The following is a 112,513-nucleotide window of genomic DNA, read 5'->3' as shown; positions in this document are numbered from 1 at the left end:
ACGCGCGGCCGGCCGCCGCGGCCACGCAGCGCCTCGGACAGCGGGCGCATCAGCGTGCGCAGCGTGAACTGGATCGACTCGCTGAACAAATGCTCGTGGTAGACCTGGAGCGTGCCCGCCGCCCACGCGTTTCCCACCCGGGCGGCAAGCGGCGCGGCGACGTCAACCACGAAACGCTCCAGACCGTCGCGCGTCGCGCGTCGCAGAAGTCCGAAGCGGAAGTCCTCGTAGGCGCCATTGCGCAGTAGCGCGATGAAGTGGTCCAGTTCGGCGTCCGGCGCGTCCTGCCCGACGCCCGAGGACTCGGCGAGTTGCTGCAACGCCTCGATCGGCTGCGCGAGGACCTTGCTCGGCCGATGCCCCGCGTCCAGCAGGCGTTTGACGAGCCGCAGCTTCGTCACCTGTTCCTGCGGATACAGCCGCTCGCCGCCGGGCGAGCGCATGGGCTGCGGAAAGCCGTAGCGCCGTTCCCAGACGCGCAGCGTGTCCTTCGTCAGACCAATCTCCTGAGCGATGGCGCCGATGCCGACGCCGCTCAGGCCCGATCCCACCGAACGCACGAGCGGAGCGTCCGACGGTGATTCAGCCTGTCCTGCAGCACCCGCGTCTCGCTCGGGCTGTAGAGTTTCTTCCGATGAGTTTGTCATGGACAAAACGGTAATTGAACACACGGACGGTCCGTTGCACGTTGCATGCCTGCGTCGGCAGGTGGACAAAACCGCTCTCGCTCCATAGTGAATGATAGACAAAATATGTCAATCAGTAGCGACGTCACGACGCCACACGAGTCGGCGCGCATCCAAAAAAAACGCCTGGCGAGCGCGGGCCGCCAGGCGTTGTCTATCAGCCGATGCCGCTTGCGCGACATCCGCGCGATGCCTACTCCGGTTTCTTTCTCGGCGGCGTCTTACGCGCGGCCGCTTTTTTCGCCGCTGCTGCTGCGGCTGACGTGTCATCGCCCGGTTGGCTGCTGGGAGCCGGCGCAGTCGAACTTTCTTCGGCCGACGCCGACGGCTGACCTGCCGGCGCGCCCGCCATGCCGGGCTGAATCATCGCCAGTTGCGCGAGTTGATTGAACTGCGATTGCAGCGCGTTCCACCAGCCGCTGGGATCGAAGCCCGGCGGAAGCGGCGCGTCGGACTTCGCGCCCGCTTCCGGGTTGTCGCTTTCCGTGGGCGCCGCGCGCTCGCCCGGCGCGGCCTTGGGCGCGTCGCTCGATGCGGCGCCGCCCATCGGCCAGCGGCCCGCCGCCTTCGATGTCTCCGCCGCCGCGTTCTGCGCGCTCTCGACGGACGTCTGAGCGAACGCGCCGAACGCGCGCAGCGTGGCGAGCGTCGCGCGCTGCACTTCCAGCGCCTGAATCGCCGATTGCAGCATGTTGAGGTTGAGCTTGAGCCACTGTTCGACGGCGCGCATGTCCGTCACGCGCTTGTCCAGTTCCTCGATGTTCGTGAGCGGCGCGAGCATGTCCGACATCATGGATAGCGAGGGATTCGCGCCCTGCGCGCCGCCCGACATCGCGGCCGCGAACGGATTCAGGCGCATCATCTCCCACATCTTGCCCATCATGTCCGCCTGGCCCAGGCCGGAGAAACCGGGGAAGCCGGGAATCGAAAACGGCGGGGTGCCGCCTGAGGTGTCCGTCATTCGTCGCTCCTCTTGATTGGTTGATCGCCTTGGCTAGCCACTAGTCACTAGCCATGCCGGGCCGCGTCAGAACGGCGCGTCGCCCGGAAAGTCCGGCGCGCGGCGCTCGCGCAGCGAACGCATGCCCTCGTGCACGTCGGGTCCGGCAAAGCCCATGAATTCCAGCGCGAGCGATGTATCGAACGTCGGCCCCGCCATGCGCAGCCAGTTGTTCAGCGCGTACTTGGTCCAGCGGATGGCCGTCTGCGATCCATGCGCGAGCCGGTTCGCCACTTCGATCGCCTTCGACATGAGTTCGTTCTCTTCCACCGCGAGCGATACCAAGCCGATGCGCTCCGCTTCTTCGCCGCTCACGGGCTCGCACAGGAGCAGATAGTACTTGGCCTTCGCCATCCCGCACAGCAGCGGCCAGATGATCGCCGCGTGATCGCCCGCCGCGACGCCGAGCCGCGTATGTCCGTCGATGATGCGCGCCGACTTGGACGCAATGGAGATATCCGCGAGCAAGCCCGCTACCAGCCCCGCGCCGACCGCCGGACCGTGCATCGCGGAGACGATCGGCTTGCTGCAATTGATCACGTTGTACACGAGATCGCGCGCTTCGCGCCAGACCCGCGCGCGCACGTCGAAGTCGTTCGCCATCTGCTCGACGAGCGCGAGGTCGCCGCCCGCCGAGAAGCCCTTGCCCTCGCCGCGAATCAGCGCGACGCGCGTCTCGGGATCGCGGTCGATGTCGCGCCAGATCTCCGCGAGTTCGCGGTGCATGTTGGCGTCGGCGGTAGAGAGGCCGCTCTTGTTCGCGCCCGCGCCCGGCATGACGACTTCCAGCACGCCATGCGCGTGACGACGCAAGTGCAGCGACGTGTAGCGCGAATACAAGGAGAGATCGCTCATGTCGGTTCCATGTGGTCTAGCGCGGCTGATACACCCACTTGCCGTCGCGAATCTCGACCATCACGCGGGCGCGCTGGTCGAGGCCGATATGATCGTTGGGCGTCATGTTGACGACGCCGTTGGTATCCGCGAAGTTCTTCGTGCCTTCGAGCGCATCGCGCAGCGCGCCGCGAAACGCGGGCGTGCCCGGCGCGCCGGCTTTCATCGCGATCGGAATGGCTCGTTGAAGCAGCATGCCCGCGTCCCACGCATACGAACCGAACGCCGAGACCGTGCCTGCGCCCTGCTTCGCTTCATAAAGCTTGATGTAGTCGAGCGCGAGGCGCTTGGCCGGGTGATCGTCCGGCAACTGTGCCGCGACGAGCACCGGGCTCGCGGGCAGGAAAGTGCCGTTGCAATCCGCGCCGCACACGCGCAGGAAGTCGCGATTGCCCACGCCGTGATTGTGATACACCTTGCCCTTGTAGCCGCGCTGCGCGAGCGTCTTCGGCGGCAACGCGGCAGGCGTGCCGGCGGCGCCGACCACCACCGCGTCCGGCTTGGCCGCGAGAATCTTCAGAATCTGCCCGGTCACGCTCGGGTCCGTGCGATTGAACCGCTCGTTGGCGACCACGGTGATCTTGTGCAGTTGCGCGAACTTCGCGACTTCCGCGTAGAAGGTTTCCCCGAGCGCGTCCGCCTGCCCGATGTACGCGAGCGTCTTCACGCCGTGATTGCTCGCGTGCTCGGCAATGGCGGAGGCCATCATCGCGTCGGTTTGCGGCGTCTTGAACACCCAGCGGCGCTTGTCGTCGACAGGCTCGATGATCTTCGCCGACGAAGCGAGCGAGATCATCGGCGTCTGACTTTGCGCGACGACATCGATCATTGCGAGCGAATTCGGCGTGATCGACGAGCCGATGATCGCATCCACCTGATTCTCGCTGATGAGCTTCTTCGTGGTCTGCACCGCCTGCGTGGTGTCGGAAGCGTCGTCGAGCACGATGTAGTCGACGCTCGCGCCGCCCATTTCCTTCGGCAGAAGCGCGACGGTATCGCGGGCGGGAATGCCGAGCGACGCGGCCGGTCCGGTCAGCGACAGCACGAGCCCGATCTTGACGTGCGGCGTTTGCGCGAACGCCGCTGTCGTCGCGGCGAATGCGAGCACGGCTGCGGCCACCCACTTGCTTCTGCGCATGGAAGTCTCCTTTTGTTTTTTGTCGTCGCGCGGCGCGTGAGCCGCAACGCCCGGAGAGTGTACGGTGGCCGGTGCTCCCGACGCATCGGGCGAAACCCGTTGCGCCGTTTGTTTCATCGCGCGATATCAGTGTTCGAGCTGCACGACGGCCTGATCGATCGCGCCGAAAATGGACTTGCCCGCGTCATCGAAAATCTCGATTTTCACGCTGTCGCCGAACTTCATGAACTCCGTCTGCGGCGCGCCGTGCTCGATGGTCTCCAGGCACCGCTTCTCCGCGATACAGCAGTAGCCGCGCTTCGTGTCCTTGTTCGAGATCGTGCCCGAGCCGACGATCGATCCTGCGCGCAGATTGCGCGTCTTTGCCGCGTGCGCGATCAACTGGCCGAAGTGGAACACCATGTCCACGCCGCAATCCGGCTGGCCCACCTTTTTGCCGTTCCAGTGCACGGTCATCGGCCGATGCACGCGGCCTTCGCGCCACGCGTCGCCGAGTTCGTCGGGCGTGACGGCCACGGGCGAGAACGCGGTGGCGGGCTTGCTCTGGAAGAAGCCGAAGCCCTTCGCGAGTTCGGCGGGGATGAGATTGCGCAGCGAGACATCGTTGACCAGCATCAGCAAGCGCACGCTTTTCAATGCTTCGTCGGGCGTGGGCGCCATTGGCACATCGGAGGTGATGACGGCGACTTCCGCCTCGAAGTCGATGCCATACGATTCCGACGCGCACACGATATCGTCCGTCGGCCCGAGAAAGTCGTCGCTGCCGCCCTGATACATGAGCGGGTCGGTCCAGAATTCGGCCGGCATCTCGGCGCCGCGCGCGCGCCGCACCAGTTCCACGTGATTCACATAGGACGAGCCATCGGCCCATTGAAACGCACGCGGCAGCGGCGCCATGCACGACTTCGCATCGAACGAAAACGTGTGGCGGGCGCGGCCCTGGTTCAACGCTTCGTAGAGGTCAAAAAGCTGCGGCGCGTAGAACGTCCAGTCGTCGAGCGCGCGTTGCAGCGTGGAGACGATTCCATCGGGAATGACAGCCGTGCGCAGATCGCGCGATACGACGATGAGCTGGCCGTCGCGCGTGCCGTCCTTCAGCGTGGCAAGTTTCATAAGGCAGAGTCGGGCTGAGATGACGTTGAGGGAAATCTATTTTACGATGGTGAATCCATCGCCTTCACGCTTTCCATGCCATCCAACGCGCCCGCCACCGGCGACGAACTCGACCTCGACGCATCCGAAGAAAAGCTGCGCTCGGGCATCCAGTCGATCGAAGTCGGCTTCCGTTTGCTCGATGTGCTCACTCACGAGCCGCGCGCCATGATGCTGCGCGATCTCGCGCAGCGCGCGGGCATGAGCCCGGCGAAGGCGCATCGGTATCTGGTGAGCTTCGTGCGGCTCGGGCTCGCTTCGCAGGACCCGCTCACGGGCCGCTACGAACTCGGCGGCTTTGCCTTGCAGATGGGGCTGGCGCGCCTCGCACGCGTCGATGGCGTGAAGCTCGCGCGCATTGCGCTGGCCGAATTGCGCGACCGCATCGATCAGACCGTGGGCATCGCGGTGTGGGGCAATCAGGGGCCGACGGTCGTGCACTGGATGGAGTCGAGCTATCCGGCAAAGGCATCGCTGAAGCTCGGCGACGTCATGCCGCTGCTGTCGTCGGCCACGGGACTGCTCTTTGCCGCGTATCTGCCGCGCAGCAAGACGCAGCCGATGCTCGAACGCGAACTCGCTGCGAGCAAGCAAACAATCGCTGATGTCGAGCCGCTTCTCGCCGATGTCCGCGAGCATGGCGCGGCGCGCGTCGAAGGCATGCTGCTGCCGTCGATTCACGCGTTCTGCATGCCCGTGTTCGATTCGACCGGCGAACTCGCGCTCGGGCTGATCGCGCTCGGACACGAAGGCGCGTTCGATACACGCTGGGGCGGCGAGATCGATTCGGCGCTGCGGGAATGCGCGCGCAGCCTGTCGTATGAACTGGGGTACAAGGCGGGTGAACGGTGATCGCGCCTGCGCGCGGAACATCGCCGCGAGCGCGCGTGTCATAACCGCTTCTGTCGCCGCGCCATTCCTTCTCTTTCCGCTTCGTTCGATGCCCCTGTTTTCGTTTCATCGTCCGCCTGCTGCGCCGGGCGAGCCTTCCGCTGCCGCGTCCGCGCCGGATGCGCCTCGTCGCTGGGGGCCCTGGGGGCGCTGGGTTGGGGCGGCGCTGATCGTCGCCGGGCTGCATTGGAGCGCGATGCGCTGGATCGAACACGCGAAGCAGCCGGCGAACCGTACGCCCGAGCAGAAGCCGCCGGTTCAGGTGGAATTGCTGACGCCAAAGCCCGTCACGCCGCCTGCGCCTGTCAAACCGGCCGCGCCTGCGCATGTCGCGCGGCCTGCGCCGCCCAAGGCCGCGCCTGCGCCTGCGCCGAAACCCGCTGCGCCCGCGCCCGTGTTGAGCGCGGCCACGCCGCAGGCCGGTGAACCTGCGGCGGCATCGGGCGTGGCGGCTTCGGGCGCAGGTGCCGCGAGCGCGTCCGCGCCAATCGCAACCGCAGCCGCAACGTCAGCCGCAGCCCCGACTGCGACCGCTTCGGGCGACAAATTCAGCGTCCCGCCGACCGGCGACCTACGTTACGACACGCTCGTCAACGGCGTGATGAACCAGACTGGCACGATCCACTGGACGAACGACGGCCAGCACTACGAGATGGTCGTCTCCATTCCGCTGCCGTTCGTCGGTCCGTACGTGTATTCGAGCAAGGGCCATATCGATGCCTTCGGCATCGCGCCGGAACAGTATTCGGAGAAACGCGGCCGCCGCGCCGCCGATGTCGCCGTCTTCAATCGCGAAACGAAGCAGATTGTCTATACGCGCACGCCGAACAGCCAGCCGCTCGCGGACGGCGCGCAGGATCGCTTCAGCGTCGTCATGCAACTGACGAGCCTCGTGCGCGGCGCGCCCGATGTCTACAAAGCCGGCGTCACGCGGCAGTTCAGCGTCGCGGATAACGACAGCAGCGAAATCTGGCCGATGGAAACCGTCGGCGATGAAACGGTGCAGACGCACGACGGCTTCGTCACCGCGCGGCATTTCACGCGCCTGCCGCGCCGCGAAGGCGACCGGCGCAAGCTCGACATCTGGCTGGCTCCGGCGCTGGGCTGGCTGCCCGCGCGCATCCTCCAGACGGAGCCGAACGGCATGCAGATCGAAATGCTGTGGGCCGGCAAGCTGCAAGCGGCTTCCGCTGCCGAGAACAACGCGCCGGGCACGACGGATGCGTCAGAGGAAACCGCACCCGCCGCCGACGATGCATCCGTCAGGCCGTAGCGGCGGCGCGTCCCACGGTCTCACGGGACGCACGGATTCTCAAAGCGACCTCCACGGAGCGGATATGCAGGTGAACAACAAAGGCATCGAAACCCGATACGTTCTCGACAACGAAGGCGGCGGTCCCTGGCTGACCTTCATCCATCCACTCGCCGGCGATCTGTCCGCGTGGGACCAGATGGCGGGCTACTTCCGCAACGATTTCACCGTGCTGCGTTATGACTTGCGCGGCCACGGCTACACGGCGGTGTCGCCCGAGGCGTTCAGCGTGGACGATCTCGCCGATGACCTGTCCGAGTTGCTCGACAAGCTCGGCGCGCCGAGCACGCACGTCGTCGGCTTGTCGCTGGGCGGCATGGTCGCGCAGAAGTTCGCCATCAACCATGCGGACAAAGTGGATTCGCTGACGGTCGTGGGCGCGCCCGCGTTCATCCGCGAGGAAGCGCGCTCGACGTTTTTGCAACGCGCGGCTTCCGTGCGTCAGAACGGCATAGGGAGTATGGTGGAATCGACGCTGGAACGCTGGTTCACGGAGGGTTTTCGTAAAGCGCACCCCGAAGTGATCGAGCAGGTCGGCGAAACGATTGCGCGCACGCCCGACGAAGGTTTCGCGAAGGCCGCGGAAGCCCTGAGCCGTTTCGATGCGAGGGACCAACTGGCGTCGATTCAAAAGCGCACGCTCGTCGTGGCCGGTGAATACGACAATGGCACGCCGCATGCTGAATCCAAGGTAATCGCCGACACGGTGCCGGGCGCGCAATTCGAACTTCTGGATGCGGCACATATGTCTCCGATCGAGGCGTCGCAACGCTTTTGCGCATTGCTCGATGCGTTTCTGCGTGAGGCCGCCTGACTACGTTTCACAGAAAAAAGCCTCGATAACACGGCATCACGTCGAGGCCACCCCTTGAATTCCCACCCAGTCGCTCCAACTACGATGCAGGTTGCGGGAGCAACAGGAATAAGGAGTGTCGCCATGCAAATGATCTACAACAGCCCTAACTATTGCGTCGTTGAGTTTCCACCCCAGGCCAATCATCTCGCGATGATGTCGGGCGGGTACGAAATCGTCGACAAGAACACGCAACGGGAGATCTTCATCGACGGCGAGCTTGCGGCAAGATTCCGCGAGCATGTGCAAAAGCTGATCGAAGAAGAACCATCGCTCGAGGATGTCGATGAATTCCTCGGCCAGTTCGATGTCTTGATGACCCAGCCCGTGGTGCTGCACTAACGCCACGTTTCGCGCGGGCGCTCCGAGTCTTGCGCCCGCGCCGCCATGCTCGCCGGCTACTCGGCGAATGAGGCGAGCCACGCAATACGGCAAACGAGCGACACGCCAGAGAAGACCCCGCCGAAGCCTCGGCGGGGTTCTTTTTTTCGCCCGTCCGCTTCGCCATGAAGCAAACCGCGCCGGGAGCGACCGCATCGCGCTGCGGCTACAATGACGGACTATTTCCTATCCGGTGCAGGGCCTGTCCGTCATGAACCAGAACGCCAATCCGAGTCTTCCAGTCTCCGCGCGCGATTACACGCGCGGCGCCGCGCTTCCCACGCTGTTGCAGCAGCGCATTCTGATCCTCGATGGCGCGATGGGCACCATGATTCAGCGTTACAAGCTGGACGAAGCCGCTTATCGCGGTGATCGCTTCAAGGATTATGGCCGCGATATCAAGGGCAACAACGAGTTGCTCTCCATCACGCAGCCGCAGATCATCCGCGAAATTCACGACCAATACCTCGCGGCGGGCGCGGATATCATCGAGACGAACACGTTCGGCGCCACGCGCGTCGCGCAGGCCGATTACGGCATGGAAGATCTGGCCGCCGAGATGAACTTCGCGTCGGCAAAGCTCGCCCGCGAAGCCTGCGATGCATTCTCGACGCCGGACAAGCCGCGCTTCGTCGCGGGCGCGATCGGCCCGACGCCGAAGACCGCGAGCATCTCGCCGGACGTGAACGATCCCGGCGCGCGCAACGTCAGCTTCGATGAACTGCGCGACGCATACTACGAGCAAGCGAAGGCGCTACTCGATGCGGGCTGCGATCTCTTTCTCGTCGAAACCATCTTCGACACGCTGAACGCGAAGGCTGCGCTCTTTGCGCTCGACGAGCTCTTCGAGAACACGGGCGAACGCCTGCCGATCATGATCTCCGGCACGGTCACGGACGCGTCGGGCCGCATTCTGTCGGGTCAGACCGTCGAGGCGTTCTGGAACTCGCTGCGTCACGCGAAGCCGCTGACGTTCGGGCTCAACTGCGCGCTCGGCGCGGCGCTCATGCGCCCGTATATCGCCGAGTTGGCGAAACTCTGCGATACCTACGTCTCGTGCTATCCGAACGCCGGCCTGCCGAATCCGATGAGCGACACCGGCTTCGACGAAACGCCCGACGTGACATCGGGGCTGCTTAAGGAGTTCGCGCAAGCGGGACTCGTCAATCTCGCGGGCGGGTGCTGCGGAACGACGCCCGAGCATATCGCCGAGATCGCGAAGGCGCTCGCGCAAGTCAAGCCGCGCGCTTTCCCTTCGCAATACCGCGACGCCGCTTAAGTACTGCCCGAATCGACCAAGAGAAACAGAAGAGAAGCGAACGACTATGACCGATCACACGATGCGTCTTTCCGGCCTCGAGCCGTTCAACGTCACCGAAGGCTCGCTCTTCATCAACGTCGGCGAACGCACGAACGTGACGGGCTCGAAGGCGTTCGCGCGCATGATCCTCAACGGCCAGTTCGACGAGGCGCTCGCCGTCGCGCGGCAACAGGTGGAAAACGGCGCGCAGGTGATCGACGTGAACATGGACGAAGCCATGCTCGATTCGAAAGCGGCCATGGTGCGCTTTCTGAACCTGATCGCGTCCGAGCCGGACATCGCGCGCGTGCCGATCATGATCGACTCCTCCAAGTTCGAAGTCATCGAAGCCGGGCTCAAGTGCGTGCAGGGCAAGGCAATCGTCAATTCCATCTCGCTGAAGGAAGGCGAAGACGCGTTCCGTCATCACGCGAAGCTGATTCGCCGCTACGGCGCGGCGGCCGTCGTCATGGCCTTTGACGAGCAGGGTCAGGCCGACACGTTCGAACGCAAGACGCAAATCTGCAAGCGTTCCTACGACATTCTCGTGAACGAAGTGGGCTTCGCGCCGGAAGATATCGTCTTCGATCCGAACATCTTCGCGATCGCGACGGGCATCGAAGAGCACAACAACTACGCGGTCGATTTCATCAACGCAACGCGCTGGATCAAAGAAAACCTGCCGCACGCGAAGGTGAGCGGCGGCGTGTCCAACGTGTCGTTCTCGTTTCGTGGCAATGATCCGGTGCGCGAAGCCATTCACACGGTGTTCCTCTACCACGCCATTCAGGCGGGCATGGACATGGGCATCGTGAACGCCGGGCAGCTCGGCGTCTATGCCGATCTCGATCCCGAACTGCGCGAGCGCGTCGAAGATGTCGTGCTCAATCGCCGTGAAGACGCAACGGACCGTCTGCTCGAGATCGCCGACAAGTTCAAGACCGGCGCGGCGAAGAAGGAAGAGAACCTCGAATGGCGCAACCAGCCGGTCGAGGCGCGGCTTTCGCATGCGCTCGTGCACGGCATCACGACCTTCATCGTGGAAGATACCGAGGAAGTGCGCGCGAAGATCGAACAGGCGGGCGGCCGGCCGATCAACGTGATCGAAGGGCCGCTGATGGACGGCATGAACATCGTCGGCGACCTCTTCGGCGCGGGCAAGATGTTTCTGCCGCAAGTGGTGAAGTCGGCGCGCGTGATGAAGCAGGCGGTCGCGCATCTGATCCCGTTCATCGAAGAAGAGAAAAAACGTCTCGCCGATGCCGGCGCGGACGTGCGCTCCAAGGGCAAGATCGTCATTGCGACCGTGAAGGGCGATGTGCACGACATCGGCAAGAACATCGTGTCGGTGGTGCTCCAGTGCAACAACTTCGAAGTGGTCAACATGGGCGTGATGGTGCCCTGCGCGACCATCCTGCAGAAGGCGAAGGAAGAAGGCGCGGACATCATCGGCCTGTCGGGGCTCATTACGCCGAGTCTCGAAGAAATGGCCTACGTCGCCTCCGAAATGCAGCGCGACGAATACTTCCGCGGCAAGCAGACGCCGCTTCTGATCGGCGGCGCGACCACTTCGCGCGTGCATACCGCCGTGAAGATCGCGCCGAACTACGATGGCCCGGTCGTGTACGTGGCGGACGCGTCGCGTTCGGTGTCGGTGGCATCGAGCCTCTTGTCGGACGAAGGCGCGGCCAAGTTCCTCGACGAACTGAAGACCGACTACGAACGCATTCGCACGCAGCACGCGAACAAAAAAGCGCAGCCGATGGTGACCTACGCCGAAGCGCGCGCCAACAAGACGAAGATCGACTGGAGCGCGTACCAGCCGAAGAAGCCGAGCTTCATCGGGCGGCGCGTGTTCAAGAACTACGACCTCGCGGATCTGGCCAATTACATCGACTGGGGCCCGTTCTTCCAGACGTGGGATCTCGCGGGACCGTACCCGGCCATTCTGAACGACGAGATCGTCGGCGAATCGGCGCGGCGCGTGTTCTCGGACGGCAAGTCGATGCTCTCGCGCATCATTCAGGGCCGCTGGCTCACGGCGAACGGCGTCATCACGCTTTTGCCGGCGAACACGGTGAATGACGACGACATCGAGATCTACACCGATGAGTCGCGCTCGAAAGTGGCGATGACGTGGCGCAATCTGCGACAGCAGAGCGTGCGGCCGGTGGTCGACGGCGTCATGCGGCCGAATCGCTCGCTGGCGGATTTCATCGCGCCGAAGGAATCGGGCGTGGCCGATTACATCGGTCTGTTCGCGGTGACGGCAGGCCTCGGCGTCGACAAGAAAGAGCAGCAGTTTGCCGCCGATCACGACGACTACAGCGCGATCATGCTCAAGGCGCTCGCCGACCGTTTCGCAGAAGCCTTCGCCGAGGCGCTGCATGCGCGCGTGCGTCGCGAACTGTGGGGCTATGCGGCCAACGAAACACTCGACAACGAAGCGCTCATCGCGGAGAAGTACAGCGGCATCCGTCCCGCGCCCGGCTATCCGGCGTGCCCCGATCATCTCGTGAAGCGCGATATGTTCGAAGTGCTTCAGGCAGGGGAAATCGGCATGAGCCTGACGGAATCCCTCGCGATGACGCCGGCCGCGAGCGTCTCGGGTTTCTATCTCGCGCATCCGGAAAGCACGTACTTCTCGGTCGGCAAGATCGGCGACGATCAGGTGCAGAGCTTCGCGCAACGCATGGCGATCTCATCGGCCGATGCGGAACGCGCGCTCGCGCCGCTGCGCTGATCGCGCGTGGCGAGCGTGGCGAACGTTGTGCAAAGACATATGCTGCGCGTGATACGCAAGAAAAGCGCCGCGTGATGGGCGGGAACTTTTTTTATTCCGTAGACTTGTCGCTGCGATGAACCGCCACGACGGCGGCCACGCACTCTTTAGCCACGGAGAAAGTCGCATGAAGAAGATGACGTCCGCCGTAAGCATCGCGATCGCCGCGGCAGTGCTCGCAGCGTCGAGTTCGGCTGCGTTCGCGCAGGCCAGCACCACGCAGGCATCGTCGTACTCGCCGCCGCAGGCCGAACACAAGAAGAAGCCGAAGACGCCTAAAAAGCCGAAGACTCCGGGCAACGGTCAGTCGCAGTAAGCGGCGCCGCCCGAGTAAGCCAGCAGGAAGACAACCCCGCATCGTCGCCGATGCGGGGTTTTTCATTTGAGCCGCGCGGTGTTCATGCGCCGTTCATGCGCCCGCTCAGACGCCCCAGAGAATGTCCTTGTTCTCCTTGTGCGCGAGACGCAGCATGTCCAGGAACGGATACGCCCGTTGCGCGAGCCCGATGGGAATCTCGTGCGGATCGTGGCCTTGTTCGCCTTCGTGGAAATGGCCGTCGTGCTCGGCGCGCTCTTTCTTGTCGCTGACGATCGCCGCTTCCAGTTTCTGAATGGCGGCAGGCAGTTCGTCATGCGTGATGACGCCGCGCTCGGTCAGCTGCTTGCCGATGATCTCGAGCAGATACTCGGCGAGGTTGTCGAGCATCATGACATCCGGTGCAGCCATGGTTTTGAATGTGATCAGCATGGGACAGTCCTTTTCCTTTTGTTGGATGACAGCCGGGGCGAATGCGAGCCGCGCCGGCAAGCCGATCTTTGCAGAACAACCACCCTGAATAGACAGTTTAGCACCTGCTAAAATCCCGGTTTCAGCCGTGGCCCGCCTTGAAGGCAGGCCGTGGCGAACGGCTCATCAGCCGCGTCAATCGGCGCTTCGCGTCGCCCGCACCTGTCGCGTGCCACTGCGCATTCGCTTCACTGGATCACATTCAGCATGCTGCCCGCACACAAAGAAACCCTGGAAACGCTCCTCTCCGACGCGGTCAAAGAGGTCGCGCAAGCCACGCAAGGCGCAACGGAAGCCGCTTTCGTCGCGCCCGCGATCGTGCTCGAACGGCCGAAGGTCGCGGCGCATGGCGACGTGGCATCGAACGTCGCAATGCAGCTCGCCAAGCCGCTGCGCGCGAACCCGCGTCAGCTCGCGCAGCAGATCGTCGATGCGGTGCTCGGCCATCCGGCCGCGAAGGGGCTCGTGGAGAGCGCGGAAGTCGCCGGTCCCGGTTTCATCAACCTGCGTCTCGCGGCGAAGGCAAAGCAAGACGTGATCCCGGCGGTGCTCGGCGAAGGCGCGGCGTACGGCCGTTCAGAGCGCGATGCGGGCAAGCGCGTGCTCGTCGAATTCGTGTCCGCGAATCCCACCGGTCCGCTGCACGTCGGCCACGGCCGTCAGGCTGCGCTCGGCGACGCGCTCTCCAACCTGCTCGCGACGCAAGGTTACGCGGTGCATCGCGAGTTCTACTACAACGACGCGGGCGTGCAGATCGGCAATCTCGCCATCTCGACGCAGGCGCGCGCCCGCGGCTTCAAGCCGGGCGACGCCGAGTGGCCGGAAGCCGCGTACAACGGCGAGTACATCGCCGACATCGCGCGTGACTACATGGCAGGCGCAACGGTGGCGGCCAAGGACGGCGAGCCGGTCAAAGGCAAGGGCGACGTGGACGACCTCGAAGCCATCCGTCACTTCGCGGTCGCGTATCTGCGCCACGAACAGGACATGGACCTGACCGCGTTCGGCGTTAAGTTCGACCAGTTCTATCTGGAGTCGTCGCTGTACAAGGAAGGGCGCGTCGAAGAAACGGTGAAGGCGCTGATCGACGCCGGCAAGACCTACGAGCAGGACGGCGCGCTGTGGCTGCGCACCACCGACGACGGCGACGACAAAGACCGCGTGATGAAGAAGTCCGACGGCACGTACACGTACTTCGTGCCGGATGTGGCGTATCACGTCACCAAGTGGCAGCGCGGCTTCACCAAGGTCATCAACGTGCAGGGCTCGGACCATCACGGCACCATCGCGCGCGTGCGGGCCGGGCTGCAAGGGCTCGGCATCGGCATTCCGAAAGGCTATCCCGACTACGTGCTGCACAAGATGGTCACGGTCATGCGCGACGGCCAGGAAGTGAAAATCTCCAAACGCGCCGGCAGCTACGTGACGGTGCGTGATCTGATCGAATGGTCGGGCGGCATGACGCCGGGCAGCGAAGCCGCGCCCGATCAGCTCGACGAAGCGATGATTCGCCGCGGCCGCGACGCCGTGCGCTTCTTCCTGATCTCGCGCAAGGCCGACACCGAATTCGTGTTCGACATCGACCTCGCGCTCAAGCAGAACGACGAGAACCCGGTCTATTACGTGCAATACGCTCATGCGCGCATCTGCACCATTCTCAACGACTGGAAGGAACGCTACGGCGGCGACCTCGCGCAAGCGGCGAAGGCGGATCTCGAACCGCTGTCGAGCCCGCGCGCGATGGCGCTGCTCAACAAGCTCGCCGAGTTCCCGGACATGCTCGCGCACGCCGCCGACGAACTTGCGCCCCACGCGGTCGCGTTCTATCTGCGCGACCTCGCTGGCGAATTTCACTCGTTCTACAATGCGGAGCGCGTGCTCGTGGACGACGAGAAGGAACGCACGGCGCGCATCGCGCTGCTGGCGGCCACGCGTCAGGTGCTCGAAAACGGTCTCGCGACCATCGGCGTGTCGGCTCCGCAGAAGATGTGATCCGCGGCGCGGCGTCGTGAGCTCTTCGTCGCGCGCGCGCCTGTAACTTTGTGAATCTTTCGGCGTGCGCGGACGGCAGCCTGGCGCGGGCGCGCGTTACGCGGCGGCTATAATCGTCGGCCAACTCGAAGACTTTTTGCAGGTGATTCATACGATGGCAAAACCAAGCCGCACGTCGAAGCAATCGCAGTCGAAGCAAACGGGGGGAACCTTTCTCGGCATCGTGCTCGGTCTGATCGTCGGACTCGCGATCGCCGTGATCGTCGCGCTGTACATCACGCGTGCGCCCACGCCATTCGTCGCCAAGGTCGCGCCGCCAGCGGAGTCGTCTTCCGCGCCCGCCGCGCAGCCGTACGACCCGAATCGCCCGCTGCAAGGCAAGTCGCCGGGACAAGCGGTGCCGCAAGCCGCGCAGCCCACGCCGCCGAACACGGCGCCGGGCCAGAGCACGAATCAGACGCAGTCGTCGGGCGTGCTGGACGAGCCGCAGATCGTCGAAGTCCCGCCGAGCGGCGGCACGGCGTCCGCGCCGCGCACCGCGAGCCCGACCATCGCGAAGAAGCCTGAAGCCGCGCCCGGTTCGACCAGTTCGACGAGTTCGACCACCGCCGCGACGCCGCCGAAGAACGGCTCCGCGCCGCCCGCCACGGCCAAGACCACGCCGCCTGCGCCCGGCGACGTGAACACCGGCTATTTCCTGCAAGTCGGCGCATACAAAACGCAGGCCGATGCCGAGCAGCAGCGTGCGCGTCTGGGCTTTCAGGGCTTCGAATCGAAGGTCACCCAGCGCGATGCAGGCGGTGTGACGTACTATCGCGTGCGTATCGGTCCGTTCGCCAAGTTCGAGGACATGAACACGGCGCGTCAGCGTCTGTCCGACGCAGGCGTCGATACGGCGGTCATTCGTTTTTCGAAGCAATAACGCGTGCAGGACGGCGCCCGCGTGCTCGGCCGGTTATGAGCGCGGCGCGCCTTAAGTCAGGCTTAAGCGTCGTATGTCCCACTTGAGAACCGCGACGCATCCGCCATGTCAGCCTTCACGTCGCACCTTTGCACTTTCTTCGACCATGAAAAAACTCTTTAGCGCCTTCGCCCTTTCCCTCGGCATTGCCGCCGCCTCGTTCAGCGTCGCGGGCACGGCATCGGCCGCTCCTGCTGCTGGCAAGGATTACACGGTGATGCAGGCGCCGCAGCCCATCGGCGCGCCGGCGGGCAAGGTCGAGGTCATCGAGTTCTTCTGGTACGGCTGCCCGCACTGCAACGAATTCGAGCCGTACATCGAGGCGTGGGAGAAGAAGCAAGGCCCGGACGTCGTGTTCAAGCGCGTGCCGGTGGCGTTCCGCGACGACTTCATCCCGCATTCGAAGATGTATCACGCGCTGGTCGCGCTCGGCGTCGCGGAAAAGCTCACGCCCGTGGTGTTCAACGAAATCCACGTGAAGAAGAACTATCTGCTGACGCCGCAGGCGCAGGCCGACTTCCTCGCCACGCAAGGCATCGACAAGAAGAAGTACATGGACGCGTACAACTCGTTCTCGACGCAGAGCGACGTCCAGCGCGACGCCAAGCTGCTTCAGGACTACAAGATCGACGGCGTGCCGACGGTCGTGGTGCAGGGCAAGTACGTGACCGGCCCGGCGCAGACGAACAGTCTGCCCGGCACGACGCAGGTGATGGACTTCCTCGTCCAGCAAGTGCGCGACAAAAAGATGTAATCGCCTGACGCCGGTATGAACGCAGTTCCGTTGAAGGTCTTCATCACCGGCGCGTCGAGTGGCATTGGCCAGGCACTGGCCGAAGAATACGTGAAGCGCGGGGCCGTGCTCGGCCTCGTCGCCCGACGCGCCGAGTCTCTTGCGGCATTCGCCGCGCGCCATCCCAAGGCGTCCATTTCCATTTATCCCGCCGATGTCCGCAATCCCGACGCGCTCGCCGATGCCGCGCGCCGGTTCATCGCGGAGCACGGCGCGGCCGATATCGTGATCGCCAACGCGGGCATCAGTCAGGGCGCGCTCACGGGCCACGGCGAACTCGACACGTTCCGCGCCGTGATGGACGTGAATTACTTCGGCATGGTCGCGACGTTCGAGCCGTTCATCGCGTCGATGACGGCCGCGCGGCGCGGCACGCTGGTCGGCATTGCGAGCGTCGCGGGCGTGCGCGGGCTGCCGGGCTCAGGCGCGTACAGCGCGTCGAAATCGGCGGCGGCGAAGTATCTGGAAGCGCTGCGCGTGGAGATGCGGCCGCAGGGCGTCTCGGTCGTGACCATCGCGCCCGGCTACGTGCGCTCGGAGATGACCGCGCACAATCCGTATCGCATGCCGTTTCTGATGGATGCCGACCGCTTCGCCGCGAAAACCGCCGATGCCATCGCGCGCAAAGTGCGCTACGCGACGTTTCCGTGGCAGATGCGCGTCGTCGGCATGCTGCTGCATGCGATGCCGCGCTGGCTCTACGATCCGCTCTTCGAGCGCGCGCCGCGCAAGCCTCGCCCCGCGCCCTCCGAGCGATAGGCGAAAAAAATCCGGCCGCGCGGGCCGGATTTTTTTTGCCATGCGTCGTGCGTCAGAAGGCCACGAACGGCGCGCTGCCGTAGCCGACGTACACGTGGCGCCCGTAGAAGAACGGCACGCCGAAGTCGAACAGGCCGCTCATACCCAGCTGGCCACCCAGGCTGTTGAACGCGAACTTTCCGGTGCCCGATGTCAGCGTGCGCGCGCTCACGAGGCTGAACGGCACCGTCGCCGTATTGCCGTCGGTGCCGGAGACGGTCGCGGTGAGCGACTGCTGCGACGTCGGGCAATAGAACACGCTCGTGCTCGAACACAGCGGGAAGTTGTCCTGGAAGAAGTTGCCGTTCGATCCCGTGTCGAAGAACGTCTGGTAACTCGTGCCCTTGTACGTGCCGCTGAGATCGCCGTACGCGTCGGTGCCGAGATGCGTGACGCCCGTGAGCGTGTTGTTGCTCTGCGTGCCGATGCCGAATATCAGCGTGCCGCTCGCGCTCGCCGCGCCCGTGACGGGAACCGGCGGCAACTGAACGATCACGCCGTTGTTGTCCACCGGGAACCGCTGCACGGGATTCGCCACTTGCTGCGCGACCGGAACTGCCGTGCCCGTGCAGTTCGTGCCGTTGGTGCACGAGAAGTACATGCCGTTCAGCGGGGTCGTCGCGCAATTGCTGCCGCAATCCTGCGCCAGCGTGCCGATGCCGAGAATGCCGTTCGCGCCGATCTCGCCGGCGGTGTTCTCGTCGTTGCCCGACGGGCATCCGTTCATGCCGGTGGGCGCCGCCGACGGGTCCAGGTCGCCGATGATCTGCACCGGCAGTGCGCTCGCCACTTCCGAGCCGATGCGCACGTCCGCCTGCCGCACGGTGCCCCACGTATAGCCGTCCGCGAAACCGGCGCACTCGGCGAGTTGTCCGCCGTTGAGCGCCTTCGCGCCCGGCAGCGCGCCGATGACCGACTGAGCCGCCGAACTCAGAATGCGCAGGCCGAAGGAAGCCGTGTCGATCTGAATGTTGTCGATGGTCTGGCAGGTGTTCGTGCCGGGCGCGCAGACCGTCACCGAGACATTCGGAATGTTGACGAAGTTCGCGACGCCGCCGTTCACCGTGATGGGCACCGCGTTCGTGCCGTTCGGGGTGATAGGCTGGGCGTTGGCCGTGCTTGACGACCCGCCGCCTGAACTGCCGCCGCCGGACGAGCCGCCGCCGGAGCCGGAATTGTTGTCGCTGCCGCCGCCGCATGCGGCGAGCGTGAGCGCGAGAAACAGCGCGCCGAGCCAGCGCGCCGCGTTGCCGGCGCGCCGGGAAGATGCCGCGCCGAGGCCGGGTGTCGTTGTGAACATTATCGGATTCTCCCGTCGCTTACTGGATGTCGCTGGCGGAAACGCCGGCGGGCAAAGACTGCGGCAGGTACGCGCTGCCCGAGAAAGCGCCCATGTGACCGCCCGAATGCACGACGAGACCCGAATCCTGCACGCTCACCTGACCGCGTCCGCCGCGCGCGGCGCGCTGCGCGAGCATGGCTTGCTGGTACTGCGGGAAATAGCTGCCGAGCAAGGTCGCGAGGTCCGGCACGCGCGGCCCGCGCCACGCGACGCCGAACACGGTGCCGTCGGACGACACGTATTCGTTGATGACGGTGCCGCTCGCGAGCGTCGTCGAGCGGACGGTGTAGTTCGATGCCGCCGATGCGCCGGACGCGCCCGATGCCGCCGTCGCGGCATGCACGACCGCGTTGCCGGCGGTGGCGCCTTGCGGCGCGTTCAACGGCGCGCCGCCGAGCGCCGCGTGCGCCGGTGCGGCCGCGCAGACGCTCAACGCGCCTGCAAGAAAGGCCAACGATAGCCTGAGATGCCCATGACGGGGTTGCTTCGGTACCTTCACTGGGCCTCCTGTCGATTCCTGTGGATGGTTGCCTGGCGGGCCCGCGCGCCGTTTTACGGAGCCGCGAACCCCTGCGGATTCAAGCATCGTACGGATGCTATAGCCATCAGTATGCCAAATCCCGAAAAACGGCCGCGTCACGCGCATGCGACGCGCCGTTGGGGACGGATGAATCGAACAGTAAGTCGGGCAGAAGTTCCCGGTCGATAGATGCTTTGCTAAAAGCAGGCATCGAGGCTGAAATCCGGCGCAAAGGCAAACGCAAACGCAAAGGCAAACGCGGAACGCATCCGAGGAGGCGTTCCGCGTTTTTTGCGCTTGGCGTCAGGAAGCTGGAAGGCTTAGAAGCCGAGGCTCGCGAGCAGATCGTCCACTTGCGACTGATCCTGCACGACGTCGCTGCGCCCTTCCGGGTTGATCTGCGGTCCGTTGAGAAGATTTTCCGGACTGCCCGTCGATGACGACATCAACGCCGCCGCCGACGCCGCGAACTGCTCGCGCCGCTCGGGCGCGATGTTCTCGAGCAACACGCCCAGCAATTGCTGCTCGATCAGATACACGACGTCCGTGATCTTCTTGATCACCTGGCCGGTCAGATCCTGGAAATCCTGCGCGAGCATGATTTCCAGCAGTTGCGCGTTGGTCGCCTGCGTCTTCTCGGGCACGCTTTGCAGGAAGCTGCGCGTCTGCGCGAGCAACTCGCCGGCTTCGCCCTGCGCGAGCGGCGCGCCGTACCATTGCGCCCAACGCTCGTCAAGCGCCTGCGCTTCGCGCTGCATCGCTTCCTGCATCGGCTTGGCGAGCTCGATCGCGTTGAGCGCGCGGTCGGCCGCCTGCTCGGTCATCGTCGCGACGTACTTCAGGCGGTCGCGCGCGTCGGGCACGGCTTGCGCCGCGGCTTCGACCTGCTTGTCGAGACCTAGTTCGCGCATGGAGTCGCGCAGCGTGCGCGTCAATTGGCCGATGCGCGCGAGAATGCGGTCGCTCGAAAAATCGTTATCGGCCTCCGCTGCCACGGCGGCGAGTTCAGTGGTCAGATCGTTCACGATCAGCTCCCGGCTTTAGCCATCTTCTCGAGAATCTTGGTGAGCTTCTCGTCGAGCGTGGCGGCCGTGAAAGGCTTCACCACGTAACCATTCGCGCCCGCTTGCGCCGCCGCGATAATGTTCTCTTTCTTCGATTCCGCCGTCACCATCAGCACCGGCAGATGCGACAGCGTCGCGTCGGCGCGGATCTGCTGCAGCATCGACAGGCCGTCGAGGTTCGGCATGTTCCAGTCGGAAATCACGAAGTCGAAGCCGCCGCCGCGCAGACGCGCGAGGCCCGCCGCGCCGTCTTCTGCTTCGTCGACGTTCGAATAGCCGAGCTCCTTCAGCAGATTGCGCACGATACGGCGCATCGTCGGAAAATCGTCGACGACGAGGATCTTCATGTTCTTGTCCATCATTGCTCCCGTGTGTTCTCAGTGCGGCGTGACACCGCGTAATTCAATTCAGTTAAATCAGACGCGCTGCACGCGTTCGCCCATCGATGCCAGCCGCGCCATCACGCGCCGGCTCATTTCAGAAAGCGGCGCGATCTCGCTTGCGCCGCCCATTGCAATTGCTTCGCGCGGCATGCCGAACACCACGCAACTCGCTTCGTCCTGCGCGAGCGTGTAGGCGCCCGCCTGCTGCATGTCGAGCAGTCCCGCCGCGCCGTCGCGGCCCATGCCGGTCAGAATCACGCCGATCGCGTTCTTGCCCGCGTGTTGCGCGGCCGAGCGGAACAGCACGTCCACCGAAGGACGATGCCGGTTCACCGGCGGCGCATCCGACAGATGCGCGACGTAGTTCGCCCCGCTGCGCGCGAGCACGAGGTGCGCGTGGCCCGGCGCGATATACGCGTGACCCGGCAATACGCGCTCGCCGTGCTCCGCTTCCTTCACCGTGATGCGGCACAGCCCGTTCAGGCGCTGCGCGAACGACTTCGTGAAGCCCGGCGGCATGTGCTGCGCGATCAGCACCGCGGGCGCGTCGGGCGGCAGCGGCACGAGCACTTCGCGGATCGCTTCCGTGCCGCCCGTCGACGCGCCGACGATCACGAGCTTTTCCGTCGACACGAGCGGGTTGTTGATGAGCGGCGCGGGCTTCGCGCCAGCGTGGCCCGGCGCGCTCGGCGCGCTCGCCGCATGCACGATCTGCCGCACGCGCGCGCGGGAAGCGGCGCGAACCTTGTCGGCGAGCTTCTCGGCGTAATCCAGCATGCCGTCGCGGATGCCGACCTTCGGCTTGGTCACGAAGTCCACCGCGCCCAGTTCCAGCGCGCGCAGCGTGATTTCGTTGCCGCGCTCGGTCAGCGACGACACCATCACGACCGGCATCGGCCGAAGGCGCATCAGCTTTTCGAGGAAGTCGAGTCCGTCCATGCGCGGCATTTCGACATCCAGCGTCAGCACGTCCGGGTTATGCAGCTTGATCAGCTCGCGCGCGACGAGCGGATCGGGCGCGGTCGCGCACACGTGCATGTCGGGCTGCGAGTTGATGATCTCGGTCATCAGGCTGCGCACGAGCGCCGAGTCGTCGACGCACAAAACTTTGATCTTCGGCGCGGCTTCCTTGCCGCCATTCGATGCATTCAACATGCTCACGCCTCCTCCGCGGCCTTCGCGATGCGCGACGTCCGCGCGATTCCGTTGATCGCCCGCGCGGCGGCCGCCGTTCCCGACGCGCCGAACAGTTCGACGCGCGGCTTCGTCGCGGGCGCCGCAGGTGTCGCGCGCTCCACGCCGAACAGTTCCACGCGCGCGCGCGCCCTTGCGAGCCGTTCCGCGCGCTCTTCGGGCGTGCGCTGCACGAGCGCCTGCTCGCGCTCGACGACGACCGGGTCATGCTGCGTCTTCAGCTTCTTGACCATCACCTGTCCCGTGCGCGGCATGAACGCGACCTTGCGCGGATGCATGCCCTGCAAGTCCTCGGCGACGATGCGAATCTTCTCCAGCGCGAGATAGCGCCGCACGAACTCCGAGTTGCGATCGCCGATGTTGATGGTCGTCATGCCGGCCAGCACCGCGCCGCCGCCGAACACCTTCGCCTCGAACCGCTCGCGGCGTCCGCCACGCTTGATGAGCTCGTTGATGAGCACTTCCATCGCATACGCGCCGTAGCGCATCGAGTCCGACGACGCGTGCGACGGATCCGAGCCGTCATCGGGCAGCATGAAGTGATTCATCCCGCCGATGCCCGCCGTGCGATCGTTGATGCACGCCGCCACGCACGATCCGAGCACCGTCACGAGCACCATGTCTTCGCTCGTCATGTAGAACTCGTTCGGCAGCAGCTTCACGCCGGGCTTCTTGAAATGGTTGTCGAAATACAGATTCGACGCGATCGGCAGCCCGCTCATGCCGGCTCTCCCGCCAGCACGCGCTTCGGCGCGGCCGCCGCTTTCGTGTCGCGCGTCAGTTCGTAGACCGTCTGGCCGCGCAGCCGGAACGCCTGCGACACATACGTGAAGTTCTCCGAATGACCGGCGAACAACAGGCCGCCCGGCTTCATCAGAGGCTCGAAGCGCGAGAGCACCTGGCTTTGCGTCGGCTTGTCGAAGTAGATCATCACGTTGCGGCAGAAGATCGCGTCGAACGGGCCTTTCACGTCGTAGCGCGCGTCCGTCAGATTCACGCGGCCGAAGCTCACCAGCGAGCGCAACTCCGGGCGCACCTTGACGAAGCCCGCGTGCGAGCCGGTGCCCTTCAGGAAGAACCGCTTCAGGCGTTCCACCGGCATCGCCTTCACCTGATCGAGCGAATACACGCCCGCGTCCGCCTTGGCGAGCACCTGGCTGTCGATGTCGCTCGCGAACACCGTGCAGTGCCGCGCGGCCTGCTCGCCGAGCGCCTCGACGAGCGTCATCGCGATCGAATACGGCTCCTCGCCCGTCGATGCCGCCGAGCACCACACCGACACCGGCTGCTGGCGGCGCTTCACGAAGTCCGCGAGCAGCGGGAAGTGATGCGACTCGCGGAAAAACGCCGTCAGGTTGGTGGTCAGCGCGTTGACGAAGGCTTCCCACTCGGCGTTGTCGTCGTTGGCTTCGAGACGGTCGAGGTACTGCTTGAACGTGTCCATGCCGCAGGCGCGCAGGCGTCGGGCGAGCCGGCTGTAGGCCATGTCGCGCTTGTGGTCGGACAGCGAGATTCCCGCGCGGCGATGAATCAGCTCGCGAATCCGGGCGAAGTCCGCCACGGTGAATTCGAAATCGCGCTCGACTTCCGGACCGCGTATGCCGCCGGCCAGTTCGACGCGTGCGTTGGTTGCATTACGCGTTGCCATTCTGGTGCCTCTTGCTCTATGTGCGCCTGCCTGCTTGCTTTCCGCTTCTGCGCCGGTCGTGCGCCGGGTTGTTTCCGAATCCGCGCGCTCGACCGGTGCCGGCCGATGCGCTTAGAACGTTTCCCAGTCGCCGTCGTCGGCGGTCGTGGCCTTCGCGCGCGGGGCGGGTGCCGCCGCCGGTGCGCTCACGCGGGGCGCGGCTTTCGCTGCGCTCGCCGGCTTCGCTGCATCGCGGGCCTTATCCTTGATAACGGCCGATTCCGGCGCGACGTTAGGCTGCTCAGCAACTTTCGCTGCGCTCGCGGACGATGCACGCGACGTCGGCTCGACGCGCGTCGCCTTCGCCACGGCGGGCGCCAGGCGCGCAGCCGCGACCGCCGCGCTCGGCTTCGCCGACGCCGGCACGGTTCCCGCGATGCGCCATTGCCCGACGATCTCCTTCAACTGCCGCGTCTGCTCTTCGAGCGTGGCAGCCGCCGACGCCGCCTGCTCGACGAGCGCCGCGTTTTGCTGCGTCACGCTGTCCATCTGCGTCACGGCGCGATTCACCTGCTCGATGCCGTCGGACTGCTCCTCCGACGCCGCGCTGATCTCGCCCATGATGTCGGTCACGCGGCGCACCGCCTGCACGATCTCGCCCATGGTTTCGCCGGCGCGCGTGACGAGTTGCGAGCCGCTCTGCACTTTCTCGGTCGAATCGCCGATCAGCGCCTTGATTTCCTTTGCCGCCGCCGCGCTGCGCTGCGCGAGCGAGCGCACTTCGCCCGCCACGACCGCGAAGCCGCGCCCTTCTTCGCCCGCCCGCGCCGCTTCCACGGCCGCGTTCAACGCGAGAATGTTGGTCTGGAACGCGATGCCTTCGATCACGCCGATGATGTCCACCACCTTGCCCGAGCTGGACGCAATGGCGTTCATCGTATCGACGACCTGCTCGACCACCTCGCCGCCGCGCGACGCGATATCCGACGCGTTCACCGCGAGCTGGCTCGCCTGACGCGCGTTGTCCGCGTTCTGCTTCACCGTGCTCGTGAGCTGCTCCATGCTGGAGGCCGTCTCTTGCAGCGACGCCGCCTGTTCTTCGGTGCGCTGCGACAGATCCGTGTTGCCGCTCGCGATTTCATGCGCGCCGACATCGATGGATTCCGCGCCGCGATGCACCGCGCCGACCATCGCGGTCAGGTTCGTGCGCATGCGCTCGATGCCCGAGAAAAGACGGCCGATCTCGTTCGTGCTGTCCGTGTGCGCCGACTTCGTGAGATCGCCGCGCGAGATGCGCTCGAAGTGTTCCACCGCGTCGTTGATCGGCTGCACGATCAGGCTGCGCAGCGCGAAACGCGTGGCGAAAAGCAGCAGACCGGAGAGCGCGAGCAATCCGCCGATGACCATGCTGAGCGTCGCGTTCTGCGACGCCGCGTTCGCCCGCGACTCTTCCGCGTGCTTCTGCTGGAACGCGACCGCCGCCGTCACCGCCTGATCGAACGCGACGAACATCGGGCTGATCTTGGTATCGGCAATGGCGTGGTACGCGGCCATGTCGTTCGCGCGCATCGCGGCGAACTCCGGCTCGACGCCGGTCTTCATCAGCGTGTCATGCTGCGCGACGAGCGTGTCGAGCGTCGCTTGCGGCAGCATCGGCTTCTTCGTGTCGAGATAGAGCTTCCAGTTCTCGTAGCTCTTGTCGAGCAGGAACTGGCCGCGCTCCATCGCCTTCTTCGCTTCGTCGGCGCTGCCCGCTTCGGTGAGCGAGCGCACGCGGTCGAGCGTGATGCGCGAGCGCAGCAGATACGACGACGTGTCCGCGAGCGCGCGCATCGCCACCATGTCTTCTTTGGCGAGCGAGTCGAGCGAGGCGCTCGCGGAATTGAGGCCGACGAGCGACAGCGCGCCGATGACGGCCGCGCAACCGACGAACAACAGACCGACGAGCGTGAGCGTCGTGCGAATGGACAACTTCTTGAACATGGCTTCCTTTCCTTGGCTCGCGACGCGCGCGGGATGCTTCCGCGCGCCTGTTTAAGCGGCGACGGAGTCGATCAACTCCATCTCGCGGCTGGTCATGAGCTTTTCGATATCCATCAGAATCAGCATGCGGCCTTCGACCGTGCCGAGGCCCGTGAGATATTCGGAGGTGAGCGTCGCGCCGAATTCGGGCGCGGGCATGACCTGGTCTTGCGTCAGCGTGAGCACGTCCGACACGCCGTCCACCACCATGCCGACCACGCGATGCGCGACGTTCAGGATGATGACGACCGTCTGGTTGTCATACTCGACGCGGCCGAGATTGAACTTGATGCGCATGTCCACGATCGGCACGATGATGCCGCGCAGATTGATCACGCCCTTGATGAACGCGGGCGCGTTCGCGATGCGCGTGACGCTGTCGTAGCCGCGAATTTCCTGCACTTTCAGGATGTCGATGCCGTACTCTTCGGCGCCGAGCGTGAAGACGAGGAACTCTTGTCCGGCGGCTTCGGCGTGCTGCGCATCGCGGCGCGACAGTGTTGCGTTTTGAATCGATTGGATGTCTGCCATGAGAAACCCCAGGTTCGGTCGATGTGTTAATGGGTGTGCGAGTGTTGCGCGCGTGATTCGCGGTTGAGCGCGGCCACGTCGACGATCAGCGCGACGCTGCCGTCGCCGAGAATGGTCGCCGCCGAGATGCCGTGCACCTTGCGATAATTCGTTTCGAGGTTCTTCACGACCACTTGCTGCTGGCCGACGAGTTCGTCGATCAGCATGGCCATGCGCCGTCCTTCCGTTTGCAGGATCGTGACGATGCCCTGCGTCGGCTCCGTGCGCGCGCCTTCGACCGAGAACACCTGATGCAGCGCGATCAGCGGCAGATATTCGCCGCGCACGCGCACCACGCGCTCGCCGTTGGCGACCGTGTAGATGTCATCGGCGACCGGTTGCAGCGACTCCATCACGAAGTTGAGCGGCAGAATGAAGATTTCGTTGCCGACCTTCACCGACATGCCGTCGAGAATCGCGAGCGTGAGCGGCAGCACGATCTTCGTGGTCGTGCCCGCGCCCTGGCGCGACATGATTTCGACGTGGCCGCCCATCGACTGGATGTTGCGCTTCACCACGTCCATGCCGACGCCGCGGCCGGAAATGTCCGTCACCTGCTCGGCGGTCGAGAAGCCCGGCATGAAGATGAGTTGCCAGACTTCCTCGTCGGTCATGGAGTCGGAAACCTGCATGCCCTGCTTCTGCGCCTTCGCGAGAATCTTGTCGCGGCGCAGGCCCGCGCCGTCGTCGCTCACTTCGATCACGATGTTGCCGCCGTGATGCGCCGCCGACAGCACGAGCTGGCCGGTGGCGGGCTTGCCCGCCGCGCGGCGCGCTTCCACGGTCTCGATGCCGTGATCGAGCGAATTGCGCACGAGGTGCGTGAGCGGATCGATGATGCGCTCGATCAGGCTCTTGTCCAGTTCGGTCGCCTGACCGAATGTGACGAGTTCCACTTCCTTGCCGAGCTTGCCCGCGATATCGCGGACGAGGCGCGGGAAGCGGCTGAATACGTAATCCATCGGCATCATGCGGATGGACATGACGGCCTCTTGCAGGTCGCGCGCGTTGCGCTCGAGCTGCGCCATGCCGTTGAAAAGACGGTCGTGCAATGCAGGGTCGAACGTGCTCGTGGTTTCGGCGAGCATCGCCTGCGTGATGACCAGTTCGCCGACCAGGTTGATGAGCTGATCGACCTTCTCCACGCCGACGCGAATGGAGCTGCCTTCCGCGGATGCCGCTGCGGCCGGGCGCGCTTTCTTCTCGGCGTCGCCGGTGGCGGCCTTCGGTTGTGCTTCGCGTGACGGGAGGGCGGCAGCAGCTTGCGTTTCCGCATTCGCCGCCGCCTTCGCCGCTTCTTCTTTGTGCTGCGCCGCGGATGCGGGCGCTTCCTGCGCCTGCGATACGGGCGGCTCTGCCTGTAGCGTGTGTTGCTTGGCTTGCGCCGGCTCGGACGCTGCCGACGGCGCAATGTGATGCGCGTCGCCGCGGCCGATCGTGATTTGCGATTCGTCGATCACGAAGCAGCACACGGCCACGATGTCGTCGGACGAGACGTCCGAATCGAGCCAAAGCACGAGTTCGGCGTCGGTCTTCTTCTCTCCGACGATACTGCCCAGGTTCCCCAGCTCCTCGGTCAAGGTCGCCAGGTCCTTCTCGCCCACCCCCCGTAGCGTAATTTTCAGGTGGGGTCCTGCTTCCGCCGCCGGCGTGCCGGCCGCGGTTCCCGCATTCGTTGCATGGGTTGCATTCGTTGCGCCGTCCGTGACTTCGAACGCGCCGTCCCAGTTGCCGTCGTCCTCGATGGCTTCGGCGGCCTGCGCGATCACGTGCGAAGGCGGCGCGTTCGGGCCTTCATAGGCCGGCGCGACGTCCACTTCGCCGATGACAGCCGGCGTGACCGGCTCTTCGACGACAGGCGCGCTCTGCGGCGCGGCGTCTTCGTTCTTCAGGCGTTCCAGCTTCGCGCAGATCGCGGCGGCGGCGGCCGCATCCGGCTCGGCGCTCGCGCGATACGCGGCGAGCTGGTCCGAGAGCACGTCCTTGGTCGCGAGGAACGTGTCGATCATGTCGCGGCGAAGCACGAGCTCGTTGTTGCGCGCGCGATCCAGCAGCGATTCGAGGATGTGCGTCGTTTCGGTGAGCGCGGTGAAGCCGAACGTGGCTGCGCCGCCCTTGATCGAATGCGCCGCGCGAAAGATCGCCGCGAGATCCTCGGGATCCGGATTCGCGATATCGAGGACGAGCAGCAGTTGCTCCATCTGCGCGAGCAGTTCATCGGCTTCGTCGAAGAAGGTTTGATAGAACTGGGTAATGTCGAGTGTCATGCTTGATTCACCGTCGGCGCGTGCGCGCGAGTTGTCTTGGCTGTATCTGTTCGCTTCAGTGCTGCGTGTCTTCGGAGAGCGCGGCGACCACTTCGGTCAACAGGTCCGGATCGAGCGGTTTTTCGATCCAGCCCGTCGCTCCCGCCGCGCGCGCCGCTTCCTTGAACGGCTCGCCGTCTTCCGTGGTCAGCACGAGGATCGGCGTGGCGCGGTAGGCGTGGTTGGCGCGCAGCTCCGCAATCAGGTCGAGGCCGCTCTTTTGCGGCATGTGCTGATCCGTGAGCACGAGATCGAAACGCTCGGCGAGCGCCCATTCGAGCCCTTCGTTGCCGTCGGACGCCACCGTCACCTCGTAGCCCGCCGTCGTCAGCGTGGCAGAGAGGATCTGCCGCATGGCTGCGGAATCGTCGATTGCCAGAATGTTCTTGATCATGTGTCGCCTTTGGGTCTGCGCCTCGCTGCCTCTTGTCCGGATGACGGCGCAAACGTGTGGAGTCTTGAGCGTTTTTTATGCAGATTTGCTCGCAGCACGCTTATTTCCGCGCCACGCCCGGCACGATCCGGCCGAGAAGCGGCGTCGCGCCGGGCGCGAAGGCGTCCGAAGCGTTATCCAGCGTCGCGGCCGCGCCGCCGTCGTCGCGCAGCATCGACGCTTCCGCGCGGTGATTCAGCACGATGATGCTGATGCGCCGGTTCTCGGGATCGAGCGGGTCTTGCTTGTTCAGGTTTTGCGTGGACGCGAGGCCGAGCACGCGCAGCACCTTCGCTTCGTCCATGCCGCCCGCGACCAGCTCGCGCCGCGACGCGTTCGCGCGGTCCGCCGACAGTTCCCAGTTGCTGTAGCCCTTTTCGCCGCCCGCGTACTTCACGGCGTCGGTGTGGCCCTGCACGACGATGCGGTTCGGCACGTCGTTCAACGTCCGGCCGATTTCGCGCAGGATGTCGCGCATGTACGGCTGCACGCTGTTGCTGGAGAGCGCGAACATCGGGCGCTTCTGGGTATCGACGATTTCGATGCGCAGGCCCTGCTGCGTCGACTGGATGCGGATCTGCTGCTTGAACTGGTGCAGCGTCGGATTGGCTTCGAGCGCGGCCATCAGCTTGACCTGGAGGTCGTGAAGACGGGCCTGCTCGCGCCGTTCCAGTTCGCCTTGCGCGGCTTTCAGCAGTTCTTCGTCCGCTTTCGCGGTCGGGCTTTGCGCGAATTGCGTCTTGCCGTCCGAACTGCGGGCATCGCCCGGATCGTTGCTCGAAATGTCGCGCCCGCCGCCGGTGATGATGCTGTTGTCCATGCCGACGCTCTTGCCGCCGACCATCGCCGCCTTGAGCGGCATGTTGAAGTACTCCGCGATGCCGCGCCGCTGCACGGGCGAGGTCGACGAGAGTAGCCACATCAGCAGGAAGAACGCCATCATCGCGGTCATGAAGTCCGCGTACGCCAGCTTCCACGCGCCGCCGTGGTGGCCCTTGCGGCCCGCGACGATGCGCTTGATGAAGATGGGACGGTCTTTTTCGCTGCTCATCGCAGGGCTCCGGTCGGGGTCGCGAAAACGAGGCGCGTCACTTCGCCTTCACCCGGCGCACGTGCTCTTCCAGTTCGGAGAACGACGGGCGCTCGGTGGAGAACAGCACCTTGCGGCCGAACTCGACGGCGATCGCCGGCGCGTAGCCGTTCAGGCTCGCGAGAATCGTCACCTTGATGCACTGGAACATCTTCGTCTGCTCGGCGACGCGCTGCTCCGCGACGCTCGCGAGCGGCCCGATGAAGCCGTACGAAATGAGAATGCCGAGGAACGTGCCGACGAGCGCCTGCGCGATCATTTCGCCGAGAATGGCGGGCGGCTGATCGGCGGAGGCCATCGTGTGCACGACGCCCATCACGGCCGCGACGATGCCGAACGCGGGCATCGCGTCGCCGACTTTTTGCAGCGCCAGCGCGGGCGCTTCGCCTTCGACGTGATGCGTCTCGATCTCTTCGTCCATGAGGCTTTCGATTTCGAACGCATTCATGTTGCCGCCGACCATGAGCCGCAGATAATCGGTCATGAACTCGACGATGTGATGATCCGCGAGCAGCTTCGGGTACTGGCTGAAGATCGGGCTCTTGTGCGGGTCTTCGATGTCGGCTTCGAGCGTGAGCGTGCCTTCTTTGCGCGCCTTCGCGAGCAGCACGTAGAGCAGGCCCATCAGCTCCATGTACACGTCCTTGTTGTACTTGGAGCCTTTGAAGAGCGTGGGAATGACGAGCAGCGTCGACTTGATGGTCTTGACGCCGTTGCCGAGAATGAAGGCACCGATGCCCGCGCCGGCGATCATCAATATTTCGACCGGCTGTACGAGCGCGCCAAGATGGCCGCCTTCGAGCGCGTAACCGCCGAAAACGGACAACAATGTCACGAGCGTTCCAACGAAAATCAGCACAGTCGGGTCCTCAGGGTTGGGAATGCGGATTGGCCGGCGTACATGCGCGGTTAAGACTGTTTACGGCACCCGGCTGGAAAACTTTGGGCGGGCTGGCGGTGGGCGGCGGGCGCGGATGAAAGGCACGGGCGGAGCACGGTTGTTTCGCCGACATAGGCAATAGCGCCTCCCGATGGCCGCGACAGCCGATCGCGCGATCGACTCCGGTCGAAGTCGCGCGACGGACTGGATCAGTCAGACGCACTCACTCGTCGATGCCACTTCGCCGCTTTGAACCGCCGCGTCGACACGCACGACTCCCGGCTCTGTCTGCGCGAGCGCCGGGCGCTTGTCCTTGTCTGCAAGCGAAGCCAGGATCGTGTGGTCGTCGAAACGGAAGCGGCACAGCACGTGACTCGACGTCGCAATCTTCACCGCCTGCGCGAGCGTCAGCGACGACACAAGCTCGGCTACCTCGTCGGACAGCCCGAGGCGATGCATCGCCAGGACGCGGTCTTCCCGAAGCAGCCGCTGCGCGAGCAGCACATACGACAAGTTCACCTCGCGGATTTCCGCGAGCGTGCTCATGGTGGTGGCCGTCATTTTTCCCCCGAGTCATTGCATGGCTGGTCAGGCCCAGCGGGAAACGTTTGCTCGGACGCGCTCAATCGCGAGGCGTCCGGCCCCGCTCGTCTTGTCGCGCCGATTTTCCGACAGCGCGTTGCTTGCCACTATCGGAAAAAGCTGCCGACGCGCCGACAGACTTTCGCCCGAAATCGTGTAGGAAAAGTTCGTACATGCGCAGTCGAATTCGCTGCGCGTCGGCAAACGCCTTTATCGGCAGCGGCCGGACAGACTTGAGGCCGGCGCGGGCACGTCGCGTGCTACGGGGTGCCTCGCCGCTCGCATTGCCAGTCGAAATCGTCTCCTTCGACCGCTTGAGTGCAATTTTTGACTTCGTAACAGCCGGTGTTTCGCGCTGTAACAAGGTTAAGCGATTGAAAAATGACGTGAAATGCCGCTCTCGATCCCGATAATGAACGTAAGGGATAACCCGGTCGAGAGCCGGGCCGATCTTTGGGCGGCGTGAGCGACACACCGCGGCCCGCCCGAATGGCATCGCGCAACGCTCGACCGGAGCGCCACAGCGGTGTCCACACAACAGCTTTCATGGCCCATCGGCGCCGACCGCGCCCCAAGCGGCCACTCAGGAGAGTCACGTTATGCGAATCGCACAAATTGCACCGTTGCACGAAGCAGTTCCTCCGAAGTTTTACGGCGGCACTGAGCGCGTGGTGTCTTACCTGACGGATGCGCTCGTCGACCTCGGCCACGATGTAACCTTGTTCGCAAGCGGCGATTCGCAAACCCGGGCGACGCTCGACGCGGCCTGGCCGCGCGCCCTGCGACTCGATCCCACGATCCGCGATCCGCTCGCGCCGCACATGCTGCTGCTCGAAACGGTCCGCCGCCGCGCGCACGAGTTCGACGTGCTGCACTTTCACCTCGACTACATGCCGTTTCCGCTGTTCACGCAGCTGGACACGCCGTTCGTGACCACGCTGCACGGCCGTCTCGACCTGCCCGAGCTCCAGCCGATCTTCAACACGTTCACGAAGGCGAACGTCGTTTCGATCTCGGACAACCAGCGCGGACCGCTGCCGCAGGCAAACTGGCTGAACACGGTGTATCACGGCCTGCCGGACGATCTGCTGACGCCGCAGCCGCACAAGAAGCCGGAATATCTGGCGTTCCTCGGCCGGATCTGCCCGGAAAAACGCGCGGACCTCGCCATCAAGATCGCGGCTCAGAGCGGTCTGCCGCTGAAGATCGCGGCGAAGGTGGACAAGGTCGATCAGGACTATTTCAAGTCGACGATCGAGCCGCTGCTGTCGCAGGCGCACGTCGAGTTCATCGGCGAGATCAACGAGGCGCAGAAGCCCGAATTCCTCTCGGGTGCCAAGGCGCTGCTCTTCCCGATCGACTGGAACGAGCCGTTCGGCCTCGTGATGATCGAAGCGATGGCGTGCGGAACGCCAGTGATTGCCTTCAACCGCGGTTCGGTGCCGGAAGTCATCGATCACGGCGTGACCGGCTTCATCTGCGAGGACGTGCCGGGCGCGGTCGGCGCGCTGCATCGCATCGACGAGCTCTCGCGCACCGAGATTCGCGCGCAGTTCGAGCGCCGCTTCAGCGCAAAGACGATGGCGCAGAACTATGTCGACACGTACACGGCCATGCTTCAGGCCGCGAAGCGTCCGGTGCTGCGTCAGGTCGCCGTCGGCTGATCGCGCACAGCTTGCCACTCTCGAATGCCGCCCAATGGGCGGCATTTTTTTCGCCTGGCCGCTGACGCCGTCCGCTTCGTAACAAGGAGGAATCCGAACATCGCTGCGTCGAGCGTGAAATGCCCGTGAATCGACCAATTTTGACAGTCCGTAAAAACTGCCGCCCTTAAACTGCGCTCGGCAAGGGCAATAGGCTTTCTTGCGTCAAATCAAAGGTCTCTCACATTTCACGAAGGCAAGATCATGCATTTGTCGAAGCGTCTCGGCGCTGAAGTTTTCGGTACTTTCTGGCTCGTGCTGGGCGGCTGCGGAAGCGCCGTGCTGGCCGCCGGCTTTCCGCACATGGGCATCGGGTTCGTGGGCGTCTCGCTCGCGTTCGGACTCACCGTGCTCACCATGGCCTACGCCATCGGACACGTGTCCGGCTGCCATTTGAACCCGGCCGTGAGCGTCGGGCTGGCCGTCGCGGGGCGCTTTCCCGTGCGCGACCTCGGGCCGTACATCGTGGCGCAGGTGGTGGGCGCAACGCTCGGTGCATTGGCGCTCAAGCTGATCGCCACCGGCATGCCCGGCTTCGATCTGGTCGGCAGCGGCTTCGCCGCGAACGGTTTCGGCGAGCACTCGCCGGGCCACTACACCGTGTTCGCGGCGCTGGTCTGCGAATTCCTGATGACGTTCTTCTTCCTCTTCGTCATTCTCGGCGCAACGGATGATCGCGCGCCGAAGGGCTTCGCGCCGATCGCCATCGGCCTGTGCCTGACGCTCATTCACCTGATCTCGATTCCGGTCACGAACACGTCCGTGAACCCGGCTCGTTCTACCGGCCCGGCGTTCTTCGTCGGCGGCTGGGCGCTGGATCAGCTGTGGCTGTTCTGGATCGCGCCGATCGCAGGCGCTATCGTCGCGGGCGTGCTGTATCCGCTGCTGGCTTCGGATTCTGAAGCGCGCAAACTTGGCGCTGTCGCGCAATAAGTCGCGGGGTCGGTCATGCGAAACGGGCGCTTCGGCGCCCGTTTTGTTTTGCGCCCGGCGCGCGCGGATTAAAAGCGCGCGACAGTTGTAATGGCGAATTACGTAGCATGCTTACTATTTCTTCTGCAAGCGCGCGCTCCGAAGCGCAAAGCCCCGCCGGACAAGGCTCGCGCGTATCTCATCGCAATCGAAAAGGGCTTACGCCCCGCTTGCACCCGGTAACAAGTCGTCGAAGCGTGTAAGACGGCGGGCGCTTACATTGAACTCATGCGACACACGTCGCCTTCCAGGAGAAACACAATGAAGCGCATCGTCACTCGATTGCTCGTCGCGACCGGTCTTATCATCGGCGCAGTGGGAGCGGCTCAGGCCCATACCGATCTTCACGTCGGCGTTTCGCTCGGCGCGCCTGCCTATGCCGCTCCCGCGCCCGTGTATGTGAGGCCCGCCTCGCCGCAATATCGCTCGCCTTACTGGCGTCACGAGGAACCGCGCTGGCATCGTGACTACGGTCACGACAACGGGCGCTGGAACCGCGCCGGTTGGGACCACGGCCGTTCGAACGACTGGGGCCGCCGCGGCTAACCACAACGCCGAGCGCTAAACGGTAGGCGCTTGAAAGAGTTAGCGCGACGACGCGATGTCGTCGCGCAGATCGAACAGCTTGCGCAGATGATGCGCGACGCCCGCCTCGAAGTTGTTGCCGATGCGCGGCACATGCGGCAGGCGCGTGATCAGGTCCGGATTCGCGTTGTTCATCATGAACGGATGGCCGGCGGTTTCCAGCAGGTCGATGTCGTTCATGTTGTCGCCGAACGCGACGCATTGCGCGGGATCGATATCCAGCCGCTCCAGCACATAACGCAGCGCGCGGCCCTTCGACACATCGGACGTCATCACTTCGAGGCAGTCCGGCAGCGAATACGTGACATACAGGGCATCGCCGAATTCGCTTTCCAGATTCGCGGCGACGTGCTTCAGGTCCGCCGGCTCGCCGATGTACAGCACCTTCGCGATGTTTTCGCCGTCATGCTCGCGCAAATCCATGACTTCGTACTTGAAGCCGGAGTCCTGATGAAAGACGAGCAGTTCGGGCGCGTGGCGGTCGATGAGCCACGCATCGTCGGCGAACAGATTCACGATCACGCGGCCATGCGCGCCCGCGACATCCGGCTGCACGAGGCGTCGCACGGCGGCAGGCGCAAGATCGCGCGAGTAGATGCGCTCGTCGCCGGGCGCATGCACGCGCGCGCCGTTGGACGTGATCAGGTACGCGTCGATGCCCAGCAGATCGCGGATGCCGGCCACATCGCGATAATGCCGCCCCGTCGCGATGATGACCGGCACGCCGCGCCGTGCGAGCGTGCGCAGCGTCTCTGCGGTGAACGGGTCGAGCTGGTGATCGCTGTTGAGAAGCGTCCCGTCGAGATCAGTTGCGATGACCGAATACATGGCTGCCCTGTTTGAGCGGAGAAAAACGCCCGCGAAGCTGACTATTCTATCGCGGCTCTTTCCCGGGCCGCCCCGCCGCGCCGCCCGGCGCCACCGCGCGCCGCGCCAGTTCGAGCGCACCCGCGGCCGAATCCGCGCGGGGTCGGCGAAGGCGCTCGCGCAACGATATCGGCACGAAAGGCTCATATGGCGCCGCCAGTCCGCCGCAAAGCGCGACCGGCAATTTGCCGTCTCGATCCAGCGCCGCGACGAGCAGTTCGATTTCGCGCCCCGCCTGCTCCAGCAACTGCGCCGCCGACGGATGATCGCGGTATTCGAACACGCTCGGCGCGAGCGTGGCGTACGCGGTCTGGTTCGACGCGCACAGCCACACGACGAGGCTGTCGCGATCCGTCGCGCCAGTGAGTTGCAAGAGCGCGCGAGACCAGTCATCGGCCGGGACTCGCCCGTCCAGCACGCGCTGAAGATGGACCACCGCGCGCAGGCCGAGCCACGCGCCGCTCGCTTCGTCGCCGCTCGGAAAGCCGTATCCGCCCGCGATGCGGCAGACGCCCTCCTCGTCCAGCGAAGCCGCGATGCTGCCCGTGCCAAGCGCGACGATCACGCCCGGTCCGCCGCCGTGCGCGCCGAGGACGGTGGTGTACGCGTCGCTTTCCACGCTCAACGCGTGGACCGGCGGAGCCATGCTCAAGAAAGCCGCGAGCCAGTCCGCGTTGTTGACGCCCGCGAGGCCGCAGCCGAGCGAACAGGCGCGCCAGTCGAAGGCGAGACCGGCTGCATCGGAAGCACGATTGCAAGCATCGCCGATAGAACGCCACGCCGCTTCGACGCCCAGCGCCAGCCCCGAAGGACCGCCGCTCGCGCGGGCCAGCTCGACGCCGTGCGCGTCCGCGAGAATCACGCGCGTGCCGCTTCCGCCGCCATCGATGCCGAGCAGGAAACCGTTGAAATCCGAATCCGAGAAAGTGTTCATGGCCGCAAGCATAGCGGCGACGGCGGCACGCGCCAATTAGCCGAATGGCAGAGTGGCGCGGCAATCGCGTTCGGCTATGCTGGCGCGACCGAAACGAGGATTTGCAATGGCAGCCACCGAACCGACACGCTGCGCCTGGGCCACCACCGAGGCCATGGCGCATTACCACGACACCGAATGGGGCGTCCCGTCCCGCGACGACCGTCATCTCTTCGAAATGCTGGTGCTCGAAGGCGCGCAGGCCGGTCTTTCATGGTCGACGATTCTCAACAAGCGCGAGGGTTATCGCGCGTTGTTCGCGGGCTTCGACATCGACAAGGTCGCGCGCTTCACGGACGCGGACATCGAGCGGATCGTCGGCGATGCACGCGTGGTTCGCAACCGGGCGAAGATCGCGTCCGCCGTCATCAATGCGCAGGCGGTGCAGCGCATTCAGGCCGAGCACGGCTCCTTCGCGGACTTCGTGTGGTCGTTCGTGAACGGCGCGCCTATCGACACCCCGCGCGATGCGAACAATCCGACGCCCGCCTCGACGCCCGAGTCGGATGCGCTGAGCCGAGCGCTCAAGCAGTACGGCTGCAAGTTCGTCGGCACGACCATTTGCTACGCCTTCATGCAGGCGACGGGCATGGTGAACGATCACGCCGTGGGCTGTATCTCGCGCGTCAAGCCTAAGACAAAGCGCAAATCGCCGGAAAAAACGACACCTTCAGCCTAATCCGAGGCAGGCGATTTTTGCTTTTTGGCAACATTCTTGCCGCAAAAGCGCGTTCATTAGGGAAAGTCCTCATCGCAGGCGTTTTTTTGCAGTGAAGCATGCCGCCAGCCGCGCCGTTTCAAGCGCGGAGCATGCTTCTGCCGCACTGCACGAACGTCCGTGTCGTGTAAAAATGGCGTTCTCGCGTGCGCTGCCGCACCTTTTTACCGAGCCGTGCCGTTATAACTGACGGTGTGCGGATCGTTCACTGAGTGGAAAGATCCGCCGCGAGTACACGGACACGCGAATGCGCGTGTCCCTAGGCCGGGAAAAACAACGTGCTCGAAGCAGTAGCCGGTCGGCGTGCGCGCCGTCCGACGCCGCAGGTGCAGGTTGCTCGAAACTCAACGCATGGCCGCTGCGCAGGGGCGCAGGGGAGAAAGATCATGAAAAGCCTGAACTTCCTGACGCATCAGGAGATTTTTGACAACGCGGTGCAGCATCTCTTCACGCAGGGACAAGCCGCTTTGCTGCCTCACGGCGGCGGCGCGTATCGCGGATACTGCGGCGGCTGCCCGATCGGGAGCCTCATCAAGCCGCGCGACTACGTGACGGCCATGGAAGGCGTGCCGATCCGCTATATCGGGAAATCGCCCGAGTCGGTGCCGGCGTACATGGATGTCGGCGTCGCGGCGCTCAAGCGCGCTCTGCTGCGCGCGCGCATCAACGTCTTCGATCCGACCACCGTCGAACTGCTCTCGTGCCTGCAGAACGTGCACGACGTCTTCGGCAAATGGGAGTGGCGCGAGCGTCTCACGTCGATTGCGCGGCAGTTCGGTCTGTCGGCCGAGCTCCTGAAAACGGCTGCGTAACGGTGCGGGTGCCGTATGTTGAGCCCTGTCACGATGTTGAGCGCGAACGAGATCTTCCATCGCGTGAGCGCGCATTTGCTGGCGCAGCGCGCCGTCTCGGAAGATGACAACGGGTCGTGCCGCTTAAGAGGCGCGCACGGCCGCAAGTGCGCGATCGGATCGCTGGTGCGTGACGATGTCTACGAAGCGGAGCTCGAAGGCGTCGGCATCTCGTACTATCGGCATGCGCATGACGGCAAGCTGCTGCGCGCGCTGTATGCGTCGAACGTGAATGCTTACGATCCGGCCATCATCGATCTCTTGATGGAACTGGAGCAGATTCACGACGACGCCAGCGTGGACGAGTGGCCGCACTTGCTGGGCGCACTCGCTAAGCGGCACGCGTTCGCCTGAGCAGGAACGCAGAAAAAAACGGCGGTGCGCCCTCACGGGTCGCACCGCCGTTTTGCCTTCGCGGACCGAGAGGAAACCGGCCCGGCGTAAAGACGCTTTAGTGCATCTTCTTCGGCAGCATCTGGCTACGCAGGCGCTTGCGCAGGCGGGCAACGGCCGCGGCCTTCTTGCGCTTGCGCTCGGTGGTCGGCTTTTCGTAGGACTGGCGCTCGCGCAGTTCTGCGATCAGGCCGTTCTTTTCGATGGTGCGGCGGAAGCGCCGAATCGCGACATCGAACGGCTCGTTTTCTTTGAGGACAATAGTGGTCATGACAATCCTGATTTGCTAAACGTATTTCTAAGTGCGCAACGGAAAAACCCGCCGCGCGCCGGCACTCCGATCGTCCGCCGGGCGCCTAAAAGGACGCAGCGGACACGAGCAAAGCGGCCACGGAGGCCGGAAAAGAGAGAGCTGGGATTCAACCGCAAAGCGGCATGTGCGCACGAAAGGACCGCCTGAACGCACACTTTCGGCGCCGTTCTCCGCTGGCGATTAACGTTTTGACGTTGTCATTTTCAGCGGAGCGGACGCAAAAATCGGCCGAAAAATCGGGCACATTTCTCGATTCGGGCGCGATGTTACCAGAACACCGCGCCTGTGCCAACTCTTCGAAGCACGGCAACTCGTTGATGCAACAGATTTATTTCTGCCAGGCGCTGGCTTCGTCCAGTTCCGCCACTTCCTCCGGATCGAGCTCGAGGCGCGTGGCCGCCGCGAGACTCTCCAGTTGCTGCACGGACGTGGCGCTCGCAATCGGCGCGGTCACGCTCGGCCGCGCGATGACCCACGCGAGCGCAATGGTCGCCGGCGTGGTGTCGTGGCGCTTCGCGGCTTCATCGAGCGCATCGAGAATCTTGAGGCCGCGCTCGTTCAGATACTTCTCGACGCGCGAGCCGCGCGCCTTGCCCTGCATGTCTGCTTTGGAGCGGTACTTGCCCGACAGAAAGCCGCTCGCCAGGCTGAAATACGTGACGACCGCGACCTTGTGCGCTTCGGCGACGGGTTCGAGGTCCGTCTCATAGCCTTCGCGGTCGTAGAGGTTGTACTCCGGCTGCAGGATCTGATACGCCGGCAGCGACGATTCCTTCGCGACTTTCAGCGCTTCTTGGAGCCGCGCGCCGGTGTAGTTCGACGCGCCGATCACCCGCACCTTGCCCGCCTGAATGAGCTTCTGGTAGGCGCCGAGCGTTTCGTCGAGCGGCGTCTTGTCGTCGTCCAGATGCGAGAAGTAGACGTCGATGTAATCGGTCTTCAGACGCCGCAGCGAATCGTCCACGGCCGCCGCGATGTTCGCCGCCGAAAGCCCCTTGCGCGTGCTCAGCATGCCGACTTTCGTCGCCAGCACGATCTTGTGGCGCTTGCCGCTTTCCTTGAACCACTTGCCGATGATCGTTTCCGATTCGCCGCCGTGGTGCCCTTCGACCCAAGCGGAGTACACGTCCGCCGTGTCGATGAAATTGAGGCCGTGATCGACGAACGCGTCGAGGATGGAGAACGACGTGCGTTCGTCCGCGGTCCAGCCGAACACGTTGCCGCCGAAGACGAGCGGCGCGACGTTCAGATCCGATGTGCCGATGCTGCGAGTTTGCATGGAGTACTCCGCGTGAGTAGAGGACGTTCGGGAAGGATACGCAACATTGCGCGACGCTGCCGCGCGCGTCGCTCATGCGCCGAAATGAGGCCCAAAGCTGCGCTTGTTCCCCGCTTTCGTTCTGGCGCAAGCACCTAAGATCGTCGACACATCACAAAGGCTGATGCCGAGGCGGACGAGAACGACCCGCTGCAGACGCCCGACGCACGAAAACCATCAAAGCGGGCCCGCCGGCGCGGGCTGCGGAGTTCATCACATGCAAGCAGACAAGAACGTCCTTCCGGATCAGTTGGCCGAAACGTGGTCGGCGCGCGCGCCGTCGCATACGGTCGCGACCTTCGACTGTTTCGACACGCTCTTCTGGCGCGCCGTACAGGAACCGGTCGACGTTTACTACGCGCTGGCCGAAGACCCGCTCTTCGTCGAACACGGCGTGAGCGCCCGTGTGCGCACGATGGCCGAATCCGAAGCGCGTAAGAACAACTACTTCGCAACCCGCAAGAGCGAGGCGACGCTCGAACAGATCTATGCCGAAGCCGCGCCTCACGCCGACGAGGCAATTGTGAGCGCGCTCGCCGAGCGCGAGGTCGATAAAGAGATCGAGATCGGCTTCATCTTCGAACCGGTGCTCGGGCTGCTGCGCGAGGCGAAAATTCGCGGCCTACACACGGCAATCGTCAGCGATACCTATTACTCCGAGGCGCAATTGCGCCGCATTCTCTTTACAACCGCGCCGGAGCTCGAATCGCTCATCGACGTCGTGTTTTGTTCGTCTGAATTCGGTGTCTCGAAATCCACGGGACTCTGGAATATCGTGACGGAACGGCTGGGCGTCGCGCCCTCGGAGATTCTCCATACCGGCGACAACCCGTACGCGGACTGGGCCGTTCCACAGCAGATGGGCATCGGCGTACTGCATTTCCAGCAGCGCGACGACGAGATGCACAAAGCGGACCGACAGCGGCTGATGGCGGCGCGCGTCCTCTTTCCGTCGATCCGCGCGACGAAGCCCGCGCCGAGCTTGCATCACGCGATGCGCTCCCTGCAACAGGGCCGCGACATGAGCACGAACGAGCGCATCGGCTACTGGTCGGTCGGCCCGATCATGCACGCATTCGCGCGCTTCGTGCTGGACACGCATGAGGATCTCAAAGCGCGTGGCCGACCGCACAAGCTCGCGTTTCTGCTGCGCGACGGGCATCTGATTCATCGGGCATGCGAAGCGCTGCACGGCAGCCCGATCGGCAACGAAGCGTACGTCGGGCGGTTCGTCGCCGCCGGTTCGACCTTCGACAGCCGCGAGGCCATCGAGCGTTATCTGAGTACAGAGGTCATCAACCCGCAGATGATGAAGTTCGGCGCCGACCAACTGCAACTGCCGCCCAAGGAAACCGGCAAACTGCTCGCCGAGGCGAACGCGTCCGCCAATCCGCTGCAGACGTTCCGGCGTCTCGTGCTGGAACCGCGCATGGTGAAGCTCATCATCGAACGCAGCGCGGCGCTTCGTCAGCGGCTCTTTCGCCATCTGCAGCGAACCGTCGGGCTGGAGCGCGGCGACACGCTCGTGATCGTGGACCTGGGTTACTACGGCTCCATCCAGCGCTCGCTCGGCAAGCTGTTCAAGAAGTATTACGACGTGGAGATCGTCGGGCGCTATCTCGTTTCGCTGGATACACCCGGCTGGCGCGCGGATCGCGCGGGCGTCGTCGACAGCCGCTGGGCCGATGAAAACGTGATGGAGATGTTGATCGCGCATATTGGCCATTTCGAGCAGATGTGCTCGCTCAAAACCGGCAGCGTGTATGACTTCAAGGACGACGGCACGCCGCTTCTCAACCAATCCGCGAAAAGCGAGAAGCAAATCGCGCAAAGCGGCGAAATCCAGGATGCTTGCGTCCGCTTCGTCCGGGATATGGCCGCGATGCCGGCCACCAGCTTTCCCCGCCTGACGCCTGAACGACTACGCGTCGATGCGGCCATCTGCCTCGCTCGCCTACTGTATCTTCCGGACCGCGACGAAGTGGCCGGCGGCAACGAGACGGTGTTCGAGATCAACGGGGCGTCCATTCACGCATTCAACGTCGCGGATAACGACGCGGGCATCGAAGGGCTTCGTCAGCGCGGACCGTTCTATATGCGCAGCATCGGCAAGGGTTTTCGTCCGGGTTATCCGTACGAGATGCGCCACGCAGGCATCGACCAGGCGATTTTCCTAATGGCCGTGCGCCGTCACCGTCTGGATTTCACCGTCGACGATACGACGTACCGCGAGACGCGAATTCCCGCGCTTTTCGTGCGCGGCAATGAAACCGCGACCGAGACGCTGACCGCGCGCGCGACTTACGACGGCTTCTATTCGCTCGTCGTGCCGATTTCCGACTTCGACGTCGCGCTCATGTTCGGCCAGGAGATGAGCTGGATGCAGATCGCATCGGCGACAACCTTTCCCGCCGATACGCTGGATACGCGTATTGAGTTCGATCGTCAGCGCGCGCTCTCGCCTGGGAGCGAGATCATTTACGACGGCATGACCGAGCGCGAACCCGGCATGTTCGAGATGTCGCCGAACGGACTCATTTATGTGCCTGCAATGGCCGGAAAGACGCGGCAATTGATGCGCCTGACGTTTCGCCCGCTTTCCTGGGTTCAGAAGGCCGAGGTTGCACTGGCTTCATGAAGATGTAGCGGGCCGGCTGCCTGTAAAGGTGTAGCCGACCCGGCCGTAATTGCTCTTAAGCCCTGCCGGCCAAGGCGCCGGCAGACTCCGTGAAAATTCGAATCGCATTCGATCTTCGGCCTAAAGTTTCTTTCCCGTGGGCCGAAATCCTTAGGTAAGGCAGTCAGCGAATCACATTAAACATCGCGACGCCGCATTCAGACTCAGACTAGTAGCGCCTTTACCAACGAGGTAATTTGAAATGTTGAACATCAACACCAACACCCTGTCGCAAACGACGCAAAAGAACCTGCAAGGTTCGCAAAGCGCGCTGTCGTCGGCTATTAACCGCCTCTCGTCGGGCAAGCGCATCAACAGCGCCGCTGACGATGCAGCAGGTCTGGCGATTTCGACGAACATGACGTCGTACGTCAACGCGCTGAACCAGGGCGTGTCGAACGCGAACAACGCGATCTCGATGATTCAAACGGCGTCGGGCGGCCTCAGCTCCACGACGGACAACCTTCAGCGTATTCGCCAGCTGGCCGTTCAGGCAGCCGACGGTTCGCTCTCCGACACGCAGCGCGGCTACCTCCAGACGGAAGTGACCCAGCGTCTCGGCGAACTGGACCGCGTGTCGAGCCAGACGACGTTCAACGGCCAAGCCATGCTGTCCGGCTCGGTCTCGACGGTGGCCTTCCAGATCGGCGCAGTGGCGAACCAGACGCTGAGCGTCGACTTCGGCAGCACCGCGATGAGCCAGACCGGCCTGTTCGGTTCGGCATCGGTCGACATCTCCACGGCAAGCGGCGCGCAGTCCGTGATCAGCCTGGTCGACACGGCGCTCGACACCGTCAACACGCTGCAATCGACGCTCGGCGCTGAACAGAACCGCTTCACGTCGGCCGTTACCAGCCTGCAATCGCAGTCGACCAACCTGAACGCAGCACAGTCGGCCATCACCGATGCAGACTTCGCGCAAGAAACGGCGAACCTGTCGAAGGCTCAAGTGCTGCAACAAGCGGGTATCTCGGTTCTCGCGCAAGCGAACTCGATGCCGCAGCAAGTGCTGAAGCTCCTCGGCTAAGCGCATGTGACCTACCCCGCCGCAAGATGGGCGGGGTTCGGCAGTTCACTGGGAGGCCCGCCTCCCAGCTTTCGTTAGCGCAGCGACATTCATCATCGGCGCTGCGCTCACGAAAGCTCGCAAACAGATAAGGCAGTCCGTCCGGAGCATCCGATGACCACCACCACCTCGAGTACCGACGTCAGCGCCACACTGGCCGCTGCCGCGCAGTCCATCATCAGCGGCGCGACGAACTCTACGCTCGATGTATCCACGCTCGTTTCCTCGCTCGTCACCGCGAAGACCACCGCTCAGGCCACGCAGATCGCGAACAAGACGGCGAGCGACAACACGCTTCTGTCCGCCGTCTCGCAGATCAAGTCCGCGCTGTCATCGGTGCAGACCGCGCTGAAGAGTCTTTCCGACGGCACCGGACTCGCCGCGTACACGGCGACGGCAAGCGGCAGCGGACTCACGGCGACGGCCGGCACGAGCGCGGTGGCCGGTTCGTATGCGATCACGGTCAACAACATCGCGAGCGCGCAAAAGATTTCGTCGACGGCGCACGCCGCCACCGACACCTTCGGCACAGGCACGCTCTCGCTCTCGCTCGGATCGAGCTCGATGAACGTGACGCTCGACGGCACCAACACGCTCGCGAGCATCGCGTCGTCGATCAACTCCGCGAGCGACAACCCCGGCATCAGCGCGACCATCGTCACGGGCACCGACGGCCAGCATCTCGTGCTCGCGTCTAAGACGACGGGCGCCGCCAACACCATTTCGGTCACGGCCGGCGCAGGCGTCGATTCGTCGCTTTCGTACAGCACGGGCAGCAGCAACTACACGCAGACGTCGGCCGCGCAGGACGCGTCGCTCACGGTCGACGGCACGGCCGTCACGAGCACGACCAACACGCTCACGACCGCGATCGGCGGCGTGACGCTGAACCTCGCATCGGCGGCGGCCGGATCGACCCAGACGTTGACCGTGTCCTCCGACACGACCACGGAAAAGAGCACGATCAAGGCCTTCGTCGACGCGTACAACTCGTTCGTGAGCCAGGCCGCCGCGCTGTCGTCGTTCGACTCCACGAAAAGCGCCGGCTCGCAAGGCGGCGTGCTGCTCGGCGACTCCATGCTCCAGAGCATTCAGAGTTCGCTGTCCAGCATCATTACGAGCGGCGTGAATTCGGGTTCCGGTTCGACTTCGACGACGACGAACCTCGCGTCGATCGGCATCGATCTTCAGGACGACGGCACGCTGTCCATCGACGATTCGACGCTTTCCACCGCGCTCTCGAACAGCCCGACGCGCGTGGGCCAGCTCTTCAACCAGACGAACGGCATCGGCACGCAGCTCAATTCGAAGATCACGTCGTTCTTGCAAACGGGCGGCATCATCGATACGCGCACGACCGCGATCAATGCAGACCTGAAGAACCTCACCACGCAGACGGCCACGTTGCAGACCTACGCGGACAGCCTCACGTCGCAGTACAACGCGCAGTTCACGGCGCTCAACACGCTGATGGCGACGATGCAGAACAACACGCGATACCTGACGCAGCTTTTCGGCGGCACGAACAGCGCCGGCGCGCTCGCGACCAACAAGTAACGCAGGCGTCAGCCGATTCGCACGGAGAAAGATGTGAGCCAACAAGACAAGCTGACGAACGCGGTATCGCTCACGCGCGCCATGGCCGCGGCCGCGGCCGCCGGCGACTGGATCGAAGCGGCGCGCCTGGGCGAATTGCGTTCGCCGATCATCATGCAATTGCAGAACGACCTCGATCCGGCGACGTTGCAGGCCGCGAGCGACATCCTGACGCTCGATGCCGCGCTGATGCAGTCGGCGCAAGCCGCGCGCATGTCGCTCGGCAAGAACTTTCGCGAGGCGACCGCGCGCATCGACGCGGCAAGCCGTTATCAACAAACGGCGCGGCTCTAAAGTTTCGCTGTCCCGCGCCGTTATATAGACTAACAACAACAAATAAGCGTCGATGTAATGACGCAGCTTCGCTCTCGATGCCCGCCTCGCGCGGGCATTTTTATTTGGCGTGTGGCGGGAGCCTAGCGCCCGAGCGTCAACGTGAGATACGCCGCGTACAGCACGCCGTTGCCGAGCAGCGCCCACAACGCGACGCCCTTCCCTCTCGCATGGAACCGCAGCCACGCCGCCGCCGCGAGCGTGATGAGCACGCCGGTCAGCACTTCGACGCGCGGCTCCCACGGCGTCAGCATGATGCCGATGGAAGGCAGCAACGTGCCTTGAAACACCATCGCGCCGGTAATGTTGCCGAACGCGAGCGTGTCCTTGCCGCGCCGCGCCCACAAAATGCTGTTCACCTTCTCGGGCAGTTCGGTCGCAATCGGAATGATAATGAGCGACAGCAGCAGCGCCGACACGCCGAGTGCCTGCGAGACGCCCTCGACGCCGTGAATGAACCCCTTCGCGCCGCCCACCAGCAACACGATGCCGATCAGGAATTGCAGCATGATCGAACCGAGATTCGTCTTGAGTCCGACGCGCGAGATGAAGAGCGTTTCGGGCGCCTCGGTGCCGTGTCCGCTCTCGACGAGATTCGCCGATGCCCTGAACGTCGAAATCACATAGATCACGTACAAGCCGACGAGTCCCGCAGCGAACAGCGCGCGCACTTGCCATGCGTGATGCGGCACGAACATCGCGCCGGCCGCGATCAGGAAGGCGAACAGGAAGAAGTTCAGGTCGCGCGTGAAGCCGCTGCGCTCCGGTTCGATCACGCCGCGCAAGCCGCGCGATTTCACGATGGCGAGCGTCATCAGGAACGTCGAAAGCGTCGCGAGCATGAGCGGCGCGCCGAGAATCGCGCCGACGCCGATCTCTTCGTTGACCGCGCGGCTCGCCGTGCCGCCTAAGAGCGCGATGATCGGCACGGTCGTTTCCGGCAAGGCCGTGCCGACTGCGGCGAAGAGCGATCCGGTCACGCCTTCCGAAATGCCGAGCCGTTCGCCGAGATGTTCGAGCGCATTGGTGAACAGCTCGGAGGCAATCAGAATGATCGCGAGCATCAACGCGAGTTGGAGGAAAAGCATCGTCATGCGGCACCTCGCATGGCGCGACGTGGCACGCAGACGATGTCGGCGCGTGAGCGAATGAGGTCTTGTGGTTGCGGGGACACGATGATTCCACGGTCGGACGTCAGCGAACCATGATGCGCCACGCGCCGTCCGACCAAGAACGACGTGGCACATCAGTGGTCTCGCCAAACCGGACCGGTCGAACGCGCCACGGCAGCAGAGCCGAGGATGTTGACGCGTTCTCCTTCGCAAGCGGAAGGAAGGCTACTCCCCAAAGACGGGGGCAGTGTAGCGTGACGCGTCGCGTTCGGCAAGCCGACGCAGGCAGCGGGACATATCGGTATGCGCAACGGTTCGTTGTCGCGCGCCCGCGCGTTCGCTAATCTACGCGCGCGGGCGCGGTGCTTGCTCGGCATCGCGCGACCGGATTCATCGAGCAACAAGAACAAACGCTGTGTGATTCACGGAGCGCGTGCGACAGCGCGCTCCCGCCGACCGGAGAACCCATGCGCATCAAACGCTTGCCTGCCCTTCTCGCCGCCCTCGCCGTGGCCGCGCCCATGCTCGCGCAGTCCAAGCCGCTTACCGTCTGCACGGAATCGAGCCCGGACGGCTTCGACGTCGTGCAGTTCAACTCGCTCGTCACGACGAACGCATCGGCAGACGTGATCTTCAACACGCTCGTCTCTTACGACGAAGCGGCGAAGAAAGTCGCGCCATCGCTCGCGGAGAAATGGGACGTATCGAGCGATGGTTTGAGCTACACGTTTCATCTGCGGCCGAACGTGCAGTTTCAGAGCACCGATTACTTCAAGCCGACGCGTCCGCTCAATGCCGACGACGTCGTCTTCACGTTCGATCGCATGCTGTCGGAGAGCAATCCGTGGCACAAGGTCGCGGGCGCGAGCGGCTTTCCGCACGCGCAGTCGATGGGCCTCGTGAAGCTCATCAAGAGCGTGACGAAGGTGGATGACCACACCGTGAAGTTCGACCTCAACGAGCCGAACGCGACCTTCGTGCCGATTCTCACGATGGGCTTCGCCTCCATCTATTCGGCGGAATATGCGGACCAGTTGCTGAAGGCGAACAAGCAGGTAGACCTGAACAGCAAGCCCATCGGCACGGGTCCGTTCGTGTTGAAGAGCTATACGAAGGATGCCGTCATACGCTACGACGTGAACCCGTCGTACTGGGGCCCGAAGCCGAAGATCGACCGCCTCATCTACGCGATCACGCCGGACGCCACCGTGCGCGCACAGAAGATCAAGGCGGGCGAATGCCAGATCGCGCTTTCACCTAAGCCGCAGGACGTGCTCGACGCGAAGAAGGACCGCTCGCTCAAGGTCAGCGAAACGCCCGCGTTCATGACCGCGTTCGTCGCGCTGAACACGCAGAAGAAGCCGCTCGACAACCCGAAGGTGCGTCAGGCGCTGAACATGGCGTTCGATCGCACGACGTACATGAAGACCGTCTTCGACAACACGGCGACGCCCGCCGTGAATCCGTATCCGCCGAACACCTGGAGCTACGACAAGAACGTGCAGGCGTATCCGTATTCCGCGGACCGCGCGAAGAAGCTGCTCGCCGACGCGGGCTTTCCGAACGGCTTCGACACGACCATCTGGGTGCGTCCGAACGGCAGCGTGCTGAATCCGAACCCGAAAGCGGGCGCCGAACTGCTGCAAGCCGATCTCGCGAAAATCGGCGTGAAAGCGCAGGTGAAGGTGATCGAATGGGGCGAGCTGATCAAGGAAGCGAAGCAGGGCCAGCATGACATGCTGTTCATGGGCTGGGCCGGCGACAATGGCGACCCGGACAACTATCTGTCGCCGCTCTTCAGTTGCAATGCGGTGAAGTCGGGCATCAACTTCGCGCGCTATTGCGACCCGCAACTGGACAAGCTGATCGCGGACGGCAAGGCGACGCCTGACATCGCCAAACGCACGAAGGCGTACGTGGATGCTCAAAAGATCATCCACGATCAGGCGCTATGGATTCCGCTCGTGTATCCGACCGCCGCCGCGCTCACGCGCACGAACGTCAGTGGCTATAACGTGAGCCCGTTCGGGCGGCAGAACTTCGGCGTGGTGTCAGTGCAGTAACGCGTTAAGCGCGAAAGCTCAGACCGGCGAGAAGCGGATCACCCCGTCATCGCCGGTCCGGCGCGCGAGCGTGCCATCGAGCCATAGCAAGTTCAGATGCGCGAGCGCCTCGCCGAGCGCGAACGTCATCTGATGGATGTCGAGCGCGCGCTTGAACATGATCGGCACGATGTCGGCGGCGCTGCACGGCTTCGCCGCGCACGCCTCGCGCACTTCCGCGAGCCGCGCCCGATGATGCTCGCGAAGCTGCGCGATGCGCGTCTTCACGCCGCGAAACGGCTTGCCGTGCGAGGGCAATGCGAGCACATCGGCGGGCATCGCTTCATAGCGCGCAAGCGATTCGAGATACAGCGCGAGCGGATTGCCTTCCGGCTCGATGGCGAACACCGACACGTTCGTCGAGATGCGCGGCAGCACCATGTCGCCGGAAATGAAGAGCTCGTCGGCCGCGCAGTAGAGCGCAACATGCTCCGGCGAATGGCCGTAGCCCGTCACCACTTCCCACTCGCGCGTGCCGATGCGCAGCCGGTCGCCGTCACGAATGCGGCGGAATTCGCGCGGCATCGAGGGCACGAGCGTCGGGTAATAGCTGTCGCGCTTCCTGAGCGCATCGAGCGATGCCGCGTCCGTCAGGCCGTGCGCCGCGAAGTGCTGTGCCGCGCGCTCGCCGCCCGCGTTGGAGCCGTCGCCCGCGGCCATCACGCGGCCCATCGCATATTCGCCGAGCGAGATCCACAGCCGCACGTTCCAGCGTTTCTTGTCTCCGCCCTGACAGATCCAGTGCGCGAGTCCCAGATGGTCCGGATGGCAATGCGTGACCATCAGGCGCAGCACCGGCTGACCGTCGAGCACCGTATCGAACACGCGCTCCCAGTTCGCGCGAATGCTCTCGTTCGCGATGCCGCAATCAATCACGGTCCAGCCTTTCACGCCGTCGATTTCATCGCGCAGCAGCCACAGGTTAATGTGATCCAGCGCGAATGGCAGCGGCATGCGCAGCCAGTAGACGCCGGGCGCCACTTCTTTCGCGCCGCCGGGCGCGGGCATTTCGTCGGCAAAGACGTAGTCGAGCTGATGTTCGAGTGCGTTCATCGGTCGGTGCTCTGAGGGTTTGCGCCGCGTTGCAATCCGGCGAAGTTGACGATAACGTAAACGTCATTCTAACGTTGGACGCGCTCCGGCGCGCGGCGCTTTCCCGATGACTCAGCCCACGCATTTCTCGATCACCGAACTGGCGCGCGAATTCGACATCACGCCTCGCGCCATTCGCTTTTACGAAGATCAGGGTCTCCTCGCGCCGCGACGCGAAGGCACGAACGGCCTGCGGCGCGTGTATTCGTCGCGGGATCGCACGCGCCTGAAGCTGACTCTGCGCGGCAAGCGGCTCGGCTTCACGCTGTCGGAGATTCGCACGCTGCTCGACCTTTACGATTCCCCGACCGGCACGACCGCGCAATTGCGCGGCTTCGTGGACACCATTGCGGCGCATCGGCAAGTGCTCGAACGGCAACTGGAGGACATCAACACGACGCTCGCCGAACTCGCCGCGTACGAGAAGGAAGGCCGCGCGCTGCTCGCAGCGGGCATGGACAAGCGCGCCCGCCGAGCGAAAGCCGCATGATGTGAGCTCAACCCGCGACCCACGACCCGCGCACGCCGACATGAACCACTTCCCCAAGCTGCTTTCGTCGCAAATCGGCTTCGATGTCGCGCAGACGCTGCTCGAAGGGTTCGATCGCCATTACCGCGTGTTTCGCGATGCCGCCATCGAAGCGAAGCCGCTCTTCGAACGCGGCGACTGGCATGCGCTGGCGCGGCTGGCTCGCGAGCGCATTGCGTCGTATGACGATCGCGTGGCGGAATGCGTGGCGCGTCTCGAAGACGAATACGACGCCGAGCATATCGACGACGACGTCTGGCAGCAAATCAAGCTGCATTACATCGGCCTGTTGACGACGCATCGGCAGCCGGAATGCGCGGAGACGTTTTTTAATTCGGTGTGCTGCAAGATTCTGCATCGCTCGTACTTCAACAACGATTTCATCTTCGTGCGCCCGGCGATCTCGACCGAATACATCGAGAACGACGAGCCCGCCGCGAAGCCGACGTATCGCGCGTATTACCCGGACACCGACGGCCTCGCCGCGACGCTCGAACGTATCGTCACGAACTTTCAGCTCGAGCCGCCGTTCGAAGATTTGACGCGCGATGTGCAGTGCGTGATGCAATCCTTGCGCAATGCATTCGGCGATTTCGCGCCCGCGCCGAACTTCCAGATTCACGTGCTTTCGTCGCTGTTCTTCCGCAACAAGGCTGCGTATATCATCGGGCGCATCATTCATGGCGATTCGTTGCTGCCGTTCGCCATCGCCATTCGCCATACGCAGCGTGGGCTGCTCGCGCTCGATACGGTGCTGACCGAGCGCCAGCAACTGCTCATCATCTTCAGCTTCGCGCACTCGTATTTTCTGGTCGATATGGAAGTGCCGTCCGCGTACGTTCACTTCCTGCGCACCATCATGCCGGCGAAGCCGAACGCGGAAATCTATACGTCGCTGGGCCTGCAAAAGCAGGGCAAGAATCTGTTCTACCGCGACTTGCTGCATCATCTGAAGCATTCGAGCGATCAGTTCATCATCGCGCCGGGCATCAAGGGACTCGTGATGATCGTGTTCACGCTGCCGTCGTTTCCGTATGTGTTCAAGCTCATCAAGGACGCCTTCCCGCCGCCGAAGGAAACCACGCGCGAGAAGATTCAGGACAAGTACCAGCTCGTGAAACGGCACGACCGGCTGGGACGCATGGCCGATACGCTCGAATATTCGAGCGTCGCGCTGCCGCTTGCGCGCCTCGATCACGCGCTTATCCGCGAACTGGAGAAAGAAGCGCCATCGATGATCGAATACGAAGGCGACAAGCTCGTGATCCGCCATGTGTATATCGAACGGCGCATGGTGCCGCTCAATCTGTTCCTGAAGAACGGCCACGCCGACGACATCGACCACGGCATTCGCGAATACGGCGACGCCATCAAACAGTTGATGCAGGCCAACATCTTTCCCGGCGACATGCTGTACAAGAACTTCGGCGTCACGCGGCACGGACGCGTGGTGTTCTACGATTACGACGAGATCGAGTACCTCACGGACTGCAACGTGCGCCGCGTGCCGCCGCCGCGCACCGAGGAAGACGAGTTGTCCGGCGAGCCGTGGTATAGCGTCGGGCCGCACGATATCTTTCCCGAGACGTACGGCACCTTCCTGCTCGGCGATCCGCGCGTGCGCGAAGCGTTCATGCGGCATCACGCGGATCTCTTCGACCCTGCGCTGTGGCAGCGTCACAAGGAGCAACTGCTGCAAGGCGAAATCGCCGATTTCTTTCCCTATGACCCTGCCGTCCGGTTCTGCGTCCGTTATCCGGAGCGATTCCAGAAGGCACCGGCGCGCGCTGCATAACGCGCGCCCTTGAAACACGAACACGAACATGACTGACCGCACCAACGAAGCCCATCCTCTCGTTCATCTGTTCGAGAACAACCAGAACTGGGTCACGCGCAAGCTCGCGGAAGACGCCGAGTTCTTCGAGCGGCTCGCGCATCAACAAGCGCCGGAGTATCTGTGGATCGGCTGCTCGGACTCGCGCGTGCCCGCGAACCAGATCATCGGCTTGCCGCCGGGCGAGGTGTTCGTGCATCGGAACATCGCGAACGTGGTCGTGCATTCGGACCTCAACTGCCTCTCGGTGATCCAGTTCGCCGTCGACATGCTGAAGGTCAAGCACATCATGGTCGTCGGTCATTACGGCTGCTCGGGCGTGGGCGCGGCGCTCGTCGGGCGGCGCGTGGGTCTCGCGGACAACTGGCTGCGCCATGTCGAGGACGTGCGCGAGAAGCACGCCGCGTTGCTCGACGAATGGCCGATGGGCGAAGCGCGGCATCGCAGGCTCGTGGAACTGAACACCATCGAGCAGACGCTCAACGTATGCCGCACCACGGTGGTCAACGACGCCTGGTCGCGTGGACAAGCGCTCACCGTGCATGGCTGGACCTACGGCGTTCACGACGGCCGTCTGCGCAATCTCGGCATGATGATCAGCGCGCAGGAGAAAGTGGATTCGACGTATCAATCGTGCCTCGCCGCGTTGAAACGCGACGGCGCACATGCAGCGGAAAACGACGTGATCGCGTCCGACGCGGCGCGTCTCGGCGATGTTCCCTCTGTCATTCAGGGCGTCATTCAGGAGCTAAAACATGAGTGAGACACAAGAGAATCCCGTAGTCATCGTTTCGGCCGCGCGCACGCCGATGGCCGCGTTTCAGGGCGATTTCGCCGCGTTGACGGCGCCGCAACTGGGCGCGGCCGCCATTCGCGCGGCGGTGGAACGCGCGGGGCTTAGCCCCGAGCAGATCGACGAAGCGATCATGGGCTGCGTGCTTCCGGCAGGACAAGGTCAGGCGCCCGCGCGACAGGCGGCGCTCGGCGCGGGCCTGCCGCTCTCGACCGGTTGCACGACCATCAACAAGATGTGCGGCTCCGGCATGCGCGCCGCGATGTTCGCGCACGACATGCTGCTCGCCGGCTCGGCGGATGTGATGGTCGCGGGCGGCATGGAGAGCATGACGAACGCGCCGTATCTGCTGCCGAAGGCGCGCGGCGGCATGCGCATGGGACACGGACAAGTGCTCGATCACATGTTCCTCGACGGCCTCGAAGACGCGTACGAAAAAGGCCGCCTGATGGGCACGTTCGCGGAGCAGTGCGCGTCGTCGTATGAATTCTCGCGCGAATCGCAGGATGCGTTCGCGGTGGAATCGCTGCGCCGCGCGCAACGCGCGAACGAGGACGGTTCGTTCGCGTGGGAGATCGCGCCGGTTACGGTGGCGGGCAGGAAGGGCGATATCGTCATCGAGCGCGACGAGCAGCCGTTCAAGGCGAACATCGAGAAGATTCCGTCGCTGAAGCCGGCGTTCGCGAAGGACGGCACCGTGACGGCGGCGAATTCGTCGTCGATATCGGATGGCGCGGCCGCGCTCGTGATGATGCGCGAATCGACCGCGAAGCGCCTCGGCGCGACGCCGATTGCGCGCGTCGTCGGACACAGCACGTTCGCGCAGCAGCCGGCGCTCTTCACGACCGCGCCGGTCGGCGCAATCCGCAAGCTCTTCGAGAAGAACGGCTGGCGCGCGAACGATGTCGATCTGTACGAGATCAACGAAGCCTTCGCCGTCGTCACGATGGCCGCGATGCGCGAGCACGACCTGCCGCACGACAAGGTCAACGTGAACGGCGGCGCATGCGCGCTCGGGCATCCGATCGGCGCGTCGGGCGCGCGTATTCTCGTGACGTTGATCGGCGCATTGCGCGCGCGCGGCGGCAAGCGCGGCGTGGCGACGCTGTGCATCGGCGGCGGCGAAGCGACGGCAATGGGTATCGAACTCGTTTGAGACAGACAACAAAGGACGACTGATGAAAACCGCTCTGATTCTCGGCGCGTCTCGCGGCATCGGCCACGAATTCGTGCGTCAATATGCGCGCGACGGCTGGCGCGTGCTCGCCACCGCCCGCGACAAAGCCGCCCTTTCCGCGCTCGATGCGCTCGGCGCGCAGACCTTTTCGCTCGACGTCACGCAGCCGGAGCAGATCGCCGCGCTCGCGTGGCAGCTCGACGAGGAGCGGCTCGATGTGGCGATCATCGTGTCCGGCGTCTACGGCCCGCGCACCGAAGGCGTCGAGACCATCAGCGCCGAAGACTTCGATCACGTCATGCATACTAACGTGCGCGGCCCGATGCAACTGATGCCCGTGCTGCTGCCGCTCGTCGATGCCGCGCACGGCGTGCTCGCCGTCGTGTCGAGCAAGATGGGCAGCATTAGCGAGGCGAGCGGCACGACCGGCTGGCTGTATCGCGCCAGCAAGGCGGCGCTCAACTCGGCGCTGAAGGTGGCGTCGGTGCAGTCGCGTCATTCGGCGTGCCTCGCGCTGCATCCCGGCTGGGTGCGCACGGAAATGGGCGGGCCCTCCGCGGCCATCGACGTGGCGCGCAGCGTCACCGGCATGCGCGCCGTCATTGCAGAAGCGCACGCGCTGCGCGACGAGTACAACGGCCGCTTCATTCAGTACGACGGCACGCGGCTCGACTGGTGAGCCGCGCCATGACAAGGAGAATCGGGGAATGACTTATCACGTGCACGGCGTGTCGGCGTCCGGCAACTGCTACAAGGTGCGGCTCGCGCTCGAACAACTGAACTTGCCCTATGTCTGGCACGAAGTTGACATGATGCACGGCGCGACGCGCACCGACGCCTTCCGCAAGCTGAACCCGAACGGCAAGGTGCCCGTGCTCGTCATAGACGAAACGACGACGCTCTCTGAATCCGACGCCATTCTCTGCTATCTCGCCGAAGGCTCCGCGCTGCTTCCCGACGATCGCCTCGAACGCGCGCAAGTGCTGCAATGGATGTTCTTCGAGCAGTACAGCCACGAGCCGTATGTCGCGGTGGCGCGCTTCATCCGCGAGTTTCTGAAGCAGCCGGACGATCCGCGTCTGCCCGAGAAGACCGCCGGTTCGTATCGCGCGCTCGACGTGATGGAGCAGCATCTCGCGTCGCGCACGTTCTTTGTCGGCGAGCGCTACACGGTGGCCGACATCGCGCTGTACGCCTACACGCACGTGGCCGACGAAGCGGGGCTCGATCTGTCGCGCTATCCGGCCATTCGCGCGTGGCTGGATCGCGTGCGCAATCAGCCTGGCCATGTCGAGATGCCGGGAGTCGATGCATGACGCCGGTCGACTGTCCGTGCGGCGGCGCAGCGCCGTCGCGGCGCCCGGACGCGCGCGCGCCGCGCTATGCGGACTGCTGCGGCCGCTTCATCGAAGGCGGCGCGTTTCCGGCAAACGCGATGGAACTCATGCGCTCGCGCTACACCGCCTATGTGCTCGGCGACACCGCCTATCTGCGCGCGACATGGGACGCGAAGACCTGTCCGCCCGACCTCGACGCTTCCGGCGACGGCACGCGCTGGCTTGGCTTGCAGATCAAACGGCACGCGGTTATCGACGCCAATCACGAAGAAGTCGAATTCGTCGCGCGATACAAAGTCGGCGGGCGCGCGCATCGGCTGCACGAAGCGAGCCGTTTCACGCGCAATGCCGAAAGCCACTGGATTTATATCGACGGCGACATCATCGAAAAGTAAATCGTCGCTTAAAAACAAGACGGTATTAATTTCCTGAACTTCTCCTTTCAGATTAAGCTGTTACGGGGTTTCCTTTATTGTGCAGTGCAATTTTGAACGGGTAATCTGTGTTTGCGTCAGGGCGCTGTCATTCTCGCGCCCGGCCAAATGCGGTCACCCGTTTTTTCCAGTTTGAAGCCATTTGTCATGCCTTTTCGAGGCATGACTCCAACGCCCGGCATTCCACACTGCTCATTGTCAGCAGCGCGGCCAGCTTGTGACTTCAACCGGCGATTCGGGGTCCGCGTCATATCAACACATTGATTCGAGTGCGGTCGGAGTTCACGGATGGCGATCAGAACCTGGTTGGTCGGATGCAGCATGGCATGCTCGCTCGCGGCGTCGTTGGTCGCGTCCGTCGTGCACGCCGAACCGATCGGCGGCATCCGCCAATCCGAAGGGCTCGCGGCGCCCGTCTTCAGCCAGATTCCGGATGCGCTCGACGCGCGGCTGCCGGTCGTCGCGAATGGCCTGAACGAAACGGTCATCGAGGTGCCGGAAGACGACATCGCGCTCGAAACCACTGTCTTTAAACCGGACGGCGCGGGCCCGTTCCCGATGATCGTCTTCAATCACGGCAAGCTTCCCGGCGATTCGCACGCCCAGCCGCGCAACCGGCCGGTCGCGCTCGCGCGTGAGTTCGTGCGTCACGGCTATGTCGTCGTCGTGCCGAACCGCCGCGGCTTCGCGGGCTCCGGCGGCGACTATGCGGGCCACGGCTGCAATGTCGAAGCCAACGGTTTCGCGCAGGCGCGCGACGTCGCCGCCACCGTCGAGTACATGAGCGCGCAGCCTTACGTCGACAAGACGCATATCGTCGTCGCGGGCACGTCGCACGGCGGGCTGACGACCATCGCCTACGGCGCGCGCGATGCGCTCGCCGCGCCGGGCGTGCGCGGTCTCATCAATTTCTCGGGCGGCTTGCGGCAGGACGAATGCGCGGGCTGGCAGAAGAATCTCGTCGATGCCTTCGGCGCGTATGGCGAGAATGTCCGCCTGCCGTCGCTGTGGCTGTACGGCGATAACGATTCGGTCTGGCCGGGCGATCTCGCGTCGCAGATGTACACGGCGTTCGTCTCGCACGGCGCGCGGTCGAACATGGTCGACTTCGGCACCTACAAGAACGACGCGCACCGGCTCGTCGGCGATCGCGACGGCGTGCAGATCTGGTGGCCGCGCGTGAAGGCGTTCCTCGCGCAAGTCGGCATGCCGACCTCCGTGCAGTATCAGGTCGCCGAGCCGCACGCGCCGAACGCCACGGATTTCGCGAGCCTCGACGCCGTGCAGTCGGTTCCGTTCGTCGATGAAGCCGGCCGCGCCGGGTATCGCAATTTCCTGAGCCAGTATTCGAGCCGCGCGTTCGCCGTGTCCGACTCGGGCGCGTGGTCGTGGGCCGAAGGCGGCGACGATCCGATGGCCGTGGCCATTGCCGGCTGCCAGAAGCAGAGCAGCGATCCGTGCCGCCTCTACGCGGTCGATAACGCGGTGGTCTGGAAGAACAACAGCGCGGACACGCAGACGGCCTCGCGCTGAACGCGCAGTTCACGCTTCCAACGACGCCGGCCGCTGCGCCGGCGTTTTTGCATCTTGAGGCGGCTATCCTACGATTAGCCGTCGCGTTCGGCGAAGTTGCGTGCGAAAGCGCGTTTTCGCACGTCGCATGCGCGCGGCTGCATCGTCCAAATGGTGGGCGAAAAGCGAAGGCCGCGCGCATTTTCGGGATAATTGGAGCGCGCGAAACTCTCGCGCAGTTTCCTCGAAAAGCGCAGGCCGCCGCGCCTGCCCGATGTGCCGGCTCGCGTTCGCGCGGGCCTGGGAGCCGTTTTGAACACAGAAGCCAATCAAGACTGGGTCGCGCGTTCGCTCGCCGCCGTGTGGCACCCGTGTACCCAGATGAAGCATCACGAGCGCATGCCGCTCGTGCCGATCGCACGCGGCAAGGGCGCGTGGCTCTACGATCCGGCGGGCAACCGCTATCTCGACGCCATCAGTTCGTGGTGGGTCAATCTCTTCGGCCACGCGAATCCCGATATCAACCGCGCGCTCAAGGATCAGCTCGACACGCTCGAACACGCGATGCTCGCGGGCTGCACGCACGCGAGCGCCGTCGAACTGGCGGAGCGTCTTTCGGCGCTCACGCAGAAGACGCTCGGCCACGCGTTCTTCGCCTCCGATGGCGCTTCGGCGGTAGAAATCGCGCTGAAGATGAGCTTTCACGTCTGGCGCAATCGCGGCCAGAGCGAGAAGCGCGAGTTCGCGTGTCTCGCGAACAGCTATCACGGCGAGACCATCGGCGCGCTCGGCGTGACGGATGTCGCGCTGTTCAAGGACGCGTACGATCCGCTGATTCGCCACGCGCATGTGGTCGCATCGCCGGCGTCGGCGGGCGTGGATGCGGCGATCGACGCGATGCGCGCGCTCTTCGCCGAACGCGCGGCGCGTCTCGCCGCCGTGATCGTCGAGCCGCTCGTGCAGTGCGCGGCCGGCATGGCGATGTACGACGCGTCGTATCTCACGCGCCTGCGCGCGCTCTGCGACGAGTTCGGCGTGCATCTGATCGCCGATGAGATCGCGGTCGGCTGCGGGCGCACCGGCACCTTCTTCGCGTGCGAGCAGGCGGGCGTGTGGCCGGATTTCGTGTGCCTGTCTAAGGGCATCAGCGGCGGCTATCTGCCGCTTTCGCTCGTGCTCACGCGCGACGAAATCTACGCCGCCTTCTACGACGACGACATCACGCGCGGCTTTCTGCATTCGCATTCGTACACGGGCAATCCGCTCGCGTGCCGCGCGGCGCTTGCAACGCTCGATCTCTTCGAAAGCGCGAACGTGCTCGCCGAAAACCGACGCAAGTCGGCGTTGCTGCGCGAAGCATTGCAGCCGCTCGCGAAGCACGCGCGCACGCGCAACTTCCGTGAGCGCGGCACGATCTTCGCGTTCGACGTCGATACAGAAGATGCCGCGTTCTCGCGCCGCTTCTTTGCCAACGCGTTGCAGCGCGAACTGCTGATGCGTCCCATCGGCAAGACGGTGTACATGATGCCGCCGTACATCCTCTCGGACGACGAACTCGCGCTGCTCGCGCGGCGCACGCTCGATACGCTCGACGCCACGCTCGCGGAGTGCGCCGCATGAACGACACCACGCAGGCGCTCTACGAGACGCTGAATCAGGGTCTCGCTGATATCGACGCGCGCGGCTTGCGCCGCCGTCGCAGGATCATCGACGGCGCGAATTCCGCGCATATGACCGTCGATGGCCGCGCGATGATCGGCTTCGCGAGCAACGACTATCTCGGCCTCGCGGCGCACGAAGCGATCCGCGCGGCGCTCGCCGAAGGCGCTGCGCTTTACGGCGCGGGTAGCGGCGGTTCGCATCTGCTGGGCGGCCATTCGCGGGCTCATGCCCAACTCGAAGACCATCTGGCCGCGTTCTCGGGCGGCTTCGTCGACGATCCTCGCGCGCTCTACTTCAGCACCGGCTACATGGCAAATCTCGCCGTGCTCACGACGCTGGCCGGGCGCGGCACGCTCGTGTTTTCCGACGCGCTGAATCACGCTTCGCTGATCGACGGCGTGCGGCTTTCCCGCGCGCAGACGCAGATTTATCCGCATGCGGACCTCGCCGCGCTCGACGCCATGCTGGATGCCTCGCGCGACGAGACCGCGACGAAACTCATCGTCACCGACACGGTCTTCAGCATGGACGGCGATATCGCGCCGCTCGCGGGTCTCGTCGAACTGGCGGAGAAGTACGGCGCGTGGCTCGTCGTCGACGATGCGCACGGCTTCGGCGTGCTCGGCCCGCAAGGTCGCGGCGCGCTCGCGCACTTCGCGCTGCGCTCGCCGCATCTCGTCTATGTCGGCACGCTCGGCAAGGCGGCGGGCGTCGCGGGCGCGTTCGTCGCGGCGCACGCCACGGTCGTCGAATGGCTCGTGCAGCGCGCGCGTCCGTATATCTTCACGACGGCCGCGCCGCCTGCGGTCGCGCATGCGGTATCGGCGAGCATCGCGCTCATTGCGGGCGATGAAGGCGACGCGCGACGCGCGCATCTCGCTACGCTCATCGACACCACGCGCGCCATGCTCAAGCGCACGCGCTGGCTTCCGGTGGATTCGCAAACGGCGGTGCAGCCGCTCGTGATCGGCGGCAACGACGAGACGCTCGCCATCGCCGCCGCGCTCGACGCACAGGGCCTTTGGGTGCCCGCCATTCGACCGCCGACGGTTCCGTCCGGCACGTCGCGCCTGCGCATTTCGCTTTCCGCCGCGCATAGTCGCGAAGACCTCGACCGTCTCGGCCACGCTTTGAATACGCTTTGAACACGCTATGACCGCTTTATCACTTTTCGTCGCCGGCACCGATACGGAGATCGGCAAGACCTTCGTCTCCTGCGCGCTGCTTCACGGCTTCGCTCGCACGGGCCTTCGCGCCGCCGCGATGAAGCCGATCGCGTCGGGCGCCGTCATGCGCGACGGCATGCTGCACAACGAAGACGCCGATCAACTGGACGCCGCCGCGAGCGTCGCGCTGCCGCCCGACATGCGCACGCCGTTCATGATGCGCGAGCCGATCGCGCCGCATATCGCGGCGGCGCGCGAAGGCATCGCGCTGGATATCGGGCGCATCGTGGATGCGCACCGCGAGGCTTCGACGCGCGCGGATATCGTCGTGGTGGAAGGCGTCGGCGGCTTTCGCGTGCCGCTCGACGAGACGCACGACACCGCCGATCTCGCCGTCGCGCTGAATGTGCCGGTGGTGCTCGTCGTCGGCATGCGGCTCGGCTGCATCAGCCATGCGCTCTTGACCGCCGAAGCGATTGCTGCGCGCGGGCTGACGCTCGCGGGCTGGGTGGCCAATCGCGTCGATCCGACTATGCTGTATCCCGACGAAAACATCGCCACGCTCAAGCAACGCATTGCCGCGCCGCTTCTGGGCGTGATTCCGCATCTCACGTCGCGCGATGCGGCGCGCGCCGCCGATCATCTCGACGTGCCCGCGCTGCTCGACACGCTTCATCTCAAGGACTGAACTCACATGACGCAGACTCTCACTGCCGGCACGGCTCAACACGCCCAAGCACACACGCCGACGCAAGCGCCCGCGCGCTGGCGCGTCGCCGATGTCGTCGCGCTCTACGAACTGCCGTTCAACGATTTGCTGTATCGCGCGCAGACCGTGCATCGCGAGCACTTCGATCCGAACGCCGTGCAGCTTTCCACGCTGTTGTCGATCAAGACGGGCGGCTGCGAGGAAGACTGCGCGTACTGCCCGCAGTCCGTGCATCACGACACGGGCGTGAAGGCCGACAAGCTGATGGAAGTCGATGCCGTGCTGAAGGCCGCCGAAACCGCGAAGGCCAACGGCGCGACGCGCTTTTGCATGGGCGCGGCGTGGCGCAATCCGAAGGACCGTCATCTGGAGCCGATCAAGGAAATGATTCGCGGCGTGAAGGCGATGGGCTTGGAGACGTGCGTGACGCTCGGCATGCTGGAGTCGCATCAGGCGCAGGCGCTGCGCGATGCGGGCCTCGATTACTACAACCACAACCTCGACACGTCGCCGGAGTTCTACGGCCAGATCATCTCGACGCGCACGTATCAGGACCGCCTCGATACGCTGGAGCATGTGCGCGATGCGGGCATCAACGTGTGTTGCGGCGGGATCGTGGGCATGGGCGAATCGCGTCGCGAGCGCGCGGGTCTGATTTCGCAGCTCGCGAACATGGAGCCGTATCCGGAGTCGGTGCCGATCAACAATCTCGTGCAGGTGGCGGGCACGCCGCTGACCGGCACCGAGGCGCTCGATCCGTTCGAGTTCGTGCGCACGATCGCGGTGGCGCGCATCACGATGCCGAAGGCGATGGTGCGTCTGTCGGCTGGCCGCGAGCAGATGAACGAGGCGTTGCAGGCGCTTTGCTTCGCGGCGGGCGCGAATTCGATCTTCTACGGCGATCAACTGTTGACGACGAGTAATCCGCAGGCGGAAGCGGACCGGAAGCTCATCGAGCGGCTGGGAATGCGGGCGGAAGCGGCGCACGAAACGGCGGCGCGGCACTGCGGGGATTGAGCGTTAAGCGCGGGGCTTGCGTCGGTGCTCGCGAGCCCCGCGGGGGTTTTATTTTTTGTCGGCGACGATCTGATCAAACGTCCCGCCGTCCGCAAAATGCGTCTGCTGCGCCTTCTGCCAGCTTCCAAAAACCTGCTCCACCGTAAACGTCTTCAGCGGCTTGAACTCGCTCGCATGCTTTGCGAGCACGTCCGCGTTACGCGGCCGCAGATGATGCTGCGCGATGATCTCCTGCGCCTGCGGCGTGTACAGGAAGTCGAGATACGCCTGTGCCTCCTTGCGCGTGCCCCGCTTGTCCACCACCTTATCGACGATCGAAACCGGCGGCTCCGCGAGCAAGCTCGACGACGGATACACGGCGTCGAAATCCTTCGCGCCCGCGCCCGCTTCTATCAGCCCCACTTCGTTTTCGAACGTCACGAGCACATCGCCGATGCCGCGCTGCGTGAACGTCGTCGTCGCGCCGCGTCCGCCCGTGTCGAGCACCGGCACGTTCGCGAAGATCGCCTTCTCGAAGTCCTGCGCCTGCGCGTCGGTCGCGCCCTGCTGCTTCTTGTAGCCCCACGCCGCGAGATACGTGTAGCGTCCGTTACCCGATGTCTTCGGATTGGCGATGACCGCCTGCACGCCGGGCCGCGCCAGATCGCTCCAGTCCTTGATGTGCTTCGGATTGCCGTGGCGCACGAGGAACACCATCGTGGTGGTGTACGGCGCGCTCCCGTTCGGCAGGCGCGTGCGCCAGTTGGCCGGCACAAGCTGAGCGCGCTCGGCGAGCAGGTCGATGTCGTTCGGCTGGTTCATCGTCACCACGTCCGCCTGCAAGCCCTGCATCACCGACAACGCCTGCGCGCTCGACGCGCCATGCGACTGCCTCACCGATACGGTCTCGCCGGTGCGCTTTTTGTAGTCCGCGACGAAGGCCGCGTCGATGTCCTTGTATAGCTCGCGCGTCACGTCGTAGGAGACGTTGAGCAGCGTGGTGTCCGCGTGCGCGACGCCCGTCGCCATCATCAATGTCGCGAGCGCGATTTGCCTGAATGCCGCCATGATTTCCCCGTAATCAGAAAGCGAAAGGCCGCTCGAAGGCGGCCATGTATGTTATCGGATGCGCTTAAGCAGCATCAGCCATACGCATGTTCACGCTGCAATCGCTCGCGCTCGGCGTTCGCCTCGGGCGGCGCGTAATGCGCGAGCGTATCGACGAGATACTTCGCGTGCGGCCACGGACCGAAGCCCGCCGCCGTGTTGATGTGCCCGGCATCGCCGAAATTCACGAACGCGCTGCCCAGATGCTGCGCGAGATTGCGCGCCCGGTCGATCGGCATCCACGGGTCCGTCTCGCTGCCGACCACGATCGACGGCACGGCAAGTCGCTGTGGCTCGAACCGGCCCGCGAGCCGGAACTTGTCGGGGCTTGCCGGCGCGACCAGCAACACGCCGGTCACCCGCGAGAGTGCGCGGCTACGCGCACGCCTGAACGCATGCGCGACCGCCAGACAGCCGAAGCTGTGCGCGGCGAGCACGGCGGGCCGCTGCAACGCGTCGAGCCGCGCTTCGACGGCGCTTGCCCACTCGTCGAGATGCGGCGCGTCCCAGTCGGCCTGCTCGACGCGCGATGCTTCCATGTATTGCCGCTCCAGCCAGCTCTGCCAGTGCGCGCCTTCGCTGCCGTGCAGTCCGGGCACGGTCACGAGCACAGGCCGCCGCAAGGGTTCGTCGTTCATGTTCATGCGTGCCTCGGCTGCATTCGGTTCAGGCTTCATTCTCGCGTGATGCAGCGCGGCCGCGAACGATTCAATCGTCATTTGGTTATTCGCAGCCGCACGCCGAGCGCGCCGTCACCGTAAAATGTCCCGAATCGCCGCATCGTCGCCACAGGGAGGCCGTATGTCCGATCTACCCGATGAATCCGCCGGCCGCTTCGAGCACGCGGACCATTCGAGGACGCAACGCACGCTGCAGCCGTTCCATCTCGCCTTTCCCGTCACCAGTCTAGAGAACGCCCGCGCGTTCTACGGCGAGTTGCTCGGCTGTCCCGAAGGACGCAGTTCGCCCGAGTGGGTGGATTTCGATTTCTTCGGGCATCAACTGGTCGCGCACCTTTCGCCCGACGAGGCACGCCCCGCCGCGAAGAACGCCGTCGATGGCGACGCCGTGCCGGTGCGCCACTTCGGCGTCGTGCTCTCGATGAGCGACTGGCACGCGCTCGCCGAGCGTCTGAAGGGCGTGGGGACGAAGTTCATCATCGAGCCGCATATCCGCTTCAAAGGCGAAGTCGGCGAGCAGGCCACGATGTTCTTCCTCGATCCGTGCGGCAACGCGCTCGAATTCAAGGCGTTCAACGACATCGGCCAGTTGTTCGCCAAGTGAGCCGCATGAAGATCATCTTCTACGAGCAACACACGGACACGGACGCCTGGCTGCGCGACTTCGCGCGCGAACTGCCGGAAGCGGACGTGCGCGTCTGGCAACCGGGCGACACCGCGCACGCCGACTATGCGGTCGTGTGGCGCGCGCCGCGCGAGCTCTTCGCCGATCGTCCGGATCTGAAGGCCGTGTTCAATCTCGGCGCGGGCGTCGATGCCATTCTGGACGTCGAGCGCAAGGAGCCGGGCACGCTGCCGCCCAACGCCATGCTCGTGCGTCTGGAAGACACCGGCATGGCGCAGCAGATGGTCGAATACGCGACCTATGCCGTGCTGCGCTTCATGCGCCGCTTCGACGAATACGACGCGCTGCAACGCGAAGGCCGCTGGCAGAAACTGCCGCAGCATGCGCGCAAGACCTTCACGGTCGGCGTGCTGGGCTTGGGCGTGCTCGGCGCTGAAGTGGCGCGTGCGCTGGTCGGTCTGGGCGTGCCGGTGCGCGGCTACAGCCGCACGCCGAAGGTCATCGCTGGCGTCGAAGTTTTCGCCGGCCCCCAGCGATTCGATGCCTTTCTCGACGGCGCGAAGGTGCTCATCAACCTGCTGCCGCATACGCCGGATACCGAAGGCATCCTGAATGCTCGCGCGTTCGGCAAGCTCGCGCGCGGCGCGTATCTGGTGAACGTGGCGCGCGGTCCGCATGTCGTCGACGCCGACTTGCTCGCCGCGCTCGACAGCGGGCAGTTGTCCCGCGCGATGCTCGACGTGTTCCATGCCGAGCCGCTGCCCGCCGATCATCCGTTCTGGCGGCATCCGCGCGTCAGCATCACGCCGCACATCTCGGCGGAGACGTTGCGCGAGGAAAGCGTCGTGCAGATCGCCGCGAAGATTCGGGCGCTCGCGCGTGGCGAAGCGATCAGCGGCATCGTGGATTTCGAGCGCGGTTACTGAATCGCGCGAGGGCTTATAACGGAGACAGCCATGCTTCCCACCAAAGTGAAAATCGTCGAAGTCGGACCGCGCGACGGTCTGCAGAACGAGAAGGAATTCGTCTCGACGGAAACAAAGGTCGAGCTCGTGAACCGGCTCGCGCGCGCGGGCGTCGTGAATGTCGAGGCGACGTCGTTCGTATCCGCGAAGTGGGTGCCGCAAATGGCCGACGCCGCCGGCGTCATGGCCCGCATCGAGCGCCGGCCGGGCACCATCTACTCCGTGCTCACGCCGAACATGCGCGGCTTCGAGGGCGCGCTCGAAGCGAAGGCCGACGAAGTCGTCATCTTCGGCGCGGCGAGCGAGGCGTTCTCGCAGAAGAACATCAATTGCAGCATCGCGGAGAGCATCGCGCGTTTCGAGCCGGTCGCGAAAGCCGCGAAGGAAGCCGGCATGCGGCTGCGCGCGAGCATTTCGTGCGCGCTCGGCTGTCCGTATCAGGGCGAAGTGAGCGTGGCGTCCGTCGTGGATGTGGTCGAGCGGATGAAGGCGCTCGGCTGCGACGAGATCGATATCGCCGATACCATCGGCGTCGCCACGCCGAAGCGCACGCGTGAAGTGGTCGCGGCGGCATCGAAGGTGTTTCCGCGCGAGCGTCTGTCGGGCCACTTTCACGATACGTACGGCCAGGCCATCGGCAACATCTATGCGGCGCTGCTCGAAGGCATCGAGATTTTTCATGCGTCGGTGGCGGGGCTCGGCGGCTGTCCGTACGCGAAGGGCGCGACGGGTAATGTGGCGACCGAAGACGTCGTGTATCTGATGAACGGGCTCGGCATCGAGACCGGCGTGAATCTCGATGAACTCGTCGAGATCGGCGATTTCATTTCGCGCGCAATCGGCAAGCCGAGCGCCTCGCGCGCCGGCCGCGCGTTGCTGGCGAAGAAAAAGAGCGGCGAAGTCTGCGTCTAAGCGTGTCACGAAGAGAAACTCCATGATCGAACCGACTCCTATCGAAGCCCTGCCCGACTCCGCGCGCCGCGTCGCGTTGCTGTTGCAGGAGCGCGGTCATCCGCATCCGGTCGTGATGCTGCCCGAGACCGGCAAGACATCGGCGGAAGCGGCGGCCGGGCTCGACTGCTCGATCGCGCAGATCGCCAAGTCGATTCTTTTTCGCCGCCGCGAAGACGATGCGCCCGTGCTCGTGATCGCGAGCGGCGCGAATCGCGTGGACGAAGCGAAAGTCGCGGCGCGCGTCGGCGCACTCGCCCGCGCGGACGCCAAGTTCGTGCGCGAAAAGACCGGCTACGCGATCGGCGGCGTGTGCCCGATCGGGCATGCGGTCGAGCCGGTCACGTTGATCGACGAAGACCTGCTCGCGCTCGACAGCCTGTGGGCCGCGGCCGGGCATCCGCATGCGGTCTTCAACCTGTCGCCGCAAGAGTTGATCGATCTGACGGGCGCGCCGGTCGCCGATGTCGCGCTGCGCGAGACGGCGGCGCAATGAACGGCGTGCCGTCGCCGTGCGTCGACGTCTGCCGCATGAATGCGCAAACGGGCTTTTGCGATGGCTGCTTTCGCACCATCGACGAGATCGCCGAATGGAGCGCGTATGACGACGCCGCGAAACGCGGCGTGCTCGCGCGCATCCCGAGCCGCAGGCAAGGCGCGCGCGTCGTGATGCTGGGCGAATCGTTCGAGGCGACGCTCGCGCTGCCGGCCGATTCCATCCGCGAATTCGCGGCGCTCGTCAACGATACGAACCCGCTGCATCACGACGAAGCCTATGCGCGCGCGAGCCGCTTCGGCGCGCTGATCGCGTCCGGCACGCAGCCGACCGCGCATCTCATGGCGATGATCGCCGACCACTTCGCGCGATATGCGCAGCCGCTCGGCCTCGAATTCGGCATCAAGTTGACGCGCGCCGTGAAAGCCGGCGACGTGCTCACCATGCGCTGGCAAGTCATTGAAGCGAAGTGGAAAGCGAGCCTCGGCGGCGACCTGACGAAGCTCGAAGGCGGCGCCCGCAATCAACTCGGCGAAACCGTGATGAAGGCGACGGCGACCATCGTCGTCATGCCGAAGGAGACCGCGCCTTGAACGCGCTACCCGACTCCATGACCGTTTTCGAGCGCGGCTGGCTCTCGTCGAACAATGTGCTGTTCGTCGGCGACGAAGGCGCGGCGCTCGTCGATACCGGCTACGTTTCGCATGCGCCGCAAACGTTAGCGCTCGTCAGGCAAAAGCTCGGTCCGCGCCGCCAGCTCGATCTGATCGTGAATACGCATCTGCATTCGGACCATTGCGGCGGCAACGCGCTGCTTCAGCAAACGTATGCGTGCGACACGCTGATCCCCGCGAGCGAAGCCGACGCCGTGCGCGAATGGGACGAGCACGCGCTCAGTTTCAACGCCACCGGCCAGCGGTGCGACCGCTTCGGCTTCACGGGCACCATTGCGACGGGCGGGACGCTCATGCTCGGCGGACTCGCATGGTCCGTGCTCGGCGCGCCGGGACATGACCCACACTCGCTGATGCTCTACTGCGCCGAGGCGCGCGTGCTCATCAGCGCCGACGCGCTGTGGGAGAACGGCTTCGGCGTGATCTTTCCGGAGCTCGAAGGCGCAAGCGGTTTCGCCGAAGAACGCGCGGTGCTCGATCTCATCGCGCGGCTCGACGTCGGTCTCGTGATTCCCGGCCACGGCGCGCCGTTCACGGACGTGGCGCGCGCGCTCGATGTCGCCTCGTCGCGGCTCGACTACTTGCAGGCCGATCCCGCCCGCAACGCGAAGAACGCGCTGAAGGTGCTGATCGTCTTCAAGCTGATGGAAGTGCGCGCGATGAGCTTCGACGCGCTCTTTGCGACCACCGCAACGGCGCGCGCCATGCGCGCCGCCGCGAATGCGCTTGCCGCGCCCGGCGAGCGCCGCGCGTTGCTGGAGAGAATCGTCGGGGAACTCGCGCAGGCGGGCGCGGTGAAGGTGAACGCGGGCGTGGTGGCCGTCGCGTGATAAATGCGCGGGCAAAAAGAAAGCCGCTTGTCAGCTACGGCAAGCGGCGAACATAGACGTGATCAACGTCGAGTCGATCGTAACCCGACGATATACCCCGTGCATCGGTGCTTTCCCTACAGATGGTTGACGCTCGCTCGTCATGCGTCTGTGTCGAAGAACGCGAGCATCTCGTCGATCAACGCATCCGGCTGCTCCTCGGGAATGTAATGCCCGCACGGCAGCGCGCGGCCGCTCACGTCGCGGGCCACGCGCCGCCATTCGGCGAGCGCGTCGAAGCATCGCTCGATCACGCCCTTCGCTCCCCACAGCACGCGCAGCGGACACGCGATCTTCAGCCCGCGCTCGCGATCGGCGCGATCGTGTTCCAGGTCGATGCTCGCGGACGCGCGATAGTCCTCGCACATCGCGTAGACCGCGCCCGGCTGCGCGAGCGCATCGCGGTACGCCTGCAACGCATGCGGCGCAAATGGCGCGAGGCCCGCGTGGCGATTGCCCATCACGCGGTCGATATACGCGTTCGGATTGCCGCCGATCAGCAGTTCCGGCAGCGGCGACGGCTGAATCAGCAGGAACCAGTGGAAATACGCGGTCGCGAACTCGCGGTCGGTTGCTTCGTACATCGCGAGCGTCGGCGCGATGTCGAGCAGCATCAGGCGATCGACGGCATCGGGAAAGTCCATCGCCATGCGATGCGCGACGCGCGCGCCGCGATCGTGCGCGCACACGAGAAAGCGCTCGTAGCCGAAGTGCCGCATGACGGCGACCTGATCGGCGGCCATCGCGCGCTTGGAATACGGCGTGTGCTGCTCGTCGCTCTCGGGTTTCGCCGACGCGCCGTAGCCGCGCAGATCCGTCGCGATCACCGTGAAGTGGCGCGCGAGAACGTCGGCGCATTTGTGCCAGATCTCGTGCGTCTGCGGATGGCCGTGCAGGAGCAGAAGCGGCGGACCGTTGCCGCCCTTCACACCCGCGATCGCGACGCCCGCGGCGTCGACGCTAAACGGCTCGTAAGCTGCGAATGACATGGTGCGTTCTTGTTGTCGCGGTGCAGGTCATTGTAGGCGTGGCGCTTGGAATGCTCACTCGACGAACGCCCGAATGGCCTGAAAACCGAGGATTCACTCGGATTTGCCCCGATCCACAGCAAGCTCGCGCTGCCTATAATCGAACGATCGTTCCTATTCGTCGCTTCGAGGCATGCTTAGGCTAGCGTCGAACGAGATGACACATCAGGAGACTCGTCCCATGGCCCTTCCCGCCGTCCTGCAGAATCTCGCGCTTCCCGTCATCGGCTCGCCGATGTTCATCGTCAGTTACCCTGAACTCGTGCTCGCGCAATGCAAGGCGGGTATCGTCGGCTCCTTTCCCGCGTTGAACGCGCGGCCGGCCGAACTACTCGACGAATGGCTCACGCAAATTCAGGCGTCGCTCGCCGAGCACAAGGCGGCGAATCCGGATGCGGTGGTCGGACCGATCGCGGTGAATCAGATCGTGCATCAGTCCAACGCGCGGCTGGAGCATGACGTGCGCGTGTGCGTCGAGCACAAGGTGCCGATCTTCATCACGAGCCTGCGGGCGCCGGTCAAAGAGATGATCGACGCGGTGCATTCGTATGGCGGCATCGTGCTGCATGACGTCATCAATCTGCGGCACGCGCAAAAGGCGCTGGACGCGGGCGTCGACGGGCTGATTCTCGTGGCGGCCGGCGCGGGCGGGCACGCGGGCACCACGTCGCCGTTCGCGCTCGTCGGCGAAGTGCGGCGCATTTTCGATGGACCCATCGTGCTGTCGGGATCGATCGCGAATGGCGGCTCGATTCTCGCCGCGCAGGCGATGGGCGCGGACCTCGCTTACATGGGCACGCGCTTCATAGCGACGCGCGAGGCGCATGCGCTCGACAGCTACAAGCAGGCGATCGTCGATTCGACCGCGGCGGACATCATCTACACGAATCTCTTCACGGGCGTGCACGGCAACTACATTCGCCGGAGCATCCTGAACGCGGGGCTGGACCCGGACGCGCTGCCCGAATCCGACAAGACCGCGATGAATTTTGGCGACGGCACTTCCACCAAGGCGAAGGCGTGGAAGGACATCTGGGGCGCGGGTCAGGGCGTCGGTCTGATGCACGACACGCCGAGCGTCGCCGAACTGGTCGCGCGGCTGAAAGAGGAGTACGACGAGGCGAAAAGGCGGCTGGCGATTCGCTGATCCGCCGCTTTTGGCGTTTGCAAAAGAACACCGCGCACTCGGCGCGGTGTTTTCGTTTGCGGCTCGGCGCTTTGCTTAGAACTTCGCGCGGATGCCGACGCCGAACGTGTCGCCCGAGGACATGCCGGTGTACTTGTCGTTCAGGTACGCGGCATAGACGTCAGTGCGCTTCGAGAGCGGATAGTCGTAGCCGACTGCCCAGCTCTTGTGCGTCTGATCGAGACCGCCGTTGCTGCGCGAGTACGCGTACGACGCCATCACCGTGCCGGGGCCGACCGGCACCGTCACGCCGCCCTGCCCCGTGTTGACATGGAACGAGGTCGGTTCGATGTCGTTCTTCGTGTACATGTACTGCGCGAAGAACTTCACGTACTTCATGTCGAACGACGCGCCCAGTTGCCCGACGCTCTGGCTCTTGAAGCCGGGAATCGTGAAGGCATTGGACGTCGGCAGATCGCCCGGCGTGTTGTTGAAGTTCACGTACTGATAGACGCCGGTCGCCGCGAACGGGCCGTGGAAGTACAGGAACTGCGCGCTGTACTTCTTCGAGCGGTTGTCGCCGGCGCTGTTGCCGAACGCATACATCGCGCTGCCCGAGAGGCCGTTGAAGTCAGGCGTCGTGTACTGCACGGCGTTGTTCCAGCCGGAGTCGCCCGTCACGCCCTGATCCGTCGTGTAGGTCGGGAACGTGCCCTGGCCGAGGAAGACGTGAGCGACCATTGGCGAGAACACGTACGAGTCGACGAACGGGTTGAACAGAATCGTCGAGACGAAGAGTTGCGTGGTCAGGCGGCCAGCGGTGAACGTACCGATCGGACCTTGAATGCCGACATACGAGTTACGGGCGAAGAACGTGTCGCCGTCGAAGCGGCCGTAGCGACCGTTCTGCGCACGGAAGAAGCTCTCGAGCGTGAAGATCGCCTTGTAGCCGTTGCCGAGATCTTCGGCGCCTTTCATGCCCCAGTACGACGTCGACATGCCGCCGCCGCTGACGTTCCACGCGCGCTGGCCGCCGGGAAACTTGGTGGCGCCGACCCATTCGTCGACCTGGCCGTACAGCGACACGCTGGATTGCGCGTGAGCAGCGCCCGCGGCGAAAAAGCCGATCATCGCTGCGACTGCGGTGGCCCTGACCGCCGCTTTCAGCGTGTTGCGCGGCGCACGGTTGACGGTTGGCATCTTGAACTCTCCTGTCTTTGTCGAAAATTAAAAGCGTGGCGGGCGAGGAACCTGGGGCTCACCTCGTCTGACCGGCGTAATGGGCTTCTGACGAGAGGCATCGCGTGTGGAGCGGCACCATCTTTACGGACCATTTCTCCGGTCAAAAATGTTTATCGTTATTGCGGGTATAGCGTTTCGAGTACTCCGTCATGCGAGCGTCGATCGCGACGCTCATGCTTTTCGCACGCCGCCCGCATCGCACGGCTGCGAACCACGCGATGCGACCCACCGTAAAGCAGGCGCGGCGCGCCTTCCGACGCGATGAAAGGAGTTTCGAAACAAAGGGAAGCGCGCAATGAGCCGAAGGCCGCATTGTCCTTGCGCGGAAAAAAGAGGGGAACGTCTGACAGGAAAAGTGACGCCTTATTGTGGCGAGATTACGTCACCGTGACATGCGGGCTGGACGCGCAATTGTTTTTCGTTGACCAGGACGAAACAAGACGAAGCATCGGGCCGCGCGATGGAGAGACGCGCGTTGGCGAGCGGGCCGCTCAGTTGCGGAAGTTCGACGCGGCAGGCGCGCGGCCGTCGTCCGACGGGCGGCCCTGCGGACGGGGCACGTTGCGTTCTTCGTTATAGCGGGTGATGTCCGCGCGGATGGAGCCGGTGCCGTGGAACGGCGCGGCCTGCTCGCCGCGCGGCGTCGGGCGCATCTCGGCGCTCACAGGCGTCAGTCCTTCCTTGGCGGCGATCGGCGTGGCATGCAAAGACTGGCGGCTCGCAGGCGAATCCTCGAACACGGCCGACGACAGCCATTCGACACGCGGCCCCGCGAGCGCGAGCGATCCTGCCGCCGCGAGCCCAATCAGCGCGGTGGAAGCGAGAAACCGAGTCGTCTTGCGAAAGCCTGTGGGCGCCATGTCAGAACTGCCTGCATCCAGCACGAGTATTCATCCGTTCGAGCGCAGCCATAGCCGCTTACGGAGGCGCGAGCCGTCGTCGATGTCTGCACACCACTATCGACGCGAACGATGAGCGTATCGCCCGACCAGCGCATCCAATAATTTATTAACCTTCGCGCGAGCCGTCGAGCCAAAAAGTGTTAGGCCCGCGCGATGGTTGTAACACCATGTTACCTCAGAGTTTTTTCGCTTCGCCGTCCTTATTTGCGGGCAGATTCATAGGACGATAGCGCCGTCTTCTACGACGGAGGGCGGCCTGAAAGTTGCTGCGGTTCGCCACGGCTCCGCCCGGTTTCATGCGAAAGCGGAATCAATCGATCGAAGAAATGAATTTGCCAATTCAATCGACCGCAAGCGAAAATCATGGTTTTCCCTGACGCGACGCTGGCCGGGCCAACGGTCCGGCGCGCCCGAGTGCGAGACTTCCTAGATGGCACGGCCCAAACTCCTTCCTGACAACTTCACGCTGGCGCTGATCGGCACCGTCATCGTCGCCAGCTTGCTGCCGTGCCGCGGCAGTGCGGCGGTCGCGTTCAACTGGATCACCGACATCGCCATCGGGCTGCTGTTCTTCCTGCACGGCGCGAAGCTCTCCCGCGAGGCGATCGTCGCCGGGGCGACGCACTGGCGTCTGCACTTGCTCGTGCTGCTCAGTACCTTCGTGATGTTCCCGCTGCTGGCCGTCGTGCTCAAGCCTGTGCTGAGTCCGCTCGTCACGCCTGCGCTCTATACCGGCATCCTGTTTCTCTGCACGTTGCCGTCCACGGTGCAGTCCTCCATCGCATTCACTTCGATGGCGAAAGGCAACGTGCCGGCCGCCGTGTGCAGCGCGTCGGCCTCCAGCCTGCTCGGCATTTTCATCACGCCCGCGCTCGTCGGCCTGCTCGTCAGCAATCACGGCGCGACCACCGGCTCGCCGTGGCACACCGTCGGCAATATCGTGCTGCAACTGCTCGTACCGTTCATTGCCGGGCAATTGCTGCGTCCGGCCATCGGCAAATGGGTGGACCGTCACAAGCCGGTGCTGAAGTTCGTCGACCAAGGCTCGATTCTGCTGGTCGTCTACGTCGCTTTCAGCGAAGCGGTGAACGAAGGCATCTGGCATTCGATTCCTGTCTCGGCGCTGGCGGGCCTGCTCGTCGTGAACATCGTCCTGCTCGCGGCCGCGCTCTTCATCACCGCGTTCAGCGCAAAGCGGCTCGGCTTCAGCCGCGCGGACCAGATCACCATCATCTTCTGCGGCTCGAAGAAGAGTCTGGCGTCCGGCATTCCGATGGCAAAGGTCATCTTCGCCTCCCACGCCGTGGGCGCGGTGGTACTGCCGTTGATGCTCTTCCACCAGATCCAGCTGATGGTCTGCGCCGTACTCGCGCAGCGTTGGGGCTCGCGCAGGACTGCCGCCGAGCCCGTGCGCGAAGGCAAAACCGTCGGAGCGCCCGCCCGCCGTTGACCGCTGCATCGTCTTTCTCCGCTTCGAAAAGGCCGCCCCGTGCGGCCTTTTTGTCATTTGAGCCGATGCGTGCTTCGACGTCGACTCGGCCGAACGGCATAGGCAAAACAACCTGATCGTTGGCAGCATCACGCGACAGTCGAATGCCCGAAGTCCGGCGCTTTTGCCTATGCCATTCGGCCGAGTGTTAATCGGGTACATGACTTGCCACACTGCGGTCATAACTCGCATAAGCGAGCACGGGGAAAGCCATGAACAGCACATCACTTATCCATGAACTTCTGCTGCAAGGAGCCGGTTATCGCGTCGATCCGGCATTGCGAGATGTTGCGCGTCGTCGGGCTCGGTCCGCGCGTCGCATGCCGCGGCTGCGGTGAAGCTGCGCGCGAATGGATAGGGAGAGCATTGCATGGCCGCGCTCAAGACTCGCGTTTCGCCGTCGCAGCACAACGAGCCCTCCGCTCGAGGCACGCCGGAAGCCACATGGCAGAGTTGGGGACGGCTCGGCGCATTGCCGGAAGTGCATCCGAGCGATCTCGTGCCGCCCGGCGCCCGCGCGGTCGTCGTTGCGCCGCATCCTGACGCGGAGGTTCTGGGAACGGGCGGATTGCTCGCGCAGCTATCGGAGACCAGCAGGCACCTTTTGATCGTCGCGGTCACGGACGGTACCGCAAGCCACCCGAACTCCACCGAATGGACGCCGGAGCGCCTCGCCGCCGTTCGCCCGATGGAAACGCGCGAGGCGTTGCAGCGGCTGCATCTGCGAAACGTGCAGGTAGCGAGGCTCGGCCTCCAGCATGGCAGCGCGCAGAACATGGAGCCGGGTTTGTCGGGTTATCTCGCCAGCCACTTGCAACCGGACGACATCGTCTTCGCGACGTGGCGTCACGACGGCCATCCGGATCACGAGGCGGTGGGACGTGCCGCGTTCTCGGCCGCCACGGCGCTCGGCTTGCCATTCGTGGAAGTGCCCCTTTGCACCTGGGACTGGGCGTCGCCCGACGATACCCGCGTACCGTGGAGCCGCGCCCGCAAGATCGTGCTCGACGAAGCAACGCTTGCGCGGAAGCTGCGAGCGGTGCAGGCTTTCCGCAGCCAACTGGAGCCGGATACGGCGACAGGACAGGCCGCAGTGTTACCGGAACATGTGCTTGCGCGGCTGACGCGGCCTTATGAGGTCGTGCTGATTTGAGCGGCACGCGACGGTGCGGAGTTGCGCGAGTCGGGAATCTTGAGCTAACGCGACGGATCAGGGCACGCAGGCAGCGCCGTTTTCGACGGCAAGCTCGAGATCGCGTCTTTCGCTCGATCCGGGCGTGGTCAGCGGTCAATGCTGACCTGCGAGCGAGCTTTACGCAGCCCGCTCGGACCGAATGCGGCGCCGACGCAGGCGACGGTTTCGCCGGCACTGTGCCTGCGGCTTGCGGGAGCCGTGAACTCCTATTGATCTGACGCGCGCGACGCGTCCGCGAACAACGCAGGCACGTCCGGATGCCGCGACAAGTCCGCTGTTGCGTCCGTTCGTTCGTACAGCCAAGGCATGACGGCGACTAATGCGCTCACAAGTTGAGTCCGACACGACGCGCGCCACGATGCTGTCTCGCCGTCGGACCGGACATCATGAGCGAACGCGCAGCGCAGAGCACGTCATTGCTGCCGCGTTCAAGGAGCCCTGCAGGCTGACGCGGGCGGCGCGCGACGGTACCGACCGGCAAGCGCACCGCACGCCGCGTCACGCGGCCCGACGACCAAACACGCTCGCCCTTTTACTAAACAACCCCTTCAACCCCCGATCGCCTGCCCCGCAAGCCTTAGTGGTTTTCTCTAAGCGCTCCCGCACGCGTCGCGGGGACACTTTTACTATACAATCCGCCCCCACAAGCGCCGCATATGCCGCGCGCTCTCGCCTCATCCTAGAGAACAACACGATGGCCACTACCATCCGCGATGTCGCACGCGCGGCGAGCGTCTCCATCGGGACGGTTTCGCGTGCGCTCAAGAACCAGCCGGGATTATCGGAGGCTACCCGCGTGCGCGTCGTCGAGGTCGCGCAACGTCTCGGCTACGATTCGGCGCAGTTGCGCACGCGCATCCGTCGCGTGACCTTTCTGCTGCATCGGCAGCACAACAATTTCGCCGTCAGCCCGTTCTTCTCGCAAGTGCTGCACGGCTTCGAGGAAGCGTGCCGCGAGCGTCGTCTCGTGCCGTCCGTGCTCACCGCCGGACCGACGCAAGACCTCGCGCAACAAATGCGGCTGCACGCGCCGGACGCCATCGCGGTCGCGGGCTTCGTCGAACCGGAACTGCTCGCGCATCTCCAGTCGCTGGCGCGTCCCATCGTGCTCATCGACTTGCGCGCGCCCGGCTTTCGTTCAGTCGACATCGACAACGCGAAGGGCGCGGCGCTTGCCATGCAGCATCTGTTCGCGCTCGGACGGCGGCGCGTCGCGTTCATCGGCGGGTCGCTCGCGCATCACAGTATCGCGCAGCGCGCGCTCGGCTATCGCAAGGCGTACTTCGACGCGGGCCTGCTCTTCGATCCGACGCTGGAAATCACCGCGCAGGCCGGCGTGCCCGCCGATGTCGCCGCGGCCGACGCGATGGAGCGCCTGATCGCCGAGACGCGCGCGAAATCGAGTCCGCTGCCCGACGCGGTTTTCGCCTATAACGATGCAGCGGCCCTCGCGGCCATGCGCGTCTGTCTCGCGCGGGGCTTGCGCGTGCCGGACGACATCGCGTTCGTCGGCTTCGACGACATTCCCGCCGCCGCTCACAGCGCGCCGCCGCTCTCGACGGTCGCCGTGGACAAGGAAGCGCTCGGGCGGCGAGGCGTCGAGTTGCTGCTCGACGATCACTCGACCTCGCCGGATCAGGCCGACTCGCTGATGAGCGTGGAATTCATCGCCCGCGCGAGTTCGGGCGCGAAAGAGGAGCACCGCACGCCATGAACATGACCGCTTCAGCCGCCGTCGCCGCCGCCGTCTCGGGCGAAGCGCCGGAAGGTGGAATCGACTTCCGCAGCCGCGACTTCCTGCTTTCGCACGTCCGCGACACGCTGGGCTTCTACGCGCCGACCGGCCGCGATCCGTCCGGCGGCTTCTTCCACTTTTTCAAGGACGACGGTAGCGTCTACGACCGCACGACGCGCCATCTCGTCAGCAGCACGCGCTTCGTCTTCAACTACGCGATGGCGTATCGCCACTTCGGCGATGCGCAATTCCTCGACGACGCCCGCCACGCGTTCCGTTTCCTGCGCGACGCGCACTGGGACGCCGCAAACGAAGGCTACGACTGGGAAATCGAGTGGCGCGACGGCCAGAAACGCACGCTCGACGGCACGCGGCATTGCTACGGGATGGCGTTCGTGCTGCTCGCGTGCGCGCATGCGGCGTTGGCGGGCATCGACGAGGCGCGGCCCATGATCGACGAAACGTTCGCCCTGATGGAACGCCGCTTCTGGGACGCCGAAGCCGGTCTCTACGCCGACGAAGCCACGCCCGACTGGCAGCTTTCGGACTACCGCGGGCAGAACGCGAACATGCACGCGACCGAAGCCTTGCTCGCGGCCTACGAGGCGACCGGCCACGTGCTCTACCTCGACCGCGCCGAGAAGATCGCGGGCAACATCACGCTGCGGCAGGCGCGCTTGTCGAACGGCCTCGTGTGGGAGCATTTTCACCGCGACTGGTCGGTGGACTGGCATTACAACGAATCGGACAGCTCGAACATCTTCCGTCCGTGGGGCTTTCAGACGGGGCATCAGACCGAATGGGCGAAGCTGCTGCTCATTCTGGAACGGCATCGCGCGCTGCCGTGGCTCGCGCCGCGCGCCATCGAACTGTTCGATGCGGGCTTTTCCCGCGCATGGGACGACCAGCACGGCGGCCTCTACTACGGCTTCGGCCCCGACGACAGCATCTGCGATCACGACAAGTACTTCTGGGTGCAGGCCGAGAGCTTCGCGGCGGCGGCGCTCCTCGGCGCGCGAACCGGCAGCGAACGCTTCTGGGACTGCTACGACGAACTCTGGCGCTATAGCTGGGCGCATTTCGTCGATCACCGCTACGGCGCGTGGTATCGCATACTGACCTGCGACAACCGCAAGTACGGCGACGAAAAAAGTCCCGCCGGCAAGACCGACTACCACACGATGGGCGCGTGCTACGAAGTGCTGAACGCGCTCGCCTCGCCGCACAACTCACGGTAAGCACGATGGCAACCGATCACACCACTTTTCCGCAGTTCGTCTCGGCCGGCGACATTCTCACTGACCTCATCCGCACCGGCGAGTCGAGCTGGCTGTCGCGCCCGGGCGGCGCGGGCTGGAACGTCGCGCGCGCCGTCGCCCGGCTCGGCCTGCCGACCGCATGCGCAGGCTCGCTCGGCACCGACAATTTCTCCGACGACCTCTGGCAGGCGAGCGTCGCCGCGGGCCTCGACATGCGCTTCATGCAGCGCGTCGAGCGTCCGCCGCTGCTCGCCATCGTCCACAAGACGCAGCCGCCGACCTACTACTTCATGGGCGAAAACGGCGCGGATCTCGCCTTCGATCCCGAGAAGCTGCCGCAAGGCTGGATGGAGCGCGTGAAGTGGGCGCACTTCGGCTGCATCAGCCTCGTGCGCCAGCCGCTCGGCGCGACGCTCGCCGCGCTCGCCGCGAAACTGCGCGAGCACGGCGTGAAGATCAGCTTCGATCCGAACTACCGGAACCTGATGGAGCACGGCTACGAGCCGATCCTGCGCAACATGGCGGGCCTCGCCGATCTCATCAAGGTGTCGGACGAAGACCTGCACATGCTGTTTCGCGGCATTCCCGAGGAAGACGCGCTCGCCCAACTGCGCGCGATGAATCCGCAAGCCACCGTGCTCGTCACCCGCGGCTCGTCGGAGGCGACGCTCTATGCCGGCGATGAAGCGTTCAACGCGCGTCCGCCGGTCATCGAGGTGGCGGATACGGTCGGCGCGGGCGATGCGTCCATCGGCGGGCTGCTCTATAGCCTGATGGCGCGTCACGGCGGCTGGCCCGAGCATCTCAAGTTCGCGCTCGCGGCGGGCGCGGCGGCGTGCCGTCATTCGGGCGCGCATTCGCCGTCGCTCGACGAGGTCGAGGAATTGCTCGGCTAAGGACTCAAGCGCGGACTCAAGCGCAGATTCGGGCGCGCCGCGGTCACACGCGGCGCATGACCGCGTGCTAGCATGAATTTCATGCTTAAGTCCTTGGGCCAGAGGCGAATCCATCATGGAAGACACGACCTACACGAAAGGCATCTACACCGCGACGATCGGCGTGCGCGCCATCGACGGCGGCAAGTTCCAGGGGCTCGTCTCCCTCTCGCGCGACGACGGCGAGCAGCCCGACGCGACGCTCTACGAAGTGGAAGCGGCATCGGAGAACGAGCACGAAGCACTCGACGAAGCGCGCGCGCTTGCGCACCGCATCCTCGGGGAAATCGAACTGTAGCTGGCAGAAAGACGGCGCGGGCGCGCCGTACACTGCATCGGAGGGCGACATGCCGGACCAGGTCTTCCTATATGGCGTCTATTCCATCCACGTGCGGCCGATCGAGCTTCAGGGCCCGCGCTGGGACGCCGAGTACGAGATTCGCCATCTGGACAAAGCCGTGCAGGACTGGAAGACAGTCGGCGGCGACGACGGGCTCCCGACGTCCAACGAAGCCATTCAGCTCGCGCACCTGCGCGCGGTCGCGGACATCGACGCCGGCGCGGGCATTCCGAAGCCCCGCGCGTTTCCCTGACTCTCCGCTCAATCCACCGGCATTTTCGGGTGCGGCCTGAGTCCGAGGCGCTCGGCCTCGCGATGATCGATTGCGGCCGCGCGTTCGTAGCCTTCGCGCGCCACCGCCCGTTCGACGTAATCGAAGAGCACGCCTTGCGGCTCGATCAGCCTCGCGACGAAAGCGATCTGCAACGTACTCGCGAGCAGTATGTCGGCGGCGGTGAACGGCTCGCCGAGCAGCCACGGCCCTTCTTCGAGCGCGCTTTCGATTGCGTGTTCGACGCGCGAAAGATCGCCCCAGCCGAAGCTGAAGGTGTTGCCCTGCGCGCCGGTCAAGCGCTCGGCCATCGCCGGTTCCAGGCATGAGCCGGTGAAGAACATCCATTGCAGGAACCGGCCGCGCGCCGGGTCCGAAAGCGGCGCGCCCAGACGCGCGTCCGGAAAGCGGTCGGCAAGATAGAGCAGCACCGCGCCGGATTCGGCCACGCGCACGCCGCCGTCGTCGAGCGCGGGGAGCTTCGACATCGGGTTCACGCGACTGAACGCGGCTTCGTTCTGCGCGCCCGCGCGGATATTCACGAACGCCAGTTCATACGGCTCGCGCAGTTCTTCGAGCATCCACAGCGCGCGAAACGCGCGCGTCTTCGGCCAGTAGAAGAGTTTCATCGGCGTCGGCCTTCTCTTGTTTTCGGAGCGTTCAGGTTAGTCCTAATCAGCGCCGCCACGCGAGCCGCACGGCTGCGGGTTTACGCCGACGCGCGCCCGGATCGAGCAGATTTCTCCCATTTATCTCGAAAAAGCCTGCGTGGTTTCTCAACGTCTGCCGATTTGCAGCGAGTGCGCAAAAACATTCCGCTTTCGGTGACAAAAAATGACGTATTGCCTCACATACAAAGAACGAGACAACCATGAACGCACGCGTCCCCGCCGATGCCCTGTCGCCTCGCCTCAACGAACCCGCGCTGTCCGACTATCAACTCGCCGACAACCTGAGCGCCACGCGCGGCCGAATCTTCCTGACGGGCACGCAGGCGCTGGTGCGTCTCGTGTTGATGCAGCGCGCGCTCGACCGCGCCGCGCATCTGAACACGGCCGGCTTTATCAGCGGCTATCGCGGCTCGCCGCTCGGCATGGTGGATCAACAACTGTGGAAGGCGAAAAAGCTGCTCGCGTCGCACGACGTGCGCTTTCTCCCCGCGATCAACGAAGAACTCGGCGGCACCGCCGTGCTCGGCACGCAGCGCGTGGAGAGCGACCCGGAGCGCACCGTCGATGGCGTCTTCGCGATGTGGTACGGCAAAGGTCCGGGCGTCGACCGCGCAGGCGATGCGCTCAAGCACGGCAACGCGTACGGCTCGTCGCCGCACGGCGGCGTGCTCGTGGTGGCAGGCGACGACCACGGCTGCGTCTCGTCGTCGATGCCGCATCAGAGCGATCAGGCGATGATCGCGTGGCACATGCCGGTGGTGAATCCGTCGAACGTGGCGGACATGTTGGAATTCGGGCTGTACGGCTGGGCGCTCTCGCGCTTTTCGGGCGCGTGGGTCGGCTTCAAGGCCATTTCCGAGACGGTCGAATCCGGCTCGACCGTCGATCTGGATGCGTTGAAGACCGACTGGACCGCGCCCGATGGCTTCACGCCGCCGCCGGGCGGCCTGCATAACCGCTGGCCCGACTTGCCGAGCCTCACGATCGAAGCGCGCCTGCACGCAAAGCTCGACGCCGTGCGCCACTTCGCGCGGACGAACAGCATCGACAAGTGGATCGCGCCGAGTCCGCGCGCGAACGTCGGCATCGTGACGTGCGGCAAGGCGCATCTCGATCTCATGGAGGCGCTGCGCCGCCTCGACCTGACCGTGGACGACCTCGACGCCGCTGGCGTGCGCATCTACAAAGTCGGGCTGTCGTTTCCGCTTGAAACCACGCGGCTCGATACCTTCGTCGAAGGGCTCGCGGAAGTGCTCGTGATCGAGGAGAAAGGGCCGGTCGTCGAGCAGCAGATCAAGGATCATCTGTACAACCGCGCTCAGGGCGCGCGGCCGGTCGTGATCGGCAAGACGACGCAGGACGGCGCGCCGCTACTCTCCGCGCTCGGCGAGCTGCGGCCCTCGCGCGTGCTGCCGGTGTTCGCGCAGTGGCTCGCGCGCCACAAGCCGGCGCTCGACCGCCGCGACAAAGTGGTCGATCTCGTCGCGCCGAAAATTCTGTCGAATATCGCCGATGCCGTGAAGCGCACGCCCTACTTCTGCTCGGGCTGCCCGCACAACACGTCGACGAAAGTGCCGGAAGGATCGGTGGCGCAGGCGGGCATCGGCTGTCACTTCATGGCGTCGTGGATGGAGCGCGACACGACCGGCCTCATCCAGATGGGCGGCGAAGGCGTGGACTGGGCCTCGCACGCGATGTTCACGAAAACGCCGCACGTCTTCCAGAACCTCGGCGACGGCACGTACTTTCACTCGGGCATTCTCGCGATCCGGCAGGCCGTGGCCGCGAAAGCCAACATCACGTACAAGATTCTCTATAACGACGCCGTCGCGATGACGGGCGGCCAGCCGGTCGACGGCAGCATTTCCGTGCCGCAGATCGCGCGGCAAGTGGAAGCGGAAGGCATCGCGCTGCTCGTCGTCGTGAGCGACGAACCGGAGAAGTACGACGGCCACGAAGACCAGTTCCCGCGCGGCACGACCTTCCATCACCGCAGCGAACTGGATGCCGTGCAGCGCCGCCTGCGCGAAACGGCCGGCGTGACCGTGCTGATCTACGACCAGACGTGCGCCGCCGAAAAGCGCCGCCGTCGCAAGAAGGGCGAGTTTCCCGATCCGGACAAGCGCCTTTTCATCAACGAAGCCGTGTGCGAAGGCTGCGGCGATTGCGGCGTGCAGTCGAACTGCCTGTCCGTCGAGCCGGTGGAAACGGAACTGGGACGCAAGCGCCGCATCGATCAGTCGTCGTGCAACAAGGACTATTCGTGCGTGAACGGCTTCTGCCCGAGCTTCGTCACGCTGGAAGGCGCGAAGCTGAAGAAAGCCGACGGCCACGCGTTCGATCCCGCCGAACTCGCGCGCCGCGTCGATGCGCTACCGCCGCCGCGCGCGCATCTGAATCACGCGCCGTACGACATGCTGGTGACGGGCGTGGGCGGCACGGGCGTCGTGACGGTCGGCGCGCTTATCAGCATGGCGGCGCATCTGGAGGGCAAGAGCGCGTCGGTGCTCGATTTCATGGGCTTCGCGCAGAAAGGCGGCTCGGTGCTGTCGTTCGTGCGCGTGGCGAGCGAGGACGCGCTGCTCAACCAGGTGCGCATCGACACCCAGCAGGCCGACTTGCTGCTCGCGTGCGATATGGTCGTCGGCGCCAGTCCGGAAGCGTTGCAAACGGTGCGGCATGACCGGACGAAGATCGTCGTGAACACGCACGCCATCCCGAACGCGAGCTTCGTGCAGAATCCGGACGCGAATCTGCACGCCGACGCGCTGCTCGACAAGATGCGCCACGCGGCCGGCGCCGATGCCGCCGATGCCCTGCAAACCTGCGACGCGCAATCGCTCGCGACGCGCTTTCTCGGCGATACCATCGGCGCGAACATTCTGATGCTCGGCTTCGCGTGGCAACTCGGCCTCGTGCCCGTGTCGCACGGCGCGTTGATGCGCGCGCTGGAACTGAACAATGTCGCGGTCGCCGCGAACAAGCTCGCCTTCGCGATCGGACGGCTCGCGGCGGCGGATATGAATGCGCTCGATTCGCTCGCGTCCTCGGCGCAGCCAAAGCGCGTCGCGATGGCGGACATGCCGCTTGCCGACCTCATCCGCGATCGCGAAGAGCGGCTGCTCGCGTATGGCGGCGCGAAATATGTCGAGCGATATCGTTCGCTGATCGCGCAGGCATCGGTCAATGATGACGTGAAGCGCGCCGTCGCGATCACGTTCTACAAGCTGCTCGCGGTGAAGGACGAATACGAAGTCGCGCGCCTGCACGCGGACCCGGCATTCCGCGCCGCGCTCGCCGCGCAGTTCGAAGGCGCGCCCGGCGACGCTTACACCGTGAAGTTCAACCTCGCGCCGCCCGCGTTGTCGCACGGCGCGCCGAAGAAGAAAACCTTCGGCCAGTGGATGTGGCCGGTGTTCGGCGGCTTGTCGAAGCTGCGCGCGCTGCGCGGCACGGCGCTCGATCCGTTCGGCAGAACGCTCGAACGCCGCATGGAGCGCCAGCTCGCCAAGGACTACGAAATCACGATGCAGCGCGCGCTCGCGAAACTCGACGCCAGCAACGCCAAGGACGTGGCGGCGCTCGCCGCGCTCTTCGAGCGCGTGCGCGGCTACGGTCACGTCAAGCTCGCGAATCTCGCGATGGTCAAACGCAGCGAGCGCGAACTCGTCGCGCGGCTCCGCATCGAAGCGGCGACGGGCGATGCGGTGCGCGCGTCCATCGAAGCGATGAAAGGCGCGTCGTCGCTGAAGGGCATTCCGGTCGTCGTCGCGAAGTGAGCGAAGTCAGTCGGCGTCGTCGTCCGGCAGCCAGTCGATGTCGCCGCACAGCACGCAGCGCTTGCCGCCGGAGCGCGTCTCGACCGATAGCGTGACGCACGGCATCGCCTCGTTGATCGACAGATACGGCTTCGTCACATGCACGCGCTCGGGGTCGCCGAGCGCCGCGCGAAAGTACGGACGGCGCAGCCAGTTCGCGCCCTGCGCATCGACCAGCGGCAGAAAGCGCGCTTCGTGGGCGGCGCGGTCGGCGCGCAGCACGACATTGCGGCCCGACTGCCGGCCGTTCTGGTCGAGCAGAAAGCAGCGCGCGGCGTGATCGAGCGCGAGGAAGTTCCAGCACACTTCGTCGAGCGGTTCGCCTGCCGCGAGCCGCTCCGCCGCGCGCTCGAACGCGCGGACGTACGGCTGAAGCCGCGTCGCGACGCGCCGCTCGCGCGCTTCGGTCTGCAAGCGATACCGCTCCGTCAATTCGCCGATGATGTTCTGCGCATGCACGCCGTCCGCGAGCCCCGGATGCGGCCGCGCGAAGAAAAAGCCCTGCACGAAGTCTGCGCCGCTCGCGAGCGCAAGCTGCGCCTCGTGCTCGGTTTCGACGCCTTCGATCAGCACGAGCTTGCCCGCCTCGTGCAGCAGCGAGACGATGCCCGAGAGCACCGCTTCCATGTTGCGCCGCTGCTTGCGCGTGCGCTCGGACAGCGGCGCATGCACGTTGTGGCCGGCGTGCGACAGCATCACGCGGTCGAGTTTGACGATATCCGGATCGAGTTGCCAGATTCGTTCGATATTCGTATGTCCCGCGCCGAAATCGTCGAGCGCGATGAGGAAGCCCTGATCGCGGAACTGCTGCACGGCCTGCGCAAGACGCTCGATGTCCTCCGCGCTCTGCTCCAGCACTTCGAGCACGACACGGCGCGGCTCGATATGCAGGCGCTTCAGATTGGCGAGCAGCGCGGCCGCGTGATACGGCTCGGTCAGCGCGCCGGGATGCACGTTGAGGAACAGCCATTCGTCCTGCGCGCCGAGCATCTTGAAGTTTTCGAGATGCAGCGCTTGCGCGAGACGGTCGATCTGCAACGCTTCGCCGACGCGCGACGCCTGCGCGAACACATCGACCGGCGGCACGGGACGGTCGAGCGCGTCGTGCGCGCGCAAGAGTCCTTCGTAGCCGACCGCGCGCATGTGCGAGAGGCTGAACACCGGCTGGAACACGCTGGAGAGCGTCCACTCGCCGTGCTCGACCGAATAGCGGTCCAAGCCCGACATCACGCCGAGCTCGAAGCTGCGCGCGGAGAGCGTCGTCTTCTCGGGATTGGCGATCACCATGTGGATGCCCCCGCGCGCGCGCCGCGCGCTTCATGCTCCGGCCCCGCGCCGGTCCCGCCCGATACCGTTTTCATAAGAACCGCCCTCGATGATCTCGTCGGGAGTCTCGCGTCCCGTGGCTGTCGTTAAAGCAAGGTCCATGCGCGCGATGCCGCCGCCTTTGTCGGGCGTTTGCAGGGTTCATGCACCGCGAGCGGGCGGCAAACGCATGCACGCGCACCGCGTGGGTGCGTCGCGCAAACATGCCGTGGACGAAGCGTCGGGCTACACTCTCGCGTCGTCTCGAAAATAAACGGACGCCCGCGCGTTCGCATCCGGCATGGAAATCGTCTTCACCGTTCTCATCCTGCTGATGATCGTGGCGCTGTCCGGCGTCGGTCTCAGCCTGCTGCCGGTCAAGCTGCCGCTGCCGCTCATTCAGATCGCCATCGGCGCGATGCTCGCGTGGCCCGGCTTCCGGCTGCACGTCACGTTCGACCCCGAACTGTTCATGCTGCTGTTCATCCCGCCGCTGCTGTTCGCCGACGGCTGGCGCATTCCGAAACGCGAGCTGTATCTCGCGCGCCGCGCCGTTCTCATGCTCGCGCTCGGGCTCGTGTTCATCACCGTGGGCGCGCTCGGCTACTTCCTGCACTGGATGATTCCCGCGATGCCGCTTCCCGTCGCCTTCGCGCTCGCGGCCGTGCTTTCGCCGACCGATGCGGTCGCGCTCACGGGCATCGCCGGGCGCAACCGCATTCCGGCAAACCTCATGCATATTCTGGAAGGCGAAGCGTTGATGAACGACGCGTCGGGTCTCGTCGCGCTGAAGTTCGCCATTGCGGCCGCGCTGACCGGCGTGTTTTCGCTACACGAGGCGGCCATTAGCTTCGTCGTGATCTCGGTGGGCGGGCTCGCGATCGGCGCGGCGATCAGCTGGATCGTCACCGAGATTCCGGCGCGCGTGCTCAAGTTCTCCGAGGACGACGATCCCGCCGCAGGCGTGATCCTGACCGTGCTGATTCCGTTCGCCGCCTATGTGATCTCGGAGCGCGCGGGCTGCTCGGGTATTCTCGCGGCCGTATCCGCCGGGATGATGATGAACATTCAGAGCCTGCGCGCGACGATTCCGAGCGCCGTGCGCGTGCGCATGACGAGCACGTGGACGATGATCGAGTTCGTGTTCAACGGCATGGTGTTCATCCTGCTCGGCTTGCAGTTGCCACACATCATCGGGCGCGCGCTGATCGAGGCGCATCAGGACGGCAACGCGCAAGTGGGCCTGCTGATCGGCTACGTGATCGCGACGGTGCTCGCGCTCTACGCGCTGCGCTTCGTGTGGGTGTATTGCCTGCGCTGGGTCGCGAGCCGCAGCGCGGCGAAGGTCGGCACCGAAAGCGCCGCGCCCGGCTTGCGCACGCTGGCGCTGACGACGATCGGCGGCGTGCGCGGCGCGGTGACGCTCGCGGGCGTGCTCTCGCTGCCGGTCACGCTCGACAACGGCGCGGCGCTGGCGGGGCGCGATCTGGCCATTTTCATCGCGTCGGCGGTGATTCTCGCGTCGCTCTTGATTGCGGTCGTCGGCTTGCCGGTGGTGCTGCGCGGCGCGAAGCGCGAGCGCAATCCGCATGCGGCCGAGGAGCGGCTCGCGCGTCGGCGCGCGGCGCAGGCGGCGATCCGCGCCATCGACGAAACGCACGCGCTGCTCACCGACGACATGGACGAAGCCGCGTCGGCCCGCTGCGCGGATTCGACGGCGCGCGTGATGGACACGTACCGGCTGCGGCTGGAATCGCTCGGCGACGAGGAAGCGCCGCGCGTGGCGGCGAGACGAAGCGAGATCGTGGAAACGCGGCTCAGAATGGCGGCGCTGCGGGCGGAGCGCGCGGAACTGCTGCGGCTGAGAACGGATCAGGCGATCAACGATGAGACGCTGAACAAGCTGATGCGGGAGATCGATCTTTCGGAGACCGCGATTGTGAATCGTAAGCGGGGGATGACGGCCTAAAGGGGGGGCGGCGTGGCCGCACCCCAGCAAACATCAAACCACACCCGCCCCGCGCCGGCGCAGAATCGCATAGAAAATGATCGCGCCGAACGTCGCCGTGCCGATGCCGCCGAGCGCGAAGCCGCCGAGCTTCAGCGTGAAATCGCCTGCGCCGAGCACGAGCGTCACCGCCGCGACGATCAGATTGCGGTTATCCGAGAAGTCCACCTTGTTGACGACCCAGATGCGCGCGCCCGTCACCGCGATCAGCCCGAACACGACGATCGACACGCCGCCGAGCACCGGGCCGGGAATCGTCTGGATCAGCGCGCCGAACTTCGGCGAAAATCCGAGCACGATGGCAAACAACGCGGCGATCACGAACACGAGCGTCGAGTAGATCTTGGTGACTGCCATCACGCCGATGTTTTCCGCGTAGGTCGTCACGCCCGTGCCGCCGGCAAAGCCCGAGACGATGGTCGCCAGCCCGTCGCCGATGAACGCGCGGCCGATGTACTTGTCGAGACTGCGTCCGGTCATCGCGCCGACCGCCTTGATGTGGCCGAGATTTTCGGCGACGAGAATGATCGCGATGGGCGCGAGCAGCGTCATGGCCTGCGGCTGGAAGACCGGCGCGGTGAAGTGCGGCAGGCCGAACCACGCGGCGTTCGAGACGATGCCGAAGTCGATCGGCTTGCCCATGCCCATGCCGTTGGTCAGCACCGCATAGATGACGTATGCAATGGCGAGGCCGATCAGAATGAGCAGCCGCTGCGCCATGCCGCGCGCGAACACTGCGACGCCGCCGACGCACAGCACGGTGACGAGCGCCATCCACGAATCGAAGTTGCTGCCGCTCACGCCTTTCACGGCGATCGGCGCGAGATTCAGCCCGATCACGCAGACGATCGAGCCGGTGACGACGGGCGGCATCAGCGCTTCGATCCAGCGGGTGCCGACGGCCGCGACGATCGCGCCGATGACCGCATACGCCACGCCGCACGCGATGATGCCGCCGAGCGCGACCGGAATGTTCGGGTTAGCGCCGTGCCCCGAGTAGCCCGTGACCGCGATCACGAGCCCGATGAACGCGAAACTGGAGCCGAGATAGCTCGGCACGCGTCCGCCGACGAGCACGAAGAACAGCAGCGTGCCGATGCCGGACATGAAGATGCAGAGATTGGGATCGAAGCCCATCAGGAGCGGCGCGAGCACGGTGGAGCCGAACATCGCGACGACGTGCTGAATGCCCATCGCGATCATTTGCGGCCAGGGCAGGCGCTCGTCAGGCCCGACGACGCGCCCGCCTTCGGCATTCGGCTGCTCGGGCCAGCGCGGGAAATAGGAATCGGACATGGGCAGCTCTCCTTCTCGGCGATGATGCGCCGGCCACGCGGCGCGCTTGATTCTTCGGACAGGCGCGAGTGTACGGAGTGGGCCGAACCGAGGCAAGCGAGCCGAAAATCGGTGTTGCTTATGCGATGTTGGGCGCGGGTTCGCGGAGGTTGGGGTTGCGTGGCGCTGTTGCGCGGTGTTTGCCTGCTCGATCGTCCGGCGCTGTGGAGCGGAGTTCGCTTGAGGCGACGACGCGGGCGAACCGGCGACGTCCTGCGGGCGCATACGAACCTTCCCGCGCGCGCCTAAACGCGACGTTGCCTCCGCGATCGTCCGGCGCTTCTTCAAGCGGCGTTCGCTCGATGCGACGACCCACGAACCAGCACCAGCCCGCGGGCGGATACGAACGTTTCCGCCCGCGCTTACAGGCGACGTTGCCTGCGATCGGCGGGCGCTGTTACCGAGCGGAGTTCGCCTGATGCGACGGCGCGCGGACGGACGGCGTCCAGCGCGGGCATCGGCACGGCAACGCGCTCTCGCGCGGTGCTGTCCAGTCACTGCCCAGAATTGGCTTCCTGTAGGCTTTTGCGTGATGGGTCGCGCAAGCTCGCAGTGGCCCGCCCGCGAGGCCTTCGATGACGTGCGCCGCTCGCTACTGCGAGCGCCGTTTGAACGATGCGTCGAGCGAGACCGCAACAAGCCGCGCCGAAATTCGGCAGCCGGCTTTCTGGCGATGTTGCTGCGCAGACCTCGGATGTGGCTTCTTGGCGGCGTCCAGTTATGAGCTCTGCGGAGTCAAACCGGTCGCGCGCCTACAGGCAATGCGGCCTGCCCGATCGCCGGGCGCTGTTTCAATCGGCCTTCGCTTGACGCGAAGACGCACGAACCGCCACCAGCCCGCGCAAGCCCTGCCTCCGCCCCGCGCCGTCCGCCTACGCGCGCCCTTCCAGCTCGAACACCGCCACCGCGCCCTTCAACTGCTCGGCCTGATCCGCCATCGCGCCGGCCGCTGCCGCGGCCTGCTCGACGAGCGCCGCGTTCTGCTGCGTCACCTGATCCATTTGCGCGACCGCGCGATTCACCTGCTCGATGCCCGCGCTCTGCTCGTGCGACGCCGCCGAAATCTGCGCCATGATGCCCGTCACGCGCTGCACGGCTTCCGTGACTTCAGCCATCGTCGCGCCGGCGCGCTCGGCGATCGCCGCGCCGCTGTCCACGCGCGCCGTCGACGCTTCGATCAATTCCTTGATCTCCTTCGCCGACATCGCGCTACGCTGCGCGAGCGAGCGCACTTCGCCCGCCACGACCGCGAAGCCGCGCCCTTCCTCGCCCGCCCGCGCCGCTTCGACGGCTGCGTTCAACGCGAGAATGTTCGTCTGGAACGCGATGCCTTCGATCACCGCGATGATGTCCGTCATGCGCTTGCTGCCTGACGCCAGTTCGCGCATGTTGTCGACCACTTCGCCGACCAGTTCGCTGCCGCGCGCCGACACGTCCGACGCGCCGCGCGCGAGCGTGGTGGCTTGGTCGGCATTGCTCGCGTTCTGGCGCACGGTCGCGGTGAGCTGCTCCATGCTCGACGCGGTTTCTTCCAGCGACGCCGCCTGCTCTTCGGTGCGCTGCGAGAGGTCGGTGTTACCCTGCGCGATCTCGCGCGATGCGAACAGAATCGACTCGCTCGCGTGGCGAATGCCGCCGACGATATCCGCGAGCTTGCTGCTCATGTTGCCGAGGCTGTGCAGCATGCTGCTGTCGTCGCCGGGACGCGTCTCGACGCGCGCCGTCAGATCGCCCTGCGCAATGCGGTTGGCGATCTGCGCCGCATACGCCGGCTCGCCGCCGAGCTGCGCGGCAAGACGCCGGCCGATGACCACGGCCAGCACCGCGCCCGCCGCCATCGCGCCCAGAACGAGCGCGAGCAATACGACGCGCATGGTGTCGTACTCCGCCGCCGCGCTCGCGCGCGCCGCCGTCGCGCGCGCACGCTTGTAGTCGGCGAGCCGCTCCAGCGCGTCGCGCGCCTTCTCGCTCGCGGCAATCGCGCGTGCAATCAGCCCCATCTGATCGACGTCGATAGGCATGGGCTTCACGCCCATCTGCATCTGCACGATCTCTTCCCACGCGGCGACCGACTGGCTCGCGGCGTCGTAGAGCGCCGAGCCTTGCGGCGTCGAGAGCGTCGGGCGCATGCGCTCGAACGCGCGATGCATGGCGGCGAGCGATTCGCCCATGTCCTGTTTGAGCTTCTGCTTGCCGGCGTCGTCGGCGAAGGTCAGGTTGGCGGCGTCGAGGTCCGTGTTGACCTTGTGCTTGTTGATTTCCTCGGCCCAGTAGAGGCCGTCCATGTGACGGTCGCCGATTTCCTCGACGAGGCTATGCATCTTGGCAAGCGACACCACGCCGGTTCCGCCCACGCACGCCGTGAACAGAATCACGACCGCGAACGACAACAACAGCTTGCTCAAGACCGACAGGCGGTCAAACCCTTTCATCGATGTCTCCGAATGTCGCGAGCGGGCACGTCGGACGCCGCGGGCGCGCACGCGCTCGCTCGCTTCCGGTCCCCGGCTCCTTTTCCGCGCCCCGCAGACGACGCCCGCGGACAGCGCTTTTCGCCGGTGCAATGCCGGCGTTGCGCGATACATGTCACGCACAAGGAGGCTTTACGGCGCTCGCGACGTGTTTCTTGAGCGCGGTATACAGGGTATATGGCGGAAACGTCGCCGCGCGCATGGCGGCTGGGAGACACCTTTCTTGTTGCTAACAAGCAGGCGATTAGGAGACTTCCTACTTTTCGGATTTATCGTATATAAGGGCGCGATGCCGCCACGTATGCTGCGTTCGTGCATATCCCCATGTATATGCACGAAGTCGTTGCAACTCTCCGATTACCGCCCTCGTTCCCCGGCTTGGGCGGTTCTTTTTTGGTTCGTCGTTTTTCTGCGTGGCAGCGGTCGCTTACTGGCGCACCGGCTTCTTCGCCAGCTTGCGCTGCAACGTGCGCCGATGCATGTTGAGCGCGCGCGCCGTCGCCGATATATTGCCGTTGTTCTCCGCCAGCGCCCGCTGGATATGCTCCCACTCCAGCCGCGCCACCGAAAGCAGCGTCGGGTGCTCGATCGCTTCCTCGGCCGTCTGCTCGCTCGCCTCTTCCTGAAGCGCCAGCAGAATCGATTCGACGTTCGCGGGCTTCGCCAGATAATTGTCCGCGCCGTCTTTCACCGCTTGCACGGCCGTCGCGATGCTCGCATAGCCGGTCAGCACGAGAATGCGCGCATCCGGTTGCAGGTCGCGCAACGGGGCGACGAGGCGCAGCCCGGAATCGTTGCCCAGATGCAAGTCCACCGTGATCTGACCGAACTTGTGCTGGTTCGCGAGCTTCACGGCTTCGTCCGCGTTGTGCGCCTGATGCGCCGTGTAGCCGCGACGCGCCAGCCCGCGCGCCAGAATGCCCGAGAAGACTTCGTCGTCGTCGATGATCAGGAAGTTGTTATCGCTCATGGTTCATTTCTCCTTGTTTCTCTTGGCCAGACAGGTTCACGCCGCGCCGCTCGATTCCGTGCGCGCCGTCGCAACCGGCGCCGCCGCCGCGCCCCGGTTCGGCACCCTGAGCACGGCGCGCGTGCCGTGCGGCTCGCCCTCCAACAGTTCGATGGAACCGTTGAGCCGCGCCGCCGCCGCGAACGCCAGATAGAGCCCGACGCCGTGGCCGCCCTGCGTGCTGTCGACAGGACCCGCGCCGAGCGACGCGCGCAGCGCGGGCGGAATGCCGGGGCCGCGATCGCACACTTCGAAGCGCACGTACCGCGCGCCTTCTTCCGCTTCCGCCACGGCTTGCAGCGTCACGAACTCGCTGCTCGCGCGCGCGGCGTTGTCGAGCAGGATCGTGAGAATCTGGCCGACGGCCACCGCGTCGTCGATGGACGCCGTGGCCGGCGCGTCGCCGACCTGCTCGAACTCCACTTGCGGATGCCGCAGCCGCCATTGCTCGATGAAACTCGCGAGCCATTCGTCGAGCGGCTGCCGGTTCGACGGCCCGCTCGCCCGGCTGCGCAGCCGCGCGAGCGCCGACGTGCAGAGCGCCATCTGCTGTTCGAGCAGTTCGAAGTCGTCCGCGTAGGGCGCGAGATTGGAGTCGTGCGCGGCGGCATCGCGCAATTCTTCGGAGAGCATGGCAATGGTGGACAGCGGCGTGCCCATTTCATGCGCGACGGTCGCTGCCTGCACGCCGAGCGCGACCGCGCGTTCATCGCGCAGATGACGCTGCTGCGCGTCGGCGAGCGCGGCGTCGCGCAGGCGCAGCGCCCGCGACATGCGCGCGACGAACCAGCCGATCAAGCCGACGCTCACCATGAAGTTGACCCACAGGCCGAGGCGGAAATAATCGAAGAGATTCGCCGGATTCTCGATATTGAGCGGCACGTAGTTGTAGCTGAGAAGCGCGTAACACGCGACGGCGAAGAGCGCGAGGCACGCCATCATGTGCCACGGCAGGATGGCGGCGGCAATGGCGAGCGACGGCAGATACAGCGTGACGAACGGATTGGTCGCGCCGCCCGACAGAAACAGCAACGCCGACAGCGCGCCGAGATCGACGCACATCTGCCCGAACAGTTCGAGGTTCGTTTCGGGCCGCGCCCGCGCGACGCGCAGCCACGTCAGCCCGTTGAAGACCATCTCCAGCGCGATCACGAGCAGCATGGCCGGCAGCGGCAGATTCGCGCCGAGCCAAATCTGCACGACGGCGATGGTCGTCAACTGGCCGATGATCGCGAGCGAGCGAAGCCAGAACAGATGGCCGAGGTTGACGCGACCGGTATTCGTTATGCGATGCATGTTCCTTCGAGTGCGCGCCGGCAGCGAAAGCGCGCGCCGGCAAGTCGTGGTTCATGCGGCATTATCCCGCTTGCGCGCGCCGCCGAACCGCCGATGGCGCGATTTGTCGCACCCCGCGCGGCATGCGCTCTGCTAACCCGAAATGCCGGCCTTTTCTATTTCAGCGAGCAGGCACGCCCGGCACAGACACGCTTCGGCCGCGCGCAGGCGCTCCGGGGGCAACGCGGGCAGCGACGCACACCAGCAGGCGGCATCGCCCGAAAGCGAGCCGCATCGGAAAGTCGCGCCGCAGCGGGTGCAGACGGCGGACGGCGCGTCGGTTTGGGACGATGGCTTCGTCATGGTGACGCATTCGTGACATCGAGAAGTTGAACGATGATCGCACGTCGGCGCTGTGCCGGAAAACGCGGCGGCGTCGCGGCAAAACGTCATATCGCCTCGCATCGGTCCTGTACAATTCCGCCTGTTTAAACGCTCTTCGCCTCGACTGCCGCCATGTCCGACCTTCCCGACCTCACGCAGATCGCGCCTACCCTGAAAGCTGAAATCCTGGCCGAGGCGCTGCCCTATATTCGTCAATATCACGGCAAGACGGTCGTGATCAAATACGGCGGCAATGCCATGACCGAAGAGCGTCTGAAGCAAGGCTTCGCGCGCGACGTCATTCTGCTCAAGCTCGTCGGCATCAACCCGGTGATCGTCCACGGCGGCGGCCCGCAGATCGACCAGGCGCTGAAGAAAATCGGCAAGCAGGGCACGTTCATCCAAGGCATGCGCGTCACCGACGAAGAGACGATGGAAGTCGTCGAGTGGGTGCTCGGCGGCGAAGTGCAGCAGGACATCGTCACGCTCATCAATCACTTCGGCGGCCACGCGGTCGGTCTCACCGGCAAGGACGGCGGACTCATCCACGCGCGCAAGCTCATGATGCCGGACCGCGACAATCCGGGGCAGTTCATCGACATCGGTCAAGTGGGCGAAGTGGAATCCATCAACCCGGCTGTCGTTAAGGCGCTGCAGGACGACGCGTTCATTCCTGTCATTTCGCCCATCGGCTTCGGCGAAGACGGCCTTTCGTACAACATCAATGCGGATCTGGTCGCAGGCAAGCTGGCGGTCGTGCTGAACGCCGAAAAGCTCGTCATGATGACCAACATTCCCGGCGTGATGGACAAGGAAGGCAATCTGCTCACAGACCTTTCGGCGCGTGAGATCGACGCCCTGTTCGCCGACGGCACCATCTCCGGCGGCATGCTGCCGAAAATCTCGTCGGCGCTGGATGCCGCGAAGAGCGGCGTGCGCTCGGTGCATATCATCGACGGGCGCATCGAGCATTCGGTGCTGCTCGAAATCCTGACCGAACAGCCGTTCGGCACGATGATCCGCTCGCATTGAGCTTCATTGAGCCTTGCTCATTTCATGACGACGCCCGCCTCCGCGCGGGCGTTTCTTTTCGCGCAATGAATTCGCAACCCACTTCCCGCCGCCGCCGCGTCGCGCCGCGCGTGCCGGTCTGGCTCTTCGATCTCGACAACACGCTGCATCACGCGTCGCATCAGATCTTTCCGGCCATCAATCGCGCGATGACGCAGTACATCATGGACCGGCTCGGCGTCGATGTGGACGAGGCGAACCGGTTGCGCGTCGGCTATACCGTGCGATACGGCGCCACGCTCGTCGGGCTCGTGAAGCATCACGGCGTCGATCCGGCCGACTTTCTGCACGTCGTCCACACGTTCGCCGATCTTCCGTCGATGCTGCGCGCCGAGCGCGGCATCGGCCGCATGCTGCGCGCGCTGCCGGGCCGCAAGATCGTGCTGACCAACGCGCCGTCCGTCTACGCGCGGGCCGTGCTCGCGGAACTCGGCATCGAGCGGCTATTCGAGCGCGTGATCGCGATCGAAGACATGCGCGAAGGCGACCGCTGGCGTTCGAAGCCGGACGCGCCGATGCTTCGCCGTGCGATGCGACGCGCGCGCGTGCGTCTCGCCGATGCCATTCTCGTCGAAGACACGCGCGGGCATCTGAAGAGCTATCGGCGGCTGGGCATTCGGACCGTGTGGATCGTCGGGCATCTGCCGGCGGCGCGCACCTCCGCAGGCGCGGCTTCGGTGCGTTTGCCGGGCGTGGGCAGGCCGCATTATGTGGATCGCACCGTGCGGTCGTTGCGCGCGCTGACGCTCGGCATGCGCGGCGGCGCGCTCGGGCGGCCAGCGGCTAGATCCTGAAGAGACGCCGCGCGAGAATATCTTCGAGGTCCGAACGCATATCCACGACGAGATGCACGTAGATCGTGTCGTCGTCGACCTTGTAGATGATTCGGTTCGTGCCGCTAACGACTTCGTAATAGCCCGTCATGCGAAAGTCGACGAGTTCCGGCGGCGTCGCGCCGTTGCGCTGCGAAGCCTCGATGTCTGCGACGGCATCCGCAATCTTGTCGCGCGTCGCTTTCCATGCGGTGCCGCCGAACTTGTTGATGACGTAACGCCGGAAGTCCTGCAAATCTTGTCGAACGGGATCGAGAAAGACGGTCTTCATTTGAGGCCCTCTTCCTTGTCGAGCCGCTCGATCTCGGCGAAAAAATCGCCCGCGCTGATGCAATGTCCCGCCTCGATATACTTTTGCCCCATCGCCAGAATCTTGAGCAGCGCGACGGTCTGATGCAGGTCCTCGTAGGACTGAACGTCCTGCACGACAACCTTCGCTTCGCCGTTCTGCGTGATGAGCATCGGCTCGCGGCTCTCCACGACGTTGCGGATCATCTCGGCTGCGCGGCTCTTCAAATGACTCAGCGGTCTGACGCGACTCGGTTTCATGTCGATTCCCGGCAAGGCGCGATGCCTAGACAATATAGACAGAAAACGACGCGCCACCCAAGCCGGCTACCGCGTGACGATTAGCGGCTTTATTACGTTTTCCGCTATACTTCATCGCTTGACAGAATTGAACACGCGCCGATTTGCTGACTCGATTGCGGGCGCGCGAACCAGGGCATCGGCATTGCTCTGGTTCACTATAAATGCGGCTAAAGAGGTCGTCAGCCGCGCCTATCTTCCGCTTCTTCGCGCCCAGCCGACACCGTTTAGCCGCCCAGTAAAGGCGGAATGAATGGAATCCATCGGCATCGTCACTCCCCAAACCTTGCGCTTTTCCGAGCCGCTTGTGCTTCAGAGCGGCAGTTCGCTCGGCGACTATGAACTCGTCGTCGAAACGTACGGTGAACTCAACGCCGCGCGCTCGAACGCGGTGCTCGTCTGCCATGCGCTCAACGCGTCGCATCACGTCGCGGGCGTGTACGCCGACAATCCGAAGGACGTCGGCTGGTGGGACAACATGGTCGGACCGGGCAAGCCGCTCGACACCAATCGCTTCTTCGTCATCGGCGTGAACAACTTCGGCTCGTGCTTCGGCTCGACCGGGCCGATGAGCATCGACCGCGCGACCGGCAAGCCGTACGGCGCGCGCTTTCCCGTCGTGACGGTGGAAGACTGGGTGCACGCGCAGGCGCGCGTGGCGGACCGCTTCGGCATCGAGCGATTCGCGGCCGTGATGGGCGGCAGTCTCGGCGGCATGCAGGCGCTCGCGTGGAGCCTCATGTACCCGGAGCGGCTCGGGCATTGCATCGTGATCGCGTCGACGCCGAAGCTCTCGGCGCAGAACATCGCGTTCAACGAAACCGCGCGCTCCGCGATCCTCTCGGACCCCGACTTCCACGGCGGCGACTACTACGCGCACGGCGTGAAGCCGCGCCGCGGCTTGCGCGTCGCGCGCATGATCGGCCACATCACGTATCTATCGGACGACGACATGGCTGTGAAATTCGGCCGCGCGCTGCGCCGTGCCGAAGGCGCGCTCGACGCGTACAACTTCAACTTCGACGTCGAGTTCGAAGTGGAGTCGTACCTGCGCTATCAGGCGGACAAGTTCGCCGAATACTTCGACGCCAACACGTACCTGCTCATCACGCGCGCGCTCGATTATTTCGATCCCGCCAAAGCCTACGACGGCGATCTCACGCAGGCGCTCGCCCGCACGAAGGCGAAGTATTTGATCGCGAGCTTCACGACGGACTGGCGTTTCGCGCCGGCGCGTTCCCGCGAGATCGTGAAGGCGCTGCTCGACAACAAGCGCACCGTGAGCTACGCCGAAATCGACGCGCCGCACGGCCACGACGCCTTCCTGCTCGACGATGCGCGCTATCACAACCTGATGCGCGCCTACTACGAACGCATTGCCACGGAGATCGGCGCATGAACCAGAACACGCTTGATTCGCTCGCGCTGCGCTCCGACTTCCGGGCGATCGCACGCTGGGTGGAACCGCGCTCGACCGTGCTCGATCTCGGCTGCGGCGACGGGTCGCTGCTCTCGCTGCTCGCCGAAGAGCTGGAAGTGAACGGCTACGGCATCGAGATCAACGACGCCGGCGTGCTCGCCTGCGCGCAGAAGGGCGTGAACGTGATCCAGCAGAATCTCGAAGACGGCCTGCGCCTCTTCGAAGACGACAGCTTCGATTTCGCTATCCTCTCGCAGACGCTGCAGACCATTCACCAGACCGCCGCGATCCTGCGCGAAACGGTGCGCGTGGGGCGCGAATGCATCGTGTCGTTTCCGAACTTCGGCTATTGGCCGCACCGGCTTGCGGTCATTCAAGGGCGCATGCCGGTGTCGAAGTCGCTGCCGTATCAATGGCATAACACGCCGAACGTGCGCGTGCTGACCATCAAGGACTTTGAGGCGCTTGCGCCGGAAGTGGGCATCGAGATTCTGGACCGCGTGGTGCTGCACGGCGGGCAGTCCATCCGTTGGGGCGCGAACTGGCGTGGTAGTCTTGCGGTCTATCGCGTGAAGCGCCGGTGATGCGACCCGGCGCATCAAGCATCGACAACGCTTTTCCAACATCGACATGCCCGACACGCCACACGAGGCGCCCGCTCTAACTGCTCACGAAGAACATCCCCGCTGGCACGCGTTTCTCAACGCGCGCATCCTGATCTGCGTGTTTCTCGGCTTCACGTCGGGATTGCCGCTTTTCACGTTGCTGAGTCTGTTGCAGGCGTGGCTCACGAAAGAGCACATCGACGTCAAGCAAATCGGTCTGTTCGCGCTGCTCGGGCTGCCTTATACGTGGAAATTCGTCTGGGCGCCGCTGATGGACCGCTACGTGCCGCGTCTGCCGTTCTGGCGGCCGGGCCGGCGGCGCGGCTGGATGCTCGTCACGCAAGTGCTCGTGACGCTGGCCATCGGCGCGTTCGGCTTTGTATCGCCGAGCGAGGACATCTGGACGGTGGCCGCCATCGCCGGTCTGCTCGCGCTGTTCAGCGCGAGCCAGGATATCGCCATCGACGCGTACCGGCGCGAACTGCTCGCGGACACCGAACAGGGACTCGGCAACGCGGTCCACGTCAACGCATACAAAGTGGCGGGGCTCGTGCCGGGCTCGCTCGCGCTGATTCTCGCCGGCTTCCTGCCGTGGAAGACGGTCTTCATCGTGACGGCATTGTTCATGCTGCCGGGCATCGTCACCACGTTCGTCGTGAAAGAACCGGCCGTTCACGGCACGCCGCCGAAAAGCCTGCGCGATGCGGTCATCGAGCCGTTCCACGAATTCGTCACGCGCGACGGCTGGCGCGCCGCGCTCCTCGTGCTCAGCTTCATCTTTCTCTACAAGCTCGGCGACACCATGGCGACCGCGCTCGCCACCAAGTTCTTTCTCGACCTGGGCTTCACGACCTTGCAGCTCGGCGTGATCGCGAAGACGGTCGCGTTCTGGACGAGCCTCGCGGGCGGCATTATCGGCGGCGTGTTTCTGGTGAAGATCGGCATTGCGCGCGGGCTGTGGATTTTCGGCGTGTTGCAGATCGTCGCGACATTCGGCTTCGCGTGGCTCGCGAAGATCGGGCCGTCGCCGGTCGCGCTCGCGGTGCTGTACGGCTTCGAGACGTTCGCCACGGGGCTCACGCTCGCCACGTTCACCGCGTACATCGCGAGCACCACCGACCCGCGCTACACCGCGACGCAATTCGCGCTTTTCACGAGCCTGGCAGCGGTGCCGCGCACGGTCGTGTCCGCGCTGAGCGGCTTTATCGTCGCGAGGACGGGCTGGTTCGAATACTTCCTCGTCTGCATCGCGCTGTCGATTCCGGGCATGTTACTGTTGCCGATCATCGCGCCCTGGAGACCAAAACGATGACGGTGCGCATATCAACTCACCGTGCGGGCCGCGCGCTCGCGCGGACGCTTGTCTGCGCGCTCGCGTGCGCCTCGCTCGCATCGCCGCGCGCGCATGCGCAGGACGAAGAGCGCGCTCCCGCGCCTTACACCGCGCCGAACAACCAGATCCGCTTCGGCAACACCGCGCTCTTTCGCAATCTCATTCCGCCTGCAGCGCTCGAACAGCAATCGGCCGACGCGTACGCCGCGATCATCCACGAGGCCGAGCGCAACAAGCGGCTGCTGCCGAACGACAACGCGCTGGTGAAGCGCGTGCGCGACATCGCGAATCACGAGATTCCGTTCGCGCTCAAGTGGAACGACCGCTCGAAGAACTGGAAGTGGGAAATCAACGTCGTGCGGTCGAACGAGATCCGCATGTACTGTCTGCCGGGCGGCAAGATCGTCGTGTATAGCGGCTTGATCGAGAAGCTGCATCTGAACGACAACGAAATCGGCATGATGTTGGGCCACGAGATCGCGCACGCGCTGCGCGAACACGCCCGCGAGCGGCTCGGCCGCCAGCAGGCCGAGCAACTGACCGCGGGAACGATGCCGCAGCTTTTCGGCTTTGCGGATGTCGGCTCGACACCGCTCGGCATCGGCGATCAGCTGCTCGCCATGCGCTATTCGCCTGCCGACGAGACCGAAGCCGACGTGATCGGCAGCGAGATCGCCTCGCGCGCAGGCTACGATCCGCGCGCCGCCGTCACGCTGTGGAACAAGATCGATACCGCCACGCGCCGTGAGGATAATGGCTTCGTCTGGATGCACCCGTACGGGCCGGACCGCAAGCAGGATCTGGAGAAACGCATGTCGGACATGATGCCGCTGTATGCGAAAGCCGTCGGCAAGAGTATCGATGCGTTGCCGAACTACGCGGGCATGGGGCGGTTCAAGAAGAGCGGGCGGTAATCACTTCCGGCCGACCTTCCAGTCGTAGTCGATCGTCAGCGGCGCGTGGTCGCTGAACTTGATGTCGCGGAAGATGGACGTGCTCTTCGCGGTCGCGGCAACCTCTTTGGTCGCGATCTGATAGTCGATGCGCCACCCGACGTTCTTCGCGTACGCCTGACCGCGATTGCTCCACCACGTGTATTGCTCGGGCCGCTGGTCGAGCGTGCGAAATACGTCGACATAGCCGACTTCATCGAACAGCTTGGTCAGCCACGCGCGTTCCTCCGGCAGACAGCCGGAATTCTTCTGATTGCTCTTCCAGTTCTTGATGTCGATTTCCTTGTGCACGATGTTCACGTCGCCGCACAGAATGACTTCGCGCTCTTTCGAAAGCTCGGCGAGATGCGGCATGAACTCGTCCATGAAGCGGTACTTCGCCTGCTGACGCTCATCGCCGCTCGATCCCGACGGCACATACACCGACACCACCGAAAGCCTGCCGAAGCGCGCTTCCACGTAGCGCCCTTCGGCATCGAACTCCTCGCTGCCGAAACCGATGATCACGTCGTCCGGCTCGTGGCGCGTATAGACGCCCGCGCCGCTGTAGCCCTTCTTGACCGCGTGCTGGAAGTAGCCCTGAAAGCCGTGCGGCGCGAGGAACTCCGGCGTCAGGTCGTCCTGCGAGCACTTGATTTCCTGCACGCAGACGACGTCGGCTGCCTGCTCGCCGAACCAGTCGAAAAAGCCTTTCTTGGCAGCCGAACGAATGCCGTTCAGATTGGCGGTGATCACGCGAAACATACGCTTCCTTTCTTCTTGATTTGATTTACTCGACCTTCACTCCGGTGAGCGACTCCTTCGCCGGCGGGAATTCGAGCTTCATGCCCTGCATCGTGCGCAAGACGAGCTCGGCGACCATCACGTTCCGATGCGTCTTCGAATCGCCCGGAATGATGTACCACGGCGCGTAGTCCGTCGAGGTCGCGCCGAGCGCCACCGAATACGCCTGCTGATAGTCGTCCCACAGCTTGCGGGCCTCGAGGTCCGAGACGTCGAACTTCCAGTGCTTCGTCGGATCGTCGATACGCGCCTGCAGCCGCTTGCGCTGCTCGTCCTTCGAAATGTGCAGAAAGCATTTGACGATGGTCGTGCCCGCATCCGCGAGCAGCGCCTCGAACTCGCGGATATGACGATAGCGCCGCTCGCATTCGTCATCGTCTATTTGCTTCAGCACGCGCGGCACGAGCACGTCTTCGTAGTGGCTGCGGTTAAAGATCGCGAGTTCGCCCGCCATCGGCGCTTGCGCGTGGACACGCCAGAGAAAGTCGTGCGCCATCTCGCGCTCGGTCGGCGCGCGAAACGGCACGATGCGCAGGCCGAGCGGATCGACGTCCTGAAACACGCCGCGCACCGTGCCGTCCTTGCCGCTCGTGTCCATGCCTTGCAGCACGAGCAGCACGCGCTCGCGGCGCTGCGCGTGCAGCTTCTCCTGCAACTCGTTCAGCTGCGCGCCGATTTCAGCGAGGCGCGCGCGGTCGTCGTCTTTCGCGCCTGTCGAGAAAGGCTTCTGAGACGGATCGACTGAAGTGATGTCGAACGCCTTGAGCTTTTTTCCGCCGTCGAAGAACGGAACGCGATAGTCGTCCAGGTCGGATTTCTTGGCCATGTTTTTTTCCGCTTCAGCAATGAAAAACGGGCCGCTGCACAGATCAACCGGCAACAGCCCGTAAGTCTTACGCTCCTGAATCAGCAGACCATGCGCGACATGCGCCGCCGACTCAGCCCAGCTTTTTCTTCAGCAATTCATTGACCTGCTGCGGATTGGCCTTGCCCTTCGTCGCCTTCATGGCCTGGCCGATCAGCGCGTTGAACGCCTTCTCCTTGCCCGCGCGGAATTCATCCACGGACTTCTGATTCGCGGCGAGTACTTCGTCGATGATCGCTTCCAGCGCGCCCGTGTCCGAGATTTGTTTCAGCCCTTTCGCCTCGATGATGCGGTCGGCCGCGGCTTCGTCGGTGGCCTTTTCTTCCCAGATCGACTGGAAGATGTCCTTCGCGATCTTGTTGGAGATGGTGCCGTCCGCGATGCGTTGCAGCACCAGCGCGAGTTGCGCCGCCGACACCGGCGACTGAGCAATATCCAGCGACTCGCGGTTGAGCTGCGCGGAGACGTCGCCCATGAGCCAGTTCGCGGCAATCTTCGCCTGCGCCGCACCCGCCTTCTCGACGACCGCTTCGAAGTACGCGGCCATCGCCTTCGACGAAGTGAGCACGCCGGCGTCATAGGACGTCAGGCCGTAGGTATCGACGAAGCGCTTCTGCATGTCCGCGGGCAGTTCCGGCATCTCGGCCCGCACGCGCGCCACCCAGCTTTCCTCGATCACGAGCGGCATCAGATCGGGATCGGGGAAATAGCGGTAGTCGTGCGCGTCTTCCTTGCTGCGCATGGAGCGCGTTTCACGCTTGTCCGGATCGTACAGACGCGTTTCCTGCACGACGGTGCCGCCATCTTCGATCAGCTCGATCTGACGGCGCACTTCGTACTGAATGGCTTCTTCGAGGAAGCGGAACGAGTTCAGGTTCTTGATCTCGGCGCGCGTGCCGAACTCCTTCTGGCCGACCGGACGCACCGAGACGTTCGCATCGCAGCGGAACGAGCCTTCCTGCATGTTGCCGTCGCAGATGCCGAGCCACACGACGAGACCGTGCAGCGCCTTCGCATACGCGACCGCTTCGGCGGCGCTGCGCATTTCCGGCTCCGTGACGATTTCGAGCAGCGGCGTGCCCGCGCGGTTCAGGTCGATGCCCGTCATGCCCGCGAAGTCTTCGTGCAGCGACTTGCCGGCGTCTTCTTCCAGATGCGCGCGCGTCAGGTTGACGGTCTTCTCGTACGCTTCCTTGCCGGCCTTTTCGTTGGCGGGCACGTGGATCGTGATCTTTCCGCCCTGCACGACCGGAATCTCGTACTGGCTAATCTGATAGCCCTTCGGCAGATCCGGGTAGAAGTAGTTCTTGCGCGCGAAGATGCTGCGCGGCGCGATGTGCGCGCCGATGGCGAGCCCGAAGCGAATCGCGCGCTCGACAGCGCCGCGGTTCATGACCGGCAGCACGCCCGGCAGCGCGAGATCGACGGGACTTGCCTGCGTGTTCGGCGCCGCGCCGAACTGCGTGGGCGCGCCCGAGAAAATCTTGGAGACGGTGGAAAGCTGCGCGTGCGTTTCCAGACCGATGACGACTTCCCACTGCATGTTCACACTCCCGATGCCGATGGTGCCTTGCGGTGCCAGTCGGTCGCGCGCTGGAACGCGTCGGCGACCTGGAGCATCCGGGCTTCGTTGAAATAGTTGCCGACGATCTGCAGACCGACCGGCCGATTCGCATTCGCGCCCGCGCCGAAGCCGCACGGCACGCTCATGCCCGGTAGGCCCGCGAGGCTCACGGAGAGCGTGTAGATGTCGGCGAGGTACATCTGCACGGGATCGTCGGTCTTCTCGCCGAGATTCCAGGCCACCGACGGCGCGACCGGTCCCATGATGACGTCGCACTGCTTGAACGCTTCCTGGAAATCCCGCGCGATGATGCGGCGAATCTTCTGCGCCTGCAGGTAGTACGCGTCGTAATAGCCGTGCGACAACACGTACGTGCCGACCAGAATCCGGCGCTTCACTTCCGGCCCGAAGCCTTCGGCGCGCGACTTCTTGTACATGTCGAGCAGGTCGCGGTACTCGGCCGCGCGATGCCCGTAGCGCACGCCGTCGAAGCGCGACAGATTGGACGACGCTTCCGCCGGCGCGATGATGTAGTACACGGGAATCGAAAGCTCGGTCTTCGGCAGCGAGACTTCGACGAGCGTCGCGCCGAGGGCTTCGTATTGCTTCAGCGCAGCGTCGATGGCGGCGCGCACGTCGTCGGCCAAGCCCGCGCCGAAGTACTCCTTCGGCATGCCGATGCGCAGGCCTTTCAACGGCTTGTCGGCATCTTCAGTCCAGTTCTTGCCGAGATACCGCGTGTAGTCTTCATTCTCCCGTTGCAAGCTCGTGGAGTCGCGCTCGTCGAAGCCGCCCATCGCATTCAGAAGCAGCGCGCAGTCGGCGGCGGTTTGCGCCATCGGCCCGCCCTGATCGAGCGACGACGCGAACGCGATCATCCCGTAGCGCGACACGCGGCCGTACGTCGGCTTGATGCCGGTGATGCCGGTAAACGACGCGGGCTGACGGATGGACCCGCCCGTGTCGGTGCCGGTCGCGGCGGGCGCGAGGCGCGCGGCGACGGCCGCTGCCGACCCGCCCGACGATCCGCCCGGCACGGCCTTCAGGTCCCACGGGTTCTTCACCGCGCCGAAGAACGAGTTCTCGTTGGACGAGCCCATGGCGAACTCGTCCATGTTCGTCTTGCCGAGACACACCATGCCGGCGCGGTTCAGGCGCTCGACGACGGTGGCATCGAACGGGCTCGCGTAGTTCTCCAGCATGTGGGAACCCGCCGTCGACGCCCAGCCGCGCGTGACGAACACGTCTTTATGCGCGACGGGCAGGCCGGCGAGCGGACCGGCATTGCCCTGCGCGATGAGGGCGTCGGCGGCCTTCGCCTGTTCCAGCGTGAGCTCCGGATTCACGCCGATGAACGCGTTCAGTTCTTTCGCGGCTTCGATGCGTTGCAGGTACGACTGCGCCAGCTCGACGGCGGAGATCGCCTTCGAGTCGAGCGCGGCGCGCAGTTCGGTCAAGCTTTTCTGATGCATTGCAGTTCCCTGATGAGCGCGGCGCGTCACGCCGCGCGCGAGATCGTTGTTCCGATGAGTCGATGCGCCACGCTCACTCGATCACCTTCGGCACGAGATAGAGCCCGTCCTGCACGGCCGGCGCGCAACGCTGGAACTCTTGGCGCTCGATCCGCTCTGAGACTGCGTCGTCGCGCAGTCGCAGGGCGACTTCCTCGATCGCGTCGATAGGATGCGCGAGCGGCTCGATGCCGGCGGTATCGACCGCCTGCATCTGCTCGACGAGACCGAAGAAGTCGTTGAGCCGCGCAAGCGTCGGTTCGGCCTCGTGGTCGGGCAGTTCCAGCCGCGCGAGATGCGCGATGCGTTTAACGTCGGTCAGGGTCAATGACATGGGATCACCGGAGAAAAACATGAACAACTCCCGCGCCAAAAAGGTTCGCTGCAACAGTCAGTTACGATCCTGGCGGAAAGCCGTCGAAGCGGGGCCGAGGATGGCAAAAAGTGCCGTCCTTTTCCTATAGAAACCCCCAAATTATAAGGTATCATTACACGTTCGACCCACATCCGGATCGACCTGTCAGCGGCTTTCTCCCTGGATCATCCCTCGTCGAGAAACGTTTGCGTGGCATGTTCAATTCCGCGGTAGATTTCTGCTCGGATTTGCATTCACGGCGGCCCGTTTCGCCGTCCCGGCAAACCGTTATTTTTTCCGCTGCCGTCCCCGGCGCTCTTAGCGAGGCACGGCTACCCAGCGAGACAGGATTTTTGAATGTTCGGCTTTTTGCGCAGCTATTTTTCCAACGACCTGGCGATTGATCTCGGCACCGCCAACACGCTGATCTACATGCGCGGCAAGGGCATCGTCCTCGACGAGCCGTCAGTCGTCTCCATCCGTCAAGAAGGCGGCCCGAACGGCAAGAAGACCATTCAGGCTGTCGGCAAGGAAGCGAAGCAAATGCTCGGCAAGGTGCCGGGCAACATCGAAGCCATTCGGCCGATGAAAGACGGCGTGATCGCCGACTTCACCGTCACCGAACAGATGATCAAGCAGTTCATCAAGACTGCACACGAATCCCGCATGTTCTCGCCGTCGCCGCGCATCATCATTTGCGTGCCGTGCGGCTCCACGCAAGTCGAGCGCCGCGCCATCAAGGAAGCGGCACACGGCGCGGGCGCTTCGCAGGTGTATCTCATCGAGGAACCCATGGCCGCGGCAATCGGCGCGGGGCTGCCGGTCTCGGAAGCCACGGGCTCCATGGTCGTGGACATCGGCGGCGGCACGACCGAAGTCGGCGTCATCTCGCTCGGCGGCATCGTGTACAAAGGCTCGGTGCGCGTGGGCGGCGACAAGTTCGACGAAGCCATCGTCAATTACATCCGTCGCAACTACGGCATGTTGATCGGGGAACAAACGGCTGAAGCCATCAAGAAGGAAATCGGCTCCGCGTTCCCCGGCTCGGAAGTGAAGGAAATGGAAGTCAAGGGCCGCAACCTGTCCGAAGGCATTCCGCGCAGCTTCACGATTTCGAGCAACGAAATCCTCGAAGCCCTCACCGATCCGCTAAACCAGATCGTCTCGTCGGTGAAAATCGCGCTGGAACAGACGCCGCCGGAACTCGGCGCGGACATCGCCGAGCGCGGCATGATGCTGACGGGCGGCGGCGCGCTCCTGCGTGACCTCGACCGCCTGCTCGCGGAAGAAACCGGCTTGCCGGTGCTCGTCGCCGAAGATCCGCTGACCTGCGTGGTGCGCGGTTCCGGCATGGCGCTCGAGCGCATGGACAAGCTCGGCAGCATCTTCTCTTACGAGTGATCGCAGGCTTCGGCGTGCGCGCGTTTCGTATCGAACGCATTGCCGAAGCAGACACTCGAGCATCCCGCGTAACGCGACGCGCGCACGGCCCGGCATCAGTCCGGGCCTTTGTCGAAACAGCGTAGGGCAGGTCCCGCCACAAGCGAAACAGCCTGCAGCATCATCCACCCGCTCACGCCCTCGGCGCTGACCATGGAATACAGTCCGCCGCCACTTTTCAAGCAAGGCCCTTCGGCGCTCGCACGCCTCATTTTCTTCGTGGTGCTGGCCATCGCGCTGCTGGTGTCGGACGTCCGCTTCAACACACTCGAAATCGTGCGCGGCATTCTCGGCGCCGGGCTCTATCCGTTGCAGCGCGCGGCGCTGGTTCCGCGCGACATCTTCATGGGGGCAGCCGATCTCGCCGTCACGAGCGCCACGCTACGCAGCGAAAACCGCAAGCTCGCCGACAAGAATCTCGAACTGTCCATCAAGGCCGGCGACGCCGCGCAACTGAACATCGAGAACGCGCATCTGCGGGCACTGCTGAACCTTCAGTCGCGCGCCACCACGCAAACCACGCCCGCCGAAATCCAATACGACACGCGCGATCCTTTCACGCAGAAGGTCGTCATCGGCAAGGGCTCGCAGCAAGGCATACAGGACGGCGCGCCTGTCGTGGACGAAGAAGGCGTAATCGGGCAAGTCACACGCGTTTTCCCGATGCAGTCGGAAGTCACGCTGCTCACCGACAAGGATCAGGCCGTGCCGGTGCAAATCGCGCGCACGGGGCTGCGCAGCGTCATCTACGGCACGCCGAAGGGCGACACGCTCGACTTGCGCTTCGTGCCGATCAGCGCTGACGTGCAAGTCGGCGACCAGCTCGTGACGAGCGGTCTCGACGGCGTGTATCCGCCGGGGCTCGCGGTCGCCAAGGTGCTGCGCGTCGACAAGCAGGCGGACACGGCATTCGCCCGCGTCGTCTGCGTGCCGGTCGCGGCGGTGCGCGGCGCGCGCCAGTTGCTCGTGCTGCATTACAACGTCAATGTGCCGCCCAATCCGGTCGAAGTCGAAGCCGCCGCTGCCGCCAAGGAAGCGAAGGAAAACAAGGGCAAGAAGAAGCCCGCGGCCAAAGCAGCGGCGGGCGCGAGCGCACCGGCTGCCGCGTCGGCGCCGGCGAGCGCGTCGGCGGCTGTTGCTGCGTCGACGCCTGCCGCGAATCCCGCGGCGAAGGCGACAGCGCCGAAAGCGGCATCGAGCGCAGCGGCCAAATCGGGCAAGAAGGCGCACGCGCCGAAACCCGCTTCGTCGGGAGCCGCGCGATGAATCGTCCGCAGTACATTCTTCAGCCGGTCAATCCGTACTTCATCACGTTCAGCCTGGCCGCCGCGTTTCTGCTGAATCTCGTGCCTTGGGGACGGCTCGTCGGCGTGCCGGATTTCGTCGCGCTCGTGCTGCTCTTCTGGAACGTGCAGCAGCCGCGCAAGGTGGGCATGGGCATCGCGTTCCTGCTCGGGCTGTTGATGGACGTCCATAGCGCGAACCTGCTGGGCGAACACGCGCTGGCGTACACGCTGTTGTCCTACGGCGCGATCACCATTCACCGGCGCGTGCTGTGGATGTCGCTGCCGGTGCAGACGTTCGTCGTCGCTCCGCTGCTGGTCGGCGCGCATCTCGTGCCGTTCATCATCCGTCTGATGACGGGCGCCGCGTTTCCCGGCTGGAGCTATCTTGTCAACGGATTCGTCGAGGCGCTGCTTTGGCCGATCGCGAGCTTCCTGCTTCTGATGCCGCAACGGCGCGCAGCCGATCCCGACGACACGCGCCCGATCTGAGCGCCGCGCGCGACACGGCGCCGATAAACGCCCGCGCGCCGACTACACTTGAATCGCGAAAGAATCGCGAACCACTCGCGAAACCCGCATGACCGAAATCAAGAACACCGAGCAACAGTTGTCGAAGTTCCGCCTGCGCGTCGCGGCGGCGGGACTGTTCGTGTTCGTCTGCTTCGGGTTGATCGGCCTGCGTTTTCTTTATTTGCAGGTCTGGCACTTCAGCAAGTACTCGTTGCAGGCCAACGAGAACCGCATCTCGGTCGCGCCGATCGTGCCGAACCGCGGCATCATTACGGACCGCAACGGCATCGTGCTGGCGAAGAACTATTCCGCCTACACGCTGGAAATCACGCCGTCGAAGATCAACGGCACGCTCGATGAAGTCATCGACGCGCTTTCGCAAGTCATCCCGATCGATTCGCGCGACCGCCGGCGTTTCAAGAAACTGCTCGAGGACTCGAAGAATTTCGAGAGCCTGCCCATCCGCACGCGCCTCACCGACGAAGAAGTCGCCAAGTTCACCGCGCAACGCTTCCGCTTTCCCGGCGTGGAAGTGCGCGCGCGGCTGTTCCGGCAGTACCCGCTCGGCACGACGGCAGCGCACGTGATCGGCTATATCGGCCGCATTTCGCAGCGCGATCAGGAACGCATCGACGATGCAAGCGACGCGAACGACGCGAACTCGGATCACTACGATCCGCGCCTCGACGCGAATAACTACAAGGGCACGGATTACGTCGGCAAAATCGGCGTCGAGCAGAGTTACGAGACCGAGTTGCACGGCCTGACCGGTTTTGAGGAAGTGGAAGTCACGGCGGGCGGCCGCCCGGTCCGCACGATGTCGCGCACGCAGGCGACGCCGGGAAACAACCTCGTGCTGTCGCTGGATATCGGCTTGCAGCAGGTCGCCGAGCAGGCGTTCGCGGGCAAGCGCGGCGCGCTGGTCGCCATCGAGCCATCCACGGGCGACGTGCTCGCGTTCGTCTCCGCGCCGAGCTTCGATCCGAACTCCTTCGTCGATGGCATCGACCAGCAGACGTGGGACGCGCTCAACAATTCGCCGGACCATCCGCTTCTGAACCGTCCGCTGCACGGCACGTATCCGCCGGGATCGACGTACAAGCCGTTCATGGCGCTCGCCGCGCTCACGCTGCACAAGCGCACGCCCGGCTGGGGCTTCCAGGACCCCGGCTATTTCACGTTCGGCGGCCACACGTTCCGCAACGACGTGCGTTCGGGTCAGGGCTGGGTGGACATGAATCGCGCGATCGTCGTGTCCAACGACACGTATTTCTACATGCTGGCGCGCGACCTGGGCGTGAACGCGATGGCCGGTTTCATGAAACCGTGGGGCTTCGGGCAGATTACGGGCATCGACATCGCGGGCGAGGCGCGCGGCATTCTTCCGTCGACGGAATGGAAGCGCAAGGCGTATCGCAAGCCCGAGCAGCAGCGCTGGTACGAAGGCGAGACCATCAGCCTCGGCATCGGCCAGGGCTACAACTCGTTCACCATCCTGCAACTCGCCCACGCGACGGCGACGCTCGCGAACAACGGCGTCGTGATGAAGCCGCACCTCGTGCGCGATGTCGAGAACCCGATCAGCAAGGCGATACGCCCGGTCGTGCGCGACCCGAGCGACAAGATCGCCGTGCGTCAGCAAGACATCGACGTCATCAAGCGCGCGATGGAAGGCGTGGTCACGAACGGCACGGCGGCGAAGGTGTTCGCGGGCGCGTCGTATCTCGCGGCCGGCAAAACGGGCACGGCGCAGGTCTATTCGCTGCAAGGCGCGAACTATCACGGCCACGCGACAGCCGAGCATCTGCGCGATCACGCGCTCTTCATCGCGTTTGCGCCTGCGGAGAATCCGAAGATCGCGCTGGCGCTGATCGTCGAAAACGGCGGCTGGGGCGCGGAAGCGGCCGGCCCGATCGCGCGAAAAGTGCTCGACTATTACCTCGTGGACCGGATGAAGCCGGGCGCCGAAGCGGCCGCCGTGGCCGCCGCGGCATCCGCGACGGAAGACGCTGGCCTGCCCGTGATCGGCGGCACGCAACCGCCGGCTGCGGCTGCGCTCCCTGCATCGGTGGCTAACCAGTCGCCGGCGTTCTCGCCGTCGGCTGCGTCTAATCCCGATGTCGCGAAGGCAGCTTCCGCGCCCGCTCTGCCGGCTGGCCGCCCGGCGTCCGCGCCCGCAGCGGCGCTGCCGGCGTCGGCCGCGCCGGCCCGCAAGCGCGGCCAAAAGAGCGCGCCGACCGAGCCGACGCCCACGATGGTGCGCGGCAACGCGGAGAACGGCGTGCGCACGTTCGCGCCGACCGGCGGCATCGACGAATAAGGAAATCGGCATGCAAGTGCATCTGCAATTCGACAAGCACGTGTGGATAGAGCGCGCGAAGCGCATGTTCGCGGGCTTCGACCGGCCGCTCGCGCTGATCGTTTTTCTGCTGCTGTGCGTCGGGATCGTGACGCTCTACAGCGCGAGTCTCGATGTGCCGGGCCGCGTGGAGGACCAGCTGCGCAACATCATGCTGACGTTCGGCCTGATGTGGGTTCTCGCGAACATTCCGCCGCAGACGCTCATGCGCTTCGCCGTGCCGCTTTATACGGTGGGCGTGGCGCTGCTCGTCGCCGTGGCCGCGTTCGGGCTCACGCGCAAGGGCGCGAAACGCTGGCTGAACGTCGGCGTCGTCATT

General features: G+C 64.7%; 105 protein-coding genes, 1 pseudogene and 1 riboswitch (2 of these 107 only partly in view). Of the genes and pseudogenes, 61 read left to right on the top strand and 45 right to left on the bottom strand.

Features of this window, described 5'->3' with window-relative positions; genetic code table 11:
• The 5 genes from LDZ24_RS00770 to LDZ24_RS00750 all read right to left on the bottom strand — a co-directional run.
• Window positions 1-560: the 5' portion of a MerR family transcriptional regulator gene (locus LDZ24_RS00770; protein WP_248320965.1), read on the bottom strand. 367 nt of this gene lie to the left of the window's left edge; the window shows 560 of its 927 coding nt (coding positions 1-560); its start codon is at window positions 558-560; the stop codon falls past the left edge of the window.
• Between the two features lie 319 nt (window positions 561-879).
• Window positions 880-1,647 (bottom strand): PhaM family polyhydroxyalkanoate granule multifunctional regulatory protein, encoded by a 768-nt coding sequence (locus LDZ24_RS00765; RefSeq protein ID WP_248320964.1) that lies wholly within the window; start codon window positions 1,645-1,647, stop codon window positions 880-882.
• A 66-nt stretch (window positions 1,648-1,713) separates the two neighbouring features.
• Complete coding sequence (locus tag LDZ24_RS00760) at window positions 1,714-2,541, bottom strand: enoyl-CoA hydratase/isomerase family protein (RefSeq protein WP_248320963.1); 828 nt, start codon at window positions 2,539-2,541, stop codon at window positions 1,714-1,716.
• Between the two features lie 16 nt (window positions 2,542-2,557).
• Window positions 2,558-3,718 carry an ABC transporter substrate-binding protein gene (locus LDZ24_RS00755; protein ID WP_248320962.1) on the bottom strand — a complete coding sequence of 387 codons (1,161 nt, stop codon included), beginning with the start codon at window positions 3,716-3,718 and terminating at the stop codon, window positions 2,558-2,560.
• A 126-nt stretch (window positions 3,719-3,844) separates the two neighbouring features.
• Window positions 3,845-4,831 (bottom strand): fumarylacetoacetate hydrolase family protein, encoded by a 987-nt coding sequence (locus LDZ24_RS00750; protein WP_248320961.1) that lies wholly within the window; start codon window positions 4,829-4,831, stop codon window positions 3,845-3,847.
• Between the two features lie 75 nt (window positions 4,832-4,906).
• Between LDZ24_RS00750 and LDZ24_RS00745 the strand changes: the two genes are divergently transcribed.
• From LDZ24_RS00745 to LDZ24_RS00715, 7 genes and pseudogenes are all read left to right on the top strand, one after another.
• Window positions 4,907-5,722, top strand: a complete 816-nt coding sequence (locus LDZ24_RS00745; protein WP_248320960.1) for an IclR family transcriptional regulator — start codon at window positions 4,907-4,909, stop codon at window positions 5,720-5,722.
• A gap of 88 nt (window positions 5,723-5,810) precedes the next feature.
• Entirely contained in the window at window positions 5,811-7,034 is a 1,224-nt protein-coding gene (locus LDZ24_RS00740; protein WP_248320959.1) for a DUF3108 domain-containing protein, read from the top strand.
• A 64-nt stretch (window positions 7,035-7,098) separates the two neighbouring features.
• Window positions 7,099-7,887, top strand: coding sequence for an alpha/beta fold hydrolase (locus LDZ24_RS00735; protein ID WP_248320958.1), 789 nt, complete (start codon window positions 7,099-7,101; stop codon window positions 7,885-7,887).
• Window positions 7,888-8,010: 123 nt separating this feature from the next.
• Window positions 8,011-8,268, top strand: coding sequence for a DUF3567 domain-containing protein (locus LDZ24_RS00730; RefSeq protein ID WP_248320957.1), 258 nt, complete (start codon window positions 8,011-8,013; stop codon window positions 8,266-8,268).
• 250 nt (window positions 8,269-8,518) lie between these two features.
• Window positions 8,519-9,586, top strand: coding sequence for a homocysteine S-methyltransferase family protein (locus LDZ24_RS00725; RefSeq protein ID WP_248320956.1), 1,068 nt, complete (start codon window positions 8,519-8,521; stop codon window positions 9,584-9,586).
• Between the two features lie 34 nt (window positions 9,587-9,620).
• A pseudogene (gene metH, locus LDZ24_RS00720) lies at window positions 9,621-12,350 on the top strand (methionine synthase); the annotation flags it as partial.
• A gap of 166 nt (window positions 12,351-12,516) precedes the next feature.
• Window positions 12,517-12,705, top strand: coding sequence for a hypothetical protein (locus tag LDZ24_RS00715; RefSeq protein ID WP_175939072.1), 189 nt, complete (start codon window positions 12,517-12,519; stop codon window positions 12,703-12,705).
• A gap of 105 nt (window positions 12,706-12,810) precedes the next feature.
• On the opposite strand, the gene LDZ24_RS00710 is transcribed toward LDZ24_RS00715, so the two are convergent.
• On the bottom strand, window positions 12,811-13,137 hold the full coding sequence (locus tag LDZ24_RS00710; protein ID WP_248320954.1) for a DUF1840 domain-containing protein: 327 nt from the start codon (window positions 13,135-13,137) through the stop codon (window positions 12,811-12,813).
• Between the two features lie 246 nt (window positions 13,138-13,383).
• On the opposite strand from LDZ24_RS00710, the gene argS reads away from it, so the two are divergent.
• The 4 genes from argS to LDZ24_RS00690 all read left to right on the top strand — a co-directional run bounded on the left by argS (window position 13,384) and on the right by LDZ24_RS00690 (window position 17,681).
• Window positions 13,384-15,168: an arginine--tRNA ligase gene (gene argS, locus LDZ24_RS00705; RefSeq protein ID WP_248320953.1), complete on the top strand. Its 1,785-nt coding sequence runs from the start codon at window positions 13,384-13,386 to the stop codon at window positions 15,166-15,168.
• Between the two features lie 154 nt (window positions 15,169-15,322).
• Window positions 15,323-16,090 carry an SPOR domain-containing protein gene (locus LDZ24_RS00700; protein ID WP_206467385.1) on the top strand — a complete coding sequence of 256 codons (768 nt, stop codon included), beginning with the start codon at window positions 15,323-15,325 and terminating at the stop codon, window positions 16,088-16,090.
• Window positions 16,091-16,235: 145 nt separating this feature from the next.
• Entirely contained in the window at window positions 16,236-16,883 is a 648-nt protein-coding gene (locus LDZ24_RS00695; protein WP_248320952.1) for a thiol:disulfide interchange protein DsbA/DsbL, read from the top strand.
• A 15-nt stretch (window positions 16,884-16,898) separates the two neighbouring features.
• Window positions 16,899-17,681, top strand: coding sequence for an SDR family oxidoreductase (locus tag LDZ24_RS00690; protein WP_248320951.1), 783 nt, complete (start codon window positions 16,899-16,901; stop codon window positions 17,679-17,681).
• A 52-nt stretch (window positions 17,682-17,733) separates the two neighbouring features.
• On the opposite strand, the gene LDZ24_RS00685 is transcribed toward LDZ24_RS00690, so the two are convergent.
• From LDZ24_RS00685 to flhD, 14 genes are all read right to left on the bottom strand, one after another.
• Complete coding sequence (locus LDZ24_RS00685; protein WP_248320949.1) at window positions 17,734-19,020, bottom strand: DUF3443 domain-containing protein; 1,287 nt, start codon at window positions 19,018-19,020, stop codon at window positions 17,734-17,736.
• A gap of 19 nt (window positions 19,021-19,039) precedes the next feature.
• Window positions 19,040-19,561, bottom strand: coding sequence for a DUF2844 domain-containing protein (locus tag LDZ24_RS00680; protein WP_248320947.1), 522 nt, complete (start codon window positions 19,559-19,561; stop codon window positions 19,040-19,042).
• Between the two features lie 341 nt (window positions 19,562-19,902).
• A complete protein-coding gene (gene cheZ, locus LDZ24_RS00675; protein WP_175939057.1) occupies window positions 19,903-20,607 on the bottom strand; it encodes a protein phosphatase CheZ in 705 nt (234 codons plus the stop codon).
• 2 nt (window positions 20,608-20,609) lie between these two features.
• Complete coding sequence (cheY, locus tag LDZ24_RS00670; RefSeq protein WP_159837744.1) at window positions 20,610-21,005, bottom strand: chemotaxis response regulator CheY; 396 nt, start codon at window positions 21,003-21,005, stop codon at window positions 20,610-20,612.
• Between the two features lie 57 nt (window positions 21,006-21,062).
• Entirely contained in the window at window positions 21,063-22,184 is a 1,122-nt protein-coding gene (locus LDZ24_RS00665; RefSeq protein WP_248320945.1) for a chemotaxis response regulator protein-glutamate methylesterase, read from the bottom strand.
• A gap of 2 nt (window positions 22,185-22,186) precedes the next feature.
• Window positions 22,187-22,945: a chemoreceptor glutamine deamidase CheD gene (cheD, locus tag LDZ24_RS00660; RefSeq protein WP_248320943.1), complete on the bottom strand. Its 759-nt coding sequence runs from the start codon at window positions 22,943-22,945 to the stop codon at window positions 22,187-22,189.
• Window positions 22,942-23,871, bottom strand: coding sequence for a CheR family methyltransferase (locus LDZ24_RS00655; protein ID WP_175939052.1), 930 nt, complete (start codon window positions 23,869-23,871; stop codon window positions 22,942-22,944). Before LDZ24_RS00655 ends, cheD begins: the two co-directional genes overlap by 4 nt.
• A gap of 111 nt (window positions 23,872-23,982) precedes the next feature.
• On the bottom strand, window positions 23,983-25,833 hold the full coding sequence (locus tag LDZ24_RS00650) for a methyl-accepting chemotaxis protein (RefSeq protein ID WP_248320941.1): 1,851 nt from the start codon (window positions 25,831-25,833) through the stop codon (window positions 23,983-23,985).
• Between the two features lie 51 nt (window positions 25,834-25,884).
• A complete protein-coding gene (cheW, locus tag LDZ24_RS00645) occupies window positions 25,885-26,403 on the bottom strand; it encodes a chemotaxis protein CheW (protein ID WP_175939048.1) in 519 nt (172 codons plus the stop codon).
• Between the two features lie 26 nt (window positions 26,404-26,429).
• On the bottom strand, window positions 26,430-28,709 hold the full coding sequence (gene cheA / locus LDZ24_RS00640) for a chemotaxis protein CheA (RefSeq protein ID WP_248320939.1): 2,280 nt from the start codon (window positions 28,707-28,709) through the stop codon (window positions 26,430-26,432).
• A 55-nt stretch (window positions 28,710-28,764) separates the two neighbouring features.
• On the bottom strand, window positions 28,765-29,142 hold the full coding sequence (locus LDZ24_RS00635; protein WP_175939044.1) for a response regulator: 378 nt from the start codon (window positions 29,140-29,142) through the stop codon (window positions 28,765-28,767).
• 100 nt (window positions 29,143-29,242) lie between these two features.
• A complete protein-coding gene (gene motB, locus LDZ24_RS00630) occupies window positions 29,243-30,232 on the bottom strand; it encodes a flagellar motor protein MotB (protein WP_248320937.1) in 990 nt (329 codons plus the stop codon).
• Window positions 30,233-30,269: 37 nt separating this feature from the next.
• Complete coding sequence (gene motA / locus LDZ24_RS00625) at window positions 30,270-31,130, bottom strand: flagellar motor stator protein MotA (RefSeq protein ID WP_206467376.1); 861 nt, start codon at window positions 31,128-31,130, stop codon at window positions 30,270-30,272.
• Window positions 31,131-31,364: 234 nt separating this feature from the next.
• Complete coding sequence (gene flhD / locus LDZ24_RS00620; protein WP_248320935.1) at window positions 31,365-31,712, bottom strand: flagellar transcriptional regulator FlhD; 348 nt, start codon at window positions 31,710-31,712, stop codon at window positions 31,365-31,367.
• A 620-nt stretch (window positions 31,713-32,332) separates the two neighbouring features.
• On the opposite strand from flhD, the gene LDZ24_RS00615 reads away from it, so the two are divergent.
• From LDZ24_RS00615 to LDZ24_RS00605, 3 genes are all read left to right on the top strand, one after another.
• Window positions 32,333-33,397 carry a glycosyltransferase family 4 protein gene (locus tag LDZ24_RS00615; RefSeq protein WP_175939037.1) on the top strand — a complete coding sequence of 355 codons (1,065 nt, stop codon included), beginning with the start codon at window positions 32,333-32,335 and terminating at the stop codon, window positions 33,395-33,397.
• A gap of 243 nt (window positions 33,398-33,640) precedes the next feature.
• Complete coding sequence (gene aqpZ, locus LDZ24_RS00610) at window positions 33,641-34,369, top strand: aquaporin Z (protein WP_248320933.1); 729 nt, start codon at window positions 33,641-33,643, stop codon at window positions 34,367-34,369.
• A gap of 300 nt (window positions 34,370-34,669) precedes the next feature.
• On the top strand, window positions 34,670-34,954 hold the full coding sequence (locus LDZ24_RS00605; protein ID WP_248320932.1) for a hypothetical protein: 285 nt from the start codon (window positions 34,670-34,672) through the stop codon (window positions 34,952-34,954).
• A 39-nt stretch (window positions 34,955-34,993) separates the two neighbouring features.
• Here the strand turns inward: LDZ24_RS00605 and LDZ24_RS00600 are convergent, their stop codons facing one another.
• Together LDZ24_RS00600 and LDZ24_RS00595 are read right to left on the bottom strand one after the other, a co-directional pair.
• Window positions 34,994-35,821, bottom strand: a complete 828-nt coding sequence (locus tag LDZ24_RS00600) for a Cof-type HAD-IIB family hydrolase (protein WP_248320930.1) — start codon at window positions 35,819-35,821, stop codon at window positions 34,994-34,996.
• 46 nt (window positions 35,822-35,867) lie between these two features.
• Window positions 35,868-36,794, bottom strand: coding sequence for a BadF/BadG/BcrA/BcrD ATPase family protein (locus tag LDZ24_RS00595; RefSeq protein ID WP_248320928.1), 927 nt, complete (start codon window positions 36,792-36,794; stop codon window positions 35,868-35,870).
• A gap of 106 nt (window positions 36,795-36,900) precedes the next feature.
• Between LDZ24_RS00595 and LDZ24_RS00590 the strand changes: the two genes are divergently transcribed.
• The 3 genes from LDZ24_RS00590 (at window position 36,901) to LDZ24_RS00580 (ending at window position 38,756) form a co-directional block, all read left to right on the top strand.
• On the top strand, window positions 36,901-37,512 hold the full coding sequence (locus LDZ24_RS00590) for a DNA-3-methyladenine glycosylase I (RefSeq protein WP_248320927.1): 612 nt from the start codon (window positions 36,901-36,903) through the stop codon (window positions 37,510-37,512).
• Window positions 37,513-37,937: 425 nt separating this feature from the next.
• Window positions 37,938-38,363 (top strand): hypothetical protein, encoded by a 426-nt coding sequence (locus LDZ24_RS00585; protein ID WP_248320925.1) that lies wholly within the window; start codon window positions 37,938-37,940, stop codon window positions 38,361-38,363.
• Window positions 38,364-38,378: 15 nt separating this feature from the next.
• Window positions 38,379-38,756, top strand: coding sequence for a hypothetical protein (locus LDZ24_RS00580; protein WP_248320923.1), 378 nt, complete (start codon window positions 38,379-38,381; stop codon window positions 38,754-38,756).
• 97 nt (window positions 38,757-38,853) lie between these two features.
• Here LDZ24_RS00580 and rpsU read toward each other — a convergent pair whose 3' ends face one another.
• Window positions 38,854-39,066, bottom strand: coding sequence for a 30S ribosomal protein S21 (rpsU, locus tag LDZ24_RS00575; RefSeq protein WP_159837708.1), 213 nt, complete (start codon window positions 39,064-39,066; stop codon window positions 38,854-38,856).
• 370 nt (window positions 39,067-39,436) lie between these two features.
• The gene (locus LDZ24_RS00570) at window positions 39,437-40,387 is read right to left on the bottom strand and encodes an aldo/keto reductase (protein WP_248320921.1); all 951 of its coding nucleotides are present in this window, start codon (window positions 40,385-40,387) and stop codon (window positions 39,437-39,439) included.
• A gap of 256 nt (window positions 40,388-40,643) precedes the next feature.
• Between LDZ24_RS00570 and LDZ24_RS00565 the strand changes: the two genes are divergently transcribed.
• The 4 genes from LDZ24_RS00565 (at window position 40,644) to LDZ24_RS00550 (ending at window position 46,059) form a co-directional block, all read left to right on the top strand.
• Window positions 40,644-43,064: an HAD family hydrolase gene (locus LDZ24_RS00565; RefSeq protein WP_248320919.1), complete on the top strand. Its 2,421-nt coding sequence runs from the start codon at window positions 40,644-40,646 to the stop codon at window positions 43,062-43,064.
• A gap of 241 nt (window positions 43,065-43,305) precedes the next feature.
• Window positions 43,306-44,130: a flagellin domain-containing protein gene (locus LDZ24_RS00560; RefSeq protein ID WP_175939021.1), complete on the top strand. Its 825-nt coding sequence runs from the start codon at window positions 43,306-43,308 to the stop codon at window positions 44,128-44,130.
• 153 nt (window positions 44,131-44,283) lie between these two features.
• A complete protein-coding gene (gene fliD / locus LDZ24_RS00555; RefSeq protein WP_248320918.1) occupies window positions 44,284-45,726 on the top strand; it encodes a flagellar filament capping protein FliD in 1,443 nt (480 codons plus the stop codon).
• 33 nt (window positions 45,727-45,759) lie between these two features.
• Window positions 45,760-46,059 (top strand): flagellar protein FliT, encoded by a 300-nt coding sequence (locus LDZ24_RS00550; protein ID WP_248320916.1) that lies wholly within the window; start codon window positions 45,760-45,762, stop codon window positions 46,057-46,059.
• A gap of 122 nt (window positions 46,060-46,181) precedes the next feature.
• Here LDZ24_RS00550 and LDZ24_RS00545 read toward each other — a convergent pair whose 3' ends face one another.
• Complete coding sequence (locus tag LDZ24_RS00545) at window positions 46,182-47,192, bottom strand: sodium:calcium antiporter (protein WP_248320915.1); 1,011 nt, start codon at window positions 47,190-47,192, stop codon at window positions 46,182-46,184.
• A gap of 95 nt (window positions 47,193-47,287) precedes the next feature.
• Window positions 47,288-47,456, bottom strand: a riboswitch (yybP-ykoY riboswitch).
• Window positions 47,457-47,677: 221 nt separating this feature from the next.
• Here LDZ24_RS00545 and LDZ24_RS00540 point away from each other — a divergent pair.
• Complete coding sequence (locus tag LDZ24_RS00540; protein WP_371747362.1) at window positions 47,678-49,273, top strand: ABC transporter substrate-binding protein; 1,596 nt, start codon at window positions 47,678-47,680, stop codon at window positions 49,271-49,273.
• An 18-nt stretch (window positions 49,274-49,291) separates the two neighbouring features.
• On the opposite strand, the gene LDZ24_RS00535 is transcribed toward LDZ24_RS00540, so the two are convergent.
• Complete coding sequence (locus LDZ24_RS00535; protein ID WP_248320914.1) at window positions 49,292-50,365, bottom strand: MBL fold metallo-hydrolase; 1,074 nt, start codon at window positions 50,363-50,365, stop codon at window positions 49,292-49,294.
• Between the two features lie 106 nt (window positions 50,366-50,471).
• On the opposite strand from LDZ24_RS00535, the gene LDZ24_RS00530 reads away from it, so the two are divergent.
• The 12 genes from LDZ24_RS00530 to bioB all read left to right on the top strand — a co-directional run bounded on the left by LDZ24_RS00530 (window position 50,472) and on the right by bioB (window position 62,574).
• Entirely contained in the window at window positions 50,472-50,894 is a 423-nt protein-coding gene (locus LDZ24_RS00530; RefSeq protein ID WP_248320912.1) for a MerR family DNA-binding transcriptional regulator, read from the top strand.
• 40 nt (window positions 50,895-50,934) lie between these two features.
• Window positions 50,935-52,728, top strand: coding sequence for a bifunctional isocitrate dehydrogenase kinase/phosphatase (gene aceK, locus LDZ24_RS00525; RefSeq protein WP_248320911.1), 1,794 nt, complete (start codon window positions 50,935-50,937; stop codon window positions 52,726-52,728).
• 28 nt (window positions 52,729-52,756) lie between these two features.
• Window positions 52,757-53,530, top strand: coding sequence for a carbonate dehydratase (can, locus tag LDZ24_RS00520; RefSeq protein ID WP_248320910.1), 774 nt, complete (start codon window positions 52,757-52,759; stop codon window positions 53,528-53,530).
• Complete coding sequence (locus LDZ24_RS00515; RefSeq protein ID WP_248320909.1) at window positions 53,523-54,716, top strand: acetyl-CoA C-acetyltransferase; 1,194 nt, start codon at window positions 53,523-53,525, stop codon at window positions 54,714-54,716. The genes can and LDZ24_RS00515 overlap by 8 nt, the downstream gene beginning before the upstream one ends.
• A gap of 22 nt (window positions 54,717-54,738) precedes the next feature.
• Window positions 54,739-55,416: an SDR family oxidoreductase gene (locus LDZ24_RS00510; protein ID WP_248320908.1), complete on the top strand. Its 678-nt coding sequence runs from the start codon at window positions 54,739-54,741 to the stop codon at window positions 55,414-55,416.
• 28 nt (window positions 55,417-55,444) lie between these two features.
• The gene (locus LDZ24_RS00505; RefSeq protein WP_248320907.1) at window positions 55,445-56,053 is read left to right on the top strand and encodes a glutathione S-transferase family protein; all 609 of its coding nucleotides are present in this window, start codon (window positions 55,445-55,447) and stop codon (window positions 56,051-56,053) included.
• Window positions 56,050-56,469, top strand: a complete 420-nt coding sequence (locus tag LDZ24_RS00500; RefSeq protein ID WP_248320905.1) for a YchJ family protein — start codon at window positions 56,050-56,052, stop codon at window positions 56,467-56,469. The genes LDZ24_RS00505 and LDZ24_RS00500 overlap by 4 nt, the downstream gene beginning before the upstream one ends.
• 327 nt (window positions 56,470-56,796) lie before the next feature.
• A complete protein-coding gene (locus LDZ24_RS00495) occupies window positions 56,797-58,041 on the top strand; it encodes a dienelactone hydrolase family protein (RefSeq protein WP_248320904.1) in 1,245 nt (414 codons plus the stop codon).
• 291 nt (window positions 58,042-58,332) lie between these two features.
• Window positions 58,333-59,640, top strand: a complete 1,308-nt coding sequence (locus LDZ24_RS00490; protein ID WP_248320903.1) for an adenosylmethionine--8-amino-7-oxononanoate transaminase — start codon at window positions 58,333-58,335, stop codon at window positions 59,638-59,640.
• Window positions 59,637-60,827, top strand: coding sequence for an 8-amino-7-oxononanoate synthase (bioF, locus tag LDZ24_RS00485; RefSeq protein WP_248320902.1), 1,191 nt, complete (start codon window positions 59,637-59,639; stop codon window positions 60,825-60,827). The genes LDZ24_RS00490 and bioF overlap by 4 nt, the downstream gene beginning before the upstream one ends.
• A 7-nt stretch (window positions 60,828-60,834) precedes the next feature.
• Window positions 60,835-61,536 (top strand): dethiobiotin synthase, encoded by a 702-nt coding sequence (bioD, locus tag LDZ24_RS00480; RefSeq protein WP_248320901.1) that lies wholly within the window; start codon window positions 60,835-60,837, stop codon window positions 61,534-61,536.
• Between the two features lie 6 nt (window positions 61,537-61,542).
• Complete coding sequence (gene bioB / locus LDZ24_RS00475) at window positions 61,543-62,574, top strand: biotin synthase BioB (RefSeq protein WP_248320900.1); 1,032 nt, start codon at window positions 61,543-61,545, stop codon at window positions 62,572-62,574.
• A gap of 48 nt (window positions 62,575-62,622) precedes the next feature.
• Here bioB and LDZ24_RS00470 read toward each other — a convergent pair whose 3' ends face one another.
• Entirely contained in the window at window positions 62,623-63,621 is a 999-nt protein-coding gene (locus LDZ24_RS00470; protein WP_175938987.1) for a sulfate ABC transporter substrate-binding protein, read from the bottom strand.
• Window positions 63,622-63,695: 74 nt separating this feature from the next.
• Window positions 63,696-64,304, bottom strand: a complete 609-nt coding sequence (locus LDZ24_RS00465) for an alpha/beta hydrolase (protein WP_248322374.1) — start codon at window positions 64,302-64,304, stop codon at window positions 63,696-63,698.
• Between the two features lie 157 nt (window positions 64,305-64,461).
• Between LDZ24_RS00465 and LDZ24_RS00460 the strand changes: the two genes are divergently transcribed.
• From LDZ24_RS00460 to LDZ24_RS00435, 6 genes are read left to right on the top strand one after another with little or no spacing between them, the layout of a single operon-like run.
• Window positions 64,462-64,944 carry a VOC family protein gene (locus LDZ24_RS00460; protein ID WP_206467350.1) on the top strand — a complete coding sequence of 161 codons (483 nt, stop codon included), beginning with the start codon at window positions 64,462-64,464 and terminating at the stop codon, window positions 64,942-64,944.
• Window positions 64,945-64,949: 5 nt separating this feature from the next.
• A complete protein-coding gene (locus tag LDZ24_RS00455; RefSeq protein WP_248320899.1) occupies window positions 64,950-65,891 on the top strand; it encodes a glyoxylate/hydroxypyruvate reductase A in 942 nt (313 codons plus the stop codon).
• Between the two features lie 30 nt (window positions 65,892-65,921).
• Window positions 65,922-66,842 (top strand): hydroxymethylglutaryl-CoA lyase, encoded by a 921-nt coding sequence (locus LDZ24_RS00450; protein ID WP_248320898.1) that lies wholly within the window; start codon window positions 65,922-65,924, stop codon window positions 66,840-66,842.
• A 22-nt stretch (window positions 66,843-66,864) separates the two neighbouring features.
• A complete protein-coding gene (locus LDZ24_RS00445; RefSeq protein ID WP_175938982.1) occupies window positions 66,865-67,377 on the top strand; it encodes a YbaK/EbsC family protein in 513 nt (170 codons plus the stop codon).
• 35 nt (window positions 67,378-67,412) lie between these two features.
• A complete protein-coding gene (locus LDZ24_RS00440) occupies window positions 67,413-67,970 on the top strand; it encodes a DUF1289 domain-containing protein (protein ID WP_248322373.1) in 558 nt (185 codons plus the stop codon).
• Window positions 67,967-68,881 (top strand): MBL fold metallo-hydrolase, encoded by a 915-nt coding sequence (locus tag LDZ24_RS00435; protein ID WP_248320897.1) that lies wholly within the window; start codon window positions 67,967-67,969, stop codon window positions 68,879-68,881. Before LDZ24_RS00440 ends, LDZ24_RS00435 begins: the two co-directional genes overlap by 4 nt.
• Before the next feature lie 140 nt (window positions 68,882-69,021).
• Here LDZ24_RS00435 and LDZ24_RS00430 read toward each other — a convergent pair whose 3' ends face one another.
• Entirely contained in the window at window positions 69,022-69,909 is an 888-nt protein-coding gene (locus LDZ24_RS00430; protein WP_248320896.1) for an alpha/beta fold hydrolase, read from the bottom strand.
• 220 nt (window positions 69,910-70,129) lie between these two features.
• Between LDZ24_RS00430 and LDZ24_RS00425 the strand changes: the two genes are divergently transcribed.
• Complete coding sequence (locus LDZ24_RS00425; protein WP_248320895.1) at window positions 70,130-71,095, top strand: nitronate monooxygenase family protein; 966 nt, start codon at window positions 70,130-70,132, stop codon at window positions 71,093-71,095.
• 75 nt (window positions 71,096-71,170) lie between these two features.
• Here the strand turns inward: LDZ24_RS00425 and LDZ24_RS00420 are convergent, their stop codons facing one another.
• Together LDZ24_RS00420 and LDZ24_RS00415 are read right to left on the bottom strand one after the other, a co-directional pair.
• Window positions 71,171-72,274, bottom strand: a complete 1,104-nt coding sequence (locus LDZ24_RS00420; RefSeq protein WP_206467342.1) for a porin — start codon at window positions 72,272-72,274, stop codon at window positions 71,171-71,173.
• A gap of 533 nt (window positions 72,275-72,807) precedes the next feature.
• Window positions 72,808-73,176 (bottom strand): hypothetical protein, encoded by a 369-nt coding sequence (locus tag LDZ24_RS00415; RefSeq protein ID WP_248320894.1) that lies wholly within the window; start codon window positions 73,174-73,176, stop codon window positions 72,808-72,810.
• 472 nt (window positions 73,177-73,648) lie between these two features.
• On the opposite strand from LDZ24_RS00415, the gene LDZ24_RS00410 reads away from it, so the two are divergent.
• From LDZ24_RS00410 to LDZ24_RS00380, 7 genes are all read left to right on the top strand, one after another.
• Window positions 73,649-74,668, top strand: coding sequence for a bile acid:sodium symporter family protein (locus tag LDZ24_RS00410; RefSeq protein WP_248320892.1), 1,020 nt, complete (start codon window positions 73,649-73,651; stop codon window positions 74,666-74,668).
• Between the two features lie 409 nt (window positions 74,669-75,077).
• Entirely contained in the window at window positions 75,078-75,860 is a 783-nt protein-coding gene (locus LDZ24_RS00405; RefSeq protein WP_248320891.1) for a PIG-L deacetylase family protein, read from the top strand.
• A gap of 736 nt (window positions 75,861-76,596) precedes the next feature.
• Window positions 76,597-77,616 (top strand): LacI family DNA-binding transcriptional regulator, encoded by a 1,020-nt coding sequence (locus LDZ24_RS00400; RefSeq protein WP_248320890.1) that lies wholly within the window; start codon window positions 76,597-76,599, stop codon window positions 77,614-77,616.
• 2 nt (window positions 77,617-77,618) lie between these two features.
• Window positions 77,619-78,875: an AGE family epimerase/isomerase gene (locus tag LDZ24_RS00395; protein WP_371747423.1), complete on the top strand. Its 1,257-nt coding sequence runs from the start codon at window positions 77,619-77,621 to the stop codon at window positions 78,873-78,875.
• 5 nt (window positions 78,876-78,880) lie between these two features.
• Window positions 78,881-79,792: a carbohydrate kinase gene (locus LDZ24_RS00390; RefSeq protein ID WP_248320888.1), complete on the top strand. Its 912-nt coding sequence runs from the start codon at window positions 78,881-78,883 to the stop codon at window positions 79,790-79,792.
• Window positions 79,793-79,907: 115 nt separating this feature from the next.
• Entirely contained in the window at window positions 79,908-80,129 is a 222-nt protein-coding gene (locus tag LDZ24_RS00385; RefSeq protein ID WP_159837620.1) for a hypothetical protein, read from the top strand.
• A 49-nt stretch (window positions 80,130-80,178) separates the two neighbouring features.
• On the top strand, window positions 80,179-80,424 hold the full coding sequence (locus tag LDZ24_RS00380; protein ID WP_248320887.1) for a hypothetical protein: 246 nt from the start codon (window positions 80,179-80,181) through the stop codon (window positions 80,422-80,424).
• Between the two features lie 8 nt (window positions 80,425-80,432).
• Here the strand turns inward: LDZ24_RS00380 and LDZ24_RS00375 are convergent, their stop codons facing one another.
• Window positions 80,433-81,071, bottom strand: a complete 639-nt coding sequence (locus LDZ24_RS00375; protein ID WP_248320886.1) for a glutathione S-transferase family protein — start codon at window positions 81,069-81,071, stop codon at window positions 80,433-80,435.
• 242 nt (window positions 81,072-81,313) lie between these two features.
• On the opposite strand from LDZ24_RS00375, the gene LDZ24_RS00370 reads away from it, so the two are divergent.
• Window positions 81,314-84,892, top strand: coding sequence for an indolepyruvate ferredoxin oxidoreductase family protein (locus LDZ24_RS00370; protein WP_248320885.1), 3,579 nt, complete (start codon window positions 81,314-81,316; stop codon window positions 84,890-84,892).
• Window positions 84,893-84,898: 6 nt separating this feature from the next.
• Here the strand turns inward: LDZ24_RS00370 and LDZ24_RS00365 are convergent, their stop codons facing one another.
• Entirely contained in the window at window positions 84,899-86,218 is a 1,320-nt protein-coding gene (locus LDZ24_RS00365; protein ID WP_248320884.1) for an EAL domain-containing protein, read from the bottom strand.
• A gap of 319 nt (window positions 86,219-86,537) precedes the next feature.
• On the opposite strand from LDZ24_RS00365, the gene LDZ24_RS00360 reads away from it, so the two are divergent.
• Window positions 86,538-88,205, top strand: coding sequence for a Na+/H+ antiporter (locus LDZ24_RS00360; protein WP_248320883.1), 1,668 nt, complete (start codon window positions 86,538-86,540; stop codon window positions 88,203-88,205).
• A gap of 33 nt (window positions 88,206-88,238) precedes the next feature.
• Here the strand turns inward: LDZ24_RS00360 and LDZ24_RS00355 are convergent, their stop codons facing one another.
• The 5 genes from LDZ24_RS00355 to LDZ24_RS00335 form a co-directional block, all read right to left on the bottom strand.
• The gene (locus LDZ24_RS00355; RefSeq protein ID WP_248320882.1) at window positions 88,239-89,540 is read right to left on the bottom strand and encodes a solute carrier family 23 protein; all 1,302 of its coding nucleotides are present in this window, start codon (window positions 89,538-89,540) and stop codon (window positions 88,239-88,241) included.
• 911 nt (window positions 89,541-90,451) lie between these two features.
• Window positions 90,452-92,011 carry a methyl-accepting chemotaxis protein gene (locus tag LDZ24_RS00350; protein WP_248320881.1) on the bottom strand — a complete coding sequence of 520 codons (1,560 nt, stop codon included), beginning with the start codon at window positions 92,009-92,011 and terminating at the stop codon, window positions 90,452-90,454.
• 466 nt (window positions 92,012-92,477) lie between these two features.
• Window positions 92,478-93,020 carry a response regulator transcription factor gene (locus tag LDZ24_RS00345; protein WP_159837606.1) on the bottom strand — a complete coding sequence of 181 codons (543 nt, stop codon included), beginning with the start codon at window positions 93,018-93,020 and terminating at the stop codon, window positions 92,478-92,480.
• A 36-nt stretch (window positions 93,021-93,056) separates the two neighbouring features.
• Window positions 93,057-94,355, bottom strand: a complete 1,299-nt coding sequence (locus LDZ24_RS00340) for an ATP-binding protein (RefSeq protein ID WP_248320880.1) — start codon at window positions 94,353-94,355, stop codon at window positions 93,057-93,059.
• 132 nt (window positions 94,356-94,487) lie between these two features.
• Window positions 94,488-94,697, bottom strand: coding sequence for a cysteine-rich CWC family protein (locus LDZ24_RS00335; RefSeq protein ID WP_248320879.1), 210 nt, complete (start codon window positions 94,695-94,697; stop codon window positions 94,488-94,490).
• Window positions 94,698-94,850: 153 nt separating this feature from the next.
• Here LDZ24_RS00335 and argB point away from each other — a divergent pair, with 153 nt between their 5' ends.
• A complete protein-coding gene (argB, locus tag LDZ24_RS00330) occupies window positions 94,851-95,750 on the top strand; it encodes an acetylglutamate kinase (protein ID WP_248320878.1) in 900 nt (299 codons plus the stop codon).
• 65 nt (window positions 95,751-95,815) lie between these two features.
• The gene (locus LDZ24_RS00325) at window positions 95,816-96,583 is read left to right on the top strand and encodes a pyrimidine 5'-nucleotidase (protein ID WP_248320877.1); all 768 of its coding nucleotides are present in this window, start codon (window positions 95,816-95,818) and stop codon (window positions 96,581-96,583) included.
• Here the strand turns inward: LDZ24_RS00325 and LDZ24_RS00320 are convergent.
• Both LDZ24_RS00320 and LDZ24_RS00315 read right to left on the bottom strand, forming a co-directional pair.
• Window positions 96,573-96,893, bottom strand: a complete 321-nt coding sequence (locus LDZ24_RS00320; RefSeq protein ID WP_248320876.1) for a type II toxin-antitoxin system RelE/ParE family toxin — start codon at window positions 96,891-96,893, stop codon at window positions 96,573-96,575. The genes LDZ24_RS00325 and LDZ24_RS00320 overlap by 11 nt on opposite strands.
• A complete protein-coding gene (locus LDZ24_RS00315; RefSeq protein ID WP_175938940.1) occupies window positions 96,890-97,171 on the bottom strand; it encodes a type II toxin-antitoxin system Phd/YefM family antitoxin in 282 nt (93 codons plus the stop codon). The genes LDZ24_RS00320 and LDZ24_RS00315 overlap by 4 nt, the downstream gene beginning before the upstream one ends.
• A gap of 292 nt (window positions 97,172-97,463) precedes the next feature.
• On the opposite strand from LDZ24_RS00315, the gene LDZ24_RS00310 reads away from it, so the two are divergent.
• Genes LDZ24_RS00310 through LDZ24_RS00295 form a run of 4 tightly spaced genes read left to right on the top strand, consistent with a single transcriptional unit; the run spans window position 97,464 to window position 101,482 of the window.
• Window positions 97,464-98,609 (top strand): homoserine O-acetyltransferase, encoded by a 1,146-nt coding sequence (locus LDZ24_RS00310; protein WP_175938938.1) that lies wholly within the window; start codon window positions 97,464-97,466, stop codon window positions 98,607-98,609.
• The gene (gene metW / locus LDZ24_RS00305) at window positions 98,606-99,214 is read left to right on the top strand and encodes a methionine biosynthesis protein MetW (protein WP_175938937.1); all 609 of its coding nucleotides are present in this window, start codon (window positions 98,606-98,608) and stop codon (window positions 99,212-99,214) included. The genes LDZ24_RS00310 and metW overlap by 4 nt, the downstream gene beginning before the upstream one ends.
• A gap of 46 nt (window positions 99,215-99,260) precedes the next feature.
• On the top strand, window positions 99,261-100,547 hold the full coding sequence (locus LDZ24_RS00300; RefSeq protein WP_248320875.1) for an AmpG family muropeptide MFS transporter: 1,287 nt from the start codon (window positions 99,261-99,263) through the stop codon (window positions 100,545-100,547).
• A complete protein-coding gene (locus LDZ24_RS00295; RefSeq protein ID WP_248320874.1) occupies window positions 100,544-101,482 on the top strand; it encodes a M48 family metallopeptidase in 939 nt (312 codons plus the stop codon). The genes LDZ24_RS00300 and LDZ24_RS00295 overlap by 4 nt, the downstream gene beginning before the upstream one ends.
• Here the strand turns inward: LDZ24_RS00295 and LDZ24_RS00290 are convergent, their stop codons facing one another.
• The 5 genes from LDZ24_RS00290 to gatC form a co-directional block, all read right to left on the bottom strand.
• Complete coding sequence (locus LDZ24_RS00290; protein ID WP_248320873.1) at window positions 101,483-102,265, bottom strand: exodeoxyribonuclease III; 783 nt, start codon at window positions 102,263-102,265, stop codon at window positions 101,483-101,485.
• A 25-nt stretch (window positions 102,266-102,290) separates the two neighbouring features.
• The gene (locus LDZ24_RS00285) at window positions 102,291-103,130 is read right to left on the bottom strand and encodes a PPK2 family polyphosphate kinase (RefSeq protein ID WP_248320872.1); all 840 of its coding nucleotides are present in this window, start codon (window positions 103,128-103,130) and stop codon (window positions 102,291-102,293) included.
• Between the two features lie 112 nt (window positions 103,131-103,242).
• The gene (gene gatB, locus LDZ24_RS00280; RefSeq protein ID WP_248320871.1) at window positions 103,243-104,712 is read right to left on the bottom strand and encodes an Asp-tRNA(Asn)/Glu-tRNA(Gln) amidotransferase subunit GatB; all 1,470 of its coding nucleotides are present in this window, start codon (window positions 104,710-104,712) and stop codon (window positions 103,243-103,245) included.
• 2 nt (window positions 104,713-104,714) lie between these two features.
• A complete protein-coding gene (gatA, locus tag LDZ24_RS00275; protein WP_248320870.1) occupies window positions 104,715-106,205 on the bottom strand; it encodes an Asp-tRNA(Asn)/Glu-tRNA(Gln) amidotransferase subunit GatA in 1,491 nt (496 codons plus the stop codon).
• A gap of 73 nt (window positions 106,206-106,278) precedes the next feature.
• Entirely contained in the window at window positions 106,279-106,578 is a 300-nt protein-coding gene (gene gatC / locus LDZ24_RS00270) for an Asp-tRNA(Asn)/Glu-tRNA(Gln) amidotransferase subunit GatC (RefSeq protein WP_244847644.1), read from the bottom strand.
• A gap of 378 nt (window positions 106,579-106,956) precedes the next feature.
• On the opposite strand from gatC, the gene LDZ24_RS00265 reads away from it, so the two are divergent.
• The 5 genes from LDZ24_RS00265 to rodA form a co-directional block, all read left to right on the top strand.
• Complete coding sequence (locus LDZ24_RS00265) at window positions 106,957-108,000, top strand: rod shape-determining protein (RefSeq protein WP_004189550.1); 1,044 nt, start codon at window positions 106,957-106,959, stop codon at window positions 107,998-108,000.
• 192 nt (window positions 108,001-108,192) lie between these two features.
• The gene (mreC, locus tag LDZ24_RS00260) at window positions 108,193-109,305 is read left to right on the top strand and encodes a rod shape-determining protein MreC (RefSeq protein WP_248320869.1); all 1,113 of its coding nucleotides are present in this window, start codon (window positions 108,193-108,195) and stop codon (window positions 109,303-109,305) included.
• Complete coding sequence (mreD, locus tag LDZ24_RS00255) at window positions 109,302-109,814, top strand: rod shape-determining protein MreD (RefSeq protein ID WP_175938922.1); 513 nt, start codon at window positions 109,302-109,304, stop codon at window positions 109,812-109,814. The genes mreC and mreD overlap by 4 nt, the downstream gene beginning before the upstream one ends.
• 88 nt (window positions 109,815-109,902) lie before the next feature.
• The gene (mrdA, locus tag LDZ24_RS00250; protein ID WP_248320868.1) at window positions 109,903-112,155 is read left to right on the top strand and encodes a penicillin-binding protein 2; all 2,253 of its coding nucleotides are present in this window, start codon (window positions 109,903-109,905) and stop codon (window positions 112,153-112,155) included.
• A gap of 10 nt (window positions 112,156-112,165) precedes the next feature.
• On the top strand, window positions 112,166-112,513 hold the beginning of the coding sequence (rodA, locus tag LDZ24_RS00245) for a rod shape-determining protein RodA (RefSeq protein ID WP_371747360.1). Its footprint extends 813 nt past the window's final position; the window shows 348 of its 1,161 coding nt (coding positions 1-348); it begins with the start codon at window positions 112,166-112,168; its stop codon lies beyond the right edge, outside the window.

This window comes from Caballeronia sp. Sq4a, assembly GCF_023170545.1.
Lineage (GTDB): Bacteria > Pseudomonadota > Gammaproteobacteria > Burkholderiales > Burkholderiaceae > Caballeronia.
Note: the sequence above shows the minus strand (reverse complement) of the source record. Positions and strands in the feature narration are given on the sequence as shown.

Excerpts from the sequence above, each read along its gene's own strand:
- LDZ24_RS00655 (WP_175939052.1), bottom strand. The coding sequence starts at position 23,871 with ATGGCAACGCGTAATGCAACCAACGCACGCGTCGAACTGGCCGGCGGC.
- LDZ24_RS00700 (WP_206467385.1), top strand. The coding sequence starts at position 15,323 with ATGGCAAAACCAAGCCGCACGTCGAAGCAATCGCAGTCGAAGCAAACG.
- LDZ24_RS00515 (WP_248320909.1), top strand. The coding sequence starts at position 53,523 with ATGAGTGAGACACAAGAGAATCCCGTAGTCATCGTTTCGGCCGCGCGC.
- bioF (WP_248320902.1), top strand. The coding sequence starts at position 59,637 with ATGAACGACACCACGCAGGCGCTCTACGAGACGCTGAATCAGGGTCTC.
- LDZ24_RS00355 (WP_248320882.1), bottom strand. The coding sequence starts at position 89,540 with ATGTCCGATTCCTATTTCCCGCGCTGGCCCGAGCAGCCGAATGCCGAA.
- bioD (WP_248320901.1), top strand. The coding sequence starts at position 60,835 with ATGACCGCTTTATCACTTTTCGTCGCCGGCACCGATACGGAGATCGGC.
- LDZ24_RS00665 (WP_248320945.1), bottom strand. The coding sequence starts at position 22,184 with ATGTTGAATGCATCGAATGGCGGCAAGGAAGCCGCGCCGAAGATCAAA.
- LDZ24_RS00530 (WP_248320912.1), top strand. The coding sequence starts at position 50,472 with ATGACTCAGCCCACGCATTTCTCGATCACCGAACTGGCGCGCGAATTC.
- cheY (WP_159837744.1), bottom strand. The coding sequence starts at position 21,005 with ATGGACAAGAACATGAAGATCCTCGTCGTCGACGATTTTCCGACGATG.
- LDZ24_RS00765 (WP_248320964.1), bottom strand. The coding sequence starts at position 1,647 with ATGACGGACACCTCAGGCGGCACCCCGCCGTTTTCGATTCCCGGCTTC.
- LDZ24_RS00560 (WP_175939021.1), top strand. The coding sequence starts at position 43,306 with ATGTTGAACATCAACACCAACACCCTGTCGCAAACGACGCAAAAGAAC.
- LDZ24_RS00415 (WP_248320894.1), bottom strand. The coding sequence starts at position 73,176 with ATGGCGCCCACAGGCTTTCGCAAGACGACTCGGTTTCTCGCTTCCACC.
- metW (WP_175938937.1), top strand. The coding sequence starts at position 98,606 with ATGAACCAGAACACGCTTGATTCGCTCGCGCTGCGCTCCGACTTCCGG.
- LDZ24_RS00370 (WP_248320885.1), top strand. The coding sequence starts at position 81,314 with ATGAACGCACGCGTCCCCGCCGATGCCCTGTCGCCTCGCCTCAACGAA.
- LDZ24_RS00605 (WP_248320932.1), top strand. The coding sequence starts at position 34,670 with ATGAAGCGCATCGTCACTCGATTGCTCGTCGCGACCGGTCTTATCATC.
- cheA (WP_248320939.1), bottom strand. The coding sequence starts at position 28,709 with ATGACACTCGACATTACCCAGTTCTATCAAACCTTCTTCGACGAAGCC.
- LDZ24_RS00535 (WP_248320914.1), bottom strand. The coding sequence starts at position 50,365 with ATGAACGCACTCGAACATCAGCTCGACTACGTCTTTGCCGACGAAATG.
- LDZ24_RS00590 (WP_248320927.1), top strand. The coding sequence starts at position 36,901 with ATGGCAGCCACCGAACCGACACGCTGCGCCTGGGCCACCACCGAGGCC.
- gatB (WP_248320871.1), bottom strand. The coding sequence starts at position 104,712 with ATGCAGTGGGAAGTCGTCATCGGTCTGGAAACGCACGCGCAGCTTTCC.
- LDZ24_RS00345 (WP_159837606.1), bottom strand. The coding sequence starts at position 93,020 with ATGAGCGATAACAACTTCCTGATCATCGACGACGACGAAGTCTTCTCG.
- mrdA (WP_248320868.1), top strand. The coding sequence starts at position 109,903 with ATGACCGAAATCAAGAACACCGAGCAACAGTTGTCGAAGTTCCGCCTG.
- motB (WP_248320937.1), bottom strand. The coding sequence starts at position 30,232 with ATGAGCAGCGAAAAAGACCGTCCCATCTTCATCAAGCGCATCGTCGCG.
- LDZ24_RS00430 (WP_248320896.1), bottom strand. The coding sequence starts at position 69,909 with ATGTCATTCGCAGCTTACGAGCCGTTTAGCGTCGACGCCGCGGGCGTC.
- LDZ24_RS00755 (WP_248320962.1), bottom strand. The coding sequence starts at position 3,718 with ATGCGCAGAAGCAAGTGGGTGGCCGCAGCCGTGCTCGCATTCGCCGCG.
- can (WP_248320910.1), top strand. The coding sequence starts at position 52,757 with ATGACTGACCGCACCAACGAAGCCCATCCTCTCGTTCATCTGTTCGAG.
- LDZ24_RS00285 (WP_248320872.1), bottom strand. The coding sequence starts at position 103,130 with ATGGCCAAGAAATCCGACCTGGACGACTATCGCGTTCCGTTCTTCGAC.
- LDZ24_RS00440 (WP_248322373.1), top strand. The coding sequence starts at position 67,413 with ATGAATGCGCAAACGGGCTTTTGCGATGGCTGCTTTCGCACCATCGAC.
- fliD (WP_248320918.1), top strand. The coding sequence starts at position 44,284 with ATGACCACCACCACCTCGAGTACCGACGTCAGCGCCACACTGGCCGCT.
- LDZ24_RS00300 (WP_248320875.1), top strand. The coding sequence starts at position 99,261 with ATGCCCGACACGCCACACGAGGCGCCCGCTCTAACTGCTCACGAAGAA.
- LDZ24_RS00420 (WP_206467342.1), bottom strand. The coding sequence starts at position 72,274 with ATGCCAACCGTCAACCGTGCGCCGCGCAACACGCTGAAAGCGGCGGTC.
- LDZ24_RS00745 (WP_248320960.1), top strand. The coding sequence starts at position 4,907 with ATGCCATCCAACGCGCCCGCCACCGGCGACGAACTCGACCTCGACGCA.
- LDZ24_RS00325 (WP_248320877.1), top strand. The coding sequence starts at position 95,816 with ATGAATTCGCAACCCACTTCCCGCCGCCGCCGCGTCGCGCCGCGCGTG.
- LDZ24_RS00685 (WP_248320949.1), bottom strand. The coding sequence starts at position 19,020 with ATGTTCACAACGACACCCGGCCTCGGCGCGGCATCTTCCCGGCGCGCC.
- LDZ24_RS00450 (WP_248320898.1), top strand. The coding sequence starts at position 65,922 with ATGCTTCCCACCAAAGTGAAAATCGTCGAAGTCGGACCGCGCGACGGT.
- aqpZ (WP_248320933.1), top strand. The coding sequence starts at position 33,641 with ATGCATTTGTCGAAGCGTCTCGGCGCTGAAGTTTTCGGTACTTTCTGG.
- LDZ24_RS00740 (WP_248320959.1), top strand. The coding sequence starts at position 5,811 with ATGCCCCTGTTTTCGTTTCATCGTCCGCCTGCTGCGCCGGGCGAGCCT.
- LDZ24_RS00395 (WP_371747423.1), top strand. The coding sequence starts at position 77,619 with ATGACCGCTTCAGCCGCCGTCGCCGCCGCCGTCTCGGGCGAAGCGCCG.
- LDZ24_RS00730 (WP_248320957.1), top strand. The coding sequence starts at position 8,011 with ATGCAAATGATCTACAACAGCCCTAACTATTGCGTCGTTGAGTTTCCA.
- LDZ24_RS00320 (WP_248320876.1), bottom strand. The coding sequence starts at position 96,893 with ATGAAGACCGTCTTTCTCGATCCCGTTCGACAAGATTTGCAGGACTTC.
- LDZ24_RS00310 (WP_175938938.1), top strand. The coding sequence starts at position 97,464 with ATGGAATCCATCGGCATCGTCACTCCCCAAACCTTGCGCTTTTCCGAG.
- LDZ24_RS00710 (WP_248320954.1), bottom strand. The coding sequence starts at position 13,137 with ATGCTGATCACATTCAAAACCATGGCTGCACCGGATGTCATGATGCTC.
- mreD (WP_175938922.1), top strand. The coding sequence starts at position 109,302 with ATGAATCGTCCGCAGTACATTCTTCAGCCGGTCAATCCGTACTTCATC.
- LDZ24_RS00505 (WP_248320907.1), top strand. The coding sequence starts at position 55,445 with ATGACTTATCACGTGCACGGCGTGTCGGCGTCCGGCAACTGCTACAAG.
- LDZ24_RS00265 (WP_004189550.1), top strand. The coding sequence starts at position 106,957 with ATGTTCGGCTTTTTGCGCAGCTATTTTTCCAACGACCTGGCGATTGAT.
- LDZ24_RS00290 (WP_248320873.1), bottom strand. The coding sequence starts at position 102,265 with ATGTTTCGCGTGATCACCGCCAATCTGAACGGCATTCGTTCGGCTGCC.
- flhD (WP_248320935.1), bottom strand. The coding sequence starts at position 31,712 with ATGACGGCCACCACCATGAGCACGCTCGCGGAAATCCGCGAGGTGAAC.
- LDZ24_RS00750 (WP_248320961.1), bottom strand. The coding sequence starts at position 4,831 with ATGAAACTTGCCACGCTGAAGGACGGCACGCGCGACGGCCAGCTCATC.
- LDZ24_RS00570 (WP_248320921.1), bottom strand. The coding sequence starts at position 40,387 with ATGCAAACTCGCAGCATCGGCACATCGGATCTGAACGTCGCGCCGCTC.
- bioB (WP_248320900.1), top strand. The coding sequence starts at position 61,543 with ATGACGCAGACTCTCACTGCCGGCACGGCTCAACACGCCCAAGCACAC.
- LDZ24_RS00725 (WP_248320956.1), top strand. The coding sequence starts at position 8,519 with ATGAACCAGAACGCCAATCCGAGTCTTCCAGTCTCCGCGCGCGATTAC.
- LDZ24_RS00405 (WP_248320891.1), top strand. The coding sequence starts at position 75,078 with ATGGCCGCGCTCAAGACTCGCGTTTCGCCGTCGCAGCACAACGAGCCC.
- LDZ24_RS00715 (WP_175939072.1), top strand. The coding sequence starts at position 12,517 with ATGAAGAAGATGACGTCCGCCGTAAGCATCGCGATCGCCGCGGCAGTG.
- LDZ24_RS00340 (WP_248320880.1), bottom strand. The coding sequence starts at position 94,355 with ATGCATCGCATAACGAATACCGGTCGCGTCAACCTCGGCCATCTGTTC.
- LDZ24_RS00315 (WP_175938940.1), bottom strand. The coding sequence starts at position 97,171 with ATGAAACCGAGTCGCGTCAGACCGCTGAGTCATTTGAAGAGCCGCGCA.
- cheW (WP_175939048.1), bottom strand. The coding sequence starts at position 26,403 with ATGGCAGACATCCAATCGATTCAAAACGCAACACTGTCGCGCCGCGAT.
- LDZ24_RS00735 (WP_248320958.1), top strand. The coding sequence starts at position 7,099 with ATGCAGGTGAACAACAAAGGCATCGAAACCCGATACGTTCTCGACAAC.
- LDZ24_RS00495 (WP_248320904.1), top strand. The coding sequence starts at position 56,797 with ATGGCGATCAGAACCTGGTTGGTCGGATGCAGCATGGCATGCTCGCTC.
- LDZ24_RS00600 (WP_248320930.1), bottom strand. The coding sequence starts at position 35,821 with ATGTATTCGGTCATCGCAACTGATCTCGACGGGACGCTTCTCAACAGC.
- gatA (WP_248320870.1), bottom strand. The coding sequence starts at position 106,205 with ATGCATCAGAAAAGCTTGACCGAACTGCGCGCCGCGCTCGACTCGAAG.
- LDZ24_RS00335 (WP_248320879.1), bottom strand. The coding sequence starts at position 94,697 with ATGACGAAGCCATCGTCCCAAACCGACGCGCCGTCCGCCGTCTGCACC.
- LDZ24_RS00365 (WP_248320884.1), bottom strand. The coding sequence starts at position 86,218 with ATGGTGATCGCCAATCCCGAGAAGACGACGCTCTCCGCGCGCAGCTTC.
- argS (WP_248320953.1), top strand. The coding sequence starts at position 13,384 with ATGCTGCCCGCACACAAAGAAACCCTGGAAACGCTCCTCTCCGACGCG.
- LDZ24_RS00360 (WP_248320883.1), top strand. The coding sequence starts at position 86,538 with ATGGAAATCGTCTTCACCGTTCTCATCCTGCTGATGATCGTGGCGCTG.
- LDZ24_RS00760 (WP_248320963.1), bottom strand. The coding sequence starts at position 2,541 with ATGAGCGATCTCTCCTTGTATTCGCGCTACACGTCGCTGCACTTGCGT.
- argB (WP_248320878.1), top strand. The coding sequence starts at position 94,851 with ATGTCCGACCTTCCCGACCTCACGCAGATCGCGCCTACCCTGAAAGCT.
- LDZ24_RS00615 (WP_175939037.1), top strand. The coding sequence starts at position 32,333 with ATGCGAATCGCACAAATTGCACCGTTGCACGAAGCAGTTCCTCCGAAG.
- gatC (WP_244847644.1), bottom strand. The coding sequence starts at position 106,578 with ATGTCATTGACCCTGACCGACGTTAAACGCATCGCGCATCTCGCGCGG.
- LDZ24_RS00565 (WP_248320919.1), top strand. The coding sequence starts at position 40,644 with ATGCAAGCAGACAAGAACGTCCTTCCGGATCAGTTGGCCGAAACGTGG.
- LDZ24_RS00470 (WP_175938987.1), bottom strand. The coding sequence starts at position 63,621 with ATGGCGGCATTCAGGCAAATCGCGCTCGCGACATTGATGATGGCGACG.
- LDZ24_RS00400 (WP_248320890.1), top strand. The coding sequence starts at position 76,597 with ATGGCCACTACCATCCGCGATGTCGCACGCGCGGCGAGCGTCTCCATC.
- LDZ24_RS00390 (WP_248320888.1), top strand. The coding sequence starts at position 78,881 with ATGGCAACCGATCACACCACTTTTCCGCAGTTCGTCTCGGCCGGCGAC.
- mreC (WP_248320869.1), top strand. The coding sequence starts at position 108,193 with ATGGAATACAGTCCGCCGCCACTTTTCAAGCAAGGCCCTTCGGCGCTC.
- LDZ24_RS00445 (WP_175938982.1), top strand. The coding sequence starts at position 66,865 with ATGATCGAACCGACTCCTATCGAAGCCCTGCCCGACTCCGCGCGCCGC.
- LDZ24_RS00510 (WP_248320908.1), top strand. The coding sequence starts at position 54,739 with ATGAAAACCGCTCTGATTCTCGGCGCGTCTCGCGGCATCGGCCACGAA.
- LDZ24_RS00500 (WP_248320905.1), top strand. The coding sequence starts at position 56,050 with ATGACGCCGGTCGACTGTCCGTGCGGCGGCGCAGCGCCGTCGCGGCGC.
- LDZ24_RS00585 (WP_248320925.1), top strand. The coding sequence starts at position 37,938 with ATGAAAAGCCTGAACTTCCTGACGCATCAGGAGATTTTTGACAACGCG.
- LDZ24_RS00350 (WP_248320881.1), bottom strand. The coding sequence starts at position 92,011 with ATGAAAGGGTTTGACCGCCTGTCGGTCTTGAGCAAGCTGTTGTTGTCG.
- LDZ24_RS00580 (WP_248320923.1), top strand. The coding sequence starts at position 38,379 with ATGTTGAGCCCTGTCACGATGTTGAGCGCGAACGAGATCTTCCATCGC.
- LDZ24_RS00380 (WP_248320887.1), top strand. The coding sequence starts at position 80,179 with ATGCCGGACCAGGTCTTCCTATATGGCGTCTATTCCATCCACGTGCGG.
- LDZ24_RS00425 (WP_248320895.1), top strand. The coding sequence starts at position 70,130 with ATGGCCCTTCCCGCCGTCCTGCAGAATCTCGCGCTTCCCGTCATCGGC.
- LDZ24_RS00545 (WP_248320915.1), bottom strand. The coding sequence starts at position 47,192 with ATGACGATGCTTTTCCTCCAACTCGCGTTGATGCTCGCGATCATTCTG.
- LDZ24_RS00385 (WP_159837620.1), top strand. The coding sequence starts at position 79,908 with ATGGAAGACACGACCTACACGAAAGGCATCTACACCGCGACGATCGGC.
- LDZ24_RS00465 (WP_248322374.1), bottom strand. The coding sequence starts at position 64,304 with ATGAACATGAACGACGAACCCTTGCGGCGGCCTGTGCTCGTGACCGTG.
- LDZ24_RS00695 (WP_248320952.1), top strand. The coding sequence starts at position 16,236 with ATGAAAAAACTCTTTAGCGCCTTCGCCCTTTCCCTCGGCATTGCCGCC.
- LDZ24_RS00540 (WP_371747362.1), top strand. The coding sequence starts at position 47,678 with ATGCGCATCAAACGCTTGCCTGCCCTTCTCGCCGCCCTCGCCGTGGCC.
- LDZ24_RS00460 (WP_206467350.1), top strand. The coding sequence starts at position 64,462 with ATGTCCGATCTACCCGATGAATCCGCCGGCCGCTTCGAGCACGCGGAC.
- cheD (WP_248320943.1), bottom strand. The coding sequence starts at position 22,945 with ATGAGCGGGCTGCCGATCGCGTCGAATCTGTATTTCGACAACCATTTC.
- LDZ24_RS00650 (WP_248320941.1), bottom strand. The coding sequence starts at position 25,833 with ATGTTCAAGAAGTTGTCCATTCGCACGACGCTCACGCTCGTCGGTCTG.
- LDZ24_RS00375 (WP_248320886.1), bottom strand. The coding sequence starts at position 81,071 with ATGAAACTCTTCTACTGGCCGAAGACGCGCGCGTTTCGCGCGCTGTGG.
- LDZ24_RS00295 (WP_248320874.1), top strand. The coding sequence starts at position 100,544 with ATGACGGTGCGCATATCAACTCACCGTGCGGGCCGCGCGCTCGCGCGG.
- aceK (WP_248320911.1), top strand. The coding sequence starts at position 50,935 with ATGAACCACTTCCCCAAGCTGCTTTCGTCGCAAATCGGCTTCGATGTC.
- LDZ24_RS00635 (WP_175939044.1), bottom strand. The coding sequence starts at position 29,142 with ATGATCAAGAACATTCTGGCAATCGACGATTCCGCAGCCATGCGGCAG.
- rpsU (WP_159837708.1), bottom strand. The coding sequence starts at position 39,066 with ATGACCACTATTGTCCTCAAAGAAAACGAGCCGTTCGATGTCGCGATT.
- LDZ24_RS00455 (WP_248320899.1), top strand. The coding sequence starts at position 64,950 with ATGAAGATCATCTTCTACGAGCAACACACGGACACGGACGCCTGGCTG.
- LDZ24_RS00690 (WP_248320951.1), top strand. The coding sequence starts at position 16,899 with ATGAACGCAGTTCCGTTGAAGGTCTTCATCACCGGCGCGTCGAGTGGC.
- LDZ24_RS00410 (WP_248320892.1), top strand. The coding sequence starts at position 73,649 with ATGGCACGGCCCAAACTCCTTCCTGACAACTTCACGCTGGCGCTGATC.
- LDZ24_RS00595 (WP_248320928.1), bottom strand. The coding sequence starts at position 36,794 with ATGAACACTTTCTCGGATTCGGATTTCAACGGTTTCCTGCTCGGCATC.